We start from the raw sequence: 115,343 nt of genomic DNA on the forward strand, positions 1-115,343 counted from the left end.
GCAGGTAAAAAATAAGGGTGGTAATAATGTTCCATCATACATCACGATCAATCGTTTAGAGAAAACGGAAGATGGCGATTCGGAATGGGTCCAATCTCTGGGTCAGAATACGGATACGACGAAAAGTTTATCATTACCAAGCAATCTCGAATTAAGCGATGAAGAAAATGGTAACATGGCGATTATTCGTTATATGCAGCCATCAGGTGAATACTCGTATATATTCCGCCAGTTCACCAGTTTAGATGAATTAAAGAACATCTCCATTCCGGATAATATGCAAAAGGTTGCGGTGACGGCGATGGATGGGGACAAAAAGCTTGATGGTGTCTCTACAAGACTTTGGATGATTAAAAAGCCTGTTACAATAGGTGGTCAAACAACCTATATAACGGCGAATAACTTACAAAATTATAAGTATGATTCAGTTTATCTAGAACCAGGCAACTTCGTCATGGAAGGGAACTATGTTTCATTACCGGATGAAAACAACCAAAAGGCTAACTATTATTTCCTTGAACCAACAGTACAAGTAAAAGATGGTCAAACGAATGCAGTTATTTTCGATAAAGAGAAATTAGCCCAAGTGAAGGTCTCAGCTGACGCAACAGGCTACAGCGATGTACGAGGGGCCATTATTTATCCGTACAACGAATATAGTCAGTCCTTTATCAAAACATTACGCGTTGGTCATACCTTTTATGTACCGTCCAATTTAAAAATGGATTTACAAGTTCAACTAGGTCTTGGCGACAATGAATCAGCCAATATCATTTGGAACTACTTCCTATCAAAAGGTGAACAAACATTCCAAAAAGGGCAGCAAGTCCAGTGGCAGGTTGGAGGCGACTTCAAGGCTAATATTGCCCTCTCAAAAACTATACTGCTACAGGGAGACAAGCTTTCCGGTCATACTTCCATCAAGGATGCATATGGGAATACCGTATCTTCGGTATTAGTCAATCAGTCGACTGACTTCAGCATAGCCGACGATGCACTCATTGCCTATGAAAAACAAGCGAACGGCCAAATTGTTGAAAAAGCAGTGAAGAGCGACTATACGATTAGTCATGGTGGAACAACGGCTTCAGCATCAAGTGTCAAGCCTGTACTGCGCATTTACGATAAAGCGGATAATAAGGTATTCGAAGACGCCAGTCTGGATTATTACGGACATATCGATGATAAGGATGTATCATTGAAGGACGGTCAATATCGTGCAGAATTGGCACTGGCCGCAAGTCCTAAAGGACCAATCGCATCAGCGAAGAATACGGGTCTATTCCAAATCGGTAAAGATGCGGAGATCGTAGCACCGGTTCCGGGCATCAAAGAAGAAGTAAAGGTACCGACTATCTCACCGGTCACCGACCAAACAACCATGGTCAAAGGAAAAACGACGCCTAAAGCGGTTGTGACCTTGAAAAATGGTAAAAAGAATATCAAATCAGCAAAAGCTGATAAAAATGGGCAATACACAATGAAGATTTCCAAGCAAAAAGCGGGTACGAAGTTATCTCTTTCTGCGACACTAAAAGGCTATAAGGCTAGTAAGGTAAAAACGATTACCGTGCTCGACCGCACCTCGCCAACCGTTAAGCCCATTACAGTGACAGATAAAACGATGGCTGTCACGATCGTTACCGAAAAAAATGTGACGATGACATTCACAGCAAAAGGAATGACGTATACAAAGCCTGTTTATAAAAATGGCAAGTATACATTAAAAATCGCCAAACTCCCTGCCAAGACGAAATGGACATTGATCGTCAAGGACAAAGCCGGGAATAAAACGAAGAAAACAGGCGTTGTATTAGACCGAACTGCTCCAAAAGCAGCAACTGTGGAAAAAGTGACAACGACAACTACTGTCGTAAAGGGAAAAGGGGAGAAAAAAGCCACGGTCACCATATATAAAGGAAAAGAAAAAGTAGCATCGGGTAAAGTCAATGCGAAAGGCACATTCTCAATCAAGGTGCCAAAGCAAAAAGCCAATACGACATTGCATGTTGTCGTCCAGGATGCAGCGAAGAATAAGTCAAAAGTGGCGAAAGTGAAAGTTAGGATATAACTACGAATCAACCTCCGATATAGGAATATCGGAGGTTGATTTTTTTTAGCTGTAAACGATTTGGGGTTAAGCGGATTGAATGTCTTACAATTCAAATGAAGATCATGGAGTCCTATCAACATACTGAGAAGAAACAAATATCTGGGAGGCTCGTACTATCACTTATTTCTTATTAATTAACTTACTGGCTTCGCCTTGCTGATTTACGGGAATATCTTTTCCGACTGTGACACGGCGTACGACGCGTTGGTCTTCGTAGTCTGCTATTGCGTAATGTTGAGTGGCCAAGTTATCCCAGATTACGACATCCCCTTCAGTCCACTGCCAGCGTACGGTATTTTCCAAGCGCGTGACGTAAGAATCAAAGATGCTTAGTAGTCTTTCGGATTCGCTTGTGGAATAGCCTTCGATCCTGCCTGCAAATCCTCCTAGTAACAGATGTTTTTTACCTGTTTCGGAGTGCACATGAACTACGGGATGTCTTGTTTTATAAACGGTCGATGCAAATACGGCACGATAGTTCTTTTTCACTTCATCATCAATCGTTTCACTTGGTTTGAATTGTGCATAATCGTATTCATTTGTATGAATACCCCATGCTTCATCTGCAAGCTTTTGCAAACCTACCGGAAGGTCTTCGTATGCTTGATTCGTGTTCGCCCAAACCGTGTCTCCACCCACATTTGGAATGGTGACACCTCTTAGAATGGAGTATTTGGGAACTTCGGGAACGAACGTGACGTCAGTATGCCAACGGTTGGCTTTGGCACCTTGTTCGGAATCGAGCTCGAAGATATAGTTGGTATTGTCTTTTACGGGTACGGTTGGATGTGCGTAGGGTTCACCCAATAGACTGGAAAATGCTTCTTGGCCTGCATCGTCTAAGTGATGTTGCCCTCTGAAGAAAACCACTTTATGCTCGTTCAGTGCTTGTTTAATTTCGTTAAAAATAGCCGGGTCCAGGTCTCCGCTTAATTGAACACCTTGAATCTCCGCTCCGATTCTTCCTGCTACTGGTACCACTTTCACTTGTTTTGTCTTAACTTCAGTCATACTATATTCCTCCTCAATTTTTGAAATGAATGTCTCCTTGATATAACCTTATCAACTAAAAATATGGAAAAGTGGGGGACCACTGAAAAACCCACTACGCTTTATAGCTGCATGATGTTTCAGAAAAATCCACCTTGAAAAATTTCTTTTTTCTTTCCACTAACGAGAAGTCCCGTTTTTTTAGATAGGTTGATTTTCTAGTGAGGTTTCACTGACATTTACAATACATCCCACTAATACTAATCGAGAGACCGTACTTTTTTAACTGGTACTATTCCTTCAATAAGTCCCCTCCTTGTTTTAAATTACACTTTACCTACTTGAATAGTCGACTTTTAAGACGTAAGAAACAAAAAAGAGATCCAACAAAGAGTTTCCTCTTGTTGAATCTCTGGTAGACCAGTTGATTCCAAACGTCTAACTATATGGTCTATTCTGGAAAGTGGTTTGTGTATGAATGCATCTTACCAATGATTGGATGAGTTTGTCAATGACTTTTATATTATTCTTATAGTTTTAGTTGGAATAAATGGCAAGATTGTTTTAACGTCCAATAGAAAAGGATGACCTTATGATAGCGGGTCACCCTTTGTACCTATAGTATCAATACACTCATCCCTTATATACAGGGAAATAAATAATAAAGGAAGTTCCTTTATTCACTTGGCTTTCAACGACGATTTTCCCCTTGTACTTTTGGGCAATGGTATAGCAGACTGTCAGACCGATACCGGTTCCTCTATCTTTCAGTGAATAAAAGGGGGTGCCGATTATTTCAAGCTGTTCTTTGGATAGACCGACGCCTGTGTCGGTTATTTTGATTTTTGCCATGTCTCGTTCCTGACTGGTCTCGACGATGATAAATCCTGGATTGTTCATGGATTCAATGCCATTTTTCATAATGTTGACCAGTAGTTGCTTGAGCTCAATGGGATTGATCTTTATGATTAAATCTTCCTTGAATAGTAGTTGGAATCCTATATTACGATTGTTTGCAAAGCTGGTCAAAAGGTCAGAGGTCTTCTGGATTTCCTGATTCAGCTGGATGACCTCAATATTATCGGTATGGGGTTTTGCCAATGATAGATAGTCATTGATAATGACCTGTGTGAATTCCAGTTCGGTAAGCATCGTTTGTACGTAGAATTTTTCCGTTTTGCTCAATTCCTTTTCTTGATCCAATAGCTGGGCAAATCCCTTTACGACCGTAATTGGGTTTCGAATCTCGTGGGCGATGGTGGCAGCAAGCTGACCGACCGAATCCAATTGCTTGGCTTGTTGTAATTCGGTATGAAAGGCATTTATGGAGTTCATCCTGTTGTTCGTACTGATGAACACAAAGGCCAAGATGATCTGGATCGCGATGAAATTCAAGATATTTCCGAAACTATCAAGCGAGACGTACTTATATGTATATTGTAAATTTGTATGAGAAATGAAATGGATGAAAATTGGACCGAGTATGGCATTTGATGCAGCTACAATGTAAAATCCGATTTTATCAAATAAAAATATGGGGATTAAGGGTGCCATGGCAAACATGGCCATCATGATGGCGGTATCTGGATACAACCAGAATTTCAGGTAAAGGTAAATCGTCATGAGAAGAATGAAAATCGTTTTCCATTTGTTTTCGTCTTTTTTTATGAAAAAAAACAAAGAGAGTATGATGCTGGATATCAGGATAACTTGTATAGACATATCGATAGGGTCATGTTTCCAGCTTATTGGCGATACGGAAATGCCCACCACTAGTAATAAAGACAACACAATCATGAAACTCTTAAGAATGAATCGTTGTTGGTTTTGAAAATACTGATGGTTTTTTAACATACATCACCTTATTCTAAAAATTCTATTTAATTAATAGTAATCTTTTCCTGGTTCTTTGTAAATCAGAAAAGATAGGGTGTGTGTTCAGCTTTTGATTTCCTGTCTATTACTAGAGTATGAAAGGCAGGTCTGTAAGGAAGTTGTTAGGCGGCAATAGGAATAGGTAGGAATGTATGCCCTGATTGAATCGTGGAAGTTTATTTTTTTTACAAAATTTTCTTTGAAAATTTGCAAATGGGGACATATTAGTAAGATGGATGGGTATAAAAAAAGTAATAAGAATCCATTAGGAGGTTGAATATGAAGGCGGTAACTTTTCAAGGTGCAAAGGATATAAAAGTAAAAGAAGTGGAGGATCCGAAATTACAGCAGAAGGATGATATCATCGTACGGGTGACATCGACGGCGATTTGTGGGTCCGATCTTCATATTTATCAGGGAGCGCTCCCGACACATAAGGATTACGTCATTGGCCATGAGCCGATGGGAATCGTGGAGGAAGTCGGACCGGAAGTCACGAAGGTAAAGAAAGGGGACAGGGTCGTCCTTCCTTTCAATATTTCGTGTGGACATTGTTATTATTGTGAACATGATATGGAAAGCCAATGTGACAATTCGAACCGTAATGAAGAAATCGATACGGGTGGATATTTCGGCTTTACGGAACGTTATGGGAACTATCCAGGCGGACAGGCTGAATATTTGCGGGTACCATACGGAAACTTCATGCCATTCGTGATCCCGGAGTCGTGTGAACTAGAGGATGAGGCGCTTCTGTTCATGTCGGACGTGCTCCCGACCGCTTATTGGAGTGTGGAGAATGCGGGTGTGAAGGAAGGCAGCACGGTCGCCATTCTAGGGTGTGGACCAATCGGTTTGATGGCCCAGAAGTTTGCCTGGATGAAAGGCGCCAAGCGTGTGATTGCCATCGATAACCTTCCCTACAGGCTGAACCGGGCAAAACAGATGAACAAGGTGGAGACGTATAATTTCGATGAGTATAATGATATGGGTGCCTATATTAAGGAAATCACTTCAGGCGGAGTGGATATCGTCATTGACTGCGTCGGAATGGACGGAAAAAAATCAACCATTGAAGCCATCGAGCAAAAACTCAAGCTTCAGGGCGGAACATTAAGTGCCATCGAGATTGCGATGAACTCAGTCAAGAAATTCGGTACGATTCAACTGACCGGTGTATACGGATCCAAATATAATATGTTCCCGCTTGGTAATTTATTCGAACGGAACATTAACCTGAAAATGGGACAAGCTCCGGTCATTCACTACATGCCGATGCTTTTTGATAAAATTACAAAAGGTGAGTTCGATCCGACAGAAATCATCTCACATAAAGTCCCGCTCGACCAAGCGAGTGCCGCTTATCAAATATTTAACGACCATGAAGATGAATGCATCAAAGTCGTGTTAAAACCATAAAAATGCTTCATGCTTGCCAAAAGCCAATGTGTCTATCCATTGGCTTTTTTTGGCGTGTAGAGGATGACAATACGTGTATACGAGGTCCGGTTTTTCCAGTATGGTTGATATGGGAAATGGACATTTTGGTATGTTGTCTGGCAGATCGGAGCCAGGAGAGGAAGAGACCATCAACATTCACTTTCATGCTAAAGAGAAAAATGTACTGTTATTAAGAAAGAATCGCTTCGAAGGGAGATTGAATAGACGCGTCAGGGGGAGAAAATGTTATATAATAATAGCAAAAGCAAGGGGGAGAGTGCATGATAGTGAATACTGTAGCAGAATTATGTGCAGAAGTTGAGAAGGTGTACCAGCCGTTACATGTTACATTAACGATTGATATCCTAGATAAGAGATTCGGTCCTGTAAAGGCGGAAGCGGAGATTACTGTTTGCCCCGTTGAATCCAAGGGGTATTTCGAGATCCTGGTTGAGGAACTTGAATCGGAGCATATCTATGCTGCTGAAAATGGGTCCATTTATGGCAGCTTTGGCATTGACCAAAGTATCCAGGTTTATGATGAGGTATTGAACACGGTTCCATTCGATGCATTAATCGGAACGGGAAACTGGAAAGAAAAGATGGATTCATATTTGGCGGAAGATACATTAAAGAGTCAACTTGAAACCGTGCTGAAGAATTACCAGTTCAGCGATATGAGCGGGAAATATAAATTCAGAAAAATATGCACGATAACGGACTTTCACCTTGAAAAGTGAACAAAATAATAGAGAAGGCGATGTCGCCTTCTCTTTATTCTTTAATTAATTTAAATCCATTGGTATCCAGGATATATTGAATGCCTTGCCTAAAGGAATTGAAGGGACGAAAATCGATATCTATCCGAGTTCGGAGGATCGACTGAGCAAGTTTTGGTCCGATGCCGACCACGACGGGTTCCACACCCATTAAGGACAGGGCCTTGAATATTTTATTGATACCATCCAATTCGAACATATCAAAGTCATGTTTAAACGAAGTGAAATCCAGGATGATATACTCGATTTGGTGATCTCTACAATAGTTCAGGATTTTAGATTGAATCGTTTCTAAACGGTCGGGCGTCATTTTTCCTATGATAGGCACTAAAGCCGTTGAATCGTGGACGGTTGGGATTATCGGCGTATCGATTTCCATAAGCAGTTTTTTGCCTTCCTTGATCGTTTCCTCATATTCCGTTACATCTTGCCATGAGAGGATAAAGCCTGTTCGCTTTCCACTTTCATTCAGTATTTCATCCACCATGATATTGGCACTGAATTTTTTGAAAAGAACGATTTGTGCCGAGTGTGGAAAAGGACCATCCCGAAGTATTTTTTCCTGTCGTTCCCCGTGAAAGGAACTGACGTTTAGTCCAATGAAATCATCGGGATTTGTTATTCTCACATAGGGACCGATGGTTACTAAAAGATCCCTCGCATATTGGTTAAACCAAACAATGGTATGGTCGGAATCCGTTAAAAAGATGTTTTCTTCTATTTTATCCAACAGTTGGTACGTGTTGACGTTATTTAATATATCTGACATGGAGATACCCCTTTATGCGATTTCTTATGATGCTCGCTCGCCAAAAATCGTAACAGATTGAGATGGATCTGTCTATTCTTTATCATATGTTAGCGAGAATGAATAAAGGGTAGTAAAAAGGTATAGGAGTTAAAGCCAATCCCCATGCCAAACTACATCATTTATAAACCGACCCCGGGATTTTTATGGATGGGTTTCCGGAAGAATAGGGAGCTACTTCGTATTCCTGGAATATTAGATAAATTCCGTCTTTAGTGTAATAAAACTGGGAATGTTTGTTTACGGGAACATCACTTTGTTTATCGACAAAAAAGTCTTCATGTTTGCTCATGTATTTGTAAGCGTACTTCTGTACTTTCTTATATTTCTGTTTCGATGTGAGGATGTCGGCAATTTTCATTTGCTTGCCGGAAGATATTTTGAAATTATATGATGTTACAGCGCCGATTCCGTGTGCCCCGCCCTCATATACATAATTGTAGAGCAGGATACTTAGCTTTCCGTCTTGGTTGTACTTCACTTTATATTGGGTCGCATACATATAGTTACACGTTTTCCCATTGCACCACTCTTCATTTTTATCTTCCTTATTCGCTTGTTTCACTTTTAAATAGGATGTATAAGCTTCTTTGGCATGTTTAGTGAATGTTCGGTTGATTTTTTCCTGGGCTGTTTTACTTTTTAGTCCGGATACTTGAGGATACGATAAGTCACTGATACTTTTATACTTCTTCTTGGTAATCTTCACGGGGCTGAACGCTAAATATTTAGTGGATACGTAGGATTTTTTGTCTTTGTAACGAATTTCCGACCATCCCGATTTGGTTCTGGAATAGACGGTCACTGATTTTCCTTTCTTTAGGGAGCCGACTTTTTTATAGTTGGTCCCAGGACCGCTCCTGACGGTCAAATCACTGTTCTTCGTATTGACCAAGGCATTTTCGGTAGTGGCAGCGGAAGCAGAGTCAGTTGATAGCAGAAAGTATGAAAAAGTTGAAAAAGCTAGTATGGTAGCGAGGACGATTTTTGAGAGGTTTTTGATTGGCCACATGCGCATTCCTCCTAGTGTTATATTTTTACAGTTCTATTATATAAGGGTATTGATTAACTAGATAGTGTTATTTACGTATCAATTATATTACACAGATAATGAGGGGAATAGGATGAAAATTGGACTTGTACGACATTTTAAGGTCAATCATGATTTTCCAACCGGAAAGTATGTGACGGCCGATTTCATGGACCAATGGTTCAAGGATTATGATGAAGCGGATATTGTTTATGGGGAAACTCCACTATTGGACGTGGAGTGGAAGGCTTGCTACACAAGCGATATGTCGAGGGCAGTGAAGACGGCCGAGCATATTTATCCCGATAAAATCATTCAAATGAAGGAACTGCGTGAAATTCCTTCGCCCCCTCTTAAAGGGAAAGTGAAACTGCCCTTCATTCTATGGGCCATCTGGATTCGGTGCTCCTCATTCTTGAACAAGCAAACGAGACTGGAAATCAAGAAAGCTGAAAAGCGGATCAATCAAGCACTGGATCAAATCTTGGCAAATGGGGAGCAAGATACCCTGATCGTGAGTCATGCGGCTCTCATGGTGTATATAAGGAAAGAGTTGATCCGAAGGGGGTTCTCTGGTCCGAAGTATGCAGTCGCCAGCAATGGGAGGTTATATATGTTCGAAAAGGTCCCCTTTCCTAAATAAGTGAAAAATAGTTTGTAAGGGGCCATAATGATAGTGGTATGGGTGGTTTGTATCCGTGTAAGTAATGCGAAAATCTTTTTATTATTCCAGAAAAAGATGTAGGTAATTTCCCCAATAGTTATTCTTTTTCCAACCGTTGTGGTTTATTATTGTAATAGTGCAATTTTTTCGAATATAACGAATGGAAAAGAGGGTGAACGTCTTGGTGAAAGCTATATTTTTTGATTTGGATGATACATTACTCTGGGATCAGAAAAGTGTGAAAGAAGCTTTTGTAGCAACATGTGAAGTGGCAAAGGCGAAGTATGACGTAAATATTGGCGAGTTTGAGGAAGCGGTACGCAAGGAAGCACGTGAGCTTTATTCTTCTTATGATACATACGAGTTTACAAAAATGATTGGAATCAATCCTTTCGAAGGGCTTTGGGGAGATTTTCAGGATGACCATGATGAGTTCCGGAAAATGGCCAAGATTGTGCCGATATACCGGAAAGAGGCATGGACAAGAGGGTTGAAGGCCCTAGGAATTGATGATCCGGCATTCGGGGCGGAACTTGCAGAACGCTTTCCGGCTGAGAGACGGAAAAAGCCGTTCATCTATGAAGAGTCCTTCTGTGTGTTGGATGAGTTAAAAGGAAAGTACAAATTGTTATTGCTGACGAATGGTTCACCCCAGCTTCAAAATACGAAGCTTGAAATCACGCCTGAACTTGTTCCATATTTTGATCAGATTGTCATTTCCGGAGCGTTTGGACGCGGAAAACCGGATGCTTCCATTTTTGAGCATGCACTTGAACTCATGAATCTTGATAAGGATGAAGTGCTCATGGTCGGTGATAATTTAATGACGGATATTCTTGGTGCCACACGTGCCGGCATTCAGTCGGTATGGATCAATCGTCATGACAAGGAACGGAATGAAGTCATCCCTACCTATGAAATCAAACATCTAGAAGAACTATATCCTATTCTTGAGGGGTTAAAAGAATAAAACAGAAATCCCCCTTTATCCGGGGGATTCATTTTATTTCGTTTTATTAAAATGGAGGGGTGGTGGGACCAACCATCCTTTTTTCTTGTTCAAATGAAGGAATTTGGCACCCATAGCTGCATGTTCAGCATGGAATTGTTCGAACATCCCTGCAATATCCTCCCGTATGGATTGGGCTATCATATTGCTGCAAGCTATTAAACCGGCTGCAATATCCATGGATATGGAAGCGGCGATTTCCGGGTCCTGAAAGCGGGCGCCAACGGGGATTTCATCAATATCGACTTTTGATCGATCAGGTGGCGTTGGCGGTAATCCGATACCATTTTCCTTCAATAGTGCTTCCACTTCGGCGATTTCCTGTTTCCCTCGTTCGATTTTTTCTTAAATCAATTTACGCAGATCTTCATCACCAGCATGGTTGAGCAAGGTTTGATGACAAGCGACACAGCCCTTTGTCGTTACTAAATAGGTCCACGTTCCAAATACTTCTCCATAGTGCATCGGTTCTTCTTTTGGATTTCCACTTAATATTCCCATCGTCAACCTCCTTATGAAATAGGCAATCATATTGTAATGTACCCCGATATCAAACCGTTATTCATCGCAACGAAGAACGATATATCAATGAGAAATTTGGTCAATGGAAGGGAACAGGCATGAATATTCCCTATCGGTTTACCCATACTAATATTGGTTCCAACATCATACAAGGAGGGGATGTAAGTGCAAAATCAAAATCAACAACAGGGTCAAACACATCAAAATATGCAAACAGGCGCGGTACCTCCGCAAATGAATCATGGTGGTCATGAACTATTTGATGCACACGAAGTGCTAGCGGGGACGATTAGTGTTTTGGATACCTATATGTTGCTCCGTCAACATGTACAGGACCCAGAATTATTGGATATCCTTGATCGTCAATATCAGTTCATCCAACAGGAATATAATACTTCCTTAGAGGCTTTCCAGACGGGGCAAAAACCTTCCGTCCCAACCCAAACCTACAATATGAATCAAGGCAATGATTTTATTTATGGCCTAAAACCATCGAAGCCGAAGAAACCTTACCAATCGGTGTCAGAGATTAATGATCAAGGAATTTCGGGCTTGATGCTAGGGGCTTTGAAATCCAGTGCAACGTTAAAAGCCATGTCCGCACTTGAGATGACAAATCCAGTACTGCGTCGGGTCATCGCTGATTCCGTTCCGAATTGCATAGAGATGGCCTATGAGATTTCGCTTTATCAAAACAAACATCATTATTACCAAGTACCACAGCTTCAACAGCAGGATATGCAACAAATGATAAACTCATTTGCTCCTGCAAGCGGGAATCCAACCAATACCAACAACAATATGACCCATTGATCGGACCATAATCATTAAAGAAGGCGAGCATGCAATATGCTCGCCTTTCCTTGTTTCGATTGTTATTGTTTGAGCTGGTTCAAATCATCAATGCACGTTTGGATGAGCGTGACTGCCTGGCTCATCGCTGCACCACCACCAAATGCAACGGTTACGCCTATTGTTTCAAGTATTTCCTGTTCCGAGCAACCTTGATCGAGGCAGCCTTTCGTATGATAGATTATGCAATATTCATCCTGGGAATATAAGCTTATCCCTAAAGCTATCAGTTGTTTCTGCTTCTTCGATAAGGTGCCTTCTTTAAAGCATTCTTCCGTTAAAGAATTGAACTTTGTTGCAAGTTCAGGCATCTTTTCCGTAAAAGAGCCAATTCCAGCTTTATATTCATGAAGAGCGGCTTCTGTCGTGTTCTTCGTTTCATATTCCAAGTTCCATTCAGCTCCATCCCTAATATTCTTTTCCTAGAAATTAGTATGAGCCAAATAGGGATGATTAAACATAAAATCATAGGGATTAAAATTCCGTATTTAGCGGCGGACGGGGTCTGGCGGTTTTATACCATTGAAAGCAAAGCAAACCAATGAGTACGAGGTCGATGGCATCCCCGGCATAGTACATGAGGACGGCTCCGGATTCCGCCTGGTGAGACATGACCCCGATTGGAGGGTTTGCATAGATGTACTTGGATAGGATTCCATGACCGGCTAAAGCAAGGACGAAGATAATGCATCGGAATACGAAACTGAACCGGTGCGGGGCCGGATCGATATAAACCATGGAAGCCGTGAAAAGATAGCCGGCAAGGAATACATGGATATGCACCAACAGATAGAGAGAGGCATGTTGATGCATGGCCGCATACAATTCCGTCGTATAAAGCACCCAAAGCCCTCCGATATTCAAGGTGGACGCTGTGATGGGGTTACTCAAAATGCGTACTGGCCAGGTTTTCAACAGACGTGAAAGACGCCTTGCGTGAGGTACTTTTAATGTGCGGAGCAGAAGAGTCATGGGTGCTGCAAGGACCATCAGCAGTGGAGCAAGCATGCCAAGGAGCAAATGGCTGATCATATGTGCGGTGAAACTAATATGACTCCGGTCTGCTATGGGTCCAATCACTGAAGCGGCAGCACAAGTCACTCCGAACACCCAAAAGAACATTCGGTAAAGTGGCCACTTTTTATGCTTCCGGTTGGAAAGGATCATCGCTGCTATATATAGGACTAAAATGATGGCGAGTAGAATCACCAGAGGGAGTCCGGTAGAAGGCCCACTAGTGATATGGTGGATATGTTCATCCTTTGTCATGATGATTTAGATTCTTTCGCTCTTATTATCGTGCTTCGTCTTGTTCGATAGATAAGGTAGACACCGACTACAATCAATGCCGCAGCAATTATATTCCAAATCATATCGTACGGGAGGATATCCACATCATAACGAATTTGATGCAGCCTCATCAGCTTATGTTGGATGATCCCGTCATATAATTGGAAGCCACCAGCCCCTAGAAATACACCGCCTTGCCATCTTTTCAACCATAAGGCATTCCGCCTGCGAAGGTCAGCGAACATGAATAAAGAACCGATGGTCGCAAACCAGCTCAAAGCATGAAATAAACCATCAGAAACGAGTCCGATATTGGTCGTCGACTTATCATAAAAATGATGCCAATGCAGGAGTTGATGAAAGACCATTTCATCTATGAATGCGACAAGGCCGATGCCGAATAAGATGCCCGACCAAAGATTGCGGGACGAGTAGATATAGCGATTTTCCGACATGGATTTATTTTTATGGTGCCGTGGTCTAACGTCCATATATGTATCCTCCTTCAATGAATCGTAGGTATACTATACCGTGAATCCTCTCAGTTTTTTTGAAACTATAAGTCCCCCCTACAGTTAAGTATCTTCCATATATTGATAATATCCATTGTTTCTACTATACCACCCGAAGGACAAAATGAACCTCTTATTCAACCAGTATTCACAAATTTTTTTGTGAAGATTTTTGTGGTTTTGGGGCAGGAAATCCGGGTAATAAAATAAACGTGACAGTAATTAGTAACCTTCCATTCGGAAAAAGGAAGGGACGATGTCAACCTAACAGCAAAGAAAGATTCATAAAATAGCACGGATGAAAACTCTAGAAAATTAAAGGAGGAATCATTATGTTTCGTCATCAAAAAGAATTGCAATTTGAAGTGAAACCAGATCGTCCGGATCCTATGCTTGCCCGTCAAATCCAAGAGGTATTGGGTGGACAGTTCGGGGAAATGACAGTCATGATGCAATATTTATTCCAAGGCTTTAACTGTCGTGGAGAAGAAAAGTATAAGGACATGTTGATGGACATTGGTACGGAGGAAATTGGACACGTTGAAATGCTTTGTTCCTTGATTAGTCAATTGCTGGATGGAGCTTCACCCGAAGATCAAGCAGAAGCAGCCAAAGACCCGGTAACAGCAGCCATCATGGGCGGCATCAATCCACAGCATCTGCTTGTAAGCGGACTTGGAGGACTGCCAACGAACTCAAATGGTGTTCCTTGGAACGGTTCCTACATCGTAGCGAGTGGTAATTTATTAGCGGACATGCGTTCAAACCTGCATGCTGAGAGTCAAGGACGTTTGCAGGTAGCGCGTTTGTACCATATGACAAAAGATGAAGGTGTACGTGCGACCTTCCGTAAAATGCTTGCACGCGACCGTTATCACCAATATCAATGGATGGCGGCCATTGCAGAGTTAGAAGAGAAAAATGGTGTGGTCGTGCCGGCTTCCTTCCCACCTGAAGCCGAATTGGAATCACAGAAGGAAGCCTATGAATTCTGGAACCTTTCAGAAGGACAAGAATCAGCAGAAGGTCTATGGGCGACAGGAAGCGCTCCGGATGGAACAGGAGATTTTGTCTATGTAGCCGAGCCCGTTGCAAAAGGTCAAATCCCTAATCCAAAGGTTCCCGCTACTCAATTGCATCATGATCTGGATGGTAAGGCCGTATTGAAATAAGACCTTTTAATTATCAGGTTTTGTAACCTGTCCCTCGGGGGGCAGGTTTTTTCTGATTAGGAAGCAAGGGAATCATGCTTATTTTAACGCTTTCCTAGTTTTGACATTCAATGATTTGCCTGATGCTTTTATTTAGAGTAGCATATAGCTCACAAAAAGGACTGGGGGAGATTATAAATGAAAGCAGTGACAGTGAAGCAACCTGGAGGTGCGGATCAATTAGAATTTGATGAATTTTCCATTCCACGTATAGGTCCTGGTGATTTGTTGATCAAGGTGCAGGCCTCTGCAATCAACAGAACGGATATCATAGCCAGGGAAGGAAAAGCAGGATACATGACCAATCCCATTTTAGGCATCGAAGTGGCCGGTGTAGTATTGGAAGCAGCACCTGGAACCCGTATCGATTTAGGAACAAGGGTAATGGGACTCGTTAATGGTGGGGGATATGCAGAATACGCCGTCATGCCCGCGGACCGGGCAATGTTGGTACCGGAAAACCTCACATTTGAAGAAGCTGCAGCCATTCCCGAAGTATTTCTGACAGCTTATCAAACTCTGTTCTGGTTAGGACAAATAAAAGATCAGGATACCGTGTTGATTCATGCCGGAGGAAGCGGAGTCGGTACGGCCGCTATCCAATTGGCTAAACAAATGACCCAAGCAAAGATCATCACAACCGCCGGTTCGGAAGAAAAACTGGAGTTTTGCCAATCCCTTGGGGCGGATGTATGCATCAATTATAAAAAACAATCGTTCGACGAAGAAGTACTGAAGGCTACTGATAATAAAGGCGTGGATGTAATTCTTGATTTCGTCGGTGCTTCATACTGGGAGAAAAATCTTAGAAGTATAGCCACGGATGGACGCTGGGTGTTAATCGGCATCCTGGGCGGAACCGTGGTGAATCAAGTGAACCTGATGGATCTGCTGCTTAAGAGGGTCCATTTGAAGGGTACCTTATTGACTCCAAGAAGCGATGCGTATAAAAAAGAGCTGACGGAAGAATTCGTCCAAAAAGCGATGCCGTTATTCAAACAAGGAAAAATCAGGGCGATAGTGGATCGAGCCTTCCCGTTTGAAGGCGTCCAAGAGGCCCACCGACATATGGAACAGAATAAGAATACAGGGAAAATAGTCATGAAGGTACATGAATAGAAGCAAAGGGGCTGACCAGAAATTTTCTTGGTCAGCCCCTTTTTCATGATCATCAGAATGTCGATGCAAGCTTTTGAAGGATGCGTTCGATCACTTCATGGATCTGTTCATCCACTTCGCCGTCAATTGCCTCAGGTTTTAGCACTTGTACTTTCTTCGCTTGATAATGATCATAAAGGACATGCTTCAAGGAAAGTCCTTCTTTTAATAAAAAGGAGGAGTGCGTCATGACTTTCAGTGCAGCTTCATCCTGAATGATCAGGATTGTGGGATTCAGCTCATGGAAAATTCCAGCTGCCATTCCCTGTGAATAGAACGAGTGGACGGTAGCCAGCCGCTCTTTTCTCGCCTCCATCTTTCTTGAATAGAGTGCGGGACAGCCAATCTTTAAGTCATTCATGAATATGTCAGAGGCATAAAGCGCCGATAAGACCGTTTGCTCATACACCTTTTGAAGCCGGATCTGATACGATAATGACTCATCGGCAATCATCTGATCGGCTTCATGGATGTAGGAAAGGTAGTATTCGATCACTTCTAAAAGGATTTCTTCTTTTGAGGAAAAGTAATTATATAAAGAAGCCCGGCTCATATTCATCAATTTGGCCATATCTGAAATGGTCAGGGATAGGAACCCTTTCGTACGTACCACGTTCATGATTCTTTTCACATAGGATTTTCTCAATAATTGTTTTTCTTCAGGTGCGATTTTTCGCAAAAACGACACCCCCTTCAATACGAAAATTATATCATACTCCCATTTTCCATGCCTTGAGGCGGATAAGTTTACAAAAAGACGTAAGAGGTTTAAAGTATGAATATAAACACTTTAGACACAATCTATCCATTTAGTCTAAAATAATGGGCGGTTGCTTAAGCACATGAACAATCCCCTCGAAGTGAATGACACAATAGATACATGTAAAGGAGAAAACATAAATGATGAATATAGATTTTACTCGTATGTATATAGATGGAGAATGGCAAACAGGGAATAGTGACAAGTCGATGACGAACGTCAATCCTTTTACAGGTGAAGAACTTTTCACCATCCAGGCCGCTACAAAAGAAGATCTGAACAGGGCCTATGAAGCAGCAAGCCTTGCACAGGAAAAGTGGGCTAACGAACTTCCGCAAGTTAAACGGGCAGTGTTGGAAAAAGCCATCCTTGTCATGCAGGATAATAAGGACCTGATCACCGAGTGGATCATTAAAGAATCAGGAAGTACCTTCATGAAGGCTCAGTCTGAATTCCAAGCTTCCCTCAACATCTTGAAAGAGGCTACCACTTATCCATATCGCATGGAGGGGAAAATCCTTCCTTCACAAGTACCAGGAAAAGAAAATCGTGTGTACCGAAATCCATTAGGCGTAATCGGCATCATCAGCCCATGGAATTTCCCTTTCCATCTGGCGATTCGATCTATAGCCCCGGCACTAGCTACCGGAAATGCGGTCGTCATCAAACCTGCTACAGATACACCGGTCACTGGCGGTTTGATCTTTGCCAGCATTTTTGAAGCGGCAGGCCTTCCAAAAGGCTTGTTGAATGTCATTGTCGGGCGCGGATCTGAAATCGGTGATGATATCGTTACCCATCCGACCCCACGCCTGATTTCCTTTACGGGCTCCACGGAAGTGGGCAGGCATATTGGAGAGCTTGCAGGTCGGGGACTTAAGAAAACAGCATTGGAATTGGGCGGAAATAATGCCTTCATCGTGCTTGATGACGCAAATATCGAGCAAGCCGTCGATTCCGCATTATTCGGGAAATTCTATCACCAAGGACAAATCTGTATGGCAATCAATCGGATTTTTGTCCATAAAGACATTTATGACGAATTTGCTGAACGATTCACCCAACTTGCAGGAAAACTTAAATACGGAAATCCTGCGAATGAGGATACCAATGTAGGACCGCTCATCAACCGAGATCAGGTCGATCGTATCTTAAAAGATATAGAAGGAAGCGTTGAGCAAGGAGCCAAGATTCGCTTGGGCGGACAAGCGAATGGCAATGTTCTTCAGCCGACCGTGATCACTGGAGTGACAAATACGATGCCACTTGCTGAGAACGAAATCTTTGGACCGGTTGCCATCTTGATACCTTTTGAAAATGATGAAGACGCAATCCAAATGGTCAATGCGTATCCATACGGCCTAAGCGGATCCGTTCATTCTTCAAATCTTGAACGTGGCACACAAGTCGCTCATAAAATCCACACAGGCATGATTCATGTTAATGATCAATCCGTTAACGATGAGCCGCACATGCCTTTCGGAGGAGAAAAAGACTCAGGTCTTGGCCGCTTCAATGGAGAATGGGTACTTGAAGAATTCACGACGTTAAAATGGCTGTCCGTTCAACATACCAGCCGTAATTATGGTCCATTCATCAATAGATTGAAATGAATGGGATAAACCGAAAACATCCAAAGAGAAAGTTCTTTGGATGTTTTTTGCGCGTATACATTTTTAGAATGATTAAAGGAATGAATTTTCCAGCGTTTATACAAAGTGTGGATATTCATATTAATATTTTTCGATTTCACGGGGGATATGATAAGGTACAAGACATATACCACATATCTTATCAAAACATTGAATAAGGAGAGTCGAACATGGGACAAATCAATGAATTGTTTCGAAAAAGAATTGGAATCTCGGATAGTGAAAAAGTAACGTTTGGAAATATTCCCAACATACTTGAGAAAACGGCCAACACGATTCCCTTTGAAAACTCATCGGTCCTTGCCAAACAATCAAGTGATATCTCCGAAGAAAACATTATGGAGAAAGTCCTGATAAGGAATGAGGGGGGCGTTTGCTATGAACTGAATGCGGCCCTCTATTTTTTCTTCCTCGAAAATGGATTGGAGGTCTCCTTGGTTCGCGGAGTGATATACAACCAAGGATGGTCGATAACCGGAAGAACACATGTAGCCATACTATTAATGCATGAAGGGAAACCCTATTTAGTGGATACGGGTTTTGGAGGGAACTTACCGTTAAGGCCAGTACCGTTAAACGGGGAAACCGTTCACTCTAACAATGGGGAATTCCGGGTGAAACGGATGGATACCGATCATGGCGATCATATCCTGGAACTGAAGCTGAAGCATAAAGATCCTGAATGGAGAATAGGATATGCCTTTGATACGGCACATCCTGTAGAACATATGAGGGAATTGAATGAGGTACAAACCATCATCAGGCAACATCCGAATTCACCTTTTAACAAAAGCCGACTGATCACACGACTTACCGACAATGGGAGTATCACGTTGACGGAAACTTCCTTTACCCGATGGGCAGACGGGAAAGTAGAAAAAGAGGAAGTCGATGAGAAACGTTTTAAAGAGATACTGAACCAATACTTCGCATAATGATGCAAATGGTGATAGGCTAACATGACCTGCGTATCACCATGTCTGATTTAATTTGTCACTATAAAAAACGATGGCTTCTTTATACTGTAAAATGGATTCGTCAGATGTCGTTTCGACTAAAGTGTTTAGAAGGACTGCCATCGCTTTTTCATATTGCTTTAAATTATATAAGGTCATGGAATAAAAAACTTTTATTTGCTCAGAGTCTGGGAATAATAATAGCGCCTCTTCAAGAAGGTTCTGTGCCTCTACATATCTTCCTATTGATCGATAAGTACTTCCCAATCCTAAATAGGCTCCTTCTAAGTCTTTAGGAGGGAGTCCTAATTGAATGGCTTTTTCGTAATGAGGGACTGCCTCAGTTTCCAATCCCAAATTATCGTAGCACCAAGCCATTTGATACTGAAATATGGCATGGTCAGGTTCTTTATTTATTAATGTTTTCATTACGTTTTTAGCATCTTCAAATCTTCTCGCTTTTCGATATGTGAAAACTTTCATCAGTAAATCATTCATAGTAAAAATCCTCCTGCCTCAGGTTGATTTGGTATAGATTGAAATATGACCATTTATATCAAACTCCATAAAAACCCGCAAGAGAAAAAGAGACCAGGAATAAACGTTTTTATTTTTATATTCACCATATAAGCAGGACTATCATGTATCTCTGTCGAATAAAGTACGTTAGGTGAAAAGAGGATGATGAAAAATGAGTAAAGAGAAATATAAGTTTTATTATGTAAATGGAGTAACGGAAGAGTTAGAGGCAAATGAGCCATTAACTGATCATGCGAGCATCATTAACCTGCAGTTAATTCAGAATGCGACGTGGCTTCAAGTCGGCGGCAAACATATAAATTTGGCAAATGTCATTAGTATTGAGTTTGTTGGGGAACAAGATAGACTGAAACAAGACCCAATCCAGTATAGACCCAATAAATAAAGCGCGAGTGTTTTTATTTTGGAGTGGAAACTTTACGAAAAAGAATAATCGAAGGATGGTCATTTATGATCGTCCTTTTTCTTATGGGATGAAATTGGGAGGAAGGACAAGGCATTAAGGTAGCTAGCCCTAGTAAGGTTATCGTACTATTCACCGGTACGAGTGTACTCCTCCCTAGTAATTAAAACTTTTCATAAGAAATCTAGCCCATCATCGAAAAGATTCTACTGAACCAGTAATGGATGATCCAGCGGATGTTTTATATTTATCCAGACTACAAATATAACATTTTTTTATATTTATGTTATATTATAGGATATAAGTAGTTAGTGAGAAAATACCTAAAAAGGTATATCGGAGGGATTTTATGAAGAAGCTTGGTTTACTTAGTTTGTTTTTCATTCTTACTCTTGTAATCTCAGCATGTGGAACCAATGACACAACAGCTGTAAAAGAGAAAGGGAATGGTACCGGAACAGAAGAGAAAAATGAAAAGGTTTACAAAGTGGGTGTGGATACAACCTACCCACCATTTGAATTTAAAGATGGAAATGATTATAAGGGTATTGATATTGATTTAATCCAGGCGATAGCGAAAGACCAAGGCTTTACGATTGAACTTTCCCCAATGGATTTTGGTGGGATCATCCCGGCACTGCAAGCGAATCAGCTTGACGTGGCCATTGCAGGAATGAGCATCACCGATGAAAGAAAAAAGGTAGTGGATTTCTCGGAGCCATATTTCGATGCCGGATTGACGGTGGTCGTCAATAAGGATAATACGGCCGTTAAATCTGTTGATGACCTTAAAGGAAAAACCGTGGCCGTGAAAAAAGGAACGACGGGTGCCAAATATGCACAAGATAATTCTAAGAAACTAGGAATTAAAGTTGTTCAGTTCAATGACAGCCCAGCTATGTTTCAGGAAGTGTCGAACGGAAATGCAGAGGCGCTTATCGAAGATTACCCGGTTATCTCCTATGCAATCACTCAGAAGGACCTAGGCCTACAAATCGTGGGAGATCGTTTGAATGGTGATCAGTATGGCATTGCCGTATTGAAAGGGAAGAATCAGGAGCTGCTGGAACAAATCAATAAAGGGCTTGCCAACCTTAAAGAAGACGGAACATACGATGAGATTTTAAAAACATATCTTGGTGAATAAAGGATGCTTAAGGCGCGCTTAAAGCGCGCCTTCTTTTTTGAAAGGAGATGAAAAGAATGGATATCATTGTTTCAGCGTTACCCTATTTATTACAAGGACTGCAAGTGACGCTATATATATTTGTGATTGCTATCATATTAGGTTTTTTAATCGGTTTAGTCGTGGCCATGCTGCGCCTGGCCCCACTCAAGATATTGAATTGGATAGCAAAGATCTATGTAGACGCGATTCGGGGAACTCCCTTTATCGTTCAATTGTTTTTCATCTACTTCGGGATAAACTCCTTGCAATGGATCTCCCTGAACAATACAACGGCTGGGATCATCACCGTTGCAATCAATGCAGGGGCATACTTTGCCGAGATAATAAGAGCGGGCATACAATCCATTGATAAAGGACAAACAGAAGCAGCGAGATCCATCGGATTCACAAGTCCACAAACGATGCGCTATATCGTTCTTCCGCAAGCTTTCAGAAGAATGCTCCCTACTATCACGAACCAATCGATCATCAGTTTAAAAGATACCTCTCTTCTATCGATCATAGGCATTGCGGATTTGACCCAGCAAGGGCAGATTCAGGCGTCGGCGACATTTGAAGCGTTTAAGATTTGGCTGACTGTCGGTGTAGTCTACTTTATCATCATTTACCTGTTAACCTTGCTTGCTAATTTCATAGAGAGGAGGGTCCAATTAAGATGAGCATGATCACGGTGAAAAATTTGAAGAAATCCTTCGGTCAGGTGGAAGTCCTGAAAGATATCAATGCAGTTGTGCAGGAAAAAGAAGTGATTTGCGTTATTGGTCCTTCGGGTTCTGGAAAGAGTACATTCCTTCGTTGCCTTAACCTCCTTGAGGATGTTACGGGTGGGGAGGTAGTGATTAATGGGCATGAGATAACGAATAAAAAAACGAAAATCAATATAAATAAAGTGAGACAAGAGGTAGGGATGGTTTTTCAGCATTTCAATCTATTCCCGCATAAAACCGTTTTGGAGAACATTACATTGGGGCCCATTAAAATAAAGGATATCGAGAAAGGAAAGGCGGAAGAATTCGCATATGGATTACTGGATAAGGTAGGGCTTAGAGAGAAAGCGAAAAGTTATCCCGGAGAGCTATCAGGCGGGCAAAAACAACGGGTGGCCATTGCGAGGGCACTAGCCATGAATCCAAAAATCATGCTTTTCGATGAACCGACTTCCGCACTTGACCCTGAAATGGTGGGGGATGTTCTAGAAGTCATGAAACAGCTGGCCAAAGAGGGGATGACCATGGTTGTGGTCACCCATGAAATGGGCTTTGCCCGGGAAGTCGGGGACCGTGTCCTATTCATGGACGGTGGGTATATCGTCGAAGAAAACGAACCAAATGAATTATTTGGAAATCCTCAGCATGAGCGCACCCAGTCCTTTTTAAGCAAGGTGCTTTAATAGAAAGGGCTTCGTTAGGGGGCTGATGTCGATGTGTAGCGAAAACGATGCGTTTTAAGGAAGGCAACTTACCCTCAAGGGAAGTTGCCGTTTTTGCGCTGGAGAACTTTTTTATGAAGCCTTTTGCATCAACAGACAACCTCTTCTCTACCATGACAAATTCCGAGTTTTTTTGCCTTATTATTTTTGATTTTTATTGATTTACGCTATACTTTATAACAGAACAATAAAAAATGTTATCGTTAAAAGCCACTTGCACCATGGGCTGGAGACTGAAAAATAAGTAGGAACGAAGCGAAATGAAACGGGGAAATTATATGCATAGTAGAAAGAAAAGAAGTAATAAACTGAAGGTCGTTTCCAAAGTAATCCTTATCATAATCGGTGCGCTTATTGCAGCATACGGTTTGGAAGCCGTATTGATCCCGAATAACGTATCGGATGGAGGCGTAACAGGGTTAAGCATCGTTGGTTCCCAATTGTTTGGATTACCGTTAGGCGTTCTGATTGGAATCATTAATATTCCTTTTGTTTGGTTAGGGTATAAGCAAATCGGTAAGAGTTTTGCTTTTTATTCCGTTATCGGCATTGCCTCGTTGGCAGTCGGTACGGTCCTGATGCATCATGTCCCTACAATCATTGAGGGTGATACATTGCTCGTTACCGTTGTCGGAGGGATCATCATCGGTTTTGGTATGGGGCTAGCATTGCGTAATGGTGGGGCATTGGATGGGATTGATATGTTAGCCGTATTACTTTCTAGAAAATTACCTTTCGGAACAAGTGACCTTATCCTATTCTTGAACACGTTCGTGTTTATTGTCGTTTCCACAGTATTTGGCCTACAGGGGGCTATTCTATCGGCAATCGCATACTTTATTGCATCTAAAGTTATTCATATCGTGGAAGAGGGTTTAAGTGGTTCAAAAACTTTCAAAATCATTACGAAACAACCAGAATTAATGGTAGAGACGATTCGCGATCGCTTAGGTCGTGGTGCTACTTATAATGATGCTTATGGGGGTTATTCAAATGAGCTATTCAAGGAAATCACTTGTGTCATTAACCGTTTGGAAGAAAGTAAAATGAAAGAAATCATTTATGAAATTGATAAGAATGCCTTTGTGACCGTATATGACGTAGCTGAAGTCAAAGGCGGCAGTTTCAGGAAGCAAGATATTCATTAAAAGTATCTATACAAGGCAACAAGAAGATGACCTCCGTGCTTTATACGGAGTGTCATCTTTTTTTTCTTTCTTATGAATCATGAAGGATTAAGTATATTGCTAGTATTAAAATAATATCTTAGAACATACACTCTTATTAGGATGGAAAGGAAAGAAGGGAAGGGGAAATATGAATTTCGAGATGCAAATGGCGAGAATGCTGGCTGAAAATATAGATGGTTTTGTGAAGTTTGTCCAAGAACAGTACCAAGACGAACGTAATTGCTTTACATTGAATCGGGATAAGCTGTATCAGGTGAAGCTTCTAATAGAAGAGTATAAGTTTCAAATATTAGCGGATGAGCTCCAAAGAATAAATCGATTCACATGGGATGAAACGTACACCTATTTATTGGTTGATAGATTTAGGGAAGGAATGGCCATCATCGATGAATATGTCGAAAATAACTATCAAGATTTATTCATCTTAACCGCTAGAATCTATACCTTGACTAACTTCAGCCTATCCATAGGCAGGAAGGAATCATTCAAGGAAAGTTGAAAAGGGCCCTGATAGGCCCTTATGTTATTTATATGATTTCATCTTCCTTTTTGGATTTAATTTTTCCTAATTTTCTTTCGTTACGCTAGCCTCTTGAGCTTAATGGAGTCCATATTCATCCTCTGCAGCCTTCGATTTTACCTTATTTAGGTTTAAGGACTTTAGGTAAAGTGATGTTCACTTCCGTTCCTTTCCCTACCTCACTTTTAAAATCAATGATTCCCTGGTGTAGCTCGATAATGCGTCTATCAATCATCAGGCCTAATCCTGTTCCTTTTTCCTTCGTCGTATAAAAAGGTTCAAATAGCCTTTTTAACCTTTCTTTCGTCATGCCTGAGCCCTTATCCGTTATTTGGATTAAATAGTGCTGTTGGTTGATGTCTTTCAATGATACTTCTATGTCCCCACTATTTTCGTTGGTTGCTTCCAAAGCGTTTTGGATAAGATTCTTCAAAACCTTTGCGATGAGGCTTTGATCACATTCTGCTGTAATCATCGTTTGGTTATGAAAGTTGAGCTTAATGCCCTTTATAGCAACCTGACTTTCCAAACTTTTTATAACAGAAGCGATGATAGAGTTAATGGAGCATTCACTAATATTCATAGTTTTATCAGGTTGTGCTATAAACATGAATTTATTGACAATGTCGTCGATTCTATCTAATTCGTTCCTCATGATATCCAGATAATCTTGGATGGAATCATCATTCACATGTTCTTTAATGACTTGGGTGAACCCGAATAGTGAAGTTAATGGATTTCTGATTTCATGAGCGATTCCCGCTGCCAACTCACTAACTACTGATAGTTTCTCTAATTCCTGTATTTTTGTTTCGCTTCTTTTCTGATCTGATATATCGATGGCTGTCCCGATAACCTCCATGACTTGTCCATCCCTCATCATTGGATTTAACGAGGCAACATATTGTACGTCATCGATTTGCCCTTCATATGTAACGCTTTCCCCATTCCACGCCCTTTCATAGTATGTTAGCTTCTCTAAGGCTTGTTTCTGGGGTAAGAAGTCCTCTAAGGTATGACCCACAACCGTGGCAGAAGGGGTGAGCGCATCTGTAATGAACGAACCTTCAACGAAAGTATGAACGAAGTAGTTATCTTTTTTTATGAATTTAAATATAAACCCATTCCTTGGGATGAGTTCGCGGTAGTCAAGCGTATCGAAACCATGTAAGTCTTTATTTTTCATGTTTTTCATCCTTAAAGGTGTTTTGTTTTAAAATCCCACATGTTTCAGGGTAATCCTTCATTATGGAGTATTTTATTTTATCAAATGTAAAAATGGGAATGAAAGAAAGTACTCTTCCATTACGTGTTTGGTGGAAAGAAAAGGTGGCACTTGGCTACTGTTAAAGACAAAATCCCCTGACATGCAAACATGACAAGGGACATCTTCATCAGGAATTATCGAACATTCAAATTCAATTCATACATATGGAAGGAAGCACATCCACTTTTATTTTATGTTATTTCTCCAGTCTTTGAAAATGTCCAAATAGTGGCTATATTTTTCTGTATCCGTGATTTCCCCACATTCATGCAACACCCAGGGCTGTGGCTGATGAGGAATGCCAACCTCATATCCTTTTTCTATAAATTGCAGGCATTGCGATATATCGTATAAATGCCAACCATCAAAAGGGACTTCTGCCCATGGAAGATCATATTGAGTGGCCATTAAAACGCCATCCAAAGCCTGGACTTCCTGATAAGCGTAGTCCGCCTCTTCAAATAGAAGATATCTGTATGTTGAACGATGCTCAATGATTTTTCCTGCCGTTCGAGGACTTTCCCACCAAATACCGTTGTCTGGGATGGACTTGGCACCAATGACGCCAAACATCCCAAGCCGAGGATGCTTTTTAAACAAAAATAGTAAATCAAATAAAAAGCGTTTGTTTAAAATCAGCGTATCTTGATGCAAATAGACTTTATATTTTGCATCGGTTTGATTCATCGCTGCATTATAACCAGCGGCCATGCTAACTGCACCACGTATGGGCAGGATTTCAATCTGTAAATGTACGGGTACAGTCAAATGGTGAATATGTCGGAGACACTCCTTATATTGTGCTTCATCATTCACGCAAGATATAAAACATACCTTCTCATAAATAAAAAATCCCTCCCTATCTTAAACGGGCCTTGCCTTTATCACATATTGATAAGCGGCGGCTTCTGTTTTAAAATGCTCGTTATTCATTTGGAAGCTCCGGTTCACTGCTTCAAGTGCTTCGATCATCTGATCGTAACGCGGATTGGAATAGGGGATGATCGTCAGGTTCTCCACGGCGTAGCCACTAGTCTCAAAGAGCTTCACGATTTCCCTCCGTGTAAAAAAGCGATAATGTGTCTTATCTAATAGTCCGGCATCTGTATAGGTCCATGCTCCGGCTAATAAACTCTCTATGATGGTAATATGTCCAACGTTAGGGATGCTGGCCAATACACACCCAGTGTCAGATAGCAGGGGTTTAACCTTTTTTAGTGCTTGATCAGGATTAATCAAGTGTTCCAGAACATCCCCGAAAATGATGGCATCGAATGGTTTCCGGCTTAGAGGTAGATCTACTGGATCGACCATTTCAATATTTTCTACAATGACTTCATCAAGTTTACCTGTAGCGATTTCTGCGGCACTTGGAAAAAGCTCAATTCCCGCAACAAACGCTCCCGTTTCAGCCTTAATCGCTGCTCCTAGGTTTCCTTCAGCACAGCCTATTTCGAGAACCTGTTTCACATTCGATGGAACCATTCCTAAAAGTGTATTATTTACTCCTTGATAATACTTCACATTTTTAGAAGCATAGTCCTCAAAACTTGAATGATCATTCAATCGCTTTCCCTCCTTGGACCCAAATGACATTTTCTCGTTTTTTTATAATCATAACAATAAATATATGCATAGACGTTTTTATATGTGAGAGAAGCTGACTTTTAAAGACTACTAACTTCATTTGACCTGCAATAAGTCGCTAAGTATGCTTAGCAGACTCCAAATGGGTTTGCTTTTTTTCTTTATTTTGTATAGGACAATCTTGTATCCGTAAATGCTGAAAGAAAGGAGGCGATGAAGGAATGGGCACTTTTGAAGTTCTGTCTCTCATGCTTGGTTTTGGGATGTTTGTCATTGCGATTCTTGATTTTAAAAATCATGATAAGAATTCTTGAATGGGTGGATATGGATCACCAGCCCTGTGAGATAGGATTGGCCATGGATTCTTTATATAACGGCACCTCACTCTGGATTGACAAAGCACAGGGCTACCCTTATTGTACTAGTAGACCGGTTGTTATAATTTTCAAGGAGTGATTCAGTATTGTCTGAAAAACCAACTTCCAAAGACATCCTTATTGAAGCGGCTTCTCGTCTTTTCAGAATCCGAGGTTATTATGGTGTAGGGCTAAAAGAAATCATTGAGGAAAGCAGTATTCCCAAGGGTTCACTTTATCATTACTTTCCAAAGGGGAAAGAAGAACTGGCTATTGAAGCGATTAACCATGCTAAGGATCTAGTCTTACGGGAGATAAAACATGTATTCGACAGCAATGATGATCCTGTCAAAGCACTTCAAGATCATGTTTATGAATTATCGAAGTTATTCGGTGAGAATGGGGATCTCGTTGGCTTGCCGATAGGTACGATAGCGGGCGAGACATATTCCACGAGTGAGCCAATAAGATTGGCCTGTCAAGATGCGTTTACACAGTGGCAATCCATTTATGTGAATGAGTTTCTGGATGCGGGATATAGTAGAGAGCGGTCGAAGGAGCTAAGTTTTGCCATTAACGCTTTGATCGAAGGGGGCATCCTGTTATCGTTAACAGCGAAAAGCGCAGAACCCCTACAAGCAATTTCCAAGCTTATTCCGTCATTATTCATGAACAAGTAAGAGATACAGAAAAACTATGATTAGCTAGGTCTATTCAGTTAGTAATTGGAGGGAATTATTTTTATGTCAGATGCAACACAGCAACAAAATTCGACACCCGTCATTAGAACGACCCCTATTTTGATTGCTTTCCTAATAGCGGGATTCATCGGATTATTTAGTGAAACAGCTTTAAATATGGCACTGGGCGATTTAATACAAGAATTCAGTGTCAGCCCTTCCACAATCCAGTGGTTAACGACAGGCTATCTGTTGACCCTTGGAATATTAGTTCCGGTTTCAGGGCTTTTGATCCAGTGGTTCAGTACTCGCCAATTATTCTTTGCTTCATTGGTGTTCTCCATCATTGGAACGCTCATCGCCGCCTTAGCGCCAGGTTTTGGTCTTTTGCTACTAGCCCGTGTGATTCAGGCAATTGGCACAGCGCTGTTATTGCCTCTTATGTTCAATACGATATTATTGATATTCCCAGTTCATAAACGGGGAGCAACGATGGGTCTAATGGGGCTCGTCATCATGTTCGCACCAGCGATCGGACCAACGGTTTCTGGCTTGATTCTTGAACATCTTACTTGGAATTGGATTTTCTGGATTTCGTTACCTTTCCTTGTGTTCGCATTATTATTTGGCTTGATATATATGCAAAATGTCTCTCCAATCACTAAACCAAAAATTGACGTGCCATCGATTATTTTATCGACGATTGGTTTTGGCGGAATCGTATATGGCTTCAGTATGGCCGGGGATAAAGGATGGGGTAGTGCCATCGTCTTGATTACGCTCATTGTCGGATTGATCGGCCTTCTCTTATTCTCGTTAAGACAATTGAAAATGGAAAAGCCGATGATCGATTTAAGCGTGATGAAATACCCTATGTTCACGTTAGGGCTCATTACCGTTTTCCTTGCTTTCATGGTCATCCTGTCTTCCATGATTCTTTTACCGATGTACTTACAAACGGGTATGGCATTGGCTGCATTCACAGCTGGACTTGTACTTTTACCTGGTGGTGTCCTGAACGGGATCATGTCGCCAATAACGGGACGTATCTTTGATAAGTATGGTCCTAGAGGGTTGGTCACTCCAGGATTCATCATCATGATTGTCGTGTTATGGTTCTTATCGAACGTCACGACAGAAACGACGATCACCATGATCATCATCCTGCATTCTTTATTGATGGTAGGGGTTTCCCTTGTCATGATGCCAGCACAGACGAATGGTCTTAATCAACTTCCGAAAGAATTGTACCCTGATGGAACGGCTCTAATGAATACATTACAGCAAGTGTCGGGTGCAATTGGTACGACAGTGGCGATCACCATCATGTCTGCTTCCCAAAAATCTTATATGATGAAATTGGAAAATCCATTAGACCCAGCTGCCATAGGAGCTTCATTGACAGCAGGTGTTCAAGATGCTTTCATTTTCGGTCTGCTTCTTGCGGTCGCCGGACTGGTTGTTTCCCTCTTCATTAAAAATGCACGCGAAAAGTAAATAAAAAAAATTAGCCAGAGAGAGAGTGATTCTCCTCTGGCTAATTTTTTTATATCGGTAGTAATCAAGCTAGCTTAGATTTCTTAAGTTCTTCCATGGCGGCATGTTCTTTTTTACCATGTAAGAAGTAGTATAGGACGGTAGTGACAAGGACGGTAATACCCAGGATGACGTACAATGTACTGTATCCCACTTTTGGAATGATGTATCCAAGAAGGTAAGGCCCAAATCCGAGCCCTGCATCAAGTGCAATGAAGAACGTTGATGTGGCTAACCCCATACGGTGAGGCGGTGTCAGTTTGACTGCGATGGCCTGTGTGCTTGATTGCATGTTCCCAAATCCGAGTCCAATCAAGATACCGGACAATAGTAATGTAAAGCTATTTGTTGCTGTACTAAGGAGTAACATTCCCCCGGCAAAAATGATGAATGTAGGATACATAATGTAGTTTGCACCTTTGGAGTCCATCAATCGGCCTGTGAAAGGACGCGATACCAATACGGCAACAGCGTAGACCAGGAAGAAGAAGCTGGCTGTGCTGACCAGGTCGATTTCAATCGCATAGAAGTTAATATAAGAAAGGACGCTGGAATAACAAAATGCCACTAACAAAGTGATGATTGCAATTGGGACGGCATTCGGTTCAATAAAGCTAGAAAGCTTAAAGCCTTTCACCTCAGCTGTTTTAGTTGAGATCTCTAATTTCGGTACATATATGAAAAGAGCCGTCAGTACCCCGATGATGCCCAAGGCTACACAGAAAATCAATATCACTTGGAAGCTTGTATGCTGACTTAAAGATAGCCCGATGAAAGGTCCGATTGCTGTGGCTAATGTTGCACTCATGCTGAAATAGCCGATTCCCTCCGCTTTACGCGTAATCGGTATGATCTGGGCGACGATCGTTCCAGATGCAGTTCCGGCCATCCCCATTGTAAAACCATGAATTAAGCGGTTGGCGAGGAGGAAAGGAACCCCGAAATCCACAAAGTATAAAAGGGTAGCCAAGGTGAAGAAGACTAATCCGATCAATAATGTATTCTTCCGGCCAATGGCGTTGATGAAGCGACCGATCAAAAGCCGTCCAATCAATGAACCGATGATGAAAATTCCGGTAATGAGTCCTGCCTGGCTCGTGGTAGCACCATATTCTTCTACGGCATAGACCCCGATCGTGACCATTAATAAATAAAAGATTAACGTAATGAAAAAGTTGACGGAAGAAACGATGATAAAATCTTTCGTCCATAATTTTGGTTTAGCAGCTTGTTGCAATTTTTTGTCTCCTCACTTTATAAGTTTATTTCTTATGCTTTCCATGACGCGTATAGCTTCTTGTTGCTCAGCCTCCGAAACGCCTATCAGGATGTCCTGTTCGAATCGGTCAATCGTTACACGCACTTCCAGATAAACGGTTCTCCCCAGCTCAGTAAGATGCATGATTTTTTCACGCTTATCCTTACCAGGAATCTGTTCAACGTACCCGAGTTCTTCTAAGCGGTTAATCGTCCTTGTGACGGTCGGTTTTTCCACACCTTGATAATTGGATAACTCTACAAGCGTCGAAGGTCCGTCATTAAATAGGCGATATAAGATCGTCCATTGGGCCCTGTATAGATGGTGTTTACCAAGCTGTATATTGAGGTTGTTTTCAAAGGGTCTATATAACAACATTAGTTGATGGAAGAATTTACGATATGTCTCGATTTTTATTGCCTCCTCACCGATAATAGTTACCCTTGGTAACTATAGTAGTGTACCAGATATGGTAATGGTCTGTATAGTGCTATTTTTCTTGTTTTGTGGATTGGGAAATTCATTTGATGCAAAATAAGAAAGTTTAGGATTTACAAATAGGGCTACATATAGAATAGTATTGGAAAAAGTAAGCAGAAACTTTGACCGTTAATCTGCATCAATGCTACGCTAACTTTTCTATAGTATGTAATAAAAATCAAGGAGGAACATGCATGACACAATCAACGCAACAAACGATCACACTGGCAAACCGTCCAAAAGGGATGCCTTCCAAAGAAGATTTCAAATTTGTGGAGAGTGAAGTTCCCTCACCGAAAGAAAATCAGATTTTAGTACGGACGCTTTATTTATCCGTTGATCCTTATATGCGTGGAAGAATGCAAGATACTAAATCCTATATTGCCCCATTTGAGTTGAATAAAGTCATTACTGGTGGCGTCGTGGCTGAAGTGGTGGAATCCAAATCGTCCAGCTTCAAGCAAGGCGATGTCGTTGTGGGAAATATCGACTGGGCGGAATATACGGTCGTGAATGAAAAGCAAGTCAGGGTGATTGATCCTAAAGTGGCACCAATCACGACTCATTTAGGCATACTGGGCATGACGGGATTGACTGCATACTTTGGGTTACTGGATATCGGTAAACCGCAAGAAGGCGAAACGGTCGTCGTTTCCGGAGCGGCTGGAGCCGTCGGTTCTGTCGTTGGACAGATCGCAAAAATCAAAGGTGCCAAGGTAGTGGGGATTGCCGGTTCGGATGAGAAAATAGAGTATTTAACAAAAGAACTGGGCTTTGACGGAGCTGTTAATTATAAGAAGGAAAGTTTTGAAACGGATTTGAAGAATGCAGTCCCTGATGGAGTCGATGTGTATTACGATAATGTTGGCGGCGAAGTAACGGATGCCGTTTTCAAACTGTTAAATATGAATGCGCGTATCCCATTATGTGGTGCAATCTCTTCTTATAATGCAGAAGGTAAAGATTTTGGGCCACGCCTGCAATCGGCCATGATCAAAACGAGCGCACTTATGAAAGGCTTCACGGTCGGGAATTATGCAGATCGTTTCCAAGAAGGAGCTTCAGATTTGGGGCAGTGGCTGCAACAAGGTAAACTGAAGTACGAAGAAACCATTGTGGAAGGGTTCGAAAACACCCCTGAGGCATTCTTGGACTTATTTAAAGGAAAGAACCTAGGGAAGCAGCTTGTCAAAGTTGCCGATCCAGAATACGCAGTTCTTTAAGTTTTTATACTGGGCATAGTGGAGGGAGACCTTTACTATGCTTTTTTTTATGGTCCATGAAAGGGAACAAGTTAACTATTTTATAGGGAATGCACGAAATATGTGTAAAAATGCCATATTTCGTTATAAAATGTACATACAGACAGAAAGGGTGAGAGATGATGTCAAATGTTGTGAAATTTCGAGATTTTTTAATGCGTGAAAAAATCCATATGAATGAGTTCAAAGAGGAAGATATCACCTTTTTCAGAGTGGAACAGAAGTTGAAGGATGGATGGAAGGTCCTGTTAGTCTTTTCATTTAATCAAGATGAAAAAGTGGCGGATTTATTTTGTTTTAATGTAACGGAGCTAAAGAATCCCGATAAGAAGGCAGCCGTTCATACGTTATTAAATGAATATAATGCTCAATTCCGATTTTCAAAGTTATATGAGGAAAATGGGACGATTTCGATTCGCTATTCGTATTCCCTTGATGGTGAATTTTTACCGGACTTGGCATTCCGAAAGCTGATCATGTTGCTTGAAACAGCGGAACAAGTTTATCCAAGGCTTATGGAAGTGATCTGGTCTTAATGTTTGGAAGAATCCTTTTGCCGGGAACTTTTTAACATCTTTATTGGGCCGAAACATATACTAATTCTATCTCCAGGAATTATTATTATTTTTTTTGAAAAGACTATTGCACTTTTGTGAAATTAGCTATATAATTATTTTTGTTGTTAGTAATTCGACAAAATTCTACAAGGATATGCGGGTGTAGTTTAGTGGTAAAACCTCAGCCTTCCAAGCTGATGATGAGGGTTCGATTCCCTTCACCCGCTCCAATTATACATACTCATAACGCAGGGTTTCGTTACCTGGAGAACGAAGCTTTGCGTTTTTTATTTTCAAACAATAAGTGGGTATGAAAAAAGTTTCATTTAATGGTTGCATATTTTTCTATTAAGCTATATAATTATTTTATTAGTTAATTCGACAAAATTCTACAAGAATATGCGGGTGTAGTTTAGTGGTAAAACCTCAGCCTTCCAAGCTGATGATGAGGGTTCGATTCCCTTCACCCGCTCCAATCATACATACTCATAACGCAGGGTTTCGTTACTTGGAGAACGAAGCTTTGCGTTTTTTATATTTTTGAACAGAAATCCTACTGATTACAGCAGGATTTCTTTTTATTGTACAAATTTGTAAGTACCTGTTCTTTTGCCTATAATTTAGGTGAGCGCAAATGGAGGAATGAGGTTGTACATGGATAAGAAGCTGAATGTGAAATCATTTTTTTCCTTGTTAAAATCGGAAAAACTGCCAATGGGAATGGTGTTATTTGTCGTAGTGTTAAGTTTGGTGGAAACGGTAGCGAGTCTCGTCGTCCCGTTGGTTACGAAGAATCTGGTTGATATGATATCTGGAAGCGGGATCGAGCGAACAACGATATTCCTTTTACTAGGAGCTTTTATTGTCCAGACCGTTGCGGGAGGTTTTTCCTTCTACTTTTTGAGCTATATCGGTGAAAATGTTGTAGCTGGAATCCGTCGGAAATTATGGGATCATATTTTACAATTGCCCGTATCGTTTTTTGATTCCCATCAGTCCGGTGAAACGCTTAGCCGGATCACTCAGGATACGAATACGATTAAGACGATCATCACGAATCATTTCGTGACATTCATTTCAGGAATCATATCGATTATCGGGTCGATCATCATCTTATTCCTGTTGGACTGGAGGATGACGGTCATCATGCTCAGCATCGTACCACTATCCATGCTGATCCTGATTCCGCTTGGGCGGAAGATGTATAAAGTCTCTAAGCAGACGCAGGATGAAATGGCCACCTTCAGCGGAAATCTAGGGAGGGTCCTAGGCGAGGTCCGTCTAGTGAAGTCGCATAATGGCGAAGAGTTGGAACGTGAAAAAGGCAATCGTGGCGTTGGTGAGCTCTTTCGTTTTGGATTGAAGGAGGCTAGGATCCAAGCCATCATTTCCCCCTTCATGACGACAATCATGATGGTGATTCTCGTGATCCTTATTGGATATGGGGGAGTTCGGGTGGCTTCTGGTGCACTGACAGCGGGGACACTTGTTGCCATCATTATTTATATGATCCAAATCATCGTGCCCTTTAGTCAGATGGCCTCATTTTTTACGGCATTTCAAAAGGCGATGGGAGCGACGGAACGAATCCAGGGCGTCCTTTCAATACCTGGTGAAACCTATGAGGGGAAGCATGACACATTGGTCACAGCTGATCTGACGTTTAAGGATGTATCATTTTCCTATCAAGCGTCTAAGCCCATTTTAAATGATCTATCGTTTACGGTTCCTGCCAACAAGACGGTCGCCCTGGTGGGACCCAGCGGTGGTGGGAAGACGACGATATTTTCGTTAATTGAACGTTTTTATGAACCCACGAATGGGATGGTCTCGTTGGGAACGGTGCCAATTAAGGATATTGAACTTTCCATATGGCGGTCGCAAATTGGGTATGTGTCACAGGAAAGTCCAATCATGACGGGGACGATAAAAGAAAATATAGCGTACGGGCTAGGCCGTCAAGTTGAAATGGATGAAATCATCGAAGCAGCAAAGATGGCAAATGCCAACCAGTTTATCGAAAGGCTTCCGGATGGCTTTGATACGGAGGTAGGGGAAAGAGGCGTGAAGTTATCGGGTGGTCAACGGCAGCGGATTGCCATTGCCCGGGCTGTGTTGCGCAATCCGAAAATCCTGCTATTGGACGAAGCGACATCCAATCTCGATAGTGAATCGGAACTTCTTGTTCAGCATGCTATCAAGAACCTGATGGCAGGCAGGACGACCCTGATCATTGCCCATCGGCTGTCGACGGTCATTGATGCGGATCGATTACTGGTTGTGGAAGAAGGACGGATTACTGGTGCGGGGACACATGAAGAATTGCTTGCAAGTCATGGCTTGTATCGAAAGCTCGCCACGCAGCAATTGCAACTGCAGAATTGAGCACTTCAGGGGAGTAGCCTCCGAATCTGTTAAAAAATACACAAAAAAAACATGAGCCATTATCTCGATATGACTCATGTTTTTGCATTATCCTTCTAGGACGGAAAAAGATCCTTCTCCGCCGTGAATCTCGAGGAACATATCCATCAATGACTTTGTGAGCTGTTCGGCTTCTTTGATGGGTGTCTTTGCTTGTAAATAGATGATCTGGATGGCATGTTTGGTGTCTTCGGTGACCTTCGTCCGTTCCGAATCGACGTAGGGACTCCCGAATGCGCCGTCATCATCAGCTGAAACGATCATGTTTTCCATCGAGTTCACCCGTCCGTTCAATCCAGGATAATGGTCCATACTTCCGCCAATTTTAATGGAGAGATCACCTGATAATGCGTCTGCATCATAGATGCCAATCGGGACCTCGTATAAAAGCGAGAAGAAGTTATTCAAGTCGATGGCTGAATGGATAGGGGGTAGATAATTCTGTTTTTTGACCCGGCGGTACAGGGCCTCGACGGAAGGACGGTAGCGTGAAGGGTTCGTCCCGGTCATTTTGAAAATCTCCCGCCATTCTTTGATACCCGGAAAATCCGTGAGTTCCTTTTCTTCAAGATCGAAAAATAAAGCTTCTTGAAATAATTGAAGTCTCCCTTTTACCATTTGCGGCGAGGGGCCGACTTCGATGTTTTCGTATGTAATGAAACCAATCTTGAAATCGGGAACTTTGCTTGCTAGATTAGAGGAAATCGTAATTTCCAAGTGATACACCTCCAAAAATGATTGAAATTAGTTTATCATAGATACCAATGGTTTGATATGTTACAAGCATCAATGGGTAGAATGAAGAGAACGAAGGTGATAGAAATGGATATGCATGCACTCAAGCAAGAAGTGATTTTATATAGTAAGGAAATAGGCATCGATAAAATCGGGTTTACATCGGCCACGACGTTCACGGAGTTGAAAGGCAGGCTGATCCGGCAGCAGGAGCTGGATTATCAGTCCGGCTTTGAAGAAAAGGATATCGAAAAAAGGGTCAGGCCCGAATTGATCTTCGAAAAGCCGCAATCGATCATATCAATTGCGCTTGCCTACCCTTCGAAATTGAAGGATGCCCCTCAAAGCAAGAAAGGGGAGCGCCGCGGGATTTTTTGCCGGGCCTCATGGGGAACGGATTACCATACCGTGCTCCGTAATAAACTGCAGCTCCTTGAAGAGTTTATAAAAGAGAAGGTCCCTGGAACCATGGTGAAATCGATGGTGGATACGGGCGAGCTTTCGGACCGGGCCGTTGCTGAGCGGGCAGGAATCGGATGGAGCGCTAAAAACAGCATGATCATCACTCCGGAATTTGGTTCATATGTATATTTGGGTGACATGATCACCAACTTGCCGTTCGAGCCGGATCAGCCGATGGAGGATCAGTGCGGTACATGCAATAAGTGTGTGGATGTATGCCCAACAGGTGCCCTTGTGCAAGGTGGACAGTTGAATGCCAAACGCTGTATAGCCTTTTTAACCCAAACGAAAGACTTCCTTCCTGATGAATTCAGGACGAAAATAGGCAACCGGTTGTATGGATGCGATACGTGTCAGACTGTCTGTCCGAAAAACAAAGGGATGGATTTTCATTTTCATGAAGAAATGGAGCCGGATCCCGAGCTTGCCAAACCGCTGCTGAAGCCATTGCTCACCATCTCCAATCGCGATTTTAAAGAGACATACGGACATGTTTCTGGATCATGGCGTGGCAAAAAGCCGATTCAGCGGAATGCCATCTTGGCATTGGCTCACTTTAAGGATGAAACCGCCATGCCGGAACTGATCCAAATCATGCAAGAAGATCCCCGTCCCGTTTTGCGTGGCACGGCCGCATGGGCCATCGGGAAAATCGGTCGGGAACGGTCGACCTCCATTTTGGAAGAAGCCAGGTTGAAGGAAAAAGACGAAGAAGTGCTCGCGGAAATTGAAAAAGGATTACAGTTCACTTACCATAATGAATAAAAAGGAAGGCCCCGAATGCAACCATTCGGGGCCTTTCCATTTTTAGCAGTTTGACCGATAAAAAGTGTGATTTGACCGATAAAAGTGGCAAAACGACCGATAAAAAGCCGAATTGACTGATAAAACTACCCCATGGACCGATAATTGCTCCTCAGTTGCGCTATGGCCCGAATGAAGTTGTGTTTTTAACCAAGCCATCCTTCATACACATTAGAAGAGGCGCTATGAAGGAGGGCTTGATTTTGAGGGAACAGTTGAAACGGCTTTTACAGGAAAGGGTTGAACTTTACACTTCCAATGAGCATGTACGGGGAGAGGGTAAGATCTATCTGAAAAAGGAAGCACTGAAGAAGCATGATACGGAAATTGTCCGTGTGAATGCTGCTGGAAAGGTTGACTCGGAACGGCAGGAAGGGGATTTGAAAATCCTGACCTATCAAGTGCATCTGCAGTATTTAATGAAGCAGGAGGATGGCTTCTATATAGAAGAGGAGATGGAAGAGAGGGAGGCGCGGTTTCGGGATGAATACTTAATCGAAGAACGGGAACTTGAACCTGATTTAGAACCTGACGGGGACCCGGAAAATTGGGAAGTGGGTTTGGATCGGCTTACTTATAAGTATGACCGGATGAAGGCGGTTCAGTATGCGGAGCGATGGTGGAATGAGTTCAATCCACAGTATTATAAATTCACGGATGACTGCACCAATTTTATTTCCCAGTGCTTGCATGCCGGGAACATCCCGATGTGGGGCGAGCCGAACAAGAATAAAGGATGGTGGATCAGAGGAAAGAATTGGAGCTATACCTGGACGACAGCTCATTCTTTGTATCATCTGCTTAAGGGAGGGAAAGGGATCAGGACAAAAGAAGTGGAGACGGCACAGGAATTGAACCTGGGTGACATCCTGTGCATTGACTTTGAAGGTGACGGGCGGTTTGATCATAACTTGATTGTGACGGCAAAGGACCAAAAAGGCATGCCTCTTGTGAATGCCCATACGATGAATAGTCGCCATCGATATTGGACGTATGAGGATTCGACTCGATATACACCGAACATCGTCTATAAATTTTTCGTGATATTAGATGGAGTGTGATTGTTTTTAGTCTGTTTGTTTAATGCTATAATTAGTTGAAGTTTAAACTAGAGGTGAAAATGAAGTGGCAATACATGTAGTTTTATATCAACCACAGATTCCAGCAAATACAGGAAATATCGCAAGAACATGCGCAGGAACGGATTCACACCTGCACCTTATCCGTCCGCTTGGTTTTTCAACGGATGACAAACAGCTTAAACGGGCTGGGCTCGATTATTGGGAACATGTGAAGATTCATTATTATGATTCATTGGAAGAGTTTTTTGAAAAGAATGCCGGCGGTGCATTTTATTACTTAACCAAATTTGGTGAACAGCCGCATACAACCTTCGATTACAGTGATCAAGATAGTGAAATTTATTTCATTTTCGGACGCGAAACGACAGGACTGCCAAAAGATTTGATCAAAGAGAATATGGACAGATGTCTCCGTATTCCAATGACGGATAAAATCCGGTCACTGAACCTTTCCAATACGGCCGCCATCTTGATTTATGAGGCGTTAAGACAACAGGATTACCGTGACTTGGAATTAAAAAGAGAATATTAAGGAGTTATTCGTCAGCGGGGTGGGGATGCTTTGCTGACGAATGCTTATACATAATTAGGAGGTAAAGCAATGAATAACATCATCGAGAAAATTCTGGACCACCGTTCCGTCCGTTCTTTTGAGGACAAGCTATTGTCTGCGGAACAAATTTCCACGATTGTTGAGTGTGCACAGGCTGCATCAACTTCAAGCTATATCCAGGCCTATTCGATCATCGGGGTGACCGACCCGGAAAAGAAAGCCAAGCTTGCTGAATTGGCTGGACCTCAATCATATGTAGAGAATAATGGACATTTATTCGTGTTTTGTGCCGATTTACATCGTATGGACATAGTAGCCGAGATGGAAAACGAAGATCTTACTGCACCAATTGAAAGTACGGAAAAATTCATGGTGGCCTGCATCGATGCCGCACTCGCTGCTCAAAATGCGGCGCTTGCTGCTGAATCAATGGACCTCGGCATTTGCTATATTGGTGGTATTCGTAATGACCTTCAACAAGTTTCGGAAATCCTGGACATCCCACATCGTGTCGTTCCTCTATTCGGCCTTGTTGTCGGGTATCCCAAAAAACGTTCAGACAAAAAGCCAAGACTTCCTCAAGCCAATGTATATCATGAAAATGGCTATCAAACGGATAAACAGACCTTCATCGGTCAGCTAGAAGCATACAATGATACGATTTCCGACTATTATGAGCAACGGACCAAAGGAAAACGGAAAGAAACCTGGACGCAACAAATGGCGGACATGGCCGGCAAGAAAAGCCGGATGTATATGAAGGACTTTGTGGAAAACCAAGGATTGAAAAAACAATAATCATAGGTGGATGATTCTATACTTCATGTTGGAGCATCCATTAATTATATAGAGCTTAAAAATAAGAGCCTGACACTAAGTGTTGGTCTCTTATTTCTTGTATAAATTAAAATAATGCAGATATTCTTTTTCTGGTAGGATGTAAAAAAATTTCCGATGAATTATTTCGAAGTTTCAAGGAGGCATGTCATAAATCAAGGTATAAGGTGGATTATCCGCTTTTTAACAAGTAAATATTAACAAAGGTAATAGTGAGAAAACTTTACAGCCTATTTAAGTATATAATAATCACTTGTACTGATTATTTCGTAATAAGAAAGGAAGTAACAATTTGCAGGTATTAGGTGGTATTTTATTTTTTTGTAGCTTCATATCTATCTTGGTATTTATCATTTTAGGTGTAGTGGCACTACTCAAAAAGAACGGAAAGGCTAAATCACGTTTCGTTGGAGTGGGTGGTTCATTTATTGTAGCCATTATTTCATTTATTATTATAGGAGCAAGTGGGGAATCTGAAGAAACCACAACAGATAAAGAGAAGCCAGCTCAAGAACAGAAAACAGAAAAGGCAGAAACACCTGAAGAGAAAGCAGAGAGAGAGGCCAAGGAGAAGGCCATTGTTGAGGAGAAAGCGAAACAAGCTGCTGAAGAAAAAGCTAAGGCTGAAGCAGAGGCTAAGAAGAAGGCTGAAGCTGAGAAGAAAGCCAAAGAAGAAGCGGCTGCTAAAAAAGTAAATGCAAAACCTATTGAATATAATAGGTTGAAGAAAAATCCAGATAAAATGATTGGTGAGTATACGAAATATACGGGTGAGGTTATTCAGATCCAGGAAGAAGAGGACTTTACGGCCATCCGTTTAGCTGTTACAAAAACATCATATGGATATGATCCTAATGACATTATAATGGTCATGTATGCAGGTACGACCGATTATATAGAAGATGATGTTATTACTGTGTACGGAACTATTTCTGGCGAATACAGCTATACTTCCCAAGCCGGTTGGGAAATCTCTATTCCAAGCATGCTAGCTGAAGAGTTTGAAAAGTAAAAGGAAAGTCACTCTTAGTGGAGGCACTTATATGGTGTCTCTTTTTTTATGCTTTTCTTCCAAAAAAAGGGGCTACCCCCACAAGTCATTCCCATGACTTGTGGGATAGCGCCCTTTTTCGTATGCTCTTATTTATTTTTCACACCTGGTTTGTCGGCATATCCACCAGTGAAGATGGCAGCTAAAAACGCAATTGTTACGGCAATGACAATAACTGTTCCCATGATGTAACCTCCCTTTACCCATATTGTCCCACTTAAGTATAGGCTTAGTATACCCCAATTTTTAGTAGATGTGCACGTAAATTTTCTTGCCTCGTGATTTGTCACCAAATATTCAAGACTTTAAAGGAAAACCTTGGATTGGGCAGCCGGACAAGATGAACCTCTTTGGAAAGTCTGACATGTTTGTCAAACTCGGCGCATAGATTTAAGTATTCTCTGAAAGTGATAGGGGGAGGTTCCTAGATGGATATTTTAAAGAAAATCGAAAAATTTAGAGAAGATGAACAGAAGCTGAAGTGGGAAGGCACCTTCGCAGAATACTTAGAGATACTGAAAGAAAAGCCATTAGTTGCACAATCTGCTCATTCGCGTGTATACAACATGATCAGAGATGCTGGGATAGAGGAAGTAGATGGAACGAAGAAGTACAACTTTTTCAGTGGTCAGCTGTTTGGACTTGAGGATTCATTGGAGAGGCTCATCGAGGAGTATTTTCATCCCGCCGCTAAGCGGTTGGATGTCCGAAAGAGGATTTTGCTTTTGATGGGACCGGTATCAGGTGGGAAGTCTACATTGGTTTCACTCCTTAAGAGGGGGCTTGAAAGTTATTCGTTAAATGACTCAGGGGCGATCTATGCGATAAAAGGATGTCCGATGCATGAAGATCCACTGCATCTCATTCCTCAAAACTTGCGGCAGGATTTCTTTGAGGAATATGGCATCCGGATTGAGGGGAATCTGTCACCGCTGAATGTGATGAGATTGGAACAGGAATATGGCAGCCGGATTGAAGACGTGATGGTTGAGCGTATCTTCCTTTCAGAAGACAAACGTGTGGGGATTGGTACATTCAGTCCATCCGACCCTAAATCACAGGATATTGCCGACTTGACCGGAAGCATCGACTTTTCGACGATTGCCGAATTCGGATCTGAATCAGATCCGCGAGCCTATCGCTTTGATGGTGAGCTCAATAAGGCAAATCGCGGAATGATGGAGTTCCAGGAAATGCTGAAATGTGATGAGAAGTTTTTATGGCATTTGCTCTCACTGACTCAGGAGGGGAATTTCAAAGCAGGAAGGTTCGCATTAATCAGTGCAGATGAACTGATCGTTGCCCATACGAATGAAACGGAGTACAAGGCATTCATATCCAACAAAAAAAATGAAGCCCTACATTCCCGGATTATCGTCATGCCGATCCCGTATAACTTAAAGGTGAGCGAAGAAGAGAAGATTTATGAAAAAATGATCCATGAAAGCGATGTTTCCGATGTCCACATTGCTCCGCATACCTTGCGGGTGGCAGCCATTTTCAGTATCATGACCCGTTTAAAGGATCCGAAAAAAGGTGATATCGATTTATTGAAAAAGATGAGACTGTACGATGGGGAAAATGTTGAAGGATTCAACTCCGCGGACATCAATGAGCTGAAGAAGGAATACCAAGATGAAGGCATGAGCGGGATAGATCCACGGTATGTCATTAACCGGATATCCTCCACTATCATTCGGAAGGAAAACCCGTCCATCAACGCACTTGACGTATTGATGTCGTTGAAGGCAGGCCTTGACCAGCATCCGTCGATAACGAACGAGCTAAGGGAACGATATTTGAACTTCATTTCGCTTGCACGTAAGGAATATGATTCGATTGCCAAAAATGAAGTGCAAAAAGCGTTTGTGTATTCCTATGAAGAGTCGGCGAAGATCCTTATGGACAATTACCTAGATAACGTCGAAGCATACTGCAATAAATCAAGACTGCGCGATCCACTGACTGGGGAGGAAATCAATCCAGACGAGAAATTGATGCGCTCGATTGAAGAACAAATCGGCATTTCTGAAAATGCCAAAAAAGCCTTCCGTGAAGAAATCCTGATCCGTATCTCGGCCTATGCAAGGAAAGGAAAACGATTTGATTATAATTCCCATGACCGCCTACGTGAAGCCATTCAGAAAAAGCTGTTTGCTGATTTGAAGGATGTTGTCAAAATCACGACTTCAACCAAGACACCGGATGAAAGACAACTGAAGAAAGTGAATGAAGTCATCAAGAGACTTATTGACGAACATGGGTATAACTCGACTTCCGCCAATGACTTACTTCGCTACGTAGGAAGCTTGTTAAACCGCTAAAAACAAGAAGACCCCTGCCTTAAAAGGTGGGGGTATTTATCGAAAGAAAATATTGTAAATAATACCAATTCGTGATATCTTTTAGCTGAAGCAGTTATTCTCCGATGTTAATAAAACAACCTATTAAAATCCTCTGAAATACTTCGCGCTTCGGATATTTTCACATGATCGTCCAACATGTACATGAAGAAACGTTGTCGTTGTCATGGATCAGTAAGGTTTTTTCTGTTTTGTAAGCGCAATCATAAAAAGGTTGATGGAGGGATTTCAAATGAGTGTAATCGCTGAATTGAATGAATTGGCTGGTAAAATCAACAGTAATCCGGAGCATATCCAAAACGAGGAAAATCGTGTGTATCAATTCAACATTGAAGAGATTGGACCGGTTCAGCTGTTGATTAATAATGGACAAGTTGAAGTGATCGAAGGTACGACAAATGATCCAGAAGTGACATTGAAATTATCAGAGAAGAATTTCTCCAAGTTATTAAAGGACGATTTAAATACAACGGTCGCTTTTATGACAGGTGGCCTAAAGGTAGACGGAAACATCGCTTTGGCATTGAAACTGCAGGAAATTGTAAAACGTTATAAATGAAAATACCGAACTCTGCCGTTCTTGGGAGAGTTCGGTGTTTTTTGTGTTGTGGGTTCTTTTATTCAGTGACATTTAATCCGTATTGTTCGATGAGTGTGACGAGCTGGCTTGGTGATAACTTGTCTTCGCGGTATTCGATTTTGATTTCGCCGTCATCCACATCGATGATGGCACGCTCGACGCCTTCCGTACTCAATAGGATGGACTCTAAATTTAAAATTGGGCCCTCGGTTGTCGCTTCCCTCACATAGAGTGTAGTGGTTTCCATGCTCCATTCACCTCCTGGATTTTTTCCATATAGATTATCTATACCCTTTATCCATTGGACATATGTACGGTTTGAAAATTGGAAATATAGGGTATCAATAAGGTAGAGGTGATATAAAATGAGTAAAGAAGAATTGAAAAGAGAACATGTTCCAGAGAACAGTTCGATGGCGAAAGACTTAGACGAGATGAAAGAACTTGGGAAGCAAATGGAACGGCAGAGAACGAACGAAGAACTGAAGGAATGGGATAAACGACCAGGTACCGTCCAACATGAAGTCGAGGAAAAAAAAGAGTGAAAAGGCGTGCCATTGAAATCGTTCCATCCATGTAAAAAAGGGTATCCAAGGAAGTTACAGGATGCCCTTTTATTTGTGTCAATGCCTATCGAAAAACCGCATTGATCGGGATGGGAGATCGACATCCCCTGCAACTCCTCCTTTTATAGATCCTTCTAATCTTAATAACCCGTAACGTAACTACTTCATTCTCTTTGTTTTCTCTCTAAAACAACGATTCCGCCCGCTTATATCATTTCATTAGCACCGGTCACTCACTGAGGATATTGAGTTTCTTGTTGTTCAGGTTTATCCTTCCCTGTTGACCTGGGACAGCCGCAAAGCATGTCCAATTTCTTTTATCGCGTAGGAACCCGTCTTATTTTTTGGGCAAAACAACCATTAATGAATTTTTGTGTAAATTATCCTTCGCCGCTGCATAGGATAGAGTAATACTTTTATTTTTATCCGATTTTTCTCGAATTGTATATTTGAATAGCTAAACCTGTGTTGCTGTGGGCTTTCTCACACTAATTTATTATATGAAGGAATGATGAAAAGCGTGCAAACATTTTTAAGGGGGGAAGAGAATGTCAGAAGAGAATAATAAACAATACGTGATCTCAGAGGAAAACTGGTCCCTCCATCGGAAAGGCTATGATGATCAACAACGCCATCAGGAAAAGGTGCAAGAGGCTATCAAGAATAATCTGCCTGATTTGATTTCTGAAGAAAGCATCGTGATGTCCAATGGTAAGGATGTTATCAAAATCCCGATTCGCTCCTTGGATGAATATAAAATCCGCTATAACTATGATAAAAACAAACATGTCGGTCAGGGGGACGGGGATAGTAAAGTCGGGGATGTCATTGCAAGAGATGGATCGCCATCGAATGCCGGTTCCGGAAAAGGGCAAGGTGCTGGGGACAAGGCGGGCGAGGATTATTATGAAGCCGAAGTGTCGATGATGGAGTTGGAGGAAGCATTGTTTAGCCAATTGGAGCTGCCGAACCTTCAGAAAAAGGAACATGCGGAGCATACGCTTGAGCATATTGAATTCAATGATATCCGGAAAACCGGCTTGATGGGGAATATCGACAAAAAGAAAACGATGATATCGGCCTTCAAACGGAATGCCTTAAGCGGCGATCCAGGCTTTCATCCCATTTATAAGGAAGACTTCAAATTCAAGACATGGAATGAGGTCGAAAAGCCGGATTCCAAAGCGGTCGTGCTGGCGATGATGGATACATCAGGAAGCATGGGTCTGTGGGAAAAATATATGGCCAGGAGCTTCTTCTTTTGGATGAACCGCTTTTTACGGACAAAATATGAAACCGTCGAGATAGAATTCATTGCCCATCACACCGAAGCGAAAGTTGTGCCTGAAGAGGATTTCTTTTCAAAAGGGGAAAGCGGTGGAACGATTTGTTCATCCGTCTACCGTAAAGCATTAGAACTTATCGATCATAAATATGACCCTGTGAAATTCAATATCTACCCGTTCCATTTTTCCGATGGTGACAACCTCACATCCGATAATGCCAGGTGCGTCAAGCTCGTGGAAGAACTCATGAAGGTCTCCAATATGTTCGGTTATGGCGAAGTCAACCAGTATAACCGCCATTCCACCCTCATGACTGCCTATAAGAACATTGACAATGAAAAATTCAGGCATTATATCCTTAAGCAAAAGGCCGATGTATTCCATGCGATGAAGAGCTTTTTCAAGGAAGAAGAAAGTAAGAAATACGCGTAAAACAAAGAAAAAGAAGCCTGTGATGGCTTCTTTTTCTTTGTTGGCTTTAGGCCTCTACGAGAGAGGGTTCCAGCTTAGCTTTTGAAGAATCTTTCTTATGGGTGGTAAGTGTTACAACTAAACAGATGCCTAGGAATACAACAAATAAGCTGGAGATGACCCATAATGCCGTACCAAGGCTGGCTTGCATATTACCACCATAGTAAAGCAACGACCTCATTCCATCGACCATGTACCTCGTTGGAAGGAAGATGCTTGCGATACGGTGGAAATCCGGTAGGTTTGCGATAGGAACCGCCCCACCACTGCCGAAAATACCCATGATGTTGAGCGGGAACATTATAAGCATTCCCCATTTGCCAAAGAATAGGCTGATTACTTTAAACATGAGGAACATCGTCATACTGCTTAACAAGGTAAACCAGAATATTGGCCATATGCCAATGGAATGCACACTCCCGAAAAATCCGAACACAGCGAGTTGAAGCATGGCTGAAACCAGTAGTGTTACGATTAAACCGAAGAGCAATTCTGTAATGAGAATTTTTGTGTTGCTGATCGTGTGTCCCTTTGAGTTAAGAGTTTCACTGATTTTATTAATATAGCCATTTATCATTTGTACACCCAGCAGTCCTGTTATTGATGTAATCAGCACAATCATGAAGGGGGTCATCCCTTTATTTAAATTGGCTGGCAATCCAAGGACATTGGTTGATGTATAGTGGATGGGTTGATCTAATACAGAAGTTGAAAGTGGAGATACTTGCATATTTTTTGAAACCAATGCGGATTTAATTTGGCCGCTTAGGCCATCGGATGCTGATGATGCCATCGTTTGTAGCACATTAGAAGCAACTGCAGTAGCCATCTGACCACCAGCTTCATTGATCAAGATTTCCACCTCGGCCGCTTTTCCATCCGTCTCCCCTGAAATGAAGCCACCCTTCAATTCGTTAATGGAAGCTGAGAAGTTTTCAGGTATAACGATGGCTCCATAAGCATTATCATCCTTAATTTGATCGATTGCTTTTTCTTTGCTTGTCACCACAGACCATTGTAAGGAATGCCCGTCTACTTCTTTGGAAAGGTTACTTAGCAGACTTTTACCGAATGCAGAAGAGGTGAACTGTTCGTCTTCATTCACGATGATTAACGGAAAGTTGGACAATTTTGGATCGGCTCCACTGAATACGGGCAAATAGATGCATATCATGCTTAGCATTAGCAAGGGTACCGCCCAGATGGGAAACCAGGTCATTTTAATTTTTAATAATTTCTTCAAATCAATCATTCTCCTCAAACTAGTGAAACGGGTCAGTCATCAAGTCGGTCATTTGATTCTGCCTTTGAAAATACCTTTTTATTCATGATTTTTACCATTAAGTACAGCACTTCCCTGTCTTCCAGATCCATTTCCTCAAATATCTTAGAAGCATGGGAGTTATCTACAGAGTAAGAAACGACGCTATATCCAGCATCCGTTAATTGGATGAGTTGACTCCTTTTATCCAAAGGGTTTTCCACCCGTATAACCAATTCTTTTTTCTCAAGAGAATCGACTAAATAAGTGATCGATGCTGCTTTTAAGTTTAAATGCTGTGCCAATTGAATCGATAAGCAAGCGTTCTTCCGTTCGATATAGCTTAATATGGAATATTGATTGAGCGTCAACTCTTGTTTTCTCAAATGGCTGGCGAATGCCTTTAACCGATTGTTTGCCATTTTCTTGGCCAAATCATTATAAACACTTATTAACATGTCGACTGTAATCCCTTTATTCTCCTCCAAAAAAACACAACTCCTTAAAAGCGATAAAGTCAATAATACTTTAAATATTCTAAGTTGTAAAGGAGTTAAATCCGCTGATAATAAGGAAAATATTATAAAGTGCTTTGAATCATCAAAGTTTATTGTGTAAGCGTTCACAAACTCTCCTAAGAAATGATGGGTAATGGTCTTTTCCTAGGAGCAGTTATAAATAAAATTATAATGTGAGTGTGCTGGTTGCATTAACTAATTTCTTGAAGTGCCGATATAAGAAAAGAATGAAGGACTTTATACCTAAAAGGGGAGAGTTTTAAGAATAATAATAGTATACGGAGGGAAATAAAGTGAAGATGTATAGGAACTTGAAGATAAAAGTAAAATTGATTGTGGCATTTTTGTTAATGAGCATAATTCTAGGAGCTGTCGGAATATACGGATTAACGAATCTAAGTCATTCTAACGATGATCTTGAATCCATGTATCATGACCAGCTTGTGCCCCAGCAATATCTTAATGAAATCGAGGTTGCGTATCAAGATATTCGAATCGGTGTCCGTAATTTGGCATTTGTCGCAAAAACGCCTGCAGAAAAAGAAGCGGGTGAGCAGGTAATCCTTGAAAAGATGGACGAAATTGATGCATTAACGAAGAAATTTGAAAGCAGTAATATGAATGCTTCTGAAAGAAGCCTTGTTGAAGAATACAAGATAGCCCTGGCGGATTTTTATGTCCTGACGGAAAAAAATATGGCATTAGGGAAGGCGAATGATATAGAAGGATTCCTCCGAACATTAAAAGAAAACAAAGGGAAGGGCGACCAATTGGAAATAAAGATTGAGGAGCTAAATATCATGACGGATGAATTGGCCCGTGATGCTTATAAAAGCGCCAATGATTCCTTCACCCATACTAAGAGTACTACATATATCCTTATCATTTTTTCAGTATTGCTTAGTATTGCTCTAGGCTATTTTATTTCTCAGGTGATATCGAAACCGTTGAATAAGGTCGTGCAATTGGTCGTGGATATCTCAAAAGGAGATTTAACCCAAACATCGGATATTGATACGAAAGATGAAGTGGGGGTTCTTGCCAAATCAATGAATGAAATGGTAAGCAATCTTAGAAATATGATGAAGGGGGCATTCCACACATCCGATCAGGTGGCTGCCTCGTCAGAAGAGCTGACAGCAAGTGCTGAACAAACAAGTAAGGCAACGGCGGATATCTCCAGTGCCATCCAAATGATAGCGGATGGAGCCGGCAGCTCTGCAGCAAGCCTTGAGGAAAGTTCGACGGAGTTAGGGGAAGTATCGCTTTCCATTCATCATATGGCAGAAAGTTCCCATGCCATTGCGAAGTCTGGATTACATGTCGCTGAGCAAGCGAAATTGGGTGGCGAATTCGTTGATAAAACGGCGCTACAGATTCAGACGATTTCCCAATCAGTTGATAAAAGTGGAGAAGCAATTCAATCACTGGATAAAAGGTCTCAGGAAATAGGCGAAATAACAAAAGCGATTACAGAGATAGCGAATCAGACGAACCTGTTAGCATTGAATGCGGCCATCGAAGCAGCTAGGGCAGGAGAACATGGGAAAGGGTTTGCCGTGGTCGCTGATGAGGTCCGTAAGCTGGCTGAACAGTCTCAGCACTCTTCGACTCAAATCGCTGAACTTATTAAAGAAATTCAAGAAGACATGATGAAATCCAATCAATCCATCAACCAAGTCAAATTGGACGTGAAAGAGGGACTTGGTATCGTCTCGAAAACAGAGGAAAGTTTCAAAGTCATCTTGGATTCGATTAGGGATTCTAGTGATCAAATCGAAGAAATGGTCGCAACTTCCGAGCAAATGTCAGATAGCGCTCAAGAGGTTTTAACCAATTTAACGAGCATCACGACCATTGCAAGAAATGCAACAGGTCATAGTCAAAACGTTGCAGCTGCCACGGAAGAACAATTGGCATCCATGGAAGAAATAGCTTCTGCCTCAAATAATCTTTCGAGGATGGCCAGTGACTTACAGGAACTATTAGGTACGTTCAAACTATAAAAACGTCCAGCTCCGCCATCCCTACACTTCATAGGGATGGCATTTCCATTAGCGGTTTGTTTTCAAGTACGAAGCTCGGCAGGGAATAGATAAATAAAAACAATAAACAGCCGATATTATGGAATAAATTGATAATGAATGGACGTTGGGATGAAGAATGTCATCGAGAAAATCAGGGGAAGAATCATAGATATAGAGGTGAAATCCACTCTTTTAATATATGTAATGAAAATTCGGCCAGATGAAAGGATCAAAAATGAGTGAAGAAACTAGGTATATGGAAAATGAATTATTAAATCTTTTAGATGCTTTCAAGGAGTTGAATTCAGATTTAGATGTGAAGGTTGTCTTTCAGAATATCATTCTCCAGATGGCCAAGCTTTTGGATGCAGAAGCAGGTACGTTATGGGTGACAGATCCCGATCGTGATGTGATAAAAGCCACTGCCGTATATGGGCCGACTTCCTCTAACATTCTCAAAGTAGAATTGAAAATGGATGAGGGAATCGTCGGAAAAGTGATTTGTTCAGGAAAACTACAGTTGATTTCTGATGTATCAACAGATCCGGCTTGGGCACCGAGAGTGGACAAGGATAGCGGTTTTACCACCAAGTCCATGCTTACGGTTCCGTTAATTGCAAAAGGGAAAGCGATTGGTGCCATGCAGCTTCTTAATAAAAAGAACGGCCAAAATTTCACTAGGAAAGATGCCCAAATGGCCCTCGTCTTAGCCAACCAGTCAGCATTGGCACTGTACAATAGCCAAATGTTCGAGGAAATTCAAAATATTAATCTAAGCATGATCCGCACGCTTGCCAAAACCCTGGATAAGAGAGACCCATATACTGCCGGTCACTCGGAAAGGGTGGCCACTTATTCTAAATGGATGGCTCTAAAAATCGGCTTGGATACCAAAACATGTGAGGAATTGTATAAAGCGGCCTTGCTTCATGACATTGGGAAAATCGGTATCCCCGATGAAATTCTACGAAAGCCTACTAAACTTTCGAATGAAGAATACGAGATCATAAAAAAGCATCCTGAAATCGGCGCGGATATTTTGTCGACCATGGAGCCAAAAAGAACAATCATGAATGCGGTGGAAACGGCAAGATACCATCATGAAAGGCTGAATGGAAGTGGATACCCTGATCAATTGGCAGGAAAGGAAATCCCTCTCTTTGCGAAAATCGTCGGAATTGCCGATACATTCGATGCGATGACGACGGATCGACCATATAACAAGGGACTTAGTTACCATGAAGCGGCAAAAGAGCTGATGACATGCAAGGATACACATTTCGATGAAGCATTGGTTATTGCTTTTCTGACCGCCTTGGAAGAGCGGAAATACATAACGATAGAAGAGGGACATGCATTGGAGGGAAGGTAAATGAATCCATTTGATTTCATGCTGATTGGGCATTTCGTGGGGGGACTTTCTGTTTCAGACCGGTGGATTGGCTAGCAACAAAGCCACAAAGTGGATTCCTCTATTCACGCATGTGACTGTCTTACTTCATCGTTTTTTTATTCGGTCTATTGGCAGGAGGAATCTTACTTTGGGGGCTCACAGTCATCTATTTCGGACATATCGTATTGGATCGGCAAACCTTCGTCTCTTTCTGGGGGAGGAATATCCAAATGGCCGATGAAGATCCAGGGTTGGTTATCGATCATGGTCGATGAAATCTTCCATATCATTCTACTGGCCATAGCGATTTATCTTTCATAAAGGGGGAACAGGGAATGGAACGTTTTATAAGAAAATATAGCATCGAAAAAGATTTTCCTTTATCTAGGTCCTTCGTTTGGAAGGTGTTGGGGGACAATGATCGCTTAAACCGGTTCATTGGTTTATTCCCTGTCGAATTCGGTAAAGTGGAAAACAAGCAAGGTGGGATTTTTTATCGAGATGCAATAGCAAAGGTAGCTGGATTCGTCGATATCTTGTGGAAGGAATATCCCTTTCAGTGGGTGAAAAATGAACAATATACCTTTGAACGCATATACGAAAAAGGTCCTTTTACTAAGTTGGTAACCACTTTTGAATTTTTGGAATCAACGATATACGAAAATGGATGCAAGGTCTCAATCAAGAGTGAATTTACTCCTCGTAATCTATTGGGTTTGGCGGCGATCCCCCTCATAGGAATCAAATCAATGAAAAACACGATCCGGTATGTGGACGAGCAGATGCTAGTGGCCAACGGTACCATTGAAAAAATCCACTATCAGAAAAAATCAGTAGGACAAGTAAATCTTGAGGAATTGAATCGCTTAGAAACGCTGCTTGATGAAGCACCTGTTAACCCGGATTATAGGATAAAGTTGCATGGATTATTGAGGGATGGCGAAAGCAATGATGTAGTCAAGATGAATCCTTATAAAGTTGCAAGCGAATGGGGAGCGGAGCCACTAGAGGTCTTGCGTCTTTTTCTCTACGCAACAAAAGCGGGCCTCTTAAATTTAAGCTGGAACCTGATTTGCCCGAATTGTCGTGTCTCCAAGGTGGAATATACGACTTTATCAAAGCTGGAAGGTCAATTTCATTGTGATTTATGCGGAATTGACTATAACGCGGACTTCGGTAAATATGTGGAACTGAATTTTTCCGTGCATCCATCCATAAGGAAAGCATATGACCAGGTTTTTTGTGTAGGCGGGCCGATGATCACCCCGCATGTACACATGCAAAGGGTGATACAAAAGGGGGATTCCTTTGCCTTCCCTCTTCCCGATGGTTTTGTGAAAATGAGGATACGCGTGTTGCAGGCGAATCATATTGTTACATTCGATGAATGGCCGGAAGATGAAAATATTAAGGCGATGGCCTATACATATGAGGACAACGGTTGGCATAGAAGCGGAGAACAATATAATCTAAAGAATGATGAAATGATGATATCCAATGAAAGTTCGTCGGATATCGTCGTTGTCATGGAAAAAGCCGAATGGAACCAAGAAGTCGTAACAGCTGCTTGGGTCACCTCTTTGCAGGAATTCCGGGACCTGTTTTCGTCTGAAGTATTATCCCCCGGGCAGCAGGTTGGCATCGAGAGCGTGACCATTTTATTTAGCGACCTTCAAGGATCGACATCCTTATACGAAAGCATAGGGGATGCAGACGCCTACGGGCAGGTTCGCAGGCATTTCGAGTTTCTGAGCCATTGGATTTCAAAGAATTCCGGGGGTGTCGTCAAGACGATCGGAGATGCCGTGATGGCGGTATTTCATCTGCCGGAGGATGCCCTGAAAGCCGCCATTCAAATACAAGAACATGTGTCAGAGTTCAATGCCACGGTAGGTGATCCCATTGTCTTGAAACTAGGTTTATATAGTGGCCCAGCGATTGCCGTGAATTCGAATGATCGATTGGATTACTTTGGAAGGACTGTGAATATGGCTGCACGCGTACAAGGTCAAAGCGCCGGTCATGATTTAGTGCTTAGTGAGGATGCCCTTCAAAATGAAAAAATGCAAGCAATCATCATGGGGCTCGAAAGGTTTGAGATAATTCCATTCAAGGCTTCTCTAAAAGGAATCAATGATGATGTGGCGTTAATTCAGCTAAAAAAAAGAGTACCAGGCTCCCTTATCGTACAGAATGAAGAAGTGAGTGATGTATAATAAATACAAAAAATCCCAGTAAAATGAAGACTACTGGGATTTTCAGGCTGAGTATTACCGATTATGCTGGTTAAACCAAGTAATGAAATTATCGACGACCATATCCAAAAACTGTACAGTCGGTTCATGGGTCAGGTTGCCTTCTTGATCGAATTTTTCATGCACGGCCCCTACATACACTTCATTTCCAGGAAGAAGCGGAGACGAGACGCCTGCGGCAAATAAGATATCCCGTAAATGCAATTGGGCCTTAACCGTCCCCAAATTCCCCATGGAAGCCCCGACGATCCACGATGGTTTACCAATCAAGACTTTATCCACACGAGACATCCAATCAATCGCATTGACTAACACGCCTGGCACTGTCCCGTTGTATTCAGGGGTCACCCACAAAACCGCATCCGCATGGGCCACTTTGTTTTTAAACTCTTTCACAACGACTGGCGGGTCGTTTTCGATATCCTGGTCGAAAAATGGTAGATCCCGAATGTTCAAGATTTCAAGTTCGAATTTATCTTGATACCGCTTTTGAATGTATTTAGCGAGTTTCAGGTTATAAGATTCCTTTCGAATGCTTCCAACGATGGCAACAACTTTCATCATAAAACCTCCTATTATTTGTTTGCACGAGCTGATTCTTCATTAATAGTATAATTGTTATTTTATTGAAAGGGAAAAGAGACGCTCATATGCTTTGCTCGAATGTCTCCATTCAAGAGATAAAAAATCTATGCCTCGTTTACCCTTCGATGGTAATACTTATCAAGGAAATAGCCGAAAACGGATGCAAGCATTTGTTGAAAGAGCATCCCGAGAATCACGGGCACGGCAACGGCTGCAGGGAAATAGGTGGTGGCAAGGACTGCACCGGCACTGATATTGCGCATCCCCCCGGTAAAGGTCAAGGTAATGACGTCTTCTTTTTCCCAGTGTAGTAGTTTACCAATCCACCAGGAAAATGCATAGCCTGAAGCGGCGATGAAGAGTACCAAGAGTGCCATGACCAGTAGTTTCTCGTTGAAATGGGTCAGGTAGGGTGCGATTTTTGAACTGTTCAAGATCACGACAATCCCTACGCTTAGTTTGGAAAAAGGAGCCAGACGGGGGGCAAGCCTCTCTTTTATTTTCCCTTTTGTGGCCTGGTTCAAGAACATCGCAAGCATCGAAGGTATAACGATCATCCCGATCAGGCCTTTCACCATGGGCCATATCTCTATTTCAATCGTGCCTCCCCCAAAAAGTGAAACGCTATAAGGCACAATGAAGGGGGAAAGAAGGGTGTCGATAAGGATAATCGTCAAAGCTAACGCGGCATTCCCTTTATAAATGGTGATCCAGATGATGCTGGTGACTCCGGTTGGAATGACGACACCAAGGACCAATCCGGTAATCGTGAAAGCGTCCCCTTGAAACACCAGGTGCCCGAGGGCCCAGGCCCAAATCGGCATGAGGATATGCAGGATCATTAATACTATGAAAATGGGTAAAGGATGATAGATTGCTCGTTTCAAGGATTTGAAATTGGAGCCTAGGCTACCTGTAAAGGTAATGAAAGCAAAAATCCATGGAACCAAAAATGTATAATCGGTTAGCCGTTCGGCCAACAAGACACCGATGACAACGCTTATCGGTGTGATGAATGGCATGGCTCTATTTAAATATGTATTGATTGACTGCAGCGACATCCATCCACTTCCTACCGTTTAATTTCTTCGTTTTTAAGTGTACCATATTCCAAACAATGAATATCGGAACAAAAATCCTTAGCTTATCACACTTGTGTATATACAAAAATAAACCAGTTTAGTAAAATATTTTTAATAACTAATATTTTGGAGAGAAAGGGGATTTCATGAAAAAAGAACTTTTTTCTTGGGTAAAATCGGTACTTATTGCATTAATCGTCGTTTTCATTTGTCGTCAGTTTTTATTTGTTCCAGTGACTGTAAAAGGTGAGTCCATGGAGCCCACTTACGAAAATAATGACCGGATTGTCGTTACGAAAGTCGGAAACATCGAGCATTTTGATATGGTTGTATTTCACGCTCCGGATGCAGAAAAAGATTATATTAAAAGAGTCATCGGACTTGCGGGCGATAGTGTGGAAATGAAGGATGACGTGCTTTACATAAATGGGAAACAATATAAGGAACCATATGTGGAATCAAAAAAAGAGGAAATCCAATCTGATGAAAACTTGACTGAGAATTTCGACGTGAAAGTTCCAAAAGGGACTTTATTCGTAATGGGAGATAATCGCAGGCATAGTTGGGATAGCAGAAGGTTCGGTGTCATCCGCGAAGATTCACTTGTAGGGAAAGTGGAGTTTCGTTTCTTCCCTTTGAATGAACTGGGTGCCCCTCAATGACATGATATTTTGTTGGTTAAAAAGAATCCTATTGATAGTATAGACTAATTCGAACTTTTAGAAGATGATAGGTAAAGGGCTTTTCCATTGGGTAAGGTCTTTTATTTGATATGTGGAGGTTTTTTGAATGATGAAGAATGGGCTAGCCACTCTATCCATCCCAGAGTTGGATGAAGAGATGGGAAGGCAAGTGAAAGGGTACGTGGATTCGCTGACTGTTCCGCAGGGAAGTTTGGGAAGGCTTGAGGAATTGGTTATCGAACTGGCGAAGATGACAGGCGAGGCCTTTCCAGAGGTGTCTAAACCAGGCGTGATCGTGTTTGCGGCAGATCATGGGATTACGGATGAAGGGGTATCCGCTTATCCAAAAGAAGTGACCGAACAAATGGCGCTCAATTTCCTTAATAACGGAGCGGCAATCAATGTATTCAGCCGTGCGATATCCGCTTACTTTGACATTGTTGATATCGGGATTGATGCGGATATTGAAGCACCTGAATTGACGTCAAGGAAAGTTCGTCGCGGAACTCGAAACTTTTATAAAGAGGACGCGATGACGCTAGAAGAAGTAAACCAAGCGCTTGAAGTCGGGTATGAACGGGCAGAGGCCATGATCGAGCAAGGTGCGAAATGTCTGATCCTTGGCGAAATGGGAATTGGCAATACGACAGCGAGTTCTGCCATCATCTCGGTCGTTAGTGGAAAAAGCGTGGAATCACTAGTAGGTCAGGGGACCGGCCTGAAAAGTGAAGGAATCATACATAAACAAAGAATCATTGAAGAGGCCATTTCGTTAAGAAATCCTAATCCGAAAGATCCAATCGATATTTTAATGAAAATCGGTGGACTCGAGATTGCCGGTATGGCAGGGGCGATGCTTGCAGCAGCCAACAAACGAATACCGATTTTGCTTGATGGGTTCATTACGACAACGGCTGGTGTGATTGCAAACTTGATTTCGAATCGTTGCGCTGATTATATGTTCGTTGGCCATCAATCGGCAGAACCCGGCCACAGAACGGCCATAGAATGGCTTGGTAAAGAGCCGATTCTCCAATTGGACATGAGAATTGGGGAAGGAACCGGTGCTGCGATTGCATTTCCCATTCTTCAGGCAGCGACGTTGGTCGTAAAAGAAATGGCAACATTTGAATCGGCAGGGGTATCCAATAAATAATGAAAACAAAGAGGTCTTCTTGATGGAGGCCTCTTATTTTTTATGTTAAAAATCCAGCTAAACGAAGCATAAGCCAGATGATCAGGGGGTAGGAAAGTAGGCTTCCGGTAAGCGTTATACACAAACTCCATACTCGGACTACCTTATTTTTTAATACGTGTGCAAGAAGAATCATAGAAAAGAGACAGATGAAATAGGCTGTAATAGCTCCTGGATTATACGAGCCAAAGTAAAAGAATAAAGCAAGATGCTGTACCGCATTGAAGAAAATGGCACCCTGTGTGAAGATGATCCAATGAATGGATGATAAGACCTGAATCTGATAAAGACAAATGATGAGGAAAACTAGAACAGTCAAGATAGAAGCGGCAAGGATGAATTGAGATTGACTGATAAAAGGTATATGAAAGTGTTTTGTTAAGTATTGGGTCATACTTAATGATTCTTCCGAGTTGTGGAGGAGAAATAATAAAGGAATGAGCCATAACGTTTTGTTAATAGAAACACCTCCTTTAGGATGGAGAAGAAAACAAAATGGATAGAAAGAAACCCGGACGATGAACATGTGAATGTCCATGAGTCCGGGCCGGTTGATCATTTACAGATTATAAGCGTCGACGTTGAATCCTTTTGCTTTGTAATAATCTAGTGTACCTTGATAGATCGCTTTGGCAGCCTGTTGTTTGTAATAAGTTTGTTTCAGTTTGGCTGCATCGCTTGCATTATCGATGAAGCCGGCTTCCACAAGGGTAGCGGGCATGGAATTGTATTTGAGAACATAGAAGCTAGCTTCTTTTGTCCCTCTATTTTTAAAGTCCATATAATCTATCAATCTTGCTTGTATTTTTTGAGCCAAGAGTTTGCTATCAGCATTGTATGGATTGACGGCAGCCCTGCTATACGAACTATAATAGTACGTTTCGCCGCCAGTCCCGCCGCCAGCATTAATATGGACGCTGACAAAGACATCATCTTCAGACTTCTTATTATCAGCTGCGAAGTCCATGCGCTTTTGCAGGGATTGGCTGGTGGAAATTTTGCTTCCCGCCGTAACACTGCTTGTCTTTGAAGTTCTGGTCATAACCGTATGGATGGGTGTTTTATCAAATAAATCTTGTGCTCTCTCACTGATTTCCAGAGTGAGAGCGGCTTCTTGAAGACCATTACCCACTGCACCAGGGTCCGTTCCGCCATGACCGGGATCGAGAATGATGTTAAGCCCGCTTAATGGGGAGACGGTGGAGAGAGAATTATCCCAAACCCAGCCTTGAAGATTACCAGCCTGGATGTATCTCCAACCATTTTTCTCCTGAAAATAGCTCACGGTAGATCCTTTTGGGATAAGACCAATCGTTCCTAATGACTTTGTGGCAGATAAATATACATTTATATTATATATAGATTGAGAAACACCCTCAGATTTGGAGGAAATCTTCATCGTTTCATTCAGGTACTTATCTTCAATCCAACCCGTTGTATTGCTGCTTCTCACAGAGCGCCATCCGTTTTTCAGCTCTTTAATGGCAACTGTTTTATTTTTCGCAAGGGTTTTACCTGTGGTTCCGCCGATCTTATTAGGAATTTTGTAGATTTTAGCCGAACTCGTACCAGTGATTTTTGCGGTAGCTGTCGTGTCTACAAGAGAGTCTGACCAAACCCACCCTTCATTTGATGAGGTTTGGATATATGTCCAATTTCCCATCGTTGCTAACGAAACAAGCGGTGTACCGTTGGTCACTTTTGTTTTAGCACCAGAACTTTTGGCTGGTCCTTTATATAGGTTGGCATAATTTTTTGAGATGACAGTTTGGTGTGAAAGGGTATCGTAATCGGTGTTAGTTAAATGAGCGTTCCAAATCCAATGGCTCTTTCCATTTACAAACACATGACGCCAACTATTTTTCACTTCTGCATAAGCGACAACACTACCGTTGCCCAATTTTCCAGAGGTACCGTATTTCTTGCCGGCTCCATTATATAGATTGACATAACTAGCTTTGACCTTTCCTACACCGTATGTAGGCTGAATGTATTTCTCAGCTACCCATGCTTCCTGACCATTAACGTAAATATGACGCCAAGATCCGGACTTCTCGAATAGGATCGCGGTAGTGCCCGCTAAAGCGGAACCGCCTTTTCCATAGCTCTTGGCTGGTCCTTTATATAGATTATAAGACGCTTTTCCGTTTGTCAGTACAGCTTCACCAAGAGAAGACTGTACAAACCTTGACGCAATCCAGCCATAATCATCGTTACTTTGGAAATACGTCCAGTTGCCGGAGGTTTTGATGATTGTCACCAATTCCCCTTTTCGCACTTTTCCGCCCGTTGTCCCATAAGCCTTACCAGGCCCTTTATAGACATTGGCACTTTTTATTGTATGGATAATTCCCGTGTCATTGGATTCTGCAGCATTGACCTTAAGCGAAGGGCTGAGTGAAGTGGTCGTTATGAAGAATACGGCCATTGTAAGTAGTAGGATTTTTTTAAACATAATGGGTGACCTCCTTAGTTATAAGGACGCACAAAGAAAATGACTAATAATAACAGTCAGTTATGGATTGATCGTTATTATAAAAATGGCAACAAAGATTATGATTGTTCGAAAGGCACCTCCATTTATTTCAGCCGATATTTTTTCCATTTAAAGCACGTCTCGACATAATATAACATATTTAAGAGGTTTTGTTCAAAAAAATGTTAAATTGTGAGTTCTAAAGTTTCATGGATTTTAAGAATTGCTAGTCTAAAAGACTGGTTGCCTTACAAACATTTCCTTGAGACAGTGAAGACCGGTCAATTGAACGCATCAGGAATAAAAAAGGGAGGTGAATTGGTGGATGGGAATATAAATGGTAAAGGAGGAGGGAAGAGGAAGGGATTAGCCAATGTACTTTTAGCAGGTAGACACTGGCTTTGCTTGAGAATGTCTCTTTCAATAAAGAATGACTGCTATTTAATGGGTAAGAGAGGCAAAAAAAGCGTGGGGAAGCCAGCAGGCGAAAAGAAATGTGTTCCGACCGTTTTTTGTGCTAATCGGGACATTTCAAGGTTTTCAAAGCTTAGCTTTCACCCGCAATTTCTCTGCATTCGCTTTTGACATGCTAGCGTGAAATAAAAGGACTGCCGGTCACCCAAAAGCGCCAAGGATAGTCTTTCGCTTCCCCCGAGTTCCCGATGCCGATACGGGGTCCGCTTGAAATATGATCGGGTCGTTTGCCGGAAGCAAGATAAAGTGGGGGTTCTGTAAACATATGTCCGTAATCTGACATCGTGATGCCAAGTGCCTTGGATAACTTCCCGGGTCCGTTCGTCAGTTTGCGGACATCAGAAAGACCACGCCTTTCATGCATTAATTCCACTCCCACATAGGGCTCCACTGCCCGAATCAAGATGGCTTCCGGAATTTCGGGACCGCCACTCACGACATTCACAAGGGTATGGGTATGCATGGAATATGTATAAATCATGCCGGATTCACCGAACATGACTTCCGTCCGCTTCGTCCTTCTATTGCCAAAGCTATGAGCTGCCCTGTCTATGGCCCCCATATAGGCTTCGGTTTCGACGATAAAACCAGCAGCCGTTCCTTCCGGGGTCTCTTTCACAAGCAGGCAACCCAAAAGGGATTGGGCCAGCTCAATCGTCGGCTGGTTGTAAAATTCCGGTGGCAAAATGGATGGGATGGTAGGTTCTTTTTGCATCGTATCACTCCAATAAGTAGGTTACAGTTAAAATTCCCTTATCGAAGAAAAAGAAACCTCAGGATACAAAATGAAAAAATCGACTACGCATGCAGCCGATCCATTAGCTTATAGGCTCCTATCGCTTTGCATTTCTTGATCCCGCTTGATTTTACCCGGCCCCACGGAAAGAGCGACCAATATTCCGGCAAAAATAAAAAAGACACCGGTAATGAAGACACTGGAAAAGGCATCGATCCAAGCATGTTCAATCGTCTTGATCAGGACTTGGCGGGCTTCATCCGGCAGTTTCAGGTTTTCAGGATAAAGCATGATATTGAATAGCTTATCTGTCTGATTGGCTAGCCCTTTCAAGGCTTCATGCAGTACAGGGTTCTTTTCGCTCAGCACGGCATCATCCATATTTTGTTGAAGATGATGGTTCATGACGGCATTCAAGATCGTAATCCCCATCGTTCCGCCAATGGAACGAAAGAAGGTAGAGGCTGCGGTGACCGAACCAAGCTGCGACTTTGGGAATTCATTCTGAACGGCAATCATCAACGTCGGCATGACTAGCCCCATTCCCACTCCAAGGACTGCCATGAAAATAAAGGCGGTCAGGATATTGGTTTCACCATCCATCGTACTCATGAGGATGAATCCAAGCGTTGCAAAAAACATTCCGGAGGTAAGCACCGTACGAAAGCGGAAGGTTAACAGCAGCCGGCCCCCGACGATACTGGCGAGAATCATGCCGATCATCATCGGGGTCATGGTCGAACCCGCTTTAGTCGGTGACACGCCAAGCACGCCCTGCATGAAAAGCGGAACGAACATGATGGCCCCAAACATGCCAAGGCCCAGTAGAAACCCTAAAATGTTCGTGGTGGCAAATACCCTATTTTTAAATAGGGATAAATCCAGGATTGGTTCAACGGCCCTTCTTTCAAACACCACAAAAAGGGCAAGGAAAACGAGAGTACTCCCAAAGATGGATATAGAGTCGAACGACATCCACTCGAACTTATCACCTCCGAAGGTCAAGCCCAACAAAAGCAACACGATGCCAGGGATTAAGGTGAAAATCCCTAGATAATCGATGTGAACGTTCTCTTTTTTCAAGATGGTTTCATGCTTTAATCCGACGTAAATCATCCCTGCTGATAATAAACCGGTTGGTACATTGATGAGGAAAATCCAATGCCAGCTAATATGGTCTACAATCAGTCCACCCAAAAATGGCCCGATAACGGCACTTAATCCAAAAATGGCCCCGAATACACCTTGCCATTTAGCTCTCTGTTCAGCTGTGAAAATGTCTCCGATAATGGTCTGGGATAAAGGCATGATCATCCCGCCCCCGATTCCTTGAAGGCCACGGTAAATGATGAGCTGCTCCATTGAAGTGGCGGTGGCGCATAAAAAGGAGCCAATCGTAAAGATGATCGTTCCTAGCAGGTAAAGGGAACGCCTGCCATATAAATCCGATAATTTCCCGACGATAGGAACGACGGTGGTGGAGGCAATTAAATAAGCGGTCGTCACCCAAGCGAAGATGGTGAAGCCATTCAATTCCCCGATGATCGTCGGCATTGCTGTACCGACAATCGTTTGCTCCAATGAGCTGAAAAACATCCCGATGATCAATCCGGTCAAGCCAAGCGTGGTATTGATTGACTTTTTCTCCATGTCCATTTCGCGTCTCCATTCTTGTAAAGTTCAATCTCCATTGTAAGATATTGACTAAGTGGCCAAAATTATAAACTTTTTCTGACTATATAGTCAATCCATATTTTTCGCTAAAAAAATCACTTGATTGGGATGGAATCTTAAAGGAATGGATCCCGTTATATTTTTCTTTTACACACACTAGGAAGTCTTGGGCATGTTTCTCATTTCTGAATCCGTTATAATAAGATACTAAATGAAGTTATGATTGGAAGTGGGAAATATGAATAAAAAAATTGGATTCATTGGATGCGGTAAAATGGGAGAGGCGATGCTGGGAGGCATGCTTCGTTCGGGCGTCGTATCTTCAGAAATGATCATGGTCAGTACGGCAAGTGTAGGGACCTTGACTAAAGTCACTTCAAAACATGGAGTGCAAGGGTGTTTGGACAATAAGGAAGTGGCAGGATTTGCCGATATGCTTTTCCTTGCTATTCCACCGTCCATGCACGAGCGGGTGCTATCTGAAGTGAAGGATTATATAAAAGAAGATGTTGTGATCGTTACGATGGCCGCTGGAATCACCTCGTCACAAATCGAAGAGGGCATCGGAAAACGGGTGAAGGTTGCAAGGACGATGCCGAACACTCCATCACTTGTAGGGGAAGGCATGACAGTAATCAGCATGAATGATGAAATCGATACTGCCGACATAAGGGAAGTCACAACACTATTGAACAGCTTTGGAAAAACGGAGCTCATCCAAGAACACCTGATGGATGCGGTGCCGGCAATCAGTGGATCTTCACCCGCCTATGTGTACATGTTCATCGAAGCCCTCGCGGATGGCGGTGTACGTGATGGTATCCCGAGGAAGCAAGCTTATCGGATGGCTGCCCAAGCTGTTTTAGGCGCGGCTAAAATGGTACTTGAAACGGAGAAGCATCCAGGAGCGTTGAAGGATGATGTGTGTACCCCGGGTGGTTCAACGATTGCGGCCGTTGCCACTTTGGAAGAGAATCGGTTCAGGGCAAGCGTTTTGGAGGCGATGAAGGCCTGCACGGATAAAACAAAGGGAATCAATCACTGAGAGAAGGGAATTTGCCTGACAAATGGGTAACTTCCCCGGGAACTTTAATCAGAATATTTCGTTAAAAAACAGGGGGAAAAGACATGAAGGAACATATTGAACAATTAAGAAGCATTTTATCGGCAGGACAAATATCCGTGAATGAAACGATACTGGAACAACATAGTCATGATGAATCGTATCATGCGCCAAGGTTACCGGATGTGGTCGTTTATCCGAGAAATGCCTTAGAAACGAGTGCTGTCGTACGGTACGCCAATGAGCAAGGAATCCCAATCATTCCTTTTGGTTTGGGGTCGAGTTTGGAAGGGCATGTAGTCCCTGTAAACGGAGGGATCTCACTTGATTTATCCTTGATGAATAAGGTGCTTGAAATCAGCGCAGGCGATTTTTTAGTGAAGGTCCAACCGGGAGTAACACGGACACAATTGAATAAAGAACTGAAAAAATACGGGCTCTTTTTCTCGGTTGACCCAGGTGCCGACGCAACATTAGGTGGGATGGCGGCAACGAATGCAAGTGGGACGACTTCTGTTAAATACGGGATTATGAGGGATCAGGTTAGGGATTTGGAAGTGGTGCTTGCGAATGGGGAAATCATACATACCGGAAGTTCAGCGGCAAAATCTTCATCCGGGATTCACTTGAATGGGTTATTTGTCGGTTCGGAAGGCACGCTAGGGGTATTTACCGAATTAACGTTAAAGGTCTACGGGATCCCGGAAGTGACGATGGCGGGGAGGGCCTCATTTCCAACCGTCGAAGCTGCGGTAGCAGCCGTGAATGGCATCATGGTTGCCGGAATTCCCATCGCACGAATCGAGCTAGTGGACTCGGAATCTATGAAAAAGGTAAATCAGTTCTTGGATAAGTCCTATGATGTAAAACCTACATTATTCTTGGAGTTTCACGGGAATGCAGCGGGGCTTGAGCAGGATGTGACATTCGCAAAGGAAATTGTCCGGGATTTAGGGTGTGAAGATATCCAGTTTGAAACGGATTCGAAAGCGCGTAACGAATTGTGGGAAGCCCGCCATAATCTTGCTTATGCATTCATCCATAGTGCACCAGGCAAAAAATTGATGGTGACTGATGTAAGCGTGCCTTTGAACGAATTGTCTCATGCCATTTTGGATTCGAGGGAAAAGATCGAACGATCGAAAGTGGAAGGTGCGATCGTCGGTCACGTGGGTGATGGGAATTATCATGTCTTGTTCATGGTGGATCTTAGTAACCCAGAGGAAGTGGTGGAAGCAAAGCGGATAAATGAGGAGATTGTCGAATACGCACTAACTAAAGGCGGTACGTGTACGGGGGAACATGGAGTGGGACTTGGGAAAAGAAAATATCAGCGGAGAGAGCATGGCACTGCATACGAAGTGATGAAAACGATCAAGCAGGCTTTGGACCCGAAAGGCATCATGAATCCTGGCAAAGTATTTGAAGACTGATCACACATAACGGTGGGTCGAAAATGATCATGTTCTTGTGCGTGTAGAAAAATACAAATACAGAAAAGGCTCCAGGACGTCATGAACGTCACTGGAGCTTATCATTTTAGGCATTAATATTATTTTGATCCAAGGCACTTACTACATTGACGTAATTATATCCAAGGTCCGTCGCAACAGCCTCAAACGTGATTTCGCCGTTGGCCACGTTTACCCCTTTTGCAAGGGCTTCATTTTCAAGAATGGCTTTAACAGCCCCCTTATTGGCAATTTGCAATGCGTAAGGAACGGTTACGTTCGTCAACGCTGTGGTCGATGTTTGAGGGACCGCACCAGGCATGTTCGCCACTGCATAGTGGACAACTCCGTGTTTTACGTAAGTAGGGTTGTCATGTGTTGTGATATGGTCAACCGTTTCAAAGATACCGCCTTGGTCAATGGCTACATCGACAATGACTGATCCCGGCGACATGGATTTGACCATTTCTTCCGTGACAAGTTTTGGAGCTTTTGCACCTGGAATCAGGACAGCCCCGATGACTAGGTCCGCATCTTTAACGGCTTCCGCTACATTGAATGGATTGGAAATGAGAGTGGTCAACTGATTTCCAAAAATATCATCCAGTTGGCGAAGACGGTCGGGACTTAAGTCAAGGATGGTTACATCCGCTCCCAGACCGATGGCGATTTTGGCTGCATTCGTTCCAACCATACCACCCCCGATGACCGCTACTTTACCGCGTTTGACACCAGGTACACCGCTTAGGAGGATACCTTTACCCCCGTTGTTTTTCTCAAGGAATTGAGCCCCGATTTGTGAGGCCATGCGTCCAGCGACTTCGCTCATTGGCGTTAATAATGGAAGTGTGCGATTTACGGAAACGGTTTCATAGGCAATGGCCAATACACCATTTTCCTTTAATGCTTTTGCCAATTCCGGTTCGGCGGCAAGGTGAAGATATGTGAAAAGAATCAAGTCTTTACGGAAATATTTATATTCAGATGGGATAGGTTCTTTTACCTTCATGATCATGTCCGTGCTTTCCCAAACGCTTGCAGCATCTTCGACCATGATGGCGCCGGCTTCCTGGTAGGATTCATTGGTGAAACTGCTTCCTAAGCCTGCGTTTACTTCTATAAAAACTTCATGTCCGGCATTGGCTAATGCCATAACACCAGCGGGAGTGATAGCTACACGGTTTTCGTTGTTCTTGATTTCTTTCGGAATGCCTATTCTCATCTAAAATACCTCCAATGGTTTCTTTTAAGTATTACCTAAAGTATAAACGCGATTGGAAAAGGTTAGTATGTGGAAATCAGAAAAGTGGAAAAGAGGCCTTTGTGGAATTCCACAAAGGCAGAGTCAAAAGGTATGGGTAACTATTGGATACGAGCCTGGATGACCAAGGTGTACGTAAGAAAATCTGACATGGAACTAATCAGTGGAACCGATTTCCTTCATTCGTTCTATAATTCTTCTTTTCTTATAAAGCATCATGCCTGTATCGGCCATATCGGAGATCATGGAACGATTGGTGAATGCACCAAAGATGATGCCTGCGACGGGAACCATCTGCAAAAGTTTCTTCCAACCGAATTGATCGCGATATGTATAGACCACTTCCCGCCAGCCTTGAAGCTCGGAAGCAATTTCTCTTTTAGATTCGGACCCAGGAAGGACCATGTTCTCCATTTCCTTTAAAAGCGTCTTTTTCCCGACGACATCAGATGTAGTGAACTGTAGGCATTTGACGATGAAAACCCGTTCCTGCTTGTCCCGTGGATTGTAACCATAGGCTACGGCCATGTCTTGCAGGGTTTTAATGGACATGCCAAGGAGGAGGGGGATATCGATGGCTAAAGTGAAAACTCCGCCTATTCCTGTACTGGCCCCCTGGACCGTCGCTAAATGACTACCCGATTTTTTAATATCTTGACCAACTTTGTCCATCACTTGGAGTGGCACATCCCTGGAGATATCTTCAATGGTAGTGATGTTCAAATTTGGGCTATGAACCTCCACCTTCCTGATGATGGCAGATTCCTTCGTTAGGTATTTGCCGCCTGTTTGTATGTAGCTACCTATTTCATCGAGCAGGGCATCCAACCTTTTTTGAATGAAGGACGGGGTCACTTTGTCGAGTATCTTAAAGGGGAGGCGACCGATCCGGTCCCAAAACCATAGACCTTTCTGTTCCTTTTCCCACTTATTTATGATTTGCAATTCTTTCTCAAGTTCTTCTCTTGGTTCCAGATTCATGGTGGTCATTCTCCTTTCCGTCTTCCTATCTTTACCCGTAATCTAAGATTCATCGTGCTTTTTTTAGAAATTCTTTATATTGTTCGATCTTGATGTCTAGAAAGAGGGACATCTTTTGAATCGGGTCCTTTAGGCGGATATTCCCGATTTCACTTATCCGTTTTAATCGGTAGTTCAACGTATTCACATGGATATGGAGAGTCCTTGAAGCTTCATTGGGATTGCCGTCTTTTTCGAGATAGACGGTCAGTGTGTGCAATAATTCGGTCTGATTTTTCATATCGTATGCTTTGAGCTTTAAAACAGAAGGATGGACCGTTCGCTGTTTGTTGTTTGCAAAGACATCAAGCATTTGAAACATGCCGAGCTCTTCATAATGCAGGATGTGATTCATATCGTTTGGAAAAATCGACTTCATTTTCAGGGTATATAGCGCTTCCTCATAACTTGATTTCACGTCGGTCAGGTTTTTATACATGTTCCCGGATGTTCCAAGGATATGTTCCACACCAAACCGTCGTTGCATTTCCAATATGAAGTAAGGGATGAATTCATAAGTGGAGAAGGCAGATTCATTCTCCTGATTGAATCCAGTAAAAAGGATGAGCCTATTCTGGTCTATGGCAAAAAGGAAACTATGAATCTTTTGGGTGGTCGTTAGCATATAGGAAATGAAACGTTCGACTTCACGGTTGATTTCGTTTGGGAATTCAAATACCAATATGGAAAAGACGACTGGGACATGGATGGAAAACTTAGTGAAATGCTCGAGTATTTCCGATTCTTCCTGATAGTGTCCCGTCAACATGCGCCAAAGAAACTCCTGGTGTCCCGCTTCTTTCCTTTTCTTTTTCAATTGCAGTTGTTGTAGTTGATTTTTGGCTTCCTTGGCAGAGAAGTGGAGAAATTCCATATCCTCTTCAGAGAAAGGTTCGTTTACTTCCAATGCCCAGATGAAGCCCAGGACTTCATTGTTTTTCCGGATGGAAACCGCTGCCCGATTGCCAAGCCCGACGTCATGCCTGGCATCTATTTTTATCGGCATCCCATCTTTCAACAAGGAAGGGATGATGCCGTCTTTCCATAAGCTATTGATGACTTTTTCGGGTACCCGTCTGCCAATGATGGTCATGATCCGGGCTTGGTCTGTTGTATCATCATGGGTACTATAGGCAAGGAGACGATGGTTTCCGTCTTCTATTGTAATCGGACAACCTAAAACGGAACTGATTCTATCAGCAAACTCCATCATATCCCCATAAAGGTCTTTAAAAATATCTCTATTTTTCGTAAATTCCTTCATACTGCTAAGGCACCTCGCTTAAAAAATTCCTTCTTATACAAATTTTAAACGATTATCCTTATTTAACATAGTGATAGGATAGAAGAATTCCAGAAAATGAAAAAACCTGCTGAATCAGCAGGTTTTTGGAAACGTTAGAAAAAGAAATTAATAACCATGTAAATCAACCCTGCTAATGTAGCAGAAATAGGCAAGGTAATGAACCAAGTGATTAGCATTCTTTTTGCCGTTCCCCATTTAACACCCTTAACCCGGTGGGATGCACCGACTCCTAGGATGGAAGATGAAATAACATGAGTCGTACTTACTGGCATATGAATCAAAGTGGCACCGAAGATGATGAAGGCACCCGTTAAATCAGCGGCAACCCCATTGATAGGGCGAATCTTCATGATCTTACCACCGACGGTCTTGATGATTTTCCATCCACCGATCGATGTTCCAAGACCCATTGCCAAGGCACAACTGAATTGAACCCATAAAGCGATATCCGTGCTTGATGCATATCCATTGGCGATCAGGGCCAGTGTAATGATCCCCATCGCCTTTTGAGCATCATTCGTTCCATGTGTATACGATTGAAGGGCTGCTGTAGCAATCTGGATCGTACGGAACCTTTGATTCGTTTTCGTCAGGTTGTTGTTTTTGAAAACAACTTTAAAGATGCTATAAACGATATACCCTATCACGAAAGCGATGATAGGAGAGAAAATCAACGCTTCGAGAATTTTCAAGAACCCTTCCCACTTAATGGAGGAGAATCCGGCTGCTGCAATTGCGGCACCTGCAATCGAACCTATCAATGCATGGGAGGAACTGCTTGGTATTCCGTAATACCAAGTAAGAAGATTCCATATGATGGCCGAAAGTAGGGCAGCCATGATTACATAAGAACCATTCGGGAGGGTGAACGGATCCACAATATCCTTCGTGATCGTCTTCGCCACGCCTGTGAAAGTCATGGCTCCAACAAAATTCATGATAGCTGCTAAGATGATAGCATGCCTTGGTTTTAACGCTTTTGTTGAAACAGATGTAGCAATGGCATTCGCTGTATCATGGAAACCATTGATGAAGTCGAATGCAAGTGCTAGGAAAACAATGATAATCGTTAAAATCAATAAAGTATCCATTTTTGGGGGTACTCCTTAGGCGTTTTTCATTATGATTGTTTCAAGTGTATTGGCAACGGCTTGACAGTTGTCGGCAATTTCTTCAAGGCTCTCGTAAATCTCTTTATATTGGATGATTCTGATTGGATCTTTCTCAACCGTAAACAGGTTTTTGATGGATTGGCGTTGGATGCCATCACAAACAGATTCAAGTTCTTTAATCTTAATCGCGTTTTCACGGATCATTGGTAATTTTTTAGTAGATAGCGTATCGACAGCTGTTTCGATTTCATAGGTGCATTCTTTAATGGCATCGACGAATTTAAGCATGTACTCATCGGCATTAACGATAGAATACATTTCGAATAGAGCGGAACAATGCTCCAAACCGTCTATCACATCATCCATTCTCATGGTTAATTCAAGAATATCTTCACGCTCTATAGGAGTAATGAAGGCGTTGTTTAATTCTTTAATGATGGTGTGAACCATTTCATCGCCCTTGTGCTCATAATCTTTCATCGTATCTGAAAAAACTTTTAAGTCGCTGATATTTTTAAGCTTATAATCTGCGAAATAGTCCGCACTTTCTTTGATGTTTTGAGCAATATTTAATAACATCACTGCAAATTTGTCTTTTTTAGATTTAAAAGCCATGGTTAATGCCTCCCAATTAGTCAAGCGTAATTTTACGTATAGATGTGTACGCTTTAGTATTAACAACTTGATTGTAACGAATTCATCTAGCAATAGGGAAGGTTTTTCGACGAAAATTTACAAAATCTTAATAAAACTTTACAAAAAGATAAAGGAAAAGTGAAATTTGGGAATATCTACAATGATGAAGAGAGAAAAGAGAAGAAAAAAACCTTTCCGGATTGGAAAGGTTCAAGTGTTGGATTATAAAAATAATGAAATAATATAGTATATGGTTGCAGCCAATCCTGCGGAAATTGGTAACGTGATGAACCATGTCACCAGCATGCTTTTGGCGGTTGTCCATTTTACCCCTTTGATTCGGTGAGCTGAGCCTACACCAAGTATTGAAGAGGAGATGACATGGGTTGTACTTACAGGCATATGAATGAAGGTAGCCCCTAAGATGATGGCGGCACCCGACATATCAGCGGCCACTCCGTTTATCGGGCGGATCTTCATGATTTTCCCACCGACCGTCTTGATGATTTTCCATCCGCCGATTGAAGTACCTAAGGCCATAGCAATCGCACAGGAAAGTTGTACCCAGAATGGGATGTCGGAGCTATGAGCAAATCCATTAGCCATTAAAGCCAATGTGATGATCCCCATCGACTTTTGCGCATCATTTGTTCCGTGTGTATAGGATTGAATCGCAGCCGTAAGAATTTGAATCCTCCGGAAACGTTTATTGGTCTTGCCTAAGTTATTATTTTTAAAGATGATCTTGAAGATGCTATACACGATAAAACCGACTGCAAATGCAATGATAGGAGATAAGATCAAGGCTTGGACGATCTTAGAAAACCCACTCCACTTGATGGAATCGAAACCACCTGATATTATGGCAGCTCCAGCAATGGATCCGATGATGGCATGGGAAGAACTGCTTGGAATGCCAACGTACCAGGTGACCAAATTCCAAATGATTGCAGATAGTAGGGCAGCAAGAATGACATAAGAACCATTATTTAAGGTAAATGGATCAACAATGTCCTTCGTTATGGTTTGGGCTACCCCTGTAAAGGTCAATGCTCCCAATAAGTTCATGATCGCAGCCATGATGATGGCGTGCCGAGGTTGTAGTGCCTTAGTTGAAACAGCGGTAGCGATTGCATTGGCCGTATCATGGAACCCATTGATAAAGTCAAAAACTAAAGCAAAGAAGATAATTGCAGCTGTTAAAATGAATAGACTACTCATGCATGTAAGACTCCCTTAATGTTCAAGTATGTAAATATAAAACCTAGTTTGCGGATACAAAGTGGACGAGAGATTAGTCTTGAAACTCCTACTATTTAGAATGGGAGTTATATCGATTGATTATTCTTTTGAAAAGGTGGCACCTACTTTTAACATTTTTTTGCCCAACTATTCAATTGTAACGAATTTCTTATCTATAAGGATAGATGTTTCGTCATTTTTTTACAAAATATTTTATTCATTCGATGAAAAATTACCTATTCATTCTTTTTTTAAATAATAATGGATAGTTTACCAAAGGATTTGGTGGATTGAAAGCTGAAAATTCCGAGGTGAATGGTTAGAAATGCAAGGTATCTGATGCTATAATTGGAAAATAAAACTAAGGGGGAATGTCACGTGATTTCAAGTGTTGGTGAGAAGATAACTTTACATAATGGAGTGCAAATGCCGCAGCTGGGCTTCGGTGTCTTTAAGGTGAAAAACGGTGAGGAAACGGTTGAATCAGTCAAGAAGGCGATTGAGGTAGGTTACCGTGCAATCGATACGGCCGCCATCTACGAAAATGAAGAAGGTGTGGGGCAGGCGATTCGGGAAAGTGGCATCCCACGTGAAGAACTGTTCATTACGTCGAAAGTATGGAATACGGAACAAGGATATGAAACGACCCTTCAAGCTTTCGAGGATAGCATGGAACGTCTAGGTTTGGAGTATTTGGACTTATATTTGATCCATTGGCCAGGTCAGGATAAATACCTGGAAACATGGAAGGCACTTGAGAAACTTTATCATGATGGAAAAGTGAAAGCGATCGGCGTAAGTAATTTCCATGTTCACCATCTGGAAAACTTATTGGCAAACAGTGAGGTTAAGCCTGTCGTCAATCAAATTGAATTACATCCATTGTTAACTCAAACCGAAATTCGTGATTACTGCAAAAAACATGATATCAAGGTAGAGGCGTGGAGTCCGCTTGGACGCGGGCATTTAATCGATGAACCTACAATCAACCATATTGCGAAAAAGCATGGGAAAAGCGCTGCACAGGTATTGATCAGATGGCACCTACAACATGATATCGTAGTTATTCCAAAGTCGATTACACCTTCGCGTATCGTAGAAAATGCTCAAGTGTTCGACTTTTCATTGAGCCTTAATGAGATGAACCAAATCGACGCCTTGAATAAAAATGAACGATTCGGTAGCAACCCGGATGAACTGATTTTTTAACCAGTTTCACGAACCCTAAAAAGAGTGCCCAGAGAAATTCTGGACACTCTTTTTTTTAACATATTATAGATGGAAACTGTCTATACTAACAGTGGAAGACGAAATGAAAAATAGTATATACCCCTTTCTCTACATCGATAATCTCTTTTTCGGTTCCAAAAAAATTAAAATAAAATAAGGTTTTAGATTTAGAATAAGGGGAAAATACTTAGTACAACAGCAAACAAGAAGAAAACACACACAGACATTAAGCGGTGTCCAATCAACTTCATTTTAAAATGACAATTACCTTTTTAAATAACCAAAAACATTCGCATTATTAAGATATGCGTACCAGGCATTATACCTTTTGAGTGTAAAGGTTATGGTGTTGATCGGACACGAATAATGAAAGTGATGAGTATTTCTTCAAGTCTGTTGAATAAAATTCATTTACTCAAGGAGGAAATATATTATGGGATTCTTATGGTCATTAATTATCGGTGGTATTATCGGTTGGTTAGCAGGTATGATTATCGGACGTGACGTACCATTCGGTATCGTTGGTAACATCATTGCAGGTTTTGTTGGTGCATGGTTAGGTTCATTAATTCTTGGAACTTGGGGACCTTCAGTAGCAGATTTCGCTATCATTCCAGCATTAATCGGTGCTATCGTATTTGTCTTCATCTTAAGCTTAATCTTAAGAGGAACAAGAAAAGCTTCATAAATAAAGAAAATGTAGCTGGCCTAAACGGCCAGCTTATTTTTTTGGGGGAATTTCAAGGCAATCGCTTTTAGCAGTTGCCTTATTTCCGTTAATTAGTATGGAAAAAAGTAATATTTGCTATTTAAATATATAAAAATTATTGTCATTTACTTAAGAAAAAGGATAAATAATCAATATATAGGATGAATGTAAAATTATGATGTTTTTAAAATAATAATAATTGTATACTGAAAAATGGGGAGGGAGAATGAGAATGATGAAAATGATGGGGATGCTTCTTGCAGTCACGGGCTTATTATTAGTGGCTGGCTGCGGTAGTGAAGAGAAAGTTCAAGAACAGACGATTAAAGTGGGCGTTTCCGCGGGCCCTTTTGAAGAGGTGGCCAAAAAGGTGAAAGAGGTGGCCAAGGAAGAGGGAATCAAAATGGAGATTGTCCCATTCAATGATTTCGTCACGCCTAACCGCGCTCTTGAAAATGGGGACTTGGATGTAAATGTATTCCAAACCAAACCATATTTAGAACAATATAACGAGAATCACAAAGCCAATATCGCAACGGTGGGGAAGGTTTTCACCACGAATATGGCTTTTTATTCGAAAAAATACAAAACGATCGAGGAAATTCCTGAAGGGGCCACTCTAGGAATCATGAATGATCCTCTTAATCTGTGGCGTGGTCTTTTGTTATATGAAGAAGCGGGTTTAATTAAATTGAAGCCGGGTCTTGAAAACTACGCAACCATCCAGGACATCGCAGAAAATCCAAAAAAATTGAAATTCAAGGAGTTAGAAGGCGGTATGCTTGCTCCAGCGATGAATAGCCTGGACGTTGCGATTATCCCTAGTAATTTTGCAATCCAGAATGGATACGACCCGAAGGAAGATCCATTATATATCGAACAAGGGGACAAGTTCCCGATTTACTTGGCAACCGCAGAAGAAAATAAAGATAATGAAGACTATAAAAAATTAACTGAATTATATAGTTCCAAAGAAGTGAAAGCATTCATTAAAGAAAAGTACGATGGTGTGTTCAAAACGGTCGATCATCCTTTTGAATGAAAGGAGAGAAAGGCACAGTAAAGAAGGCTCTTTGCTGGTCCAAACCTGGAAATGAAGGATAAGTAGGGGGGCTAGAATGATCCAGCTGACTGATATACACAAAACATATGTAGAGGGAAAAAAAAGCATTCATGCCTTAAAGGGTGTATCCCTTTCCGTGAACAGGGGAGAGATTTTCGGTGTGATTGGTTTTAGCGGAGCCGGAAAGAGCACGTTGCTTCGGACGGTCAATCTGCTGGAAAAGCCGACTAGCGGAAAAGTCATCGTGAATGGAGTCGATTTACTGCAATTGAGTGAACGGGAATTGCGGTCATCCCGAAAGAAAATCGGGATGATCTTTCAGCATTTTAATTTGCTGGATTCCTATAATGTGTTTGATAATGTCGCAGAAATCTTAAGAATGAATAAGATGTCCAAACGAGAAATCAAGCAAAAGGTGGACGGTTTGCTTTTGTTAGTGGGCTTGCAGGATAAAGCGGGGGAATATCCTGCCCAGCTGTCAGGAGGACAAAAACAAAGGGTGGGGATCGCTCGCGCCTTGGCGATGGACCCCGAACTTCTTTTATGTGATGAGGCCACCTCCGCGTTAGATCCACAAACGACGGAATCCATTCTTGAACTTTTGCTTGATATTAATGAAAAAATGGGATTGACGATCATGCTGATCACCCATGAGATGGATGTCATTAAAAAAATCTGTGATCGGGTGGCTGTCATGGAGCAGGGGGAAATCATCGAACAGGGGTCAGTTCATGATATTTTCAGTACACCTCAAGCCCCGACGACGAAAAACTTCATCCGAACCGTTTTCGATGATACGGTTCCAAAAGACTTGTTGAATAAAATGCAGCATGGAAGTTCGTCCTATAAAGTGGTCAGGATCTCATTCAGGGGAGACGATGCACTTAATCCTGTGCTACATTCTCTTGCCGTACGGTTTTCCGTGGTCACCAATGTGCTAAGCGGTTCGATGATTTCAGTGAAAGGAATGCCACTTGGGATGATGGTGCTACATATTTCAGGTAAGGAAGAATCGATTTTACAGGCCATCGATTTTCTCGAACAGGCGGTTCATCATGTGGAAATAAAACGGGATTCAGAGGTGATGATGTCATGATGGAGAGTTTGGTAGGGATGTCGCCGTTATTTACACAGTCGCTGTACGAAACAGTAATGATGGTTGGGGTCGCTCTTTTCGTGGCCACCATCATAGGCATTCCACTTGGGGTGTTATTGGTGATAACAAGAAAAGATCATCTAGCACCGAATAAACTGGTCTTTCTTATATTGAATATACTTGTTAACATCATCCGGTCCGTGCCGTTTATCATATTGATTGTGGCCATCATCCCTTTCACTGAATGGGTGGCAGGCACGGCGATAGGCGTTAAGGGCGCGATTGTCCCACTGATCGTATTTACCGCCCCGTATATCGCACGATTGATAGAAACGGCCTTGCTCGAAGTGGACCGCGGCATCATTGAAGCCTACTTGGCCATGGGAGCGACACGGACACAAATCATCTTTCGAATCATGTTACGTGAAGCTAGACCAGGGATCGTCCTTTGTTTGACGATTGCAACGATAGGGTTGATCGGAGCAACGGCAATGGCCGGGGCTGTGGGAGCGGGGGGACTCGGTGATCTGGCACTACGGTATGGGTACCAACAATGGGATCTTCCTGTCATGTTCCTGACGGTCCTCCTATTGATCTGCCTCGTTCAGCTAATCCAATCTTTTGGGAATTGGGCGGCCGCTACATTAAAAAAAGGATCATAATCAAAAAAAGCTGGCTCAAAGATGATGAGCCAGCTTTTTTATGGTTTATAACGTATCAAAGATACTGGGCTTATCCAGGAAAGGCGCTTCGATGGCGATTTTTTCTTCGGAGATAGGATGGATGAATTCCATTTTCCTGGCATGAAGGGCCTGACGTGGAAAGGACCTCTTTCCGCCATACAGAGTATCCCCGGCCAATGGATGATTCAAGTGGCTGAAGTGCACCCGGATTTGGTGGGTCCTGCCACTTTCTAATGTGCAGCTGACAAGTGTCCGATTTTCTTTAGGGTACCGTTCAAGGACTTGATAATGAGTGATGGCTGTCTGTCCGGATGGAGATACTCTTCGTCTCGTCGCATGATGCCGGTCCCGCCCAATCTTTTCTTCGATTTTTCCTGCGTTTTTTTGAAGGATCCCTTCCACTAAAGCATAATAGGTTCTCTTGATGTTCCGTTCTTCAAGCATTCTATCGAGCATGGAGCCGGTCAGTCGCTCTTTAGCAAAAAGGACGGCGCCGGTGGTATCTTTATCGAGTCTATGAATATGTTTTATCATGCAGGTTTGGCCGGTTACCTGAAGGTGGTGGGCCACCCCGTTGATCAGCGAATTCCTATCACCGGAATGAGAGGGGTGGGTATCCATTCCTGCCGGTTTGTTTGCAATCAATAACAAATCATCTTCATATAAGATGGTGATTCCCAAATCTGTAGCGGGTACTCGATCATCATCAACGTGAAGCAACGGAATCTGGATCGTATCCCCTTCAGAAATTTTACTTGTCCAAGGAGTGATGACATCATTCACTTTTACTTCCTTACTCATTCTCCATTCATGAACAAGTTTCTTTGGAGCCTTCCAATGGTCTCTAAAAAGACCTTCTAATGTAAAACCATCCAATTGTTTATGTACAGTGATGAATAATTCATCGTTTTTTACTGTGAAATGTTTCAAATTTATTCCTACTTTCGTTGGATTAGATTGTATTTTTAAGAAAAAAATATATAATAATTACAATGAACTGTGAAAAAAGAATCATTAGACCTATTGAAAATGAGTCGGTGGGTTAAATTACCACATTATTTTTACAGTTTTTATGTTATTCTATTAAAAAAAGGATGAACCTCTAAGATTAAACAAACAAAGATAGGACCAAAGTATTTGAAAAAGGTGGTTTTGTTGTGAAGGTTGTCTCTCCATCAACGGAAGAACAAGAGCAAGAAATTGCTGATCTTGTTGAACGTTTCTACGAATCTGTATTTCCGAGTTACTTCACAAAAGATGAAATCCTTCATTTTAAAGAAATAGGCGTTTTACAGCCTAATAAGGGCCGTTTCACCTACAATGGTACACTGAGGGAAGCGTATCAGGTGATGACATGCCTTCAAGTCCTCCTAACCATTTTGGACAAGGAGGAGAAGGTGAATACAAAGGCAATTGAACGTAAATCAGATGAATTGTTCAAGCGTAACATTACACTTTTGAATGAATGCGGGATATTCTTCCCCTTTGATTCTAATCATTTTAACCGAATGAGCGAACATGTGGGAATGGAAGGTTTGCCCATGTACAATGTTCAAGTGGCGAATTCATACTTAGTATAAGGCAAATAAAAAGAACCGGCTATAACGGACTGTTCCCGTTATAGCCGGTTCTTTTTATTAATTGATGTCGTTTTCCTCGAACCATTCTTTAAAGTCTGACTTTTCATGGTAGCCAACTAACCGGGCTTTTTCTTTTCCATCAACATAATGGACAATGGTCGGCGTGCTCTTTATCCCATAATCGCTCCATCCTTGCTCGAATTCCAATAAATTGTATTGAACAAGGTCAATGCCCATCTCTTCGGCCAGGGGTGCGACGACTGGGGTGGTTTTTTGGCAATGCACGCATGTAGGGCTATAATAGTAAACCGTCACTGCTTCTTTTTCCTGCAGGTCATTCTCTAACTCGGCGGGGAGAATCAGATTTTGATAATTGGGATCATCCAATTGATCGACGGTGGCGGATTTAAGACTATCTTTTCCGTAAGGATTGCCCTTTGCCTTTTCTTCTTTTTTCATATTTGTCACAACGCCCAATACGATAAATAGGGCGACGATTATTACTAAGAATATCGCAATCTTTTTCATTAAGCTGAAGCCTCCTTGGATCTTGTCCATACGATGTAGCTGCATAGGAATATAATGATGAATGCAACGAGAGCTAGGGCAGGGATTGTAATAAATCCAAACCAGTTAATATATTGACCTGTACATGGGACCCTTCCGCACGCAAGGGAATGGTCGGAAAAGAATGAAACCTTTTGAATCAAATAGTGATAGGTTGAAATGAGTGCACCGATACCGGACAATATCATGGTATAAAAGCTGATCCAATGGTCCTTACGAATGATGGCTATACCTAAAATGACTGTAAAAGGATACATGACGATCCGTTGATACCAGCAAAGTGTACAAGGTTCGTATTGCTTAATTTCAGAAAAATATAAGCTTCCAAACATGGCAATGATGGAAGCAGCCCATGCAATAAATAGCCAGTTTTCTTTACTGTCTTTTGTCTTGTTCATCGCTTCCCTACTCCACCTTCTTTTTCTTTAATAAAAGTATAGTCTGTATCGATGGCGTCTGTAAAATATATGTTCTTAAAATATGCTTCAGACGGGGTTTTTTCCAGGTACATAACAAGGGAATTAGGAGTTTCAAGTGTTATATTTTTAAATTTAGGGGTATAATCTTCGATGAAGAGAATAAAGGAGCCTGAGAAAAATGCCTAATTTAGACCTGCATAAATTTGAGAAAATCATGGAAATACGAAATATGAAGCTAGGGGACATAGACGAAATCATTGCTATGCAAGCGTCTTGTTTTCCAGGGATGGATCCATGGAAACGAGATCAGCTCGAGAGCCATTTGGAAATCTTTCCGGAGGGCCAATTCGTAGCTGAGTACGATGGCAGAGTGATTGGTTCTTGTTCAAGCCTCATTATCAATTTTGACGAATATGATGATCGCCATACTTGGGATGATGTAACGGATAATGGCTACATCACGAATCACAATCCAGACGGTTATAATCTATATGGAATTGAAGTCATGGTTCATCCAAAATTCCGCAGGATGAAAATAGGACAACGACTATATGATTCAAGAAAAGAACTAGCTGCACAAATGAACCTGAAAAGTATCATTATCGGCGGCAGAATTCCAAACTACCATAAGTATGCGGATGAATTGCTACCGAGAGAATATGTCAAGGAAGTGCAACTGCATAAAATATATGATCCAGTCTTATCGTTCCAGCTTTTAAATGGGTTCACCCTTATGAGGATCAATCCCAACTATTTGCCTGATGATCTGGCTTCCAATAAATACGCGACACTCATGGAATGGAATAATTGGGATTACCAACCGAAATCGAAGCGTTATTACAAGACGTCCGAACCTGTTCGGATATGCGTCGTGCAATACATGCTCCGTCGTATCGAATCATTTGAAGATTTCGCGAACCAAGTGGAGTATTTCACGGATGTAGCGTCCGACGCCAATGCTGATTTCGCTGTATTCCCAGAGCTGTTCACAACCCAGTTGATGTCGTTCTTAAATGAACGGTCTCCAAGTCTGGCAGTCAGGAAGCTTTCGGAATTCACGGAACAGTACATTGAATTGTTCACGAAGCTTGCAGTAAGATATAACGTTAATATCATCGGTGGTTCTCATTTCGTTAAAGAGGAAGATGACAATATTTATAATATTGCCTACTTGTTCCGTCGCGACGGAACCATTGAGAAACAATATAAAATCCATATTACACCAAATGAAAGAAAATGGTGGGGGATTAATGCGGGAGACCGCGTACGTGTCTTTGATACGGATTGCGGAAAGATCGCCATTCAAATCTGTTATGACATCGAATTCCCGGAACTTGCTCGTATAGCGACAGATATGGGTGCCAAAATCATTTTCACACCTTTCTGTACGGAAGACCGACAAGGATATCTGAGGGTTCGCTATTGTGCCCAGGCACGTGCTGTGGAGAATCAGGTCTACACAGTCATCTCCGGAACTGTCGGGAACTTGCCACAAACGGAAAACATGGATATCCAATATGCACAGTCTGGAATTTTTGCCCCTTCAGACTTCGAGTTTGCCCGTGATGGTATCGTAGGGGAAACGAGCCCTAACCTTGAGATGGTGCTTATCGGCGATGTCGATTTGGAAATCTTACGACGGGAGCGTCAATCCGGTACGGTAAGACAATTAAAAGATCGTCGCCATGACATTTACAAATTGCATTACCAAAAAGGAGATAAATAAGGATTTACATGTGCTCGTGACGAAAAAGCAACAGTTGCTTTTTCGTCACGAGCCTTTACTTCATTTATGGGGAAAAATATGTTAATTTTATAATAGGGTTAATACATAAAATTCAAAATATGGGCGTTGAGAGGAGATGTTGGAGATGGAATGGAAATCTTTCTACACCGCTTGGGCAGGTTACCAGAATTTAAATGGGGAATTACGTGTCCTGCTCGAGGAAATGCAACGGGATGAAGCAAAACTCGAAGATGCCTTTTATAAGAACTTGGAATTTGGGACAGGTGGCATGCGTGGGGAAATTGGAGCTGGAACGAACCGGATGAACCTGTATACGGTTCGAAAGGCAACGGTGGGACTGGCACAATATATTTCATCATTCGGGGAAGAGGCAAAAAGTAGAGGGACGGTCATCGCCTATGATTCGAGGCACAAGTCACCGGAATTCGCACTGGAAGCGGCTAAAACATTGGCGACTTTCGGTGTGAAAGCCTACTTATTCGATGAGCTGCGACCAACTCCTGAATTATCGTTTGCCGTCCGGGAGCTGAATGCCTTTGCTGGAATCGTGATTACAGCAAGCCATAACCCTCCTGAATATAACGGATACAAAGTTTACGGGCCGGATGGTGCACAGTTGCCTCCAAAAGCCGCTGACCAGGTCATTCAGTACGTGAATGCCATTGAAAGTGAACTTGATATACAAATTAAAGAAGTGGAAGCGTTAAAAGAGAAGGGGCTTATCGAGATCATTGGGGAAGAGTTGGATATCGCTTATAATCGACAGCTTTTGACGGTTCCTGAGAATCCGCAATTAGCCGAAGAAATGGATGTGTCACTTGTCTTCACCCCTCTTCATGGGACAGCCAATAAATCGGTTAGGCGCGCACTTAAGGACCTGGGGTATCACAATGTCCATGTCGTCAAGGAACAGGAATTGCCCGATCCGGACTTTTCGACGGTGAAATCTCCTAATCCTGAGGAGCCAGCCGCATTTGAAATGGCCATCGAACTTGGCAATCAGGTGGAAGCCGATCTATTGATTGCAACGGACCCTGATGCCGACCGGTTAGGGATTGCCGTGAAAAACGAAGCGAATCAATATGTCGTTTTAACTGGTAATCAAACCGGAGCCTTGTTCTTGGATTACTTATTGAGTCAGCAAAAGGAAAAAGGGACGATTCCTCAGAATGGAGTGGTCTTGAAAACAATTGTGACTTCGGAAATCGGGAGGACGATTGCAAAGTCCTACGGGTTGGAGACGGTGGATGTTCTGACTGGCTTCAAGTTCATTGCCGAGAAAATAAATGAGTATCAGAAAACCGGGGCACATAGCTTCGTTTTCGGGTATGAAGAAAGTTACGGCTATCTAATCAAGGATTTCGCCCGTGATAAAGATGCCATCCAAGCAGCGGTTCTTGCTGTTGAAGTATGTGCTTATTACAAAAAGCAGGGCTTGACCCTTTACCAAGGCTTGATGAATGTCTTTGAAAAATACGGATTCTATTTGGAAGGGCTACGTTCATTAACCCTAAAAGGAATGGAAGGGGCAAAACAGATCCAAGGAATATTGGATCGATTCAGGCAGAACCCACCTACTCAAATCGGGGGTATCCCCGTAGTCATCGCCGAAGATTATCAAAACGGTAAAAAGTACGATTTGAGAACGACTGATGAGGAAACGATTGAACTTCCGACATCCAACGTTTTAAAATATTTCCTCGATGATGGAACATGGGTATGCCTCCGTCCTTCAGGTACCGAACCGAAAATTAAATTCTATTTCGGGGTCCAAGGAAGCTCCCTGAAGGAATCGGAAGATAAGCTTTCCGCTGTCATTAAGGATTTCATGAGTGAAATAGAAGCTTTGGTGTAATAAATAAAGGGAGAGCGAAGGCAAGTTCTTCGCTCTTTGTTCCGAAATAGGATAGAAATGGAATGTCTCAAATTCAAGGAAATTACGCATGGACTTTGGTATACTGATTGAGGATAATGGGATATTTTGATGAAATATATTTCAGACCTATCATTTCAAACTTACCAAGGAGGGGAATATCCATGAAATTAGTCATCATTAATGGTTCACCACGTAAACAAGGACGTACAGGGATTGCTTCACGCTTCATATCTAAACAATACGGAGCAGAATTAATCGATTTAAGCAATAGTGAAATCCCTTTATATACCGGGGAAGGCGAGCAATACCAATTGAAAGTGATTCAAGATCTTCGCACAAGCATCGAAGAAGCGGATGGTGTCATTTTAACGACGCCGGAATATCACGGTTCTATGAGTGGTGCCTTGAAAAATGCGTTGGATTTCCTAAGCAGTGATCAATTCACACATAAACCAGTCGCGCTTCTTGCCGTTTCAGGCGGAGGTAAAGGTGGAATCAACGCGTTGAATTCCGTGAGAACGGTAGGCCGCAGCCTTTATGCGAACGTGATTCCAAAACAACTAGTACTTGATCCGCACTGCTTCGATTACGAAAATGACGGATTGAATGAAGAATCCGCATTGCTTGTCGACGCTTTGATGGATGAATTGAAAATGTATGCAAGTGCATATGCGACAATAAAGAAATAATGGAAAAAGGGGTCAGGTATTTTCATACCTGACCCCTTCCTTGTTTCCATTAGGGTTTCACCAGCCATAGTTTAATCCCTGATAAGCAACTTGCATAATATTTCCCATTTTGTACAAACTATTGTTGAACTTCCGTTACATATTCATATTCACTCGTCTGTTCAGCAGCATGATCAAGATAACGAAATAGGGCATACAGCTGAGATTGAACGATTTGGTAATCATGCTCAAACCGATATGCGTGTAAAAAATGCTCAATTTTCTTCGAAAGAATGTGATCTTTCGTTCGTACCATCAAAACTAAAAGGCTGTCCCAATCCGAGCGGTGAGTATGAAACAACGCCTGGTCATAATCCGCTATCCTCATCATCATTCTCCTCCTTACTAAGGAGCTATTTGTATTTTGTACAGAATGGGCAGATGCTCTCCTTACAATAAGTGGCGATATAGAAAAACCGCGTTTGTTGTTTTTTACCTGAATAATAATCAAAGGTGAGTTCATGAAAAAAATCATTTTGCTTTGGTGGATCTGTTTTCTGCTTTATCCTTCATACGGATTCTCTGAACAGTCATATTCACTGGAAACAATGGAAAAAGACCTTCTGGAAATGGAAAAAAAGTATCAACTAAAAACCATAATAATCGGTGAAACTGAAAAAGGAAAACCGATAAAGGCCGTTAAACTTGGTAGGGGGCAGAAGTCGATTTTAATGGTCGGTGCCCATCATGGACGGGAATGGCTTAGTACGATGATTCTGATGAAGATGCTACAAGATTATGCCTCCGCCTATCAAACAGGTGAGCCAATCGGTGATATCCCCACGGACTTATTGGATGAGGTCAGCATCTGGTTCATCCCGATGTTAAATCCTGACGGGGTCAGGATCCAGCAGGGTGATTTCTCTCACTTAAATGTATGGGAGCGAGTGGTGGTCTGGAAAATGAACGACTATAGCACAGAGTGGTCCCGGTGGAAAGCCAATGCGAATGGCATCGATTTAAACAGGCAATATCCAAGTGGTTGGGATGACATAATCAATGAAGCGAAACAACCCACGTATCAGTTTTATAAAGGAAAACGTCCACTGATGGCATCGGAGGCAAAAGCACTTGTGTCCTTCACGAAGAAGCTCGACCCCCTTATTGCTGTTTCCTACCATACGTCTGGACGGGAAATATTTTGGCACTATCACAATAAACCTAAGAACATGGCAAGGGATTACGGCATAGCGAAGAAAACGGCAGAGCTAACCGGTTATGAACTGACCATCCCGGAAAAGGAAGCAATAGGCAGTGGATTTACGGATTGGTTCATTACCGAATTCGAGCGGCCGGCGCTGACCATTGAACTTAGTTATTTAGTGGAGGAAACGAATCCACCCTTGTCCGTATTTCCCGAAGAATGGGACCGGAACCGTCAAGTGGGGATGATGCTTGTCCAAGAAGCGAATCGATTGAATAACTATTGAGATGTTATACATAATAAGACTAACAAGTGAGAATGGTGGGAGGTAAAGGGATGAAAAAACTTCTGATGCTGGTCATGGGGCTCATGATACTAACGCAAATGGCTCCAAGTGCACCACTTGCTGCAACCCCGGATTACGAGAAATACGGGAAGATTGCCATCACTGTCGTTCAGGCCGATTATCCTGGAGACGATGTGACCGACTATCAATATAAAGGACGTAAAAAGTTAGGCAATAAACAAGTGGAAGACGACTTTGTATTCATAGTGGTGGAAAATGGCAAGGAATTCAACGTCATCGTTACCGTCCAGCATGATCTGGAGAATAAAAAGCTTCTGAGCTTGAAGGTCATGGAACAGAAAAGAAAATGAATGCAAAGGAATCAGCACCTTCTTTTTATCGAAGGTGCTTTTTTCTATGTCCGTAGTTGCATCTGCATCCATATCTAGATTGTTTTGGTTCTGACCTATGATACACTAGAATTAACATAGTTTTCCTGTGAATAGTTGCATGATCAGTGGAGGTGTATCTATGCCCGATCTTTCCAATGAGGAAGAGTTAACAGGTGGGAACGTTTCGAAAGTATATCGTGCAGGTGATACCGTCAGACGGGAAATGAAGCCAAATGGCCAAAGGATTCATGCGTTATTAAAGCACCTGGAGGGAAAAGGTTACGAATATGCCCCTAAATTCCTTGGTATCGATGATAAGGGCAGAGAAATTCTATCTTTCATTGAAGGAGAAGCGGGGAATTATCCTCTACAAACATACATGTGGTCAGAAGATGTCTTACGGGAAATCGCGAAGATGCTCCGTCTTTATCATGATGCTGTAAGCGACTTTACATTGGATGATCATTGGCAAGCAATCGATAATACCCCACAGCAAGCGGAGGTGTTATGCCATAATGACTTTGCCTTTTACAACATCATTTTTCAAAATGAACGGCCGATTGGCATTATTGATTTTGACGTGGCTGGACCTGGACCACGACTTTGGGACATCGCGTATACGCTTTACACTTGTGTTCCATTAAGCAGATTGTATCTTACTGAGACGGGTGAGACGGTCCATTATCATTCCGTTCACGATGCTTCCCGCATAAAAAACAGGGTTAGATCATTTTTTGATGCTTACGGTGAAGGAATTGCGGAGAATTATATCGAGATGATCCTGTTACGATTAGAAGGATTATGTAAGACAATCACAAGAAGAGCAAGTGAAGGTGATCTTGCCTTTCAAAAGATGGTGGAGCAAGGTCATCTTGAACATTACCGAAACGAAATGACATTCATTTCTGAGCATAGGAAGGAATGGACGTAAACATAAAAGAAGCTTAATAGAAGATTGAAGGGAACTTCTTAACGAGGAAGTTCCCTTCATTTTGTTCGGAAATCCATTTTTCCATTGCATTTATAAGGAAGGAACAAGTATAGTTAATAACAGATTAAATACAGCAAGATTTTAGGGGAATTATAATGAGAAAGTTTAAAAAAGTATATGTCGAAATAACGAACATATGTAATCTGAAGTGTAATTTTTGTCCGAGTTCTAGCTTGCAGAGGACATTGAAATTTATGAATCCAGAAGGTTTTACGCACGTGATTGAAAAGATAAAACCACATACGGACCATATATATTTCCATCTAATGGGTGAACCATTTTTGAATAAAGATTTGGGCACGTTCCTGGATATTAGCGCCGAGAATGATTTGAAAGTGAATATTACGACAAACGGCACACTGATTCAAAAGGTGAAGGATAAGCTTCTGTCCAAAAAAGCGCTTCGTCAGGTGAATATTTCCCTTCATAGTTTTGAAGCGAACGATACGAGCAATAGCCTGGAAAGTTACGTAAGTAATATAACGGATTTCATTAATGAGGCAAATGCAACGAGTGAAGTGATCTGTGCCATACGACTATGGAATATGGATTCAGATGAACTTAAAGCGAGTAATGGGTTGAATGATGATATTCTTTCGATGTTGGAAGAGAAGCTTTCACTAGACATTCGTTTAAGTGAAGCCCTTCAGGAAAAGAATAATATCAAACTGAAGGATCGGGTTTATATCAATATGGCGGAAAAATTCGAGTGGCCGGAACTTGACCGCGATATCATTGATGAAAATATTTTCTGCTATGCATTGAGAGATCAACTAGGAATCTTGGTGGATGGTACGGTGGTTCCTTGTTGCTTGGATAGTGAAGGAAAGATACCACTTGGGAATATATTCGATTCATCCCTAGAAGAAATCCTGGATGGCGAACGGGCGAAGAATATGTATGATGGCTTCTCGAGAAGATGCGCCGTTGAAGAACTCTGTAAACGATGTGGCTACGCAAAGCGCCACAAAAAATAAAAGATAGATGTAACCCACGGAGATACTCTTCGTGGGTTTTTTCGAATTCATTTTGATTATTTTATTAAAATATTCAGAATATTATTGATTTATCGAAAGGTGGGTGTTAGAATGTTCTCTATTATCAGTGAAGTTAGAACTTCGAATCTATTTAAAAAAAGTATACGATTCATTTTTGTTACTGAAGGGAAGGATTTTATGGATGTTCAGCAAAAAGCAAAAGAGATATTCCCGGCATTAACGACTGGGCAAAAAAAAGTGGCCAAATACTTGTTGACTCATGCCCATACATTTGCCGTCAGTCCAGCTCAAGTGTTAGGGAAAGAAATTGGCGTGAGTGAGACCACGATCATTCGCTTTTGTTATTCGCTAGGGCTAAGTGGTTTTGCTGAACTTCAAAAACTGATTCGCAATCAGCTGATTTTCGAGAGCAGTAGCTTGAATGAATACCATACTTCTAAACTCGAAGTCGCAAACGAGCCAAACTTCATGGCACAAGTGATGGAACAAGATATCGAGAGCATCAAAAAGACCATACATAATCTATCAAATGAGGATTTTACAAAAGCGGTGGACAAAATTACGTCAGCCGATAGTATTTTAATTTCCGGACATCGTTTATCCTTTTCGGCCGCACATTGGCTGACGTTCACACTAAGGCTTGTGAAGGAGGATGTTCATTTATACCGGCCGGATACAGACGATATCTTTTTACAATTGGATAAAATGACGGAACGTTCCGTTTTCATAGCGATATCCTTTCACCGTTATGTGAAAGAAACGGTGAAAATTACGGAGATGGCTAAACAGGCTGGGGCCTTTGTGATCGGGATTACCGACTCCGAACTTGCCCCTCTTGCAGATTTCGCGGATGTCTTATTACCGGTATCAACGCCGAAGACTTCGACCATCGATACAGCACCTGTTTTATTTTCCTTATTGAATAGTTTAGTAGCGGGTGTCTCAATAAAAGACGAACAAGGATTCAAAGATAGAAAGTCTAAATACGACACATTTAAACAGGATGATTTTTTCTTCTGAAGGGGAGTTGGAAATGGATATAACACAATCGCTTGTAAAGTTAAGACCACGGATCATCGAGATATTTGACCATCTGCACGCTCATCCAGAAACGAGTTGGAATGAAGTGAAGACAACAGACTTCATTGCGGACATTTTAACGGAAAACCAATGTACCGTGACAAGATTTTCCGACTGTACCGGCGTGATTGGTGAGATGGGGGAAGGCCGGTTCACGGTGGGCCTACGATCGGATATCGATGCATTATGGCAAGAAGTGAATGACACATTCCAGGCCAACCATTCATGTGGCCACGATGGGCATATGACTCTGGCTCTTGGCGTTTTCCTTGTATTGAAGGAAATGAACTTTCAACCAAAAGGGAAACTCAAATTCCTTTTTCAGCCTGCAGAAGAAAAAGGAACGGGTGCCTTGAAGATGATTGAGGAAAAAGTCGTCGATGATATAGATTTTCTGTATGGCGTGCATGTAAGGCCTGCGGAGGAAGTGAGCGATGGCCAGGCGGCACCAGCCATCGTTCATGGCTCAGCACAGTTCATAAAGGGCGAAATCCTAGGAACGGATGCACATGGTGCAAGGCCCCATCAAGGTCAAAATGCAATCGAGATCGGGGCCTCTTTCATCACATTGTTGAACAGCATCCATCTTAATCCTTCCATCCCTTATTCCGTGAAAATGACGCAGTTTTCTGCAGGCGGGGAAAGTTCGAATATCATTCCAGGGAAGGCTACTTTTTCGCTGGACTTGCGCGCCCAGGATAATGATGTCATGAAGGAATTGACCATGAAGGTGAAGAAAATCGCACAAGCTCTGGCCATTGCCAATGGCGTTGAAATTACCCTTGAACCAAGTGCATATGTAGCCGCTGCACATGTTGACGAACAAGCCCAAGCCATCATGGCAGAAGCCATAACAGATACACTCGGTATAGAAAATTTGGTGCCTCCCGTCATTACGACTGGTGGAGAGGATTTTCATTTTTATACGTTGAAGAAACCGACCATTAAAGCGACGATGCTTGGATTGGGTTGTGGCTTAACGCCAGGCCTGCATCATCCACTTATGACCTTTAATAAAGAAGCGCTGCTTTCGGGGATCGAGATTCTGACGAAAGCCATCCTTCTTACTTTCGATAAATATGGAGAAGGGGATCGCCATGACTCATGAATTACACATCAAATCATTATCGACATTAGAAGAGTTACAAGAGGTGCAACAATTGGAGACGCTTGTATGGGGGATGGATTCCATACCAACCCACCAGACGCTGACGGCAGTTAAAAACGGGGGGCTTGTCATAGGCGGTTACCTCGATGAGCAGTTAGTGGGCTTTCAATACAGCTTCCCTGGTTTTAAGGATGGAAAGGTCTTTCTTTGCTCACACTTGTTGGCGATCCATCCGGAACATCAAAAGAAGGGGTACGGAAGATTGCTTAAATTGGCACAAAAAGAAGAAGCACTGAAAAAGGGCTACGACTTGATTTGCTGGACATACGATCCGTTGGAAAGCGTGAATGCGAATTTAAATATCGGAAAACTTAAAGCAGTTTGCCGTACCTATATGGAAGATTGCTACGGAAAGCTTGAAGGCTCACTTAATGAAGGGCTGTCGACAGATCGCTTCATGGTGGAATGGACGATCAATCAAGATTTGCAGGCAGATGCGAATCTCCCTAGTGAAGCGGCACAACTAGTGACGGTAGAAAAGGATGAACAAGGTTTTCCAGTCATCACGGAATATAGGCTGGATACATATGCAGACATCATTGCCATTCCGATACCAACGGAGATACAAAAAATGAAGAAGGAAAATCTTTCGTTGGCGATTGATTGGCGTTCGAAAACAAGAGAGATATTCAAATACCTCTTTGCCCAGGGATATGCTGTAGTGGGAATTGAACGGATCAAAGAGGACAACATTCAACATTACATCTTACAAAAACAGAAATAAGTGGGGGAATTAAACATGAAAATAAAAGAAGTGCGTTTACGTCATCTGAATATGGATTTGATTGCTCCATTCACAACTAGCTTTGGTACATTCGTGGATAAAGAGTTTATTTTAGTAGAGGTGAAAAATGAAGCGGGATTATCAGGATGGGCTGAATCTGTAGCTTTTGCCGCGCCATGGTATAACGAAGAAACCATCAAAACGAACTGGACGATGCTGGAGGATTTCCTGATTCCGCTCGTGCTTGATAAAGAAATAGAGCACCCGGGTGAAGTAGCGGAACTGTTCGCTCATATTAGGAAAAATAATATGGCGAAATCGGCAATCGAAGGAGCTATTTGGGATCTGTACGCGAAAGAAAAGAACATTCCACTGAGCACGGCACTAGGTGGAGAGCTGGATAAAATCGATGTCGGCATCAGTATCGGTATCCAAAAAACCGTTCCAGATTTATTGAAAAAAATCGAGAATGGACTGAAAGATGGTTATAAACGAATCAAGATAAAGATTCAGCCGGGCTGGGACGTCGATGTTATCAGGGAAGTACGTAATCGTTATCCGGATGTACCGATCATGGCGGATGCAAACTCGGCTTACCGTTTGAAGGATATCGAATTATTGAAACAGCTGGATCAATTCGATTTAATGATGATCGAGCAGCCTTTGTCATCGGATGATATTGTCGATCATGCGACATTGCAAGCGAGCATCACAACACCGATTTGCTTGGATGAAAGCATACATTCCGTCGAAGATGCCAGAAAGGCGCTGGATTTGGGAAGCTGTAAAATCATCAATATCAAGATTGGTAGAGTGGGTGGCTTAACGGAAGCTAAGAAAATTCATGATTTATGTAAAGAGCGAAACGTGCCAGTATGGTGCGGTGGCATGTTGGAATCTGGGGTCGGTCGTGCACATAATATCGCATTGACCACACTTGATAATTTTACAATGCCTGGAGATACGGCCGCTTCTGCGAATTATTGGCATAAAGACATCATTAAGCCGGAAGTGACGGTGGAAGATGGGGTCATCACCGTGCCAAAGACGGCAGGTATTGGATACGAAGTAGATACGACCATTGTCGATGAATTTACCTCCTATAGTAAACGATACAAAAATTGAGCAGGTTGAGTCCGCCAAGCTTTGGTATTTTCTTACTGAAGACTGGCGGAGCTTTAAACGTGAGGTAGCCAAAAGCTACCCATGCACTAAATTGTCAGAATTATCTTTAAATTGGGGTGGATTTCCATGAAGAACAGTATCAATCTAGCAGGCGCATATATTGGAATCATCATAGGGGCAGGTTTTGCTTCAGGACAAGAAGTATTGCAATTTTTCACGAGCTTTGGAATCTATAGTGTATTGGGAATTGTCGTAGCGACTGTATTATTCGCTTTCCTTGGAATGCAAGTTACGGAGTTAGGGAGCTCGCTTCAAACACGCTCTCATAAAAGCATAATCGATCACCTTTGTGGCCGTCATCTAGGCAGGGTTGTCGATGTGATCATTACCTTTTTCTTATTTGGCGTAACGGTGATCATGATTGCAGGTTCCGGATCTATTTTCGAAGAACAATTTGGCATCCCAAGTATCGTGGGTGCCGCGATCATGACGATCCTCACCATTGGAACGCTTTTGCTTAAAGTCGATAAAATCATGTCGATCATTAGTGCCGTAACGCCATTCTTATTCATCATCATGATTGTCATTGCGGGTTATTCATTCTTTACATCAAATCTTAGCTTCAGTGAAATCATTGCCTCATCCAGTAAAGAAACGGCCGCAACGGGAAATTGGCTAATGGGTTCATTGCTATATGTTTCTTATAATATGACGGCTGGAATCGCGATGTTGGCCGTAATGGGAGGCACAATGAAAAGCAAGAAAGAAGCAGGAATGGGAGGCATTTTAGGCGGGATAGGTTTAGGGATTTTATTACTTCTAATCAATATGGGGATGATGTCCGACCTTAAATCGATTGAGGGAGTAAGCATGCCCACTCTTTATTTAGCAAATGAAATCTCGCCTTGGTTGGGAAATATTCTGTCCGTAGTGCTGTTAGGCATGATTTATAATACGTCAGTTGGTATGCTGTACGCATTTACTGCTAGACTTGTACCTTCCGAAACAAAGAATTTTAAAATCTCGGTCACCGTCGTAGGGATGTTAGCTTTCCTTGCCAGCTTTGTTGGCTTCATTAAATTGGTTGGTACGGTATATCCTCTTACAGGATATTTAGGTTTTGTCATCATTGCAGCTCTTATCATTTCGTGGGTTCGCTCAAAAACGAAAAAACGGGCATTACATGCAGAAATAGCCAAGTAATAGTAAGAAAGAGTGCCTGTTCTACTGATTCCTGACATCTTCCCTTTTGGAGGATGTCTTTTTTCTATGTACGATTGCCCTTTAAGAAGGAACAAAGCATTTTTCCGCCCTTTTTTCATACATTAGACTAAAGACAAAAGACTAGGGGGATATAAGATGAATGGATCGGAGCAGAAGGCTCTGGAATATGCCATCAGTGAAATCACAGAAATAGCCACTGGATTCGGATTGGATTTTTACCCGATGCGTTATGAAATTTGTCCATCGGAAATCATTTATACATTTGGTGCGTATGGAATGCCGACCCGCTTTTCACATTGGAGCTTCGGGAAACAATTTCATAAAATGAAGCTGCAATATGATTTCGGATTAAGCAAAATCTATGAATTGGTCATTAACTCTGACCCATGTTATGCGTTCTTGCTGGATTCCAATTCACTTGTGCAAAACAAATTGATCGTGGCGCATGTTTTGGCGCATTGTGATTTCTTCAAGAATAATGTCCGTTTCCGGAACACCAAGAGGGATATGGTAGAAAGCATGTCGGCCACGGCTGAAAGAATCCGGGAATACGAAGTGTTGCATGGCAAGCGGGAAGTGGAAACTTTCCTTGATGCCCTTCTGGCCATCGAGGAACATATCGACCCATCACTGATGAGGCCGAAGCTTGCCTGGACGATGGAGGATGAGGAAGAGGAGGAGGAAATCAAGCCGGCAGCGACGGAGTATGATGATTTATGGAATCTCGAAGACAGAGATGTGAAGAAGCATCCGACCGCTAAAAGGCGTAAGAAGTTCCCGCCACGTCCTGAAAAAGATATCATGCTATTCATTGAACAATACAGCAGGGATTTAACCGATTGGCAAAGAGATATCATGACCATGATCCGAGAGGAAATGCTCTATTTCTGGCCACAGCTCGAAACGAAAATCATGAACGAAGGCTGGGCATCGTACTGGCATCAGCGCATCATGCGTGAACTGGATTTGACCTCTGGCGAATCGATTGAATTTGCAAAACTGAATGCCGGAGTCGTGCAGCCATCACGAACGAGCATCAATCCTTATTATCTAGGGCTGAAGGTGTTTGAAGATATCGAAGAACGCTATGATAACCCGACAGAGGAAATGCTCAAGCTCGGCATCAAGCCAGGAACGGGCCGAGAAAAAATGTTCGAAGTCAGGGAAATAGAATCGGATATTTCCTTCCTCCGTAACTATTTGACCAAAGATCTCGTCATGCGGGAGGATATGTACTTATTTCAAAAGCAAGGCAAAGACTACAAAATCGTTGATAAGGCATGGGAACAGGTGCGCGATCAGCTCGTCAGCATGCGGGTGAATGGCGGCTTTCCGTATATCACGGTCAATGACGGCGACTATATGCGAAATGGCGAGCTGTATTTGAAACATTGGTACGAAGATATTGAACTCGACCTGAAATATCTCGAAAAAGTCATGCCCTATATCCACCAGCTCTGGGGACGTCCTGTGCACATGGAATCGGTCATGGAGGGGAAAGAAGTCATGTTTTCCTACGACGGAAAAGGGATTCACCGCAAGTATTTATAAGGAATGGAGGCTGCCGGGAGATCGGCAGTTTTTTTTCATGAAGGCAATTCGAGAAGTACTCTGATAAAATCTCTCCAAGCCAAAACCCTTGCAACGGTCAAACCTATCGTGATAACATAAGCATTATATTATATAAGCGTTTAATTATGTATAGTGGGAGGACACTAGATGAACCAAATCGAGGAGATGTCTCGTCAATTAAAGGCTGTGAGCGACCCGAACCGGTTAAAGTTGCTGGCATGTCTGAAACAAGGTGAAGTTTGTGTATGTGATTTTGTGGATATCCTGCAGATTTCCCAGCCAGCAGTCAGTCAACAAGTGAAAAAATTAAAAGACGCAGGAATCATTTTAGAAAGAAAAAAGGGAACATGGAAACATTTCCGATTAAATGATGTTCAACAGCCCTATATTCAAGCCATCATCGATTCTTTAGAACCTGTCCAGGCTCCATGTTGTTCAACGGAATGCTAATTCTTCATCATGTTAGGGGAGAAGCGGATGGAAAATAAAAGTTTAACAAAGCGATTATCCTTCTTGGATCGCTATCTTACTCTATGGATATTTGTGGCGATGTTCGTCGGAGTCATGATTGCGGTATGGGTACCCGATTTTAAAACGGTGTTGGAAACCTTTTCGGTAGGGACGACTTCGATACCGATTGCAATTGGGTTAATCGTCATGATGTATCCACCGCTTGCAAAAGTGAAATACGAAGAAATGTGGCGCGTGTTCAAAGATTGGAAAGTGCTTCTGCTCTCCTTATTTCAAAACTGGCTGTTAGGGCCGGTCTTGATGTTTTTCCTTGCGATTCTCTTTTTACGCGATTATCCGGAGTATATGGCCGGATTGATCATGATTGGCTTGGCCCGTTGCATTGCTATGGTCATTGTCTGGAATGATCTGGCTCGGGGAGATAGGGAGTATGTCGCGGGACTCGTGGCGTTCAACTCGATATTCCAAATCCTATTCTATTCCGTATTCGCCTACTTTTTCTTGAATGTGTTACCTGGCGTATTCGGCATGGAGAACCTATCTGTCGTGATATCGATGTGGGAAATCACGAAAAGCGTCATGATATATCTTGGCATCCCCTTCGTAGCAGGGATGTTGACCCGATTCATTGGCTTGAAAGTTAAGGGGAAGGAGTGGTATGAGAATAAGTTCTTACCCAAGATCTCCCCATTAACTTTGTTTGCTTTATTGTTTACGATCGTCATGATGTTCTCTTTAAAAGGGGACACCATCATTGCCTTGCCGCTTGATGCAGTGCGGATTGCGATACCGCTTTTCATCTACTTTTTAATCATGTTTGCCGTATCGTTTTTTGCATCAAGAAAGGCGGGTGCGTCCTATCCGGTCACTGCTTCCCTTTCCTTTACTGCAGCAAGCAATAACTTTGAACTGGCGATTGCGGTGGCCGTTTCCGTATTCGGAATCAATAGCGGTGCGGCGTTTGCGGCGGTCATTGGCCCGCTCGTGGAAGTGCCGGTACTGATCGCTCTCGTCCATGTCGCCCTTCGCTGGGAAAAGAAATATTTTAGAACCATTAAATTATAACTGTTTGTTTTCAATACAGGAGGAAACCTTCATGACACATAAAAAAACCATCTACTTCTTATGCACAGGCAATTCGTGCCGCAGTCAAATGGCTGAAGGCTGGGCTAAAAAGCTCTTACCGGAATGGATTGTAAAAAGTGCGGGTCTCGAAGCTCACGGGTTGAATCCCAATGCTGTTAAGGCGATGAGGGAAGTAAACATTGATATTTCCGATCATACATCGGATGTGATTGATAGGGGAACCTTGAATCATGCAGATTTAGTGATTACATTGTGTGGGCATGCAGACGAGCATTGCCCAATCACGCCTCCACAAGTAAAGCGAGTCCACTGGGGTTTTGATGATCCAGCCAAAGCGGAAGGAACCGATGAGGAAAAGTGGTCCTTCTTTCAACGCGTGCGTGATGAGATTGGCGAACGGATCGAAGAATTCGCTGAAATGGGAGAATGAGCCTGCAAATAGCCAAGGCAAATTACTTAGCTATTGATTTATCCGTAATATAGGCATCTGCTTATTTATATAAAAAGGAGTGACTTCAATGAAAGAAATACAGATTTTTGACCCTGCCATGTGTTGCCCTACAGGTGTATGCGGTCCTTCAATCGACCCTGAGCTATTAAGGATGTCTTTTGTGATAAGTAATCTGAAGAAAAAGGATTATCCGATCGAACGATATAATTTAACCAATGATACCGAACAGTTCATGCAACATGAACAAGTGAGCACGTTATTGAACGAAAAGGGTCCGGATGTCTTACCGATTGTTTTCGTTGATGGAAACGTGGTACGAACAGGGAGCTATCCAAGTAATGAGGAGTTGGGAAGGTGGACGGGGTTCTCTGTTGAGGAACTGATCCAAAAGCCGAAAGTGCGATTGTCACTGAAGACGCAAAAAGATGGGGAGAGCTGACATGAAGTTATTCACTGATGAATTCTTCCCACAAACGCGATTTATATTTTTCACAGGGAAAGGTGGAGTGGGGAAAACATCCGTGGCAAGTTCGCTTTCCCTTTCTTTATCGAAGCAAGGAAAAAAAGTTCTATTGATCAGTACAGATCCCGCTTCGAACTTACAAGATGTATTCGGGCAACCGTTAACCAATCATCCCCAATTGATCAAGGGCACATCGAACCTGTATGCCCTGAACTTGGACCCTGTCCAAGCGGCAACCGAATACAAGGAACGGATGGTTGCCCCGTATAGAGGAAAGTTACCAGATGCGGTGCTTGCAACGATGGAAGAGCAAATGTCAGGGGCTTGCACCGTCGAAATTGCGGCATTCAACCAATTCTCGACCCTTTTGACGGATTCAACAATTACGGAGGAATATGACCGGATTGTATTTGATACCGCACCAACTGGTCATACGCTGAGGTTATTGCAACTACCAACTGCATGGTCCGGTTTTTTAGATGTAAATACAAACGGGGCATCTTGCCTGGGTCCGTTAGCGGGATTGGAAAGTCAGAAGCAGATGTATCAGAAGGCCGTCAATGTGTTGGCGGACAAAGGGCAGACTACACTAGTCCTTGTAAGCCGGCCTGAAGAGGGGCCATTGAGGGAAGCGGCACGTGCGTCGGATGAGTTGAAGGAAATCGGGATTGCCAATCAACTCTTGATCGTGAACGGTGTCTTCGAACAGACGGATCGAGGTGATCGTTACGCAAATGCCTTGCATGACCGACAACAGCGGGCATTGGAAGACATTCCGAATCCATTGAAAAAACATCCGACTTTTTATTTGCCTCTTGTTTCATTTGCCATCACAGGAATCAATCACATGGAGAAATGGTTCACTCAAACATATGGGGAGTCTGAAAACTTATTAGATGAAATAGAAACGATCCCTCATCACTCTATTAAAGATTTGGTGGATTATTATGAATCAAACTCCCATCGGGTCATCCTTACGATGGGAAAAGGCGGGGTAGGAAAAACGACAGTAGCGTCACTTGTCGCCTTGGGACTCGCCGAAAAAGGGAAAAAGGTCCACTTAACGACCACGGATCCAGCCGCTCACATTGCTTGGACTTTTGATGATAACACCTTATATGACAATCTAACGATAAGCAGCATCGATCCGAAGAAAGTCGTGGAAGAGTATAAAGATGAAGTGCTTTCCAAAGCAAGTGAAACGATGGATGAAGAAGGCTTGGCCTTCATAAAAGAAGACCTGGAATCTCCTTGTACCGAGGAAATCGCCGTTTTCCGGGCACTCGCCAATGTTGTGGCGCAGTCCAAAGATAGCATGGTCGTAATTGATACGGCACCAACAGGTCATACCCTTCTATTATTGGATGCATCTGAAGCCTATCATAAAGAAATTTCCCGTTCTTCTGGTGATATACCAGAGCCGGTACGCGATTTGTTGCCAAAATTAAGAGACGGGTCCTATACGAGCATCATCATTACGACACTTCCTGAGATGACACCTGTTTTGGAAGCAAAACGATTGGCAGAAGATTTGAAACGGGCGAATATATCCATCCATTGGTGGCTCATCAACCAAAGTTTTTTCGTCACGGATACAATGGAACCGATGCTTACCAGGAAAGCAAAGGGAGAGAAGAAGTGGATCGAGAAAGTGAAAGAACTATCCGGCAACCAAACTGTCATCCTTCCTTGGAGCCGGGAAGAGCCAAAGGGAATCAAGCAATTGCATCAAATTCTGGACATGTAAAAATGACATGCGAAACCTATTGGAGGAATAGAACATGAAAATGACCAATCAAGCAAAAGAGTATTTACAAGAAGCGATGAAGGCAAATGACGTATCCACTCTACGATTTTATGGAATTGCAGGGTGTTGCGGAATGAACCTTGGCGTTGCCTTACAAGAAGCAGAAACAAATGATATGGTGGTAGAAGTGAATGGGGTGAACATTGCCATTCAACCTGAGATGAAGGAACAGTTATCAGATGTAACCATAGATGTAGAAGAGGAAAATGGTGAAATGGGCATAGTGCTTACAGGATATAATGAAAACTCTTGCTGCTAAATATGAATAGGAAGGATATGGAGAGAATGAGTGAAATGAAAAAAGATGAAATTCGCGAAAGCGTACGAAGTAATTATAAAAAAATTGCCCTTAAAGTCGTGAACTCTGACAGCTGTTGTGCGCCAAGCTGCTGTACACCTGAAGAAAACCAAAATATTTCCGTCGAAGAGATTTCTAAAAAGATGGGCTATACCACAGCAGAGCTTCAAAATATCCCGAATGGCGCAAACATGGGATTAGGTTGTGGAAACCCTCAGGCGATTGCGGACTTAAAAGAGGGGGAGACCGTCCTTGACCTTGGGAGCGGGGGAGGGTTCGATGCTTTCTTGGCTTCTCCTAAAGTGGGGGAAAAAGGAAAAGTCATAGGCGTTGACATGACACCGGAAATGATTAGCAAAGCTCGGAGCAATGCCGAAAGAAATCAATTCGTAAATGTCGAATTTCGTTTAGGGGAAATCGAATATCTGCCTATTGCCGATCAATTCGTTGATGTAATTATGTCGAATTGCGTCATCAACCTATCCCCGGATAAAAGAAGAGTCTTTCAGGAAGCGTATCGTGTTCTGAAAAAGGGCGGGAGATTAGCGATTTCCGATATCGTGTTGACTGCGAATCTGCCTGAAGCATTGCAAACGGATATGAACCTCTACTCCGGATGCATCGCTGGAGCATCTTCAATTGAAGAATTGTCCGAGACGATGAAACAAGCTGGATTTAAGAACATCTCCATTATCCCTAAAGATGAATCCAAAGAATTCATCAAGGAATGGGCACCGGAACATAAGGTAGAAGACTATATTGTCTCAGCGATTATCCAGGCGGAGAAGTAGAGTGGCTGAATACTAGAAGTTAGTTATATGTAAGCAGTTAAGAAGAACATGACCAGCTGCATATAGTCTATTATTGTCGAGGAAGGAACTGATATGCAGTTCCTTGGGCATGAGTTCGGTATTGTACCGGGCTCATGCCTTTTATTTTTCCCGGTTCGTTCAAGAAATGGTTTTATCTATTTGAATCTCTAATATCCGTAACCTCATCGCATTTGTAGCAATCTAGCCCACAGACTTCCATGTAGATACTTGGTTTTTTTGAACGTGTTTCTACTATTATATGGTAATTGATTTCACCATTCATCAGATTCGAAAAACGCCCCACTGAATGAATTTCAATCATCGGAGCGTTTTATCCATAGGTATATAGATTTTTACATGAACCATGATCGGTACTTTACTACATGGCTCTTTTGATGCTAGGCAATTTCTTTTTTCCTTGCCAACGATAATACATTTTCATCAAAGGCATAATTAAAATAAAAATGAACAGGAGCCTGAACGTTTGGAACATTGAAACAAGCGAGACATCTGCATGCACTGCATTCGCTAATAACACCATTTGATCTAAGCCCCCTGGGGCGGTGCTTAGGAAACTTGTAGCGAAGGTTGTATCCAATGCAAAGGACATGAAGAAGCTTGATCCAAATGTTAGCGCAATTAGTGCGAAGGCACTGAAAATGCCCCCTACAAGTATGCGTACCGGCAGTTTGATCATATGCGGCTTGAGCATGAGTCCGATATGGGCACCGATTAGTAACTGAGCAACATCCATGATTATACCAGGTATTTGAGGCATTGCCAGTGGTGTTGTGAGTTGCAATGTAATGAATAAAAGAATGGGTGTAATGAAAAATGCGACTGGCAAATGGATGCGTTTCATTAAATGAGAGCAACCCCAAGCAAGTGCAATTAGAAGTACTAAACTGATTGTTAGCTTAGCGTCAGTTGGTGGCTTGCTCATTACTTGGCCAGCGACGATAAATGGTACGAAAACAACGACCAGTAAAAGTCGAATTACTTGAAAATAAGAAATAACGCCGATTTCTTTAACTTTTTCTTCCTCGGCAAAGACGACAATTTGTCCTAAACCGCCTGGGATGGCGCCTAATATGGCAGCTTTCACCGGAATTTTTGTCCATTTGCTCGTTAAGTAGGCGATGCCGATTGAACCGCCGATCAAAATGACGTTTAGGGTTATCATGTAAAGTAAAATGGAGCTCATCATGCCGAATAAATCGGTGTTGAATTGTACACCAATCGCGGTCCCGACCATGACGACACCTAAATCACGCATTTGGCTGGACCATCTAAGCGGTCCTTTATAAACAAATTGAGCTAACATGACGACAACAATTGGGCCAAGCATCCAGGGAATAGGGATGTGCAGCAAGCTAAAAATATAACCGCCAATGAAAGATAAGATTAACACTTTTAACATTGCCTTCAATAGAGACACCCCTTCCTATATAACATTCATCGCATAAGAACCACCAGCATCCTTCATCATGAATGGCTGGTGGTCAAGTGATTATGAATTCGCTAATTCCTTAACTTGTGCTTCACGATCTACGTCATCGCGGCGACGGTCCCCCCAGTAGGCAGATCCGTTTTTCAAGTACTCTTCATACGTCCATTTCACTGGCTCCCAGTCTGGCTCGAAGATTAAATAGCTGTTTGTAAAGATTTCAAGACGTAAGCCACTTCCTGGATCTTTTACGTAAATGTACATGGCTTGAGAAATACCGTGTTTACCAGGGCCTACGAATTGTACATCAGCTTCGCATAAAATATCCGCAGCACGTAGTAAGTCTTGGGAGTTGTCTAACCAATAAGCGATATGATGCATTTCGTTTGGTTCTTTTGAACGGGATGTAGACATGATTGCCACGTCATGAACTAAGTTTGTTACGGATAACCAGCTTGCGACTTGTACATCGTCCGGATTTACGAAATATTCACGTAGCTTGAAGCCTAATGCTTGTTGTAAGTAATTTACGATCACAGCGTTATCTTGTGAAGTTTGTAAGTTAACATGGTCGATGCGACGTGGTGATACACCTTTGGCCCAAGATTTATACGTTTGGTTTTTAAGCACCGATTTACGAGATTCATCAGCAGGTGTTTTTTCCATATCGTAATACAGTTCAAAGCGGTGACCACTTGGTAATTCGAAGCGGACTGCTTCCCCTTGGGCTACTTCTTCGCCTGCTTCTATCCAACGTACTTCTGTACCAGCATCTTCTAATAATTTAGCGAAAGTTGCTACGTCCTCAGGACGTTTTGTACGCCAGCCAATGTGATCGATGTAAGAAGTTTCACCAGCTGTAATGGATAATGTATGGTGTTCGAAATCGCCCCAAGCGCGCAAGTAATGTACACCATCTATCACTTCGGTTTCTTCTAACCCGATTGTGTCGCGGAAGAACCATAAAGATTTTTCAAGATCTGATGATACTAAAGCTACGTGTCCTAATTTTGCAATTTCCGGTGCGTAAAGAAATTTTTCCATTTATATTCACCTCATAGTCATGTTTTTTTAATAAGAGGACAAGGAAAATATGATTTCAATCTTTATCCATCATACTTTCCGATGTTGAAATTACCCTTGAATGTTTGTTTGAACGCCGAATAAATTTCTACCGTATCCTAATATGCCGTCTTCATATAAAGAAGTAATGTGTGTGGCGATTGCCATCAGGTCACGAGTGTGCATTTCTACCGGATGACCTTTTAATAATGCGTGCCCACCTAAAGTCAGTAGGGCCTTAACACCGATTTGTGTACACTTATCGATGATTTTTGCACGAATCGCTTTATATTTTGCTCCTTCGTATGGACCACCTTTATCTTCTTCCATCATCCGGATGTATTCGTTCAATAAGCTTTTTGCAGAAATCATTTCTAGCTTTAACTCCGAAAGCACGCGTTGGCTTGTGGGAGAATCCTTTTCGTTTATGCCAGAGAAGCGGACGCGGCCGGCTGTATGCTTTTCGAACTCGTCAACTACACGCTCTGCACCTCCAACAGCCATTGCGGCGAACCCTACATAGAAGCCAGGATAGAATGGTGTATTGTAATATAAATAGTCTTGATCGAAATCTTCATATGGCGGTTGGCTCTTTTCGATTATTTTGCTGAAGCGTAAAATGGCATCGGGCTTAACGAAAACATTATCAATGATCAATGTATTACTGCCTGATCCACGAAGACCAAGGGAATCCCAAGTTTTTACCACTTCCAAGTCAGAAACCTTCAATAAAATGCCGACACGTTCGGGCTTGTCATTGTCTTCGAATTTCATCATGGCGCCAACGCCAACCCAATCACAGTAATTGATACCGCTTACAAAATTGTACTTTCCGGAAACGACATAGCCATCTTCAACTGGTTCCACTTTACCGATGGGGGCAAATACGTCAGCTACAAAGCCACCTTGGTTAATGACTTCATCACGAATGTGCTTAGGATAGTAGCAAACCCAAGAGTTATGCACGGAGAAGAAGTAGGTTAACCATGAAGCTGATAAGTTATGGTAACCAACTGTGCTTACCATATCAACGAATGTATGCCAATCGAGTTGTGGATAACCAAACTCTTTCGGTAAAATCAAACGGTGAATGCCTTCCTCACGAATAATTTCCGCGATGCGTGGGGACACGGTCGAATTTCGATCAGCTTCGATTGCTTCTAACTCTGCGGCTTCACCGATGCGTTTTGCCTTTTGTATAATTTCTTCATACAGCCCTTTACTTTCAACTACTGTTACCATTTGATCAATCCTTTCAAAAATAGTTTATTGTGATGTAACGGCTTGATCTTTTTCCACTGCCAAAAAGTCAACGACAAGTTTGTTCACGATTTCCGGTTGGTCCGTTTGAGCTTGATGACCGCAGTTTTCTATATATTCAAATGATATGTTCGGTAATAATTTCTCGAGTTTATAACCTGTCTCCACTGGTGCAACGGCGTCTTGCTTACCCCAAATGAATAGGCCTGGAATTTTCAATTTTGGTAAGGTATCTTTCATGCAGTAACGATCCCAAAGCTTAGGCTCTTCGTTCATCCTCGCTAAGTAGGCATCGAACGCCTGATTGGATTCTTTAACGCCTGGGCGGGTTGCCGCTTGATGACGTAGTTGAATCAGTTCTTCAGGAATGACCGTGTCTTCGCTTGAATTACGGTACATGAATTTACGTAAGGATTCTTCTGTATAGTCATAACCAATCACTTCTAAGAATGACCGCAGCTTTCTCTCAGGTACTTCATGCATCGCTTGATAGATGGTATTACTACCGATGTAAACAATTTTATTTACTTTTTCGGGGTGGTCTATGGCATATTTAGCTGCAACGTAAGCACCTTGTGAATTGCCGACAAGTGATACTTCGTCGAGGCATAATGCTTCAATGAAATCATGTACATGATCCACTAGGCTTTGATGACCATTTACAGGCCATGCGTGAGGGCGGGCGTCGGTAAAGCCCATTGAAAGTTGGTCTACTGCATATGCTCGGAAGCCAGCTTTAGCTAATGCAGGTAACATAAAACGCCAACCTGCTGCGCCGCATGCTCCAGGTCCTGCACCGTGCAGTAAAATTACAGCTGGTCCTTCTGTTCCAGCCCAGGAATAATGTGTACGTACACCGTTTGCCAATATGTAACTATTATGAAACCCTTCAAGAATTGTCATCGCTTTGCCTCCTCATACTGATGTGCTTTTATTTTCTGTTTTGAGTATACCTGTTAATAATTTCAAACGTTATACTGATTTTTATTGAAAGAATAGTGTTAATCTTTAAAATTTATTGAAAAATCAATTTCACTTTTGTAATATGAGGAATAGATAGTCAAAGGGGATGTGATTTTAATGAGCGAAATTGCATTTGATTCCAGCGAAACGAAAAATATTTTAATGTCGGCAAATGCCTTCCATACATTAAAGAACAGCTTGTTTAACAACATTGGTTCTCATAAAACAAAAGGCTTTTTATTTCGATTTGGGAAAGAGTTCGGGATGGAATCAGCAAGAAAGATGCTTCAAAATAAAGACTCGATAGATCCAGTCGGTAAGAGACATTCACGCTTAGGTCACGTGAAGGATGTAATTTTCATGGGGGAAATTGTGCGACATCCAGATGGCACGGTTGAATGCATCGATACGTGGGGACAATGGGTAGAATCATTCGAAGCCGCGTTACACCTAAAAAATTATGGTGTAGCAAACGAATGTGTTTGTCATATGTTATGTGGGTTTGCAAGTGGTGCATTGACCTATGAGTATGGTGAATCGATTATTGCCGTTGAGTACAAGTGCGTCGCAAAAGGTGATCCGTGCTGTGAGTTTAAAGTGCGCTTGGAGAGCGATTGGCTCGAAGATGAGGAAGAGCTTATCCACCTTTATCAAAACGACAACATTTTATCTGAACTTGAAATGACTTATGATGCACTTTTACACCATAAGCAAGTGCTCGAGAAAATTTCATTGTTTAATAGTCAGCTCACACAAAAAGTAACAGATAAACATTCGATGGATGAAATTGTTCAGGTTGCGTCCGAGCTGTTGAACATATCGATTTTGATTGAGGATATCCATGGCAATGCGTTAAGCCATTTTGGTTTAACGGAAGAACAGCAACTAGCAATAAAAAAAGATAAGGTGAAATTATCGCATTTCGACGATACGCATAACGTTTCGCATTACAAAGGCGAAACATTCAGGAAGTTGACGGCACCTGTTCTTATTAACAAAAGGAATTATGCCACTTGTTCATTTTTCTACTTTGATGAAAAGGATATGGATGAAAACGACCACTTATTTTTAGAGCGGATTTCTACGGTGGTGGCCTTATGTATTTTATATGAGGAGGCGCAGTTTGAAGAGCAACAAAGGATGCGTAGCTCACTTTTGGAGCGCTTAATTCATAATCGGAAAATTAAAGATATCGAATCTTACTATAAATTTTTACCATTTAAATTTCAGCCGCCGTTCTCTACGGGTATTATCAGTGTCAAAAAGAAAAAGAAAAATAAAGAAATCATCGACATTCATGACCAGTTGACACAGCTGTCCAAGTTGGCAAAAGAGTGGGATTTGCCTTGTATTTTTGCAGTGCTTGGTGAGGAAATTGCGCTCCTCAATTCGCTAAATAGTGATAAGCAAGGCTGGAATAAGAAAATCACGAAAATTTTTCAAAAGATGGAGAAGCAAAATGCCAATTATAAATATTCGATCGGGCTTAGCGGAACATTTAGTAACTTCAAAGATTTCGAGCGTTCGCTACAAGAGGCGCGTGTTGCACAGCGCTTTCCCAACGATAAGCTGCTAACGGATTACGAAGATTTAGGAATGCTTGGGGATATCGTAAAGAACATGAGTATGGAGCATCTGCACGAAATGGCGAAGAAGACGTTAAAAGACTTATACAATTTTGATGATCCCCGTAAAAAGGAATTATTGCATACGCTTTACGTCTATTTATTAAATAGTCAGCGCTTGAAAGAAACGATGGACGAGTTGACGTTATCTATCGGCGGTATCCAATATCGTATCAAGCAAATCGAAGAGCAACTACAAATTTCACTGAAAGACGCATCGACTGCAGCGTATACCTTATTAGTCATTCAGGTACTGATCTTGTCGGATAGCTTAAGCTTCGAGGAATTTGCAAGATAAGAGCGGAGTCTATCAACCATTAGGCTCGAGATGGATGGAAAGCGTTACGTAAACGCTTTTATAAACAAAACAGACTGAAGACAAACTCATTCTTTGAGTTTGTCTTCAGTCTGTTTATATGTGATAGACCCATGGTAGACTATTAGCGCCCTGGGGCGATGTCAAGGTTTATCTGCTCTTCTTCTGTAGCACGACGAGCATCTTCTTTTTCAGTTGCGGTGATTTTCAATTTACGTGTGGCTACTAACACGATGGCCGTAACAACATATAAACTAACGATGACCAACACACCTAAGTTGAAGCCTGACCGCACGTTATCGCCTGCTTGTGTAATCAAGTACCCGGTAATCCATGGCCCGATTACTCCAGCCATACTTGAAATGGATAATGAGACACCCGTTACGCTACCTACTAGATTTTTCGGAATGATCAATGTTTTAATCGCTGTATTTAACGGTAATAAGCAAGTGTTTATGATTAAGCCCATCCCTAGGAACAAACAGGCTAGAATTGGTGAAGCGACAATCGTGGTCATCGCATAAGAAGCAGCGCCGACCAGCAATACTGTAATTAATACACGATCATAAGATTTGATAAGGCTTTTATTTTTCTTGAATAAGTAGTCTGTGAATTTACCTATACAAATTGCGAACACTGTTCCTGAAATGCCCATTGCAGCGAAGATTAAGCCCATACGCTGTGGCTCAAGACCCACGATTTGTGTTAGGTAAGTTGGTGCCCATGTAAGGACCCAAGTTGTAATCCACATGGATACGAAACCTACAACTAAAATCGATAATACATAAGGGTTGATGAATACTTTAAAGATATGTTTGAACGGTACTTCCTTGTTGGAGGCTAAACTTTTTACGTCTTCGATGAGGGGTTGCTTTGGCTCGTCTCTCATGAAGAAGAAGAGGATCGCCCATGCAAAGCTTGCTATCCCTAATAATGCGAAAGTGTGCTGCCAACCAAAATTCGTGATGCCTTTAACTAAAAGTGGTGCAGCCAAGTACGTTCCAACTGTTGTACCAGAAGTCATGATAGCTGCAGCGACGCCACGTTGTGAACTAGTGAACCATCGTGCTAAGTGCACGATGCACAGACCGAGCGTACCACCTTCGAAGAAACCTAAGACAACACGCAGTAAAATTAAGTGTGTTAAAGTTTCTACAAAATAAGCGCTTGCTAATGAAATGGTCCATCCAGTAGCAATCATCATTAATAAGTATTTTGTGTTGAAGCGATACGTTAAGGTACCTAAAACGATACTTCCGACAGCGTAAGCAGCGAAGAAACTACTTCCTACTAAACCAAACTGATCATAAGATAGATTCAGTTCAGTCATGATTGGTTCTGCGGCTAATCCTAAAACCGATTTATCCGTATAATTTAAAACAGATAGTAAGAATAGAAAAGCTAATACAACCCAACGCATGAAAATCCCCCTTGTATTACCGTATTTTCCCCATCCACAATTGTTTTTCAAAAAAGTATTGGTGGTCTGATACTTCTGTCTTTTTCTGAAAAGTAGTGATAGCGCTTTCAATTTGGCATTGGAATCATCAAACACCTCCATTATTGTAAGTAAAGGCACACATTTCACCATTATTTTCACTTTTCTCTACAAGAATAATAGTGAATGGTGGGAAAATTCGGAAATTTTTCTTCCGTGAACAGAATTCTATTTGAAAAAAAAGAGATTTACAAGCAAAAAAATAAGGATACTAATTTGTGTTTTGAAAGAGAACAAAAATGAAAAAGAAAAATTTCCGATTTACAATGTGGAATTTTTAATGGAAGGATATATGATACAGCTGATTTTTTGTAAAAATAATTCACAAAGAATTCAAATTTATTTTCATGTGCAATTTTATTGTTTTTATCTGAATTTTCAATAAAAAATACAATGATAATTTTAAATGGACTGATTTATGATTGAATTATTCAGTTACGAATGGAGGAATTAGGATGGATGATCGTTTATTTAGAGATGCAATGGGAAAGTTTGCGACAGGTGTAACCGTTCTTTTAACAGAAAACGAAGGTGAAACACATGGAATGACGGCAAATGGTTTCGTGTCAATATCATTGGATCCTAAGCTTGTCTTAATTTCCGTTGGACATAAAGCAAAATTCTTAGAGAAAGTTTCACAATCCAAAAAATACACAGTTAATATTTTAGCCGAAGACCAAGAGCATTATTCACGTCATTTCGCTGGGAGACCTGGTGATGCAGTAGAATTCGAAGCATTGGCTGAACAACCTGTATTAAAAGGGGCCATCGCCCAAATTGCATGTGAAGTCGTATCGGAACATGTAGAAGGTGACCATACATTATTCATTGGTAAAGTAATCGACTTACATCTTGAAGATAAAAATCCGTTATTGTTCTTCAGTGGTAAATATCATCAGTTGAATGCGGTAGAAACAGTCAATTCATAAAAGGAGAATGGTCTATGAATACACAAAAAATGGCGGAAGCATTGCTTGAAGCGGAACGTACGAAACAGCCCATTGCACCATTAACTGAAACTTATGAAAAGATTACCCCTGCTGATGCCTATGCCGTGCAATTGGCGCAAATTCGTCAAAAGACGGACAACGGGGCGTCTGTAAAAGGGCTGAAAATTGGGTTGACGAGTAAAGCGATGCAAGAAATGTTGAATGTCTATACACCGGATTACGGCTTCATTTTAGATACGATGGTTTACGACGAGGCTGATGGTTTAAGGACTGAGTCCTTCATTCAACCAAAGGTGGAATTTGAAATCGCATTTGTTTTCAATAAAGAGTTAAAAGGACCTGACGTGACGGTGCAGGATGTAATCGATGCCACGGCATATGTTGTGCCAGCAGTGGAAGTGATCGATAGCCGGATTGCGAATTGGGAAATAAAGTTCGAGGATACAGTGGCGGACAATGGCTCTTCGGCAGGTGCCATTTTAGGAGAAAAGCGGACCCTGCTTGAAGAGATTGAAGACATCACGAATATACCAATGACCGTGCATAAAAATGGTGAATTCTTAGATGAAGCAACGAGCGCGGCCGTGTTAGGCAACCCGCTCCAAGCGGTGGTATGGTTAGCAAATGAAGTGAGTACATATGGGATCTCCATCGAGCCTGGCATGTTTGTTTTATCAGGAGCCCTATCAAAAGCCGTGACCTTTGAAACAGGCGATAAATTCGAAGTGGACTTCGGTCAGCTCGGAAAAGTAAGCGTTAACATTTCTAAGGAAGTGGTGAAAAAATGACGAAGCTTAAAGTGGGAATCATCGGGTCAGGAAATATAGGCACCGACTTAATGTACAAAATCGAGCGCAGCCCCGTATTGGAAATGAGTGTGATGGTAGGCATCGACCCGAATTCCGATGGTTTAAAACGTGCAAAGAAGCGCGGATATGAAATAATTTCAAATGGGATTGACGGACTCATGGAACGTGTTGATTTAGTGGATATCGTTTATGACGCGACAAGTGCGTATGCACATAAGCATAATAGCGATCGATTAACGGCTGCCAATAAAAAAGTAATTGATTTAACACCAGCTGCAATCGGACCATTTACAGTTCCACCAGTAAATTTAAAAGAGCATATCGATAAACCGAATGTGAATATGGTTACGTGTGGCGGTCAGGCGACAATTCCCATCATTCATGCCATAAATCGGATTGTTTCCGTAGAGTATGCTGAAATTGTCGCAACCATTTCAAGCCTTTCTGCCGGTCCTGGTACACGCGCAAATATCGATGAATTCACAAGTACAACTTCTAAAGCGATCGAAGTGGTAGGAGGTGCGAAAAAAGGGAAAGCCATTATCATTTTGAATCCTGCGGACCCACCAGTTATTATGCGTGATACCATCCATGCTTTGGTCGAAGAAGAAGGTCATGAAGAAGCGATCACCAAGTCGATTCACGACATGGTAGCGGAAGTGCAAGCTTACGTACCAGGTTATACATTAAAAGTGTCGCCGATTTTTGAAGGTAGGAAAGTATCCGTATTTGTCGAAGTGAATGGGGCAGCAGACTATCTACCGGCTTACGCTGGTAACTTGGATATTATGACGGCAGCTGCCGTGCAAGTCGGCAATGAAATGGCACGTCATTTACAAAGAGGGAAGGAGGAGGTCATCTCATGACATTAAATATTTTAGATGTATCGTTACGTGATGGAAGTCACTCTGTCCGCCATATGTTTACAGAGGAACAAGTACGTGCTGCAGCAAAAGGTTTAAATGCGGCGGGTGTTCGCTATTTTGAAGTATCACATGGAGATGGCTTGGGTGGTTCTTCCTTACAATATGGTTTGTCAGCAACCGATGAACTGAAACTGATTGAAGTGGCTGTATCAGAATGTACGACTTCAGAAGTCGCTGTATTATTGATTCCTGGAATCGGTACAAAACATGACTTGGAAAATGCAGCGAACTTAGGGGCGAAAATGGTTCGTGTAGCAACGCACGTAACAGAAGCCGATGTAGCAGCCCAACATATTGAATTAGCACGCAAACTCGACTTGAAAACAGCTGGATTCTTAATGATGAGCCATATGGCGCCTGTTGAAAAAATCGTGGAGCAGGCAAAATTATTTGAAAGTTACGGAGCAGAGATCGTATATGTAACAGATTCGGCTGGAGCCATGTTACCAAAAGATGTAACCGAGCGAATTACAGCGCTTAAACAAACTTTACAATGTGATATCGGTTTTCATGCCCATAACAATTTATCGATGGCCATGGCTAATACAGTTGCAGCGGTGGAGGCTGGAGCCACTTATATTGATGGAAGCATGCGTGCATTAGGTGCAGGGGCCGGTAATACACAAACAGAAGTAATGGTCGCTGTTTTAGAAAAACTAGGTTTTGAAACGGGCATCGATTTATATACATTAATGGACACGGCGAATGATGTAATTGCGCCCATCATGCAACAATCACAAGAAATAACTGGCGGTAGCTTAACCTTAGGGTATGCTGGCGTGTACTCAAGCTTCTTATTGCATGCACAAAAGGCCGCAAAACAATTTGGTGTCGACGAACGGGACCTTTTAATGAAAATCGGCCAAATGAAAGCGGTTGGTGGGCAAGAAGATTTAATTTATGAAGTGGCACAAAATCTAGCAAGATAAAGAAAAAGGAGAGAATCGCAATGAAGGTAATCTATGTGAATGCGAATAATTTACAAGAGATTAAGCAAACCGCTCCCCATGTAGCGATGGCCCTTGGTTATTTTGATGGTGTGCATTTAGGGCATCAAAAAGTTATTCGAACCGCTAAAGAAAAAGCAAAAGCACAAAACTTATCTCTAGCGGTTCTCTCTTTTTTTCCGCATCCTAAAAGTGTGCTATTTTCGGATAAAGAAGTTTCCTATCTTGAGCCGCTAGAACAAAAGGTTGAGAAACTAGAAAGGCTTGAAGTGGATATTTTTTATATCGTGGAATTCACAAAGGAATTAGCTAAAGTAGAAGCGAACGATTTTTTAGATGATTATATTATTGGGTTGAATGCTAAGGAAATCATTTGCGGTTTCGATTACACATATGGGGCAAAAGCGAGTGGAACTGTTCATACCCTGGCAACTTATGCAGCAATCCAGCAAGTAGGCCTCTCAGTTGTCGAAGAGCTAAAGTGGAATGATCAAAAAATCAGTTCGACCTTGATTCGGAGGTATTTATCAGAACGAAAGCTTAGTGAATTACCGAGGCTATTGGGACGCTTTTATAAAACGAAATATTGTCAGAAAAATGGTCTACTACCTAATTATTCGTTACCGAATGTAGGTAGCTATAAAGTATTGATAGAAGATCAACATTCTATTATTGAGTGTGTTGCGACAGTGAAGTGCAAAAAATATATTCAGATTCATCATGAACTGTCGACTCTGCCGAATTTATTAACGATACAATGGGTTGATCAAGTTGATCGACTAGAAACAATACCTAGCTAGCTGAATACTCTTTGAATCATGTGGCAGAACCATTACTGAAATTGTTCTGCTTTTAGTTTTTTTGAATGCAGATCCCCTAAAAACACTTATTTCAAATCTTTCCTCATGGACGACTTTCTTCTATTATATATTAACTGCAAACGCTTCCGATTTTCCCATATGAACTTTCCCTTTCAAGAATTCAGCAGACTCTAACCATCTCGGAATAGGGGCTGGAAACTATTGAGATTGCTATAAACAAACGAATCAATTTTAGTCCGAACAATCGGGTTAAGGAATCAATATAAAGAGATAGTGTTGTTCATCATGTCATATAATCCATGTTTATGGTGATTCTAATGGGGTAAAAATATAAGAGAGACAGGATACTTACACATGTAGTAAGGGTGAGCAGAGTACATACATATATTTTAGGCTAGCATTCTGTTTCGACTTATTAAATAATCTATTAGGAGTGACTACAACTATGAAAAGCAAAAAATTAGCAATTGGTTTGGTTTCTTTGGCATCAGCTTTCGCATTATCCGCATGTAATGATGATAATGAGGAGAAAAGCACGGATCAAACACCGAAAACGGAACAAAGTACGGATACAGATACGACTAAAGAGGAAACGAATCATATGGACCATGCTAAAGATACTTCCAATGAGGCAGAGGTTCCTGATGGTTTGAAAGCTGCAGAGAATCCAAAGTATGAAGTGGGAAGTAAAGCAACGATTAAATCAGATCATATGGAAGGCATGGATGGAGCCGAAGCAACAATTGTCGGAGCCTATGATACGACAGCTTATTCCGTTACGTATACACCTACAACAGAGGATAAAAAAGTTGAAAATCATAAATGGGTGATTCATGAAGAAATCGAGGATGCTGGGGAAGTTCCGTTAGAACCAGGTACTGAAGTGACTCTTGATACCGATCATATGGAGGGTATGGAAGGCGCAAAAGGTGTCATTGAGGAAGCCGATACCACTACCGTTTATATGGTTGATTACAAACCTACCGATGGTGGGATTGAAGTGAAAAACCATCAATGGGTAACAGAAAGTGAACTATCATCTAAATAATGATGATGAGCTGTCAAAAGACCTTATCCCTTTACCGGTAAGGTCTTTTTGGCGTTGAGTTCATTTAGTCATTCATGATATTTAAAAAAACATGTCCTGCTAATGGAGGACATGTTTTTTTATTTTATCTCATTCATGATCAATATTCGCTGCTTTCTGTAGTCATTTCGAAAATTTCGCCTTGTGAAGGGGGAGGATGATTGACTGATTCTGTAGAATACCAGCGAAATTCAGCGGTTTATTTCCCTGTTTTTATAATAGTTAAGGGGATTTTGTCGATATAAGTAGAGGCGTCTTTTAGGAGAGTAGAATCTTCTTAAAAGCTCTCTAAAAGACCGAGGACTAGTAAAAGGATGATCCTTGTATTTTCAAAAGATATCAGCATATGTAGGGGGACAAACGTAAATGGTGCAAATAAAATCCGCTTATAGTAGTAAAAAAACTGCATTAGAAGCCTTTCGCGAATTGAAGAGCGGTATACATAGTGAACCAAAATTACTTCTTTTTTTTGCAAGTACCACTCAAAACTTCGAGGAATTAACGGGGCTTTTTCATGAGTCGTTCCCACACTCCGAGATATTGGGATTAACCACTGTTGGTGAAATAGGTCCCAATGGGATTACGGAACATGGGGTTTCGGCCATGAGTTTTAATGGAAGTAATTTCTCGGCAAAAGGTGTGATGATCAAAGATATCATCAAATATCCGATTTTTTATCGCGATCATTTAATTCAAGGGTTAAGTGAGGTTGGGATTGATCGAAATAGTAGGAATATCGAGACGGAAGGCATCGGCCTTGTCTTTCCCAATGGGTTAGTGGGGGCGGAGGAAAAGATGCTTTCCGTTGTGAACTCGGTATTTAAACAAGAAGGGTTTCCACTGTTTGGCGGTACGGCAGGGGATGATGAAAAGTTTCTAGAGACAATGGTTTCTTATAACGGGGAAACTTCGAATACGGCCGGTCTGGTTGCTTTCATTAAAACGGATGATGAGTTTGTCATTCTTAAGGAGAATATCTTTAAGACGACTGGCAAGGAAATGAAGATTACTAAGTCGGATACGGAAAGTCGCACGGTTTATGAAATGAATGGAAAAAGGGCAACGAGTGAATATGCCCGATTATTGGGAGTTCCTGAGAATCAGCTCTCCAAACATTTTATGTCCAATCCTTTAGGTCGTGCGGTCAACGAGGAAATCTATATAGCATCTCCTTTCCAAACACAGCCGGACGGATCCATACAGTTCTACTGCCAAATATTCCAGGACTCGGTTGTAGAGATATTGGAGCCGAAAAATCCAGTGGAAACGCTGAAAAGTACAGTGGCTGATTTCAAAGAAGAGT

At 42.0% G+C, this 115,343-nt stretch carries 111 protein-coding genes, 2 tRNA genes and 1 pseudogene (2 of these 114 only partly in view); 74 read left to right on the forward strand and 40 right to left on the reverse strand.

All coding sequences use genetic code 11. From position 1 onward, the window contains the following. On the forward strand, window positions 1–2,071 hold the 3' end of the coding sequence (locus tag AC503W_RS03655; RefSeq protein WP_494916091.1) for a S8 family peptidase. Its footprint begins 2,885 nt before the window's first position; the window shows 2,071 of its 4,956 coding nt (coding positions 2,886–4,956); its start codon lies beyond the left edge, outside the window; the stop codon is at window positions 2,069–2,071. Between the two features lie 162 nt (window positions 2,072–2,233). Here AC503W_RS03655 and AC503W_RS03660 read toward each other — a convergent pair whose 3' ends face one another. Beyond that, window positions 2,234–3,124: a TauD/TfdA dioxygenase family protein gene (locus tag AC503W_RS03660; protein ID WP_494916093.1), complete on the reverse strand. Its 891-nt coding sequence runs from the start codon at window positions 3,122–3,124 to the stop codon at window positions 2,234–2,236. A gap of 612 nt (window positions 3,125–3,736) precedes the next feature. Then, entirely contained in the window at window positions 3,737–4,957 is a 1,221-nt protein-coding gene (locus tag AC503W_RS03665) for an ATP-binding protein (RefSeq protein ID WP_494916095.1), read from the reverse strand. A 300-nt stretch (window positions 4,958–5,257) separates the two neighbouring features. Here AC503W_RS03665 and AC503W_RS03670 point away from each other — a divergent pair, with 300 nt between their 5' ends. Together AC503W_RS03670 and AC503W_RS03675 are read left to right on the forward strand one after the other, a co-directional pair. Then, complete coding sequence (locus AC503W_RS03670) at window positions 5,258–6,397, forward strand: zinc-dependent alcohol dehydrogenase (RefSeq protein WP_402955167.1); 1,140 nt, start codon at window positions 5,258–5,260, stop codon at window positions 6,395–6,397. Window positions 6,398–6,699: 302 nt separating this feature from the next. Then, on the forward strand, window positions 6,700–7,158 hold the full coding sequence (locus tag AC503W_RS03675) for a hypothetical protein (RefSeq protein ID WP_402867469.1): 459 nt from the start codon (window positions 6,700–6,702) through the stop codon (window positions 7,156–7,158). A 34-nt stretch (window positions 7,159–7,192) separates the two neighbouring features. On the opposite strand, the gene AC503W_RS03680 is transcribed toward AC503W_RS03675, so the two are convergent. Both AC503W_RS03680 and AC503W_RS03685 read right to left on the reverse strand, forming a co-directional pair. Then, window positions 7,193–7,966 (reverse strand): STAS domain-containing protein, encoded by a 774-nt coding sequence (locus AC503W_RS03680; RefSeq protein ID WP_402955170.1) that lies wholly within the window; start codon window positions 7,964–7,966, stop codon window positions 7,193–7,195. 157 nt (window positions 7,967–8,123) lie between these two features. Continuing rightward, a complete protein-coding gene (locus AC503W_RS03685) occupies window positions 8,124–9,017 on the reverse strand; it encodes a PdaC/SigV domain-containing protein (protein WP_427688099.1) in 894 nt (297 codons plus the stop codon). 112 nt (window positions 9,018–9,129) lie between these two features. Between AC503W_RS03685 and AC503W_RS03690 the strand changes: the two genes are divergently transcribed. Continuing rightward, window positions 9,130–9,678, forward strand: coding sequence for a histidine phosphatase family protein (locus AC503W_RS03690; protein WP_402990755.1), 549 nt, complete (start codon window positions 9,130–9,132; stop codon window positions 9,676–9,678). Window positions 9,679–9,880: 202 nt separating this feature from the next. Further along, window positions 9,881–10,669 carry an HAD family hydrolase gene (locus AC503W_RS03695; RefSeq protein WP_427688097.1) on the forward strand — a complete coding sequence of 263 codons (789 nt, stop codon included), beginning with the start codon at window positions 9,881–9,883 and terminating at the stop codon, window positions 10,667–10,669. Window positions 10,670–10,702: 33 nt separating this feature from the next. Here the strand turns inward: AC503W_RS03695 and AC503W_RS03700 are convergent. After that, window positions 10,703–11,209: pseudogene (locus tag AC503W_RS03700) on the reverse strand (DUF3231 family protein). A 228-nt stretch (window positions 11,210–11,437) separates the two neighbouring features. On the opposite strand from AC503W_RS03700, the gene AC503W_RS03705 reads away from it, so the two are divergent. Next, window positions 11,438–12,043, forward strand: coding sequence for a spore coat protein (locus tag AC503W_RS03705; RefSeq protein WP_402868498.1), 606 nt, complete (start codon window positions 11,438–11,440; stop codon window positions 12,041–12,043). Window positions 12,044–12,105: 62 nt separating this feature from the next. Here the strand turns inward: AC503W_RS03705 and AC503W_RS03710 are convergent, their stop codons facing one another. From AC503W_RS03710 to AC503W_RS03720, 3 genes are all read right to left on the reverse strand, one after another. Next, on the reverse strand, window positions 12,106–12,471 hold the full coding sequence (locus AC503W_RS03710; RefSeq protein ID WP_402867474.1) for a carboxymuconolactone decarboxylase family protein: 366 nt from the start codon (window positions 12,469–12,471) through the stop codon (window positions 12,106–12,108). An 85-nt stretch (window positions 12,472–12,556) separates the two neighbouring features. Beyond that, window positions 12,557–13,351 (reverse strand): cytochrome c oxidase assembly protein, encoded by a 795-nt coding sequence (locus AC503W_RS03715; protein WP_427651223.1) that lies wholly within the window; start codon window positions 13,349–13,351, stop codon window positions 12,557–12,559. Beyond that, window positions 13,348–13,863: a DUF2243 domain-containing protein gene (locus AC503W_RS03720; protein WP_427688095.1), complete on the reverse strand. Its 516-nt coding sequence runs from the start codon at window positions 13,861–13,863 to the stop codon at window positions 13,348–13,350. The genes AC503W_RS03715 and AC503W_RS03720 overlap by 4 nt, the downstream gene beginning before the upstream one ends. A 353-nt stretch (window positions 13,864–14,216) precedes the next feature. On the opposite strand from AC503W_RS03720, the gene AC503W_RS03725 reads away from it, so the two are divergent. Both AC503W_RS03725 and AC503W_RS03730 read left to right on the forward strand, forming a co-directional pair. Further along, window positions 14,217–15,056 (forward strand): manganese catalase, encoded by an 840-nt coding sequence (locus AC503W_RS03725; protein WP_402867477.1) that lies wholly within the window; start codon window positions 14,217–14,219, stop codon window positions 15,054–15,056. Between the two features lie 177 nt (window positions 15,057–15,233). Next, window positions 15,234–16,214, forward strand: coding sequence for an NAD(P)H-quinone oxidoreductase (locus AC503W_RS03730; RefSeq protein ID WP_427688094.1), 981 nt, complete (start codon window positions 15,234–15,236; stop codon window positions 16,212–16,214). Window positions 16,215–16,266: 52 nt separating this feature from the next. On the opposite strand, the gene AC503W_RS03735 is transcribed toward AC503W_RS03730, so the two are convergent. Further along, the gene (locus AC503W_RS03735; RefSeq protein WP_402867479.1) at window positions 16,267–16,932 is read right to left on the reverse strand and encodes a TetR/AcrR family transcriptional regulator; all 666 of its coding nucleotides are present in this window, start codon (window positions 16,930–16,932) and stop codon (window positions 16,267–16,269) included. Window positions 16,933–17,156: 224 nt separating this feature from the next. On the opposite strand from AC503W_RS03735, the gene AC503W_RS03740 reads away from it, so the two are divergent. Both AC503W_RS03740 and AC503W_RS03745 read left to right on the forward strand, forming a co-directional pair. Then, window positions 17,157–18,626 (forward strand): aldehyde dehydrogenase family protein, encoded by a 1,470-nt coding sequence (locus tag AC503W_RS03740; RefSeq protein ID WP_494917258.1) that lies wholly within the window; start codon window positions 17,157–17,159, stop codon window positions 18,624–18,626. Between the two features lie 209 nt (window positions 18,627–18,835). Beyond that, complete coding sequence (locus AC503W_RS03745; protein WP_427688093.1) at window positions 18,836–19,600, forward strand: arylamine N-acetyltransferase family protein; 765 nt, start codon at window positions 18,836–18,838, stop codon at window positions 19,598–19,600. 36 nt (window positions 19,601–19,636) lie between these two features. Here the strand turns inward: AC503W_RS03745 and AC503W_RS03750 are convergent, their stop codons facing one another. Beyond that, window positions 19,637–20,119 (reverse strand): tetratricopeptide repeat protein, encoded by a 483-nt coding sequence (locus AC503W_RS03750; protein ID WP_427688091.1) that lies wholly within the window; start codon window positions 20,117–20,119, stop codon window positions 19,637–19,639. A gap of 193 nt (window positions 20,120–20,312) precedes the next feature. Here AC503W_RS03750 and AC503W_RS03755 point away from each other — a divergent pair, with 193 nt between their 5' ends. From AC503W_RS03755 to AC503W_RS03780, 6 genes are all read left to right on the forward strand, one after another. Then, window positions 20,313–20,546, forward strand: coding sequence for a hypothetical protein (locus AC503W_RS03755; protein WP_402867482.1), 234 nt, complete (start codon window positions 20,313–20,315; stop codon window positions 20,544–20,546). A gap of 367 nt (window positions 20,547–20,913) precedes the next feature. Continuing rightward, on the forward strand, window positions 20,914–21,711 hold the full coding sequence (locus tag AC503W_RS03760; protein WP_402867483.1) for a transporter substrate-binding domain-containing protein: 798 nt from the start codon (window positions 20,914–20,916) through the stop codon (window positions 21,709–21,711). Window positions 21,712–21,767: 56 nt separating this feature from the next. Next, window positions 21,768–22,412: an amino acid ABC transporter permease gene (locus tag AC503W_RS03765; protein WP_402867484.1), complete on the forward strand. Its 645-nt coding sequence runs from the start codon at window positions 21,768–21,770 to the stop codon at window positions 22,410–22,412. After that, window positions 22,409–23,143: an amino acid ABC transporter ATP-binding protein gene (locus AC503W_RS03770; RefSeq protein WP_427592043.1), complete on the forward strand. Its 735-nt coding sequence runs from the start codon at window positions 22,409–22,411 to the stop codon at window positions 23,141–23,143. Before AC503W_RS03765 ends, AC503W_RS03770 begins: the two co-directional genes overlap by 4 nt. A gap of 299 nt (window positions 23,144–23,442) precedes the next feature. Beyond that, a complete protein-coding gene (locus AC503W_RS03775) occupies window positions 23,443–24,330 on the forward strand; it encodes a YitT family protein (protein WP_427651221.1) in 888 nt (295 codons plus the stop codon). A 169-nt stretch (window positions 24,331–24,499) separates the two neighbouring features. Then, the gene (locus AC503W_RS03780) at window positions 24,500–24,871 is read left to right on the forward strand and encodes a hypothetical protein (RefSeq protein ID WP_402867487.1); all 372 of its coding nucleotides are present in this window, start codon (window positions 24,500–24,502) and stop codon (window positions 24,869–24,871) included. A gap of 142 nt (window positions 24,872–25,013) precedes the next feature. Here the strand turns inward: AC503W_RS03780 and AC503W_RS03785 are convergent, their stop codons facing one another. The 3 genes from AC503W_RS03785 to AC503W_RS03795 form a co-directional block, all read right to left on the reverse strand. Then, window positions 25,014–26,078, reverse strand: a complete 1,065-nt coding sequence (locus AC503W_RS03785) for an ATP-binding protein (protein ID WP_494916098.1) — start codon at window positions 26,076–26,078, stop codon at window positions 25,014–25,016. A gap of 267 nt (window positions 26,079–26,345) precedes the next feature. Next, the gene (locus AC503W_RS03790; RefSeq protein ID WP_494917260.1) at window positions 26,346–27,005 is read right to left on the reverse strand and encodes a glycosyltransferase family protein; all 660 of its coding nucleotides are present in this window, start codon (window positions 27,003–27,005) and stop codon (window positions 26,346–26,348) included. 18 nt (window positions 27,006–27,023) lie between these two features. Then, window positions 27,024–27,725: a class I SAM-dependent methyltransferase gene (locus tag AC503W_RS03795; protein ID WP_494916100.1), complete on the reverse strand. Its 702-nt coding sequence runs from the start codon at window positions 27,723–27,725 to the stop codon at window positions 27,024–27,026. Window positions 27,726–27,967: 242 nt separating this feature from the next. Here AC503W_RS03795 and AC503W_RS03800 point away from each other — a divergent pair, with 242 nt between their 5' ends. From AC503W_RS03800 to AC503W_RS03810, 3 genes are all read left to right on the forward strand, one after another. After that, entirely contained in the window at window positions 27,968–28,060 is a 93-nt protein-coding gene (locus AC503W_RS03800) for a putative holin-like toxin (RefSeq protein ID WP_402867491.1), read from the forward strand. A gap of 149 nt (window positions 28,061–28,209) precedes the next feature. Continuing rightward, window positions 28,210–28,782: a TetR/AcrR family transcriptional regulator gene (locus tag AC503W_RS03805; protein WP_402867492.1), complete on the forward strand. Its 573-nt coding sequence runs from the start codon at window positions 28,210–28,212 to the stop codon at window positions 28,780–28,782. Window positions 28,783–28,845: 63 nt separating this feature from the next. After that, the gene (locus AC503W_RS03810) at window positions 28,846–30,279 is read left to right on the forward strand and encodes a DHA2 family efflux MFS transporter permease subunit (protein ID WP_402990725.1); all 1,434 of its coding nucleotides are present in this window, start codon (window positions 28,846–28,848) and stop codon (window positions 30,277–30,279) included. A gap of 64 nt (window positions 30,280–30,343) precedes the next feature. Here the strand turns inward: AC503W_RS03810 and AC503W_RS03815 are convergent, their stop codons facing one another. After that, window positions 30,344–31,555 (reverse strand): MFS transporter, encoded by a 1,212-nt coding sequence (locus tag AC503W_RS03815; RefSeq protein ID WP_494916102.1) that lies wholly within the window; start codon window positions 31,553–31,555, stop codon window positions 30,344–30,346. A gap of 12 nt (window positions 31,556–31,567) precedes the next feature. Beyond that, window positions 31,568–31,954, reverse strand: a complete 387-nt coding sequence (locus AC503W_RS03820; protein WP_402867495.1) for a MarR family winged helix-turn-helix transcriptional regulator — start codon at window positions 31,952–31,954, stop codon at window positions 31,568–31,570. A gap of 296 nt (window positions 31,955–32,250) precedes the next feature. Between AC503W_RS03820 and curA the strand changes: the two genes are divergently transcribed. The 5 genes from curA to AC503W_RS03845 all read left to right on the forward strand — a co-directional run bounded on the left by curA (window position 32,251) and on the right by AC503W_RS03845 (window position 36,260). Next, window positions 32,251–33,279 carry an NADPH-dependent curcumin/dihydrocurcumin reductase gene (gene curA, locus AC503W_RS03825; RefSeq protein WP_494916105.1) on the forward strand — a complete coding sequence of 343 codons (1,029 nt, stop codon included), beginning with the start codon at window positions 32,251–32,253 and terminating at the stop codon, window positions 33,277–33,279. A 194-nt stretch (window positions 33,280–33,473) separates the two neighbouring features. Then, the gene (locus AC503W_RS03830; RefSeq protein WP_427592045.1) at window positions 33,474–33,854 is read left to right on the forward strand and encodes a YbjN domain-containing protein; all 381 of its coding nucleotides are present in this window, start codon (window positions 33,474–33,476) and stop codon (window positions 33,852–33,854) included. A 177-nt stretch (window positions 33,855–34,031) separates the two neighbouring features. Then, window positions 34,032–34,105: transfer RNA gene (locus AC503W_RS03835), tRNA-Gly, on the forward strand. A gap of 171 nt (window positions 34,106–34,276) precedes the next feature. Further along, window positions 34,277–34,350: transfer RNA gene (locus tag AC503W_RS03840), tRNA-Gly, on the forward strand. Window positions 34,351–34,529: 179 nt separating this feature from the next. After that, a complete protein-coding gene (locus AC503W_RS03845) occupies window positions 34,530–36,260 on the forward strand; it encodes an ABC transporter ATP-binding protein (RefSeq protein WP_494916106.1) in 1,731 nt (576 codons plus the stop codon). An 87-nt stretch (window positions 36,261–36,347) separates the two neighbouring features. On the opposite strand, the gene AC503W_RS03850 is transcribed toward AC503W_RS03845, so the two are convergent. Next, a complete protein-coding gene (locus tag AC503W_RS03850) occupies window positions 36,348–37,016 on the reverse strand; it encodes a B3/B4 domain-containing protein (protein WP_494916108.1) in 669 nt (222 codons plus the stop codon). A gap of 105 nt (window positions 37,017–37,121) precedes the next feature. Here AC503W_RS03850 and queG point away from each other — a divergent pair, with 105 nt between their 5' ends. From queG to AC503W_RS03885, 7 genes are all read left to right on the forward strand, one after another. Beyond that, on the forward strand, window positions 37,122–38,261 hold the full coding sequence (gene queG / locus AC503W_RS03855) for a tRNA epoxyqueuosine(34) reductase QueG (RefSeq protein WP_494916110.1): 1,140 nt from the start codon (window positions 37,122–37,124) through the stop codon (window positions 38,259–38,261). 242 nt (window positions 38,262–38,503) lie between these two features. Further along, complete coding sequence (locus AC503W_RS03860; protein WP_494916114.1) at window positions 38,504–39,361, forward strand: amidase domain-containing protein; 858 nt, start codon at window positions 38,504–38,506, stop codon at window positions 39,359–39,361. Window positions 39,362–39,425: 64 nt separating this feature from the next. Further along, entirely contained in the window at window positions 39,426–39,914 is a 489-nt protein-coding gene (gene trmL / locus AC503W_RS03865) for a tRNA (uridine(34)/cytosine(34)/5-carboxymethylaminomethyluridine(34)-2'-O)-methyltransferase TrmL (RefSeq protein ID WP_494916116.1), read from the forward strand. A gap of 69 nt (window positions 39,915–39,983) precedes the next feature. Next, on the forward strand, window positions 39,984–40,733 hold the full coding sequence (gene nfsA / locus AC503W_RS03870; protein ID WP_494916117.1) for an oxygen-insensitive NADPH nitroreductase: 750 nt from the start codon (window positions 39,984–39,986) through the stop codon (window positions 40,731–40,733). A gap of 331 nt (window positions 40,734–41,064) precedes the next feature. Beyond that, a complete protein-coding gene (locus AC503W_RS03875) occupies window positions 41,065–41,784 on the forward strand; it encodes a hypothetical protein (RefSeq protein ID WP_494916119.1) in 720 nt (239 codons plus the stop codon). Window positions 41,785–42,251: 467 nt separating this feature from the next. Further along, the gene (locus tag AC503W_RS03880) at window positions 42,252–44,147 is read left to right on the forward strand and encodes a PrkA family serine protein kinase (protein WP_402867504.1); all 1,896 of its coding nucleotides are present in this window, start codon (window positions 42,252–42,254) and stop codon (window positions 44,145–44,147) included. A gap of 271 nt (window positions 44,148–44,418) precedes the next feature. After that, a complete protein-coding gene (locus AC503W_RS03885; RefSeq protein ID WP_402867505.1) occupies window positions 44,419–44,745 on the forward strand; it encodes an SCP2 sterol-binding domain-containing protein in 327 nt (108 codons plus the stop codon). 58 nt (window positions 44,746–44,803) lie between these two features. Here AC503W_RS03885 and AC503W_RS03890 read toward each other — a convergent pair whose 3' ends face one another. Continuing rightward, complete coding sequence (locus AC503W_RS03890; protein ID WP_402955245.1) at window positions 44,804–45,013, reverse strand: heavy-metal-associated domain-containing protein; 210 nt, start codon at window positions 45,011–45,013, stop codon at window positions 44,804–44,806. Between the two features lie 118 nt (window positions 45,014–45,131). Here AC503W_RS03890 and AC503W_RS03895 point away from each other — a divergent pair, with 118 nt between their 5' ends. Continuing rightward, window positions 45,132–45,311 (forward strand): hypothetical protein, encoded by a 180-nt coding sequence (locus AC503W_RS03895; protein WP_402955248.1) that lies wholly within the window; start codon window positions 45,132–45,134, stop codon window positions 45,309–45,311. Window positions 45,312–45,880: 569 nt separating this feature from the next. Next, on the forward strand, window positions 45,881–47,050 hold the full coding sequence (yhbH, locus tag AC503W_RS03900; protein WP_402867508.1) for a sporulation protein YhbH: 1,170 nt from the start codon (window positions 45,881–45,883) through the stop codon (window positions 47,048–47,050). Between the two features lie 46 nt (window positions 47,051–47,096). Here yhbH and AC503W_RS03905 read toward each other — a convergent pair whose 3' ends face one another. Beyond that, on the reverse strand, window positions 47,097–48,332 hold the full coding sequence (locus AC503W_RS03905; RefSeq protein WP_402955252.1) for an ABC transporter permease: 1,236 nt from the start codon (window positions 48,330–48,332) through the stop codon (window positions 47,097–47,099). Between the two features lie 32 nt (window positions 48,333–48,364). Beyond that, window positions 48,365–48,838 carry a MarR family winged helix-turn-helix transcriptional regulator gene (locus AC503W_RS03910; protein WP_402955257.1) on the reverse strand — a complete coding sequence of 158 codons (474 nt, stop codon included), beginning with the start codon at window positions 48,836–48,838 and terminating at the stop codon, window positions 48,365–48,367. Window positions 48,839–49,167: 329 nt separating this feature from the next. Between AC503W_RS03910 and AC503W_RS03915 the strand changes: the two genes are divergently transcribed. From AC503W_RS03915 to AC503W_RS03925, 3 genes are all read left to right on the forward strand, one after another. After that, the gene (locus AC503W_RS03915; protein ID WP_402956018.1) at window positions 49,168–50,874 is read left to right on the forward strand and encodes a methyl-accepting chemotaxis protein; all 1,707 of its coding nucleotides are present in this window, start codon (window positions 49,168–49,170) and stop codon (window positions 50,872–50,874) included. Window positions 50,875–51,130: 256 nt separating this feature from the next. Further along, entirely contained in the window at window positions 51,131–52,267 is a 1,137-nt protein-coding gene (locus AC503W_RS03920; RefSeq protein WP_403079770.1) for an HD domain-containing phosphohydrolase, read from the forward strand. Between the two features lie 356 nt (window positions 52,268–52,623). Beyond that, entirely contained in the window at window positions 52,624–54,504 is a 1,881-nt protein-coding gene (locus tag AC503W_RS03925) for an adenylate/guanylate cyclase domain-containing protein (protein WP_494916121.1), read from the forward strand. Between the two features lie 54 nt (window positions 54,505–54,558). Here the strand turns inward: AC503W_RS03925 and AC503W_RS03930 are convergent, their stop codons facing one another. Beyond that, a complete protein-coding gene (locus AC503W_RS03930) occupies window positions 54,559–55,104 on the reverse strand; it encodes an NADPH-dependent FMN reductase (RefSeq protein WP_494917262.1) in 546 nt (181 codons plus the stop codon). Between the two features lie 128 nt (window positions 55,105–55,232). Further along, window positions 55,233–56,189: a bile acid:sodium symporter family protein gene (locus AC503W_RS03935; protein ID WP_494916123.1), complete on the reverse strand. Its 957-nt coding sequence runs from the start codon at window positions 56,187–56,189 to the stop codon at window positions 55,233–55,235. A 167-nt stretch (window positions 56,190–56,356) separates the two neighbouring features. Here AC503W_RS03935 and lepB point away from each other — a divergent pair, with 167 nt between their 5' ends. Both lepB and cobT read left to right on the forward strand, forming a co-directional pair. Beyond that, a complete protein-coding gene (gene lepB / locus AC503W_RS03940; protein ID WP_402867516.1) occupies window positions 56,357–56,872 on the forward strand; it encodes a signal peptidase I in 516 nt (171 codons plus the stop codon). A gap of 130 nt (window positions 56,873–57,002) precedes the next feature. Further along, window positions 57,003–58,049, forward strand: coding sequence for a nicotinate-nucleotide--dimethylbenzimidazole phosphoribosyltransferase (gene cobT / locus AC503W_RS03945; protein WP_494917264.1), 1,047 nt, complete (start codon window positions 57,003–57,005; stop codon window positions 58,047–58,049). A 40-nt stretch (window positions 58,050–58,089) separates the two neighbouring features. On the opposite strand, the gene AC503W_RS03950 is transcribed toward cobT, so the two are convergent. The 4 genes from AC503W_RS03950 to AC503W_RS03965 form a co-directional block, all read right to left on the reverse strand. Further along, the gene (locus AC503W_RS03950) at window positions 58,090–58,482 is read right to left on the reverse strand and encodes an HXXEE domain-containing protein (protein WP_494916125.1); all 393 of its coding nucleotides are present in this window, start codon (window positions 58,480–58,482) and stop codon (window positions 58,090–58,092) included. A 165-nt stretch (window positions 58,483–58,647) separates the two neighbouring features. Beyond that, window positions 58,648–60,543: an N-acetylmuramoyl-L-alanine amidase family protein gene (locus AC503W_RS03955; RefSeq protein ID WP_494916129.1), complete on the reverse strand. Its 1,896-nt coding sequence runs from the start codon at window positions 60,541–60,543 to the stop codon at window positions 58,648–58,650. A 610-nt stretch (window positions 60,544–61,153) separates the two neighbouring features. Further along, the gene (locus AC503W_RS03960) at window positions 61,154–61,753 is read right to left on the reverse strand and encodes a DNA-3-methyladenine glycosylase (protein ID WP_402990692.1); all 600 of its coding nucleotides are present in this window, start codon (window positions 61,751–61,753) and stop codon (window positions 61,154–61,156) included. Window positions 61,754–61,861: 108 nt separating this feature from the next. Continuing rightward, on the reverse strand, window positions 61,862–63,430 hold the full coding sequence (locus AC503W_RS03965; protein WP_494916135.1) for an MDR family MFS transporter: 1,569 nt from the start codon (window positions 63,428–63,430) through the stop codon (window positions 61,862–61,864). Between the two features lie 256 nt (window positions 63,431–63,686). Between AC503W_RS03965 and proC the strand changes: the two genes are divergently transcribed. Both proC and AC503W_RS03975 read left to right on the forward strand, forming a co-directional pair. Further along, a complete protein-coding gene (gene proC / locus AC503W_RS03970; protein ID WP_402990686.1) occupies window positions 63,687–64,493 on the forward strand; it encodes a pyrroline-5-carboxylate reductase in 807 nt (268 codons plus the stop codon). Between the two features lie 83 nt (window positions 64,494–64,576). Next, the gene (locus tag AC503W_RS03975) at window positions 64,577–65,944 is read left to right on the forward strand and encodes an FAD-binding oxidoreductase (RefSeq protein WP_494916137.1); all 1,368 of its coding nucleotides are present in this window, start codon (window positions 64,577–64,579) and stop codon (window positions 65,942–65,944) included. A gap of 106 nt (window positions 65,945–66,050) precedes the next feature. On the opposite strand, the gene ald is transcribed toward AC503W_RS03975, so the two are convergent. From ald to AC503W_RS04005, 6 genes are all read right to left on the reverse strand, one after another. Next, the gene (gene ald, locus AC503W_RS03980; RefSeq protein ID WP_402867523.1) at window positions 66,051–67,184 is read right to left on the reverse strand and encodes an alanine dehydrogenase; all 1,134 of its coding nucleotides are present in this window, start codon (window positions 67,182–67,184) and stop codon (window positions 66,051–66,053) included. Between the two features lie 195 nt (window positions 67,185–67,379). Beyond that, window positions 67,380–68,204 (reverse strand): EcsC family protein, encoded by an 825-nt coding sequence (locus AC503W_RS03985; protein WP_494916139.1) that lies wholly within the window; start codon window positions 68,202–68,204, stop codon window positions 67,380–67,382. A 49-nt stretch (window positions 68,205–68,253) separates the two neighbouring features. Next, window positions 68,254–69,507: a PucR family transcriptional regulator gene (locus AC503W_RS03990; RefSeq protein WP_402867525.1), complete on the reverse strand. Its 1,254-nt coding sequence runs from the start codon at window positions 69,505–69,507 to the stop codon at window positions 68,254–68,256. 134 nt (window positions 69,508–69,641) lie between these two features. Continuing rightward, the gene (locus AC503W_RS03995; protein WP_402867526.1) at window positions 69,642–70,640 is read right to left on the reverse strand and encodes an inorganic phosphate transporter; all 999 of its coding nucleotides are present in this window, start codon (window positions 70,638–70,640) and stop codon (window positions 69,642–69,644) included. Window positions 70,641–70,655: 15 nt separating this feature from the next. Then, window positions 70,656–71,276, reverse strand: coding sequence for a DUF47 domain-containing protein (locus tag AC503W_RS04000; protein WP_402868506.1), 621 nt, complete (start codon window positions 71,274–71,276; stop codon window positions 70,656–70,658). A 243-nt stretch (window positions 71,277–71,519) separates the two neighbouring features. Beyond that, entirely contained in the window at window positions 71,520–72,518 is a 999-nt protein-coding gene (locus tag AC503W_RS04005) for an inorganic phosphate transporter (RefSeq protein WP_402867527.1), read from the reverse strand. A gap of 447 nt (window positions 72,519–72,965) precedes the next feature. On the opposite strand from AC503W_RS04005, the gene AC503W_RS04010 reads away from it, so the two are divergent. From AC503W_RS04010 to AC503W_RS04030, 5 genes are all read left to right on the forward strand, one after another. Continuing rightward, complete coding sequence (locus AC503W_RS04010; RefSeq protein WP_402956022.1) at window positions 72,966–73,748, forward strand: aldo/keto reductase; 783 nt, start codon at window positions 72,966–72,968, stop codon at window positions 73,746–73,748. 454 nt (window positions 73,749–74,202) lie between these two features. Continuing rightward, window positions 74,203–74,457 carry a GlsB/YeaQ/YmgE family stress response membrane protein gene (locus AC503W_RS04015; RefSeq protein ID WP_402867528.1) on the forward strand — a complete coding sequence of 85 codons (255 nt, stop codon included), beginning with the start codon at window positions 74,203–74,205 and terminating at the stop codon, window positions 74,455–74,457. Window positions 74,458–74,710: 253 nt separating this feature from the next. Then, the gene (locus AC503W_RS04020) at window positions 74,711–75,520 is read left to right on the forward strand and encodes a MetQ/NlpA family ABC transporter substrate-binding protein (protein WP_402867529.1); all 810 of its coding nucleotides are present in this window, start codon (window positions 74,711–74,713) and stop codon (window positions 75,518–75,520) included. A 76-nt stretch (window positions 75,521–75,596) separates the two neighbouring features. After that, complete coding sequence (locus tag AC503W_RS04025) at window positions 75,597–76,637, forward strand: methionine ABC transporter ATP-binding protein (RefSeq protein ID WP_402955297.1); 1,041 nt, start codon at window positions 75,597–75,599, stop codon at window positions 76,635–76,637. Next, the gene (locus AC503W_RS04030) at window positions 76,637–77,299 is read left to right on the forward strand and encodes a methionine ABC transporter permease (protein WP_402956024.1); all 663 of its coding nucleotides are present in this window, start codon (window positions 76,637–76,639) and stop codon (window positions 77,297–77,299) included. The genes AC503W_RS04025 and AC503W_RS04030 overlap by 1 nt, the downstream gene beginning before the upstream one ends. 45 nt (window positions 77,300–77,344) lie before the next feature. Here AC503W_RS04030 and AC503W_RS04035 read toward each other — a convergent pair whose 3' ends face one another. Next, window positions 77,345–78,250 carry an RluA family pseudouridine synthase gene (locus tag AC503W_RS04035; RefSeq protein WP_402955300.1) on the reverse strand — a complete coding sequence of 302 codons (906 nt, stop codon included), beginning with the start codon at window positions 78,248–78,250 and terminating at the stop codon, window positions 77,345–77,347. A gap of 227 nt (window positions 78,251–78,477) precedes the next feature. Here AC503W_RS04035 and AC503W_RS04040 point away from each other — a divergent pair, with 227 nt between their 5' ends. Next, on the forward strand, window positions 78,478–78,900 hold the full coding sequence (locus AC503W_RS04040) for a DUF5365 family protein (protein ID WP_402955303.1): 423 nt from the start codon (window positions 78,478–78,480) through the stop codon (window positions 78,898–78,900). 57 nt (window positions 78,901–78,957) lie between these two features. Here the strand turns inward: AC503W_RS04040 and AC503W_RS04045 are convergent, their stop codons facing one another. After that, a complete protein-coding gene (locus AC503W_RS04045) occupies window positions 78,958–79,428 on the reverse strand; it encodes a thioredoxin family protein (RefSeq protein ID WP_494916144.1) in 471 nt (156 codons plus the stop codon). Further along, the gene (locus tag AC503W_RS04050; RefSeq protein ID WP_427688055.1) at window positions 79,428–79,865 is read right to left on the reverse strand and encodes a disulfide oxidoreductase; all 438 of its coding nucleotides are present in this window, start codon (window positions 79,863–79,865) and stop codon (window positions 79,428–79,430) included. Before AC503W_RS04050 ends, AC503W_RS04045 begins: the two co-directional genes overlap by 1 nt. 199 nt (window positions 79,866–80,064) lie before the next feature. On the opposite strand from AC503W_RS04050, the gene AC503W_RS04055 reads away from it, so the two are divergent. The 3 genes from AC503W_RS04055 to AC503W_RS04065 all read left to right on the forward strand — a co-directional run bounded on the left by AC503W_RS04055 (window position 80,065) and on the right by AC503W_RS04065 (window position 84,198). Continuing rightward, on the forward strand, window positions 80,065–81,612 hold the full coding sequence (locus AC503W_RS04055) for a GNAT family N-acetyltransferase (RefSeq protein ID WP_494916146.1): 1,548 nt from the start codon (window positions 80,065–80,067) through the stop codon (window positions 81,610–81,612). A 145-nt stretch (window positions 81,613–81,757) separates the two neighbouring features. Beyond that, window positions 81,758–83,488 carry a phospho-sugar mutase gene (locus AC503W_RS04060; protein ID WP_494916148.1) on the forward strand — a complete coding sequence of 577 codons (1,731 nt, stop codon included), beginning with the start codon at window positions 81,758–81,760 and terminating at the stop codon, window positions 83,486–83,488. 182 nt (window positions 83,489–83,670) lie between these two features. Further along, on the forward strand, window positions 83,671–84,198 hold the full coding sequence (locus AC503W_RS04065; protein WP_402867537.1) for an NADPH-dependent FMN reductase: 528 nt from the start codon (window positions 83,671–83,673) through the stop codon (window positions 84,196–84,198). 118 nt (window positions 84,199–84,316) lie between these two features. On the opposite strand, the gene AC503W_RS04070 is transcribed toward AC503W_RS04065, so the two are convergent. Beyond that, window positions 84,317–84,565, reverse strand: coding sequence for a YhdB family protein (locus tag AC503W_RS04070; protein ID WP_402867538.1), 249 nt, complete (start codon window positions 84,563–84,565; stop codon window positions 84,317–84,319). 133 nt (window positions 84,566–84,698) lie between these two features. On the opposite strand from AC503W_RS04070, the gene AC503W_RS04075 reads away from it, so the two are divergent. From AC503W_RS04075 to AC503W_RS04155, 17 genes are all read left to right on the forward strand, one after another. Next, window positions 84,699–85,667: a M14 family zinc carboxypeptidase gene (locus AC503W_RS04075; protein WP_494916150.1), complete on the forward strand. Its 969-nt coding sequence runs from the start codon at window positions 84,699–84,701 to the stop codon at window positions 85,665–85,667. 50 nt (window positions 85,668–85,717) lie between these two features. Further along, window positions 85,718–86,038, forward strand: a complete 321-nt coding sequence (locus AC503W_RS04080; RefSeq protein ID WP_427688049.1) for a DUF3889 domain-containing protein — start codon at window positions 85,718–85,720, stop codon at window positions 86,036–86,038. Window positions 86,039–86,198: 160 nt separating this feature from the next. Further along, entirely contained in the window at window positions 86,199–86,990 is a 792-nt protein-coding gene (locus AC503W_RS04085) for a phosphotransferase (RefSeq protein ID WP_427688047.1), read from the forward strand. 155 nt (window positions 86,991–87,145) lie between these two features. Further along, window positions 87,146–88,027 carry a radical SAM/SPASM domain-containing protein gene (locus AC503W_RS04090; RefSeq protein ID WP_402867542.1) on the forward strand — a complete coding sequence of 294 codons (882 nt, stop codon included), beginning with the start codon at window positions 87,146–87,148 and terminating at the stop codon, window positions 88,025–88,027. Window positions 88,028–88,225: 198 nt separating this feature from the next. After that, entirely contained in the window at window positions 88,226–89,068 is an 843-nt protein-coding gene (locus tag AC503W_RS04095; RefSeq protein ID WP_402990643.1) for a MurR/RpiR family transcriptional regulator, read from the forward strand. A 13-nt stretch (window positions 89,069–89,081) separates the two neighbouring features. Beyond that, a complete protein-coding gene (locus AC503W_RS04100; protein WP_494916156.1) occupies window positions 89,082–90,236 on the forward strand; it encodes a M20 peptidase aminoacylase family protein in 1,155 nt (384 codons plus the stop codon). Next, window positions 90,226–91,020, forward strand: coding sequence for a GNAT family N-acetyltransferase (locus AC503W_RS04105; RefSeq protein WP_427688045.1), 795 nt, complete (start codon window positions 90,226–90,228; stop codon window positions 91,018–91,020). The genes AC503W_RS04100 and AC503W_RS04105 overlap by 11 nt, the downstream gene beginning before the upstream one ends. A gap of 15 nt (window positions 91,021–91,035) precedes the next feature. Beyond that, the gene (gene menC, locus AC503W_RS04110) at window positions 91,036–92,145 is read left to right on the forward strand and encodes an o-succinylbenzoate synthase (protein WP_403123386.1); all 1,110 of its coding nucleotides are present in this window, start codon (window positions 91,036–91,038) and stop codon (window positions 92,143–92,145) included. A 126-nt stretch (window positions 92,146–92,271) separates the two neighbouring features. Beyond that, a complete protein-coding gene (locus AC503W_RS04115) occupies window positions 92,272–93,348 on the forward strand; it encodes a YkvI family membrane protein (protein WP_427688042.1) in 1,077 nt (358 codons plus the stop codon). 156 nt (window positions 93,349–93,504) lie between these two features. Continuing rightward, window positions 93,505–94,920 carry a SpoVR family protein gene (locus AC503W_RS04120; protein WP_402990629.1) on the forward strand — a complete coding sequence of 472 codons (1,416 nt, stop codon included), beginning with the start codon at window positions 93,505–93,507 and terminating at the stop codon, window positions 94,918–94,920. A gap of 168 nt (window positions 94,921–95,088) precedes the next feature. Next, complete coding sequence (locus AC503W_RS04125) at window positions 95,089–95,391, forward strand: ArsR/SmtB family transcription factor (protein ID WP_427651199.1); 303 nt, start codon at window positions 95,089–95,091, stop codon at window positions 95,389–95,391. A 27-nt stretch (window positions 95,392–95,418) separates the two neighbouring features. Further along, window positions 95,419–96,477 (forward strand): ACR3 family arsenite efflux transporter, encoded by a 1,059-nt coding sequence (gene arsB, locus AC503W_RS04130; protein ID WP_494916158.1) that lies wholly within the window; start codon window positions 95,419–95,421, stop codon window positions 96,475–96,477. Window positions 96,478–96,508: 31 nt separating this feature from the next. Beyond that, a complete protein-coding gene (arsC, locus tag AC503W_RS04135; protein ID WP_494916160.1) occupies window positions 96,509–96,928 on the forward strand; it encodes an arsenate reductase (thioredoxin) in 420 nt (139 codons plus the stop codon). Between the two features lie 88 nt (window positions 96,929–97,016). Next, entirely contained in the window at window positions 97,017–97,388 is a 372-nt protein-coding gene (gene arsD / locus AC503W_RS04140) for an arsenite efflux transporter metallochaperone ArsD (protein ID WP_407408459.1), read from the forward strand. Window position 97,389: 1 nt separating this feature from the next. Next, the gene (gene arsA / locus AC503W_RS04145) at window positions 97,390–99,159 is read left to right on the forward strand and encodes an arsenical pump-driving ATPase (protein ID WP_494916162.1); all 1,770 of its coding nucleotides are present in this window, start codon (window positions 97,390–97,392) and stop codon (window positions 99,157–99,159) included. 34 nt (window positions 99,160–99,193) lie between these two features. Continuing rightward, the gene (locus AC503W_RS04150) at window positions 99,194–99,478 is read left to right on the forward strand and encodes an iron-sulfur cluster biosynthesis family protein (protein WP_407408455.1); all 285 of its coding nucleotides are present in this window, start codon (window positions 99,194–99,196) and stop codon (window positions 99,476–99,478) included. Window positions 99,479–99,504: 26 nt separating this feature from the next. Further along, window positions 99,505–100,308, forward strand: a complete 804-nt coding sequence (locus tag AC503W_RS04155; protein WP_494916164.1) for an arsenite methyltransferase — start codon at window positions 99,505–99,507, stop codon at window positions 100,306–100,308. 400 nt (window positions 100,309–100,708) lie between these two features. Here AC503W_RS04155 and AC503W_RS04160 read toward each other — a convergent pair whose 3' ends face one another. The 4 genes from AC503W_RS04160 to AC503W_RS04175 form a co-directional block, all read right to left on the reverse strand. After that, window positions 100,709–101,749: an AbrB family transcriptional regulator gene (locus tag AC503W_RS04160; RefSeq protein ID WP_407408463.1), complete on the reverse strand. Its 1,041-nt coding sequence runs from the start codon at window positions 101,747–101,749 to the stop codon at window positions 100,709–100,711. A 90-nt stretch (window positions 101,750–101,839) separates the two neighbouring features. Next, window positions 101,840–102,820, reverse strand: a complete 981-nt coding sequence (locus AC503W_RS04165) for a VOC family protein (protein ID WP_494916166.1) — start codon at window positions 102,818–102,820, stop codon at window positions 101,840–101,842. A 90-nt stretch (window positions 102,821–102,910) separates the two neighbouring features. After that, a complete protein-coding gene (locus AC503W_RS04170; protein WP_427651194.1) occupies window positions 102,911–104,080 on the reverse strand; it encodes an acyl-CoA dehydrogenase family protein in 1,170 nt (389 codons plus the stop codon). A gap of 24 nt (window positions 104,081–104,104) precedes the next feature. Continuing rightward, window positions 104,105–105,001 carry an alpha/beta fold hydrolase gene (locus tag AC503W_RS04175; protein ID WP_494916167.1) on the reverse strand — a complete coding sequence of 299 codons (897 nt, stop codon included), beginning with the start codon at window positions 104,999–105,001 and terminating at the stop codon, window positions 104,105–104,107. 177 nt (window positions 105,002–105,178) lie between these two features. Between AC503W_RS04175 and AC503W_RS04180 the strand changes: the two genes are divergently transcribed. Continuing rightward, window positions 105,179–106,984 (forward strand): V4R domain-containing protein, encoded by a 1,806-nt coding sequence (locus AC503W_RS04180; RefSeq protein ID WP_402867560.1) that lies wholly within the window; start codon window positions 105,179–105,181, stop codon window positions 106,982–106,984. A gap of 142 nt (window positions 106,985–107,126) precedes the next feature. Here AC503W_RS04180 and AC503W_RS04185 read toward each other — a convergent pair whose 3' ends face one another. Then, window positions 107,127–108,422 carry an MFS transporter gene (locus AC503W_RS04185; RefSeq protein ID WP_494916169.1) on the reverse strand — a complete coding sequence of 432 codons (1,296 nt, stop codon included), beginning with the start codon at window positions 108,420–108,422 and terminating at the stop codon, window positions 107,127–107,129. Between the two features lie 533 nt (window positions 108,423–108,955). Between AC503W_RS04185 and AC503W_RS04190 the strand changes: the two genes are divergently transcribed. The 7 genes from AC503W_RS04190 to AC503W_RS04220 form a co-directional block, all read left to right on the forward strand. Beyond that, a complete protein-coding gene (locus tag AC503W_RS04190; protein ID WP_402990613.1) occupies window positions 108,956–109,429 on the forward strand; it encodes a flavin reductase family protein in 474 nt (157 codons plus the stop codon). Between the two features lie 14 nt (window positions 109,430–109,443). Continuing rightward, window positions 109,444–110,238 (forward strand): 2-keto-4-pentenoate hydratase, encoded by a 795-nt coding sequence (locus AC503W_RS04195; protein ID WP_402955403.1) that lies wholly within the window; start codon window positions 109,444–109,446, stop codon window positions 110,236–110,238. Next, the gene (locus AC503W_RS04200; RefSeq protein ID WP_402867564.1) at window positions 110,235–111,125 is read left to right on the forward strand and encodes an acetaldehyde dehydrogenase (acetylating); all 891 of its coding nucleotides are present in this window, start codon (window positions 110,235–110,237) and stop codon (window positions 111,123–111,125) included. Before AC503W_RS04195 ends, AC503W_RS04200 begins: the two co-directional genes overlap by 4 nt. Next, entirely contained in the window at window positions 111,122–112,114 is a 993-nt protein-coding gene (dmpG, locus tag AC503W_RS04205; RefSeq protein ID WP_402867565.1) for a 4-hydroxy-2-oxovalerate aldolase, read from the forward strand. Before AC503W_RS04200 ends, dmpG begins: the two co-directional genes overlap by 4 nt. Before the next feature lie 20 nt (window positions 112,115–112,134). Continuing rightward, the gene (locus AC503W_RS04210; RefSeq protein ID WP_402867566.1) at window positions 112,135–112,932 is read left to right on the forward strand and encodes an adenylyltransferase/cytidyltransferase family protein; all 798 of its coding nucleotides are present in this window, start codon (window positions 112,135–112,137) and stop codon (window positions 112,930–112,932) included. Window positions 112,933–113,398: 466 nt separating this feature from the next. Beyond that, entirely contained in the window at window positions 113,399–114,001 is a 603-nt protein-coding gene (locus tag AC503W_RS04215) for a YdhK family protein (RefSeq protein ID WP_402867567.1), read from the forward strand. A 405-nt stretch (window positions 114,002–114,406) separates the two neighbouring features. Continuing rightward, window positions 114,407–115,343 carry the 5' portion of an FIST signal transduction protein gene (locus AC503W_RS04220; protein WP_403123405.1) on the forward strand. The gene runs 215 nt beyond the window's last position, so only the first 937 of its 1,152 coding nucleotides appear in the window; its start codon is at window positions 114,407–114,409; the stop codon falls past the right edge of the window.

The sequence above is a fragment of the Peribacillus suis genome (assembly GCF_059384845.1).

What these genes read in the sequence shown, in the direction of transcription:
- proC (WP_402990686.1), top strand. Translation starts at nt 63,687, where the DNA reads ATGAATAAAAAAATTGGATTCATTGGATGCGGTAAAATGGGAGAGGCG.
- AC503W_RS04175 (WP_494916167.1), bottom strand. Translation starts at nt 105,001, where the DNA reads ATGACAATTCTTGAAGGGTTTCATAATAGTTACATATTGGCAAACGGT.
- curA (WP_494916105.1), top strand. Translation starts at nt 32,251, where the DNA reads ATGACACAATCAACGCAACAAACGATCACACTGGCAAACCGTCCAAAA.
- AC503W_RS03675 (WP_402867469.1), top strand. Translation starts at nt 6,700, where the DNA reads ATGATAGTGAATACTGTAGCAGAATTATGTGCAGAAGTTGAGAAGGTG.
- AC503W_RS03845 (WP_494916106.1), top strand. Translation starts at nt 34,530, where the DNA reads ATGGATAAGAAGCTGAATGTGAAATCATTTTTTTCCTTGTTAAAATCG.
- AC503W_RS03810 (WP_402990725.1), top strand. Translation starts at nt 28,846, where the DNA reads ATGTCAGATGCAACACAGCAACAAAATTCGACACCCGTCATTAGAACG.
- AC503W_RS03740 (WP_494917258.1), top strand. Translation starts at nt 17,157, where the DNA reads ATGAATATAGATTTTACTCGTATGTATATAGATGGAGAATGGCAAACA.
- AC503W_RS03800 (WP_402867491.1), top strand. Translation starts at nt 27,968, where the DNA reads ATGGGCACTTTTGAAGTTCTGTCTCTCATGCTTGGTTTTGGGATGTTT.
- AC503W_RS04095 (WP_402990643.1), top strand. Translation starts at nt 88,226, where the DNA reads ATGGATGTTCAGCAAAAAGCAAAAGAGATATTCCCGGCATTAACGACT.
- AC503W_RS03760 (WP_402867483.1), top strand. Translation starts at nt 20,914, where the DNA reads ATGAAGAAGCTTGGTTTACTTAGTTTGTTTTTCATTCTTACTCTTGTA.
- AC503W_RS04215 (WP_402867567.1), top strand. Translation starts at nt 113,399, where the DNA reads ATGAAAAGCAAAAAATTAGCAATTGGTTTGGTTTCTTTGGCATCAGCT.
- AC503W_RS03785 (WP_494916098.1), bottom strand. Translation starts at nt 26,078, where the DNA reads ATGAAAAATAAAGACTTACATGGTTTCGATACGCTTGACTACCGCGAA.
- AC503W_RS04150 (WP_407408455.1), top strand. Translation starts at nt 99,194, where the DNA reads ATGAAAATGACCAATCAAGCAAAAGAGTATTTACAAGAAGCGATGAAG.
- AC503W_RS04085 (WP_427688047.1), top strand. Translation starts at nt 86,199, where the DNA reads ATGCCCGATCTTTCCAATGAGGAAGAGTTAACAGGTGGGAACGTTTCG.
- AC503W_RS04170 (WP_427651194.1), bottom strand. Translation starts at nt 104,080, where the DNA reads ATGGTAACAGTAGTTGAAAGTAAAGGGCTGTATGAAGAAATTATACAA.
- AC503W_RS04020 (WP_402867529.1), top strand. Translation starts at nt 74,711, where the DNA reads ATGATGAAAATGATGGGGATGCTTCTTGCAGTCACGGGCTTATTATTA.
- AC503W_RS04160 (WP_407408463.1), bottom strand. Translation starts at nt 101,749, where the DNA reads ATGTTAAAAGTGTTAATCTTATCTTTCATTGGCGGTTATATTTTTAGC.
- AC503W_RS04030 (WP_402956024.1), top strand. Translation starts at nt 76,637, where the DNA reads ATGGAGAGTTTGGTAGGGATGTCGCCGTTATTTACACAGTCGCTGTAC.
- AC503W_RS04010 (WP_402956022.1), top strand. Translation starts at nt 72,966, where the DNA reads ATGCCGCAGCTGGGCTTCGGTGTCTTTAAGGTGAAAAACGGTGAGGAA.
- AC503W_RS03885 (WP_402867505.1), top strand. Translation starts at nt 44,419, where the DNA reads ATGAGTGTAATCGCTGAATTGAATGAATTGGCTGGTAAAATCAACAGT.
- AC503W_RS04195 (WP_402955403.1), top strand. Translation starts at nt 109,444, where the DNA reads ATGAATACACAAAAAATGGCGGAAGCATTGCTTGAAGCGGAACGTACG.
- AC503W_RS04060 (WP_494916148.1), top strand. Translation starts at nt 81,758, where the DNA reads ATGGAATGGAAATCTTTCTACACCGCTTGGGCAGGTTACCAGAATTTA.
- AC503W_RS04115 (WP_427688042.1), top strand. Translation starts at nt 92,272, where the DNA reads ATGAAGAACAGTATCAATCTAGCAGGCGCATATATTGGAATCATCATA.
- AC503W_RS03685 (WP_427688099.1), bottom strand. Translation starts at nt 9,017, where the DNA reads ATGTGGCCAATCAAAAACCTCTCAAAAATCGTCCTCGCTACCATACTA.
- menC (WP_403123386.1), top strand. Translation starts at nt 91,036, where the DNA reads ATGAAAATAAAAGAAGTGCGTTTACGTCATCTGAATATGGATTTGATT.
- AC503W_RS03880 (WP_402867504.1), top strand. Translation starts at nt 42,252, where the DNA reads ATGGATATTTTAAAGAAAATCGAAAAATTTAGAGAAGATGAACAGAAG.
- AC503W_RS04065 (WP_402867537.1), top strand. Translation starts at nt 83,671, where the DNA reads ATGAAATTAGTCATCATTAATGGTTCACCACGTAAACAAGGACGTACA.
- AC503W_RS04075 (WP_494916150.1), top strand. Translation starts at nt 84,699, where the DNA reads ATGAAAAAAATCATTTTGCTTTGGTGGATCTGTTTTCTGCTTTATCCT.
- AC503W_RS04200 (WP_402867564.1), top strand. Translation starts at nt 110,235, where the DNA reads ATGACGAAGCTTAAAGTGGGAATCATCGGGTCAGGAAATATAGGCACC.
- AC503W_RS03720 (WP_427688095.1), bottom strand. Translation starts at nt 13,863, where the DNA reads ATGGACGTTAGACCACGGCACCATAAAAATAAATCCATGTCGGAAAAT.
- AC503W_RS04025 (WP_402955297.1), top strand. Translation starts at nt 75,597, where the DNA reads ATGATCCAGCTGACTGATATACACAAAACATATGTAGAGGGAAAAAAA.
- AC503W_RS03770 (WP_427592043.1), top strand. Translation starts at nt 22,409, where the DNA reads ATGAGCATGATCACGGTGAAAAATTTGAAGAAATCCTTCGGTCAGGTG.
- queG (WP_494916110.1), top strand. Translation starts at nt 37,122, where the DNA reads ATGGATATGCATGCACTCAAGCAAGAAGTGATTTTATATAGTAAGGAA.
- AC503W_RS04180 (WP_402867560.1), top strand. Translation starts at nt 105,179, where the DNA reads ATGAGCGAAATTGCATTTGATTCCAGCGAAACGAAAAATATTTTAATG.
- AC503W_RS04210 (WP_402867566.1), top strand. Translation starts at nt 112,135, where the DNA reads ATGAAGGTAATCTATGTGAATGCGAATAATTTACAAGAGATTAAGCAA.
- AC503W_RS03670 (WP_402955167.1), top strand. Translation starts at nt 5,258, where the DNA reads ATGAAGGCGGTAACTTTTCAAGGTGCAAAGGATATAAAAGTAAAAGAA.
- AC503W_RS03715 (WP_427651223.1), bottom strand. Translation starts at nt 13,351, where the DNA reads ATGACAAAGGATGAACATATCCACCATATCACTAGTGGGCCTTCTACC.
- AC503W_RS04005 (WP_402867527.1), bottom strand. Translation starts at nt 72,518, where the DNA reads ATGAGTAGTCTATTCATTTTAACAGCTGCAATTATCTTCTTTGCTTTA.
- dmpG (WP_402867565.1), top strand. Translation starts at nt 111,122, where the DNA reads ATGACATTAAATATTTTAGATGTATCGTTACGTGATGGAAGTCACTCT.
- AC503W_RS03890 (WP_402955245.1), bottom strand. Translation starts at nt 45,013, where the DNA reads ATGGAAACCACTACACTCTATGTGAGGGAAGCGACAACCGAGGGCCCA.
- AC503W_RS04000 (WP_402868506.1), bottom strand. Translation starts at nt 71,276, where the DNA reads ATGGCTTTTAAATCTAAAAAAGACAAATTTGCAGTGATGTTATTAAAT.
- AC503W_RS04070 (WP_402867538.1), bottom strand. Translation starts at nt 84,565, where the DNA reads ATGAGGATAGCGGATTATGACCAGGCGTTGTTTCATACTCACCGCTCG.
- AC503W_RS03930 (WP_494917262.1), bottom strand. Translation starts at nt 55,104, where the DNA reads ATGAAAGTTGTTGCCATCGTTGGAAGCATTCGAAAGGAATCTTATAAC.
- AC503W_RS04185 (WP_494916169.1), bottom strand. Translation starts at nt 108,422, where the DNA reads ATGCGTTGGGTTGTATTAGCTTTTCTATTCTTACTATCTGTTTTAAAT.
- AC503W_RS04190 (WP_402990613.1), top strand. Translation starts at nt 108,956, where the DNA reads ATGGATGATCGTTTATTTAGAGATGCAATGGGAAAGTTTGCGACAGGT.
- AC503W_RS03965 (WP_494916135.1), bottom strand. Translation starts at nt 63,430, where the DNA reads ATGGACATGGAGAAAAAGTCAATCAATACCACGCTTGGCTTGACCGGA.
- arsB (WP_494916158.1), top strand. Translation starts at nt 95,419, where the DNA reads ATGGAAAATAAAAGTTTAACAAAGCGATTATCCTTCTTGGATCGCTAT.
- AC503W_RS03725 (WP_402867477.1), top strand. Translation starts at nt 14,217, where the DNA reads ATGTTTCGTCATCAAAAAGAATTGCAATTTGAAGTGAAACCAGATCGT.
- AC503W_RS04080 (WP_427688049.1), top strand. Translation starts at nt 85,718, where the DNA reads ATGAAAAAACTTCTGATGCTGGTCATGGGGCTCATGATACTAACGCAA.
- AC503W_RS03665 (WP_494916095.1), bottom strand. Translation starts at nt 4,957, where the DNA reads ATGTTAAAAAACCATCAGTATTTTCAAAACCAACAACGATTCATTCTT.
- AC503W_RS04105 (WP_427688045.1), top strand. Translation starts at nt 90,226, where the DNA reads ATGACTCATGAATTACACATCAAATCATTATCGACATTAGAAGAGTTA.
- AC503W_RS03995 (WP_402867526.1), bottom strand. Translation starts at nt 70,640, where the DNA reads ATGGATACTTTATTGATTTTAACGATTATCATTGTTTTCCTAGCACTT.
- AC503W_RS04165 (WP_494916166.1), bottom strand. Translation starts at nt 102,820, where the DNA reads ATGGAAAAATTTCTTTACGCACCGGAAATTGCAAAATTAGGACACGTA.
- AC503W_RS03955 (WP_494916129.1), bottom strand. Translation starts at nt 60,543, where the DNA reads ATGTTTAAAAAAATCCTACTACTTACAATGGCCGTATTCTTCATAACG.
- nfsA (WP_494916117.1), top strand. Translation starts at nt 39,984, where the DNA reads ATGAATAACATCATCGAGAAAATTCTGGACCACCGTTCCGTCCGTTCT.
- AC503W_RS03745 (WP_427688093.1), top strand. Translation starts at nt 18,836, where the DNA reads ATGGGACAAATCAATGAATTGTTTCGAAAAAGAATTGGAATCTCGGAT.
- AC503W_RS03780 (WP_402867487.1), top strand. Translation starts at nt 24,500, where the DNA reads ATGAATTTCGAGATGCAAATGGCGAGAATGCTGGCTGAAAATATAGAT.
- AC503W_RS03935 (WP_494916123.1), bottom strand. Translation starts at nt 56,189, where the DNA reads ATGTCGCTGCAGTCAATCAATACATATTTAAATAGAGCCATGCCATTC.
- AC503W_RS03775 (WP_427651221.1), top strand. Translation starts at nt 23,443, where the DNA reads ATGAAACGGGGAAATTATATGCATAGTAGAAAGAAAAGAAGTAATAAA.
- AC503W_RS03950 (WP_494916125.1), bottom strand. Translation starts at nt 58,482, where the DNA reads ATGACCCAATACTTAACAAAACACTTTCATATACCTTTTATCAGTCAA.
- lepB (WP_402867516.1), top strand. Translation starts at nt 56,357, where the DNA reads ATGAAAAAAGAACTTTTTTCTTGGGTAAAATCGGTACTTATTGCATTA.
- AC503W_RS04120 (WP_402990629.1), top strand. Translation starts at nt 93,505, where the DNA reads ATGAATGGATCGGAGCAGAAGGCTCTGGAATATGCCATCAGTGAAATC.
- arsC (WP_494916160.1), top strand. Translation starts at nt 96,509, where the DNA reads ATGACACATAAAAAAACCATCTACTTCTTATGCACAGGCAATTCGTGC.
- AC503W_RS03765 (WP_402867484.1), top strand. Translation starts at nt 21,768, where the DNA reads ATGGATATCATTGTTTCAGCGTTACCCTATTTATTACAAGGACTGCAA.
- AC503W_RS04125 (WP_427651199.1), top strand. Translation starts at nt 95,089, where the DNA reads ATGAACCAAATCGAGGAGATGTCTCGTCAATTAAAGGCTGTGAGCGAC.
- AC503W_RS03920 (WP_403079770.1), top strand. Translation starts at nt 51,131, where the DNA reads ATGAGTGAAGAAACTAGGTATATGGAAAATGAATTATTAAATCTTTTA.
- AC503W_RS03925 (WP_494916121.1), top strand. Translation starts at nt 52,624, where the DNA reads ATGGAACGTTTTATAAGAAAATATAGCATCGAAAAAGATTTTCCTTTA.
- AC503W_RS04090 (WP_402867542.1), top strand. Translation starts at nt 87,146, where the DNA reads ATGAGAAAGTTTAAAAAAGTATATGTCGAAATAACGAACATATGTAAT.
- AC503W_RS03660 (WP_494916093.1), bottom strand. Translation starts at nt 3,124, where the DNA reads ATGACTGAAGTTAAGACAAAACAAGTGAAAGTGGTACCAGTAGCAGGA.
- AC503W_RS03990 (WP_402867525.1), bottom strand. Translation starts at nt 69,507, where the DNA reads ATGAAGGAATTTACGAAAAATAGAGATATTTTTAAAGACCTTTATGGG.
- AC503W_RS03680 (WP_402955170.1), bottom strand. Translation starts at nt 7,966, where the DNA reads ATGTCAGATATATTAAATAACGTCAACACGTACCAACTGTTGGATAAA.
- AC503W_RS03820 (WP_402867495.1), bottom strand. Translation starts at nt 31,954, where the DNA reads ATGTTGTTATATAGACCCTTTGAAAACAACCTCAATATACAGCTTGGT.
- AC503W_RS04155 (WP_494916164.1), top strand. Translation starts at nt 99,505, where the DNA reads ATGAGTGAAATGAAAAAAGATGAAATTCGCGAAAGCGTACGAAGTAAT.
- cobT (WP_494917264.1), top strand. Translation starts at nt 57,003, where the DNA reads ATGAAGAATGGGCTAGCCACTCTATCCATCCCAGAGTTGGATGAAGAG.
- AC503W_RS03985 (WP_494916139.1), bottom strand. Translation starts at nt 68,204, where the DNA reads ATGAATCTGGAACCAAGAGAAGAACTTGAGAAAGAATTGCAAATCATA.
- AC503W_RS04055 (WP_494916146.1), top strand. Translation starts at nt 80,065, where the DNA reads ATGCCTAATTTAGACCTGCATAAATTTGAGAAAATCATGGAAATACGA.
- AC503W_RS03915 (WP_402956018.1), top strand. Translation starts at nt 49,168, where the DNA reads ATGTATAGGAACTTGAAGATAAAAGTAAAATTGATTGTGGCATTTTTG.
- yhbH (WP_402867508.1), top strand. Translation starts at nt 45,881, where the DNA reads ATGTCAGAAGAGAATAATAAACAATACGTGATCTCAGAGGAAAACTGG.
- AC503W_RS04045 (WP_494916144.1), bottom strand. Translation starts at nt 79,428, where the DNA reads ATGAAAAAGATTGCGATATTCTTAGTAATAATCGTCGCCCTATTTATC.
- AC503W_RS04015 (WP_402867528.1), top strand. Translation starts at nt 74,203, where the DNA reads ATGGGATTCTTATGGTCATTAATTATCGGTGGTATTATCGGTTGGTTA.
- AC503W_RS03960 (WP_402990692.1), bottom strand. Translation starts at nt 61,753, where the DNA reads ATGCAAAAAGAACCTACCATCCCATCCATTTTGCCACCGGAATTTTAC.
- AC503W_RS03975 (WP_494916137.1), top strand. Translation starts at nt 64,577, where the DNA reads ATGAAGGAACATATTGAACAATTAAGAAGCATTTTATCGGCAGGACAA.
- AC503W_RS03895 (WP_402955248.1), top strand. Translation starts at nt 45,132, where the DNA reads ATGAGTAAAGAAGAATTGAAAAGAGAACATGTTCCAGAGAACAGTTCG.
- AC503W_RS04050 (WP_427688055.1), bottom strand. Translation starts at nt 79,865, where the DNA reads ATGAACAAGACAAAAGACAGTAAAGAAAACTGGCTATTTATTGCATGG.
- arsD (WP_407408459.1), top strand. Translation starts at nt 97,017, where the DNA reads ATGAAAGAAATACAGATTTTTGACCCTGCCATGTGTTGCCCTACAGGT.
- AC503W_RS03830 (WP_427592045.1), top strand. Translation starts at nt 33,474, where the DNA reads ATGCGTGAAAAAATCCATATGAATGAGTTCAAAGAGGAAGATATCACC.
- AC503W_RS04100 (WP_494916156.1), top strand. Translation starts at nt 89,082, where the DNA reads ATGGATATAACACAATCGCTTGTAAAGTTAAGACCACGGATCATCGAG.
- AC503W_RS03690 (WP_402990755.1), top strand. Translation starts at nt 9,130, where the DNA reads ATGAAAATTGGACTTGTACGACATTTTAAGGTCAATCATGATTTTCCA.
- ald (WP_402867523.1), bottom strand. Translation starts at nt 67,184, where the DNA reads ATGAGAATAGGCATTCCGAAAGAAATCAAGAACAACGAAAACCGTGTA.
- AC503W_RS03750 (WP_427688091.1), bottom strand. Translation starts at nt 20,119, where the DNA reads ATGAATGATTTACTGATGAAAGTTTTCACATATCGAAAAGCGAGAAGA.
- arsA (WP_494916162.1), top strand. Translation starts at nt 97,390, where the DNA reads ATGAAGTTATTCACTGATGAATTCTTCCCACAAACGCGATTTATATTT.
- AC503W_RS03705 (WP_402868498.1), top strand. Translation starts at nt 11,438, where the DNA reads ATGCAAACAGGCGCGGTACCTCCGCAAATGAATCATGGTGGTCATGAA.
- AC503W_RS03755 (WP_402867482.1), top strand. Translation starts at nt 20,313, where the DNA reads ATGAGTAAAGAGAAATATAAGTTTTATTATGTAAATGGAGTAACGGAA.
- AC503W_RS03730 (WP_427688094.1), top strand. Translation starts at nt 15,234, where the DNA reads ATGAAAGCAGTGACAGTGAAGCAACCTGGAGGTGCGGATCAATTAGAA.